Raw genomic sequence first — 113349 nt, 5'->3', positions numbered from 1 at the left:
ATGTGGCGGGGCCGGCCGTCGAGCGCGTTCTCGATGAGGCGGCGGGCAATCCGCTGGTTCTCGTCGAGTTGCCGCTGCAGTTGCGACCCGAGGAGATGAGGGGCGCGGTCCCTCTCCCGGAAGGGCTGAGACTGGGCGAGCGGCTGGAGCGGCTCTTCGCCCATCGCCTCGAAGCGCTGTCGGCGGAGGCGTCCCGGATCCTGTTGCTGGTCGCCCTCGGCGGTGCCACCGCGGCATGGAACGTGGGGACGTGGCTGGAAGGGGGCGCCGGTTCGCGGGGGGAGGAAGTCCTCGACGGGATCGAGACCAGTGAGTTGGCTCGGCTCGACTCCTCGGGCCGTCTAGTCTTCCGGCACCCACTGGTCCGCAGCGCCGTCATCTCGCGGGCTTCCGCACGACAGCGGCGGGAAGCGCACCGGGTGCTGGCCGACGCGCTGCCTGCACACGACCCGCGTCGTCCGGTGCACGAAGCCGCGGCGGCTCCGGGGCCGGACGAGGAGCTCGCCGCCCGGCTGCAGGAGGCCGGCCTGCGCATGTCCCGGCGGGGAGGTGACGCGGAAGCAGCCATGCTCCTCGACCGCGCGGCCGCCATCAGCACGGACCCGTCCTCCCGAGCCAGGAGGCTGACCTGGGCGGCCGTCATGGCTGCCCGCGGCGGACATCTGCCCTACGCGGCGACGATCATCTCGGAGCTCGCGCGACAGCCCGTGCCGCCGGACGTGGAACCGCTGTTCGCCTACGCCGTCGTGTACGTCGACCAGAGCCATCGCATTGACTTCGACTCGTCGTTCGCCTTGCTGCCGAAGGCGTTGGACGCCCTGGTGGAGCGACCCGTACCGGCCTTCGAGGGACTGGCCGAGCAGGCGTTCTTCAAACTGCTTCTCGCGTCGGCGTACACAGGCGACGCCCGGGGATGGGAGGCCCTGGCGAAGCACGCGCCCCGGATGTCGCCGGCCGCTCGGTTGTGCCGGCGTGCGTGGTCGGACCCGGCGCGGACGGCCCATGGCGTGGTCGATGAACTGCAGACACTCATCGAGGGGATGAGCGAGGAGCAGGAGGCCGGGGCGGCCTGGCTGCTGTTGTGGGTGGCGGCGGCCGTGGACATGGCCGACGAACCCATGCAGAGGCGTTTCGGGGAACAGCACGCGTACGCCACGCAGGGGACGGTCGCCAAAGCCAAGAGCTATCAGGACTTCCTGCGCGGTCGCTGGGACCAGGCGGAGACGTGTCTGCGTGAGGCGGAGGCCTCCGAGGAGCGGGGATACCACTGCAACGCCCTGCTCTTCAGGCTGTCCTACGCCTGTTTCCTGGCCGGTCGCGGCGACGAGCCAGGCCTGTTGGAGATCGAACAGCTGATCGGGCCCGTCGCGGCTCGCGCCGGCATGACGCTGGTGACGCGCCGCCTGACGCATCTGCGCGGTCTGGTTGCGCTCGCGCACGGCCGCGCCGAGGAGGCGTACACGCGGTTCGCCGAGGTCACCCCGCCCGGCACCCTCCCACCGGGGATGCCCTGGTTCCATGTGGCGTTGTTCGACTTCGTCACCGCTGCCGTTCTCACAGGCCGGCAGGAGGAGGCGCGGGCGCACGTCGAGGCGGCTCGGGCCGCGCGCATCGCGGACATCTCGCCCCATCACGCTTTTCTGCTGGCCGCGGCCTCCGCGGTCGCGGCGGATGAGGACGCGGACGCTCGGTACCGGGCGGCCTATGCCGTTCCCGGCGCCGAGCGGTGGGTTTTCGAGACGGCCCGGTTGCGGCTCGCTCACGGCAGGGCGCTGCGCCGGCACCAGTCGGCCCTGGCCCGTGACCGACTGAGCGAGGCATACCACGCCTTTCGCTCCCTGGGCGCCGAGCCCTGGGCGGAACAGGCCAGGCGGGAGTTGCGGGCGGCTGGGCAGCCCCTCGGCGGCGCCGCGGGCAGGCGGGGCCAGTTGACCGCACAGGAACTGCGCATCGCCCAGCTCGCCGCCGACGGCCTGACGAACAGAGAGATCGGCGACCGACTGGGCCTGTCACCCCGGACCGTAGCCGACCATCTGCACAAGATCTTCCCGAAGCTGGAGATCACGTCGCGCGCGGCGCTCGCCCGCGCATTGGCGGCTGACGGCCCATGAGACAGCGGAACCGGGGCGTCGGCACCCGCCGCGACACCCCGGCTCCTCACCACGCGAACTCGTCGCCTGTCAGGCTGACTTCGTCAATCGCCGAATCGCTTGACGAACGCGAGCGCCGTGTCGGCCACCTCCCGCCAACCGCTGTCGATGGTCAGCGCGTGGCCACGTCCCGCCATCTCGGTGATCTCGGTGACAGCGTGCCGGTTGCGGGCCTGCTTCCTGTACGAGGCGTTCGCGATGGCCCACGGCACGGTGCGGTCCTTCTCGCCGGAGATGATCAGGAGCGGACCGCGTTCGGGTGCGAGCGTGTCGACCTTCACCTCGGTCCACGGGTTGATGTTGGCGGCCGCCGCCTGGAACAGCGGCTCGCCGGGGGCGGGAACGGCGAACCTCTCGTACAGATCCTTGGCCTCCTCCTCACTGACGGCGTTGGCGAAGGCGTAGCGGAACTGCTCGTAGGTGAGGGGCACCGCACGGTGGTAGTTCGCCGGTTTGGCGATGACGACGCTCGCGGCGCGCAGAGACGAAAGAGGCAGGGGCAGAACTCCGCGGAAGGGCGCCGGGTCGATGGCGACCGAGGCCGATGCCAGACCACGTCCGGCGATCATCTGCGTGATCAGGCCGCCGAAAGAATGCCCGACGACGACGGGCTTGCGCTCCAGACGGCCGATGAGACCCGCGAAGTGGTCGGCGACCTGGCCGACACCCTTGCCGGCGAACACCTCGGGATGCGCGTTCGCCTCCGCCACGGTCTCGGGGTCATCGGGCCACCCGGGAGTCAGGGGCGCGTAACCGGCCTCTTGGAAGACCTCCGCCCAGCGCTCCCAGCTGCTGGGCAGCAGCCAGAGACCGTGCACGAAGACGACGGGGGTGCGACCGCTCGCGTTGACGTGCGCTATCTGCTCGAGATCGTGTTGCGTTGACATGGAATCCTCACTGACGGATAGGGCCACGATGGCTTCAGGCGGACGTGACGCTGCGCGCGGCGGCTCTGATGAGAGCAGCGACCTCGTGGGGTCGGCTGTAGAGCGGCAGATGCGAGCTGGTGGTCTCCACGGTGTGCGACCCTGCTCGCCGGGCCTGGAACCGCTGCAGCGCGGGTGGGATGCCGCGGTCGCGCGTGGCCACCAGGTTCCATGAGGGGATGTGGCGCCAGGCGGCGGCCGTGGCCGTGTCGGTGAAGGCGCTTGCGCTGAGCGGCCGCTGCACGGCTGCGAGCACACGCGTCGTGCTCTCGGGTACGTCCGCGGCGAAGACGTGACGGAAACGGTCCCGACTCAGGTACAGGTCGACTGCGGGCTGCCCCTCGGGGCCCGTGCCGGGCACCGTGGTGAGCGCGGGCTGGAGCTCGGAACCCGGGAACCTCGCAGAGAGCTCGCCCAGGACCTCACCGGCATCGGGCACGAAGGCGGCGACGTACACCAGTGCCCGCACGTTCGCGGTGCCGGCGGCGGCCTCGGTGATCACGGCGCCGCCGTAGGAGTGGCCGACGAGTACGACCGGTCCTTCGAGGGCGGCCAGCACACCGCGTACGTGGGCCGCGTCGACGGGGAGCCCGCGCAGGGGATTGGCTACGGCGACGACGGTGTGGCCGGATCGCTGCAGGCGTTCGATCACCGGCGTCCAGCTGGAGCCGTCCGCGAAGGCGCCGTGCACCAGCACGACGGTGGGTGCGGACGGGTCGCCGCGCCTGCCGGCGGCGACGGCGTGTTGCTGAGGTCCGGCGATCGCGGCGGTGACGGCGGCGGCGCCGGCCGCCATGATCGTCCGGCGCCTGGTGGTGCTTCTCTCGTTCATCGGCCATCGGCTCCTGGGAAAGGGGGTGTCGGTGGCAAGCTAGGGCCGGGCGGTCCGCGCCGGAGAGTGCTGCGTGCACCGTCCTGTGCCCATGGGTGCACGACCCTCGGCGCGACCTCTGGAGGACGTGTCAGGCGCGCCAGGCGTGCAGAGCCGTGTACAGGGTGTCCACGGTCTGGACGCGGGCGGCTCTGGCCGCCTCGGTGTCCCGCAAGGCGTCGAACAGCAGAAAGCCGTGAATGGTCCCGTGGTAGCGGACGGCCGCGACCGGTACCCCGGCGAGGCGAAGTCTGGCGGCGTAGGTCTCTCCCTCGTCACGGAGCACGTCGGCCTCCGCGGTGACCACCAGGGCCGGGGGCAGACCGGCGAGCTCGCCGTCCGACGCGTGCAGCGGAGACGCGGTGATCCTTCGCCGGTCCGCCGGATCGGGAACGTACTGCCGCCAGAAGTGGCGCATCGCCTCGCGGCCCAGGAAGAACCCCTCGGCGAAGTCGTCGTAGGACGACGTGTCCATCCTCGCGTCCGTGGCAGGGCAGAAGAGAACCTGGTGGACGAGTCTGACGCCGCCGCGCTCCTTGGCGAGCAAGGTGAGTGCCGCAGCCAGGTTGGCACCGGCCGAGGCTCCCACGACGGCCATGCGGTCCCCGTCCAGCCGGCAGTCCCTCCCCTGGTCCGCGATCCATTTCGCCACCGCGTACACCTGCTCCACGGCGACGGGATAGCGGGCCTCCGGAGCCCGGCGGTATTCCGGGACGACGACCGCGGCATCGACACCCAGCACCAGGTCGGACACGAGTCGCCCGTGCGAGCAGGCATCGGTCAGCATCCATCCCACGCCGTGCAGGAACAACACGACCGGCAGCGGCTCGTCCGCGTCCACCGGCCGAAGGATGCGTACGGTGATCCGGTGACCGCCGGCCCCCGGCAGCGCAAGCCAGTCCTCACGGACCTGTCCCCGGTCGATCTCCCGGCCCATCAGCTGTGCCACGCCGGCCCGCGCAGGACCCGGATCACTGCCCAAAGGCACGGTCGGACAGACGTAGGAGCGGGTGAACTCCCGGGCCGCCTTTTCCAGAACGAGCGGTGGCCGGCGGCGCTGAGACACGCGAACTCCTGCTGAGGTGAGGGGCGTTGCGCTCGGTGCGGGACGCGTCCAGGAGGTGGGGGCGGTCTCGCGGTTCGGCACCGACGCTAGAGGTGATCAACACGGGGCGGGCGCCGGCCGCTGAACCGGAGCGTGCCGATCCGTGCACCGACGGGACTGGATCCACGGGAGACACCGCGCTCGTTCTGGCAGACCCGTCAGATGACCTAACGGCCGTCGTCCGACCACCCCCAGCCTGGGTCCTGGGGGAGGTACGACACCTTCACGGATGGCGAGTATGGAGTGGATGTGGACCCTGCGCTGATGTCGGCGTCGATGGCCGGTGCGGACCGTGCCGATGTGTGGGAGCGGAGTGTGCGACGCCGGTTGGCGGGCGTACACGTGACACCTCGGCCGGGACCCGCGTTCACAGGGGACCTCTCAGTGCAAGACCTGGGTTATCTGCGCATCCTGTCGCTCGAGGCAGACGCGGTGCGGCTGAGCCGAACGTCACGACTGGTGGCGGCCGCGCCGCACGACCACATCGTCCTGGCCGTCCAGATCGCGGGTACGTCCGCCCTGCGCCAGGACGGGCGTGATGCCGTCCTCCGGCCGGGGGACCTCGCGGTGTGCGACCTCCGCCGCCCCTTCTCGTTCGAGCAGCGCCAGCGGTTCCACCTGCACTTGCTGCGTGTTCCGGAACGCGCGCTGGGCCGGTCCGGCAGCCGGGTGGACCGGTTGACGGGCCGCGCCGTACCGGCCCGGAGCGGCGTCGCCGCTCTGCTGCTGCCCTTCGTGTCCTCGCTGGTGGCCCAGGCCGGCCGGACCAGCGCGTCGACCGCGGACCAGCTGGCCGGCACTTTCGCCGATCTGCTGGCCACTCTGGTGGACGAGCACACGCACGGCAACCGGCCCGAGCCTGCCACGACACGGCAGGACCTGGTGCGGCGCGTTCGGGACTACATCGACGCCAACCTGCGCGATCCTGATCTCTCTCCCGCGCGGATCGCGGCCGCCCACCGCATCTCGGTCCGCTATCTGCACCTTCTCTTCGAGGACCAGGAGACCACGGTGCACAGACTGGTGCTGAGGCGTCGTGTGGAGCAGTGCGCCGGCGAGATCGCCCGGCGCGGCACGGCGACGATGTCCCTGTCGGCCGTCGTACGGGCCTGGGGGTTCCAGAACGTGGCCCAGTTCAGCCGCTCGTTCAAGGCCGTCCACGGATACTCGTTCCGCGACTGGCACGCCGGTGGTGCGGCCGGCCGGGCGGTGGTCGCCGCGCCGTCGTCCCAGTGACCGTCGCATCAGGTGCCGCCGACGGTGGCCCCGGTGCGGATGCGCTGCCATTCGACCGGCGAGACGCCGTAACGAGCGCGGAAGTTGCGACTGAAGTGACTGGCGTTGGTGAATCCCCAGCGCCGCGCGACGGTCGAGACGGGGACGGCGGGACCGGTCCCGCCGGCTCTTGCGAGTTCGCGGCGGCACTCGTGCAGCCGGCGCTCCCGTATCCACCGGCTCAAGGTCGTCCCCTGTGTCGTGAACACCTTGTGCACATACCGAACAGACACCCGGTGACGCTCGGCGACCAACTCCGGGCCCAACGCCGGGTCCTGGAGGTTCTCGCTGACGAACTGGCGGATCCGGTCGGCCATGCCGCCGTGCCCACTCGCTCGTTCCCCGTCCGAGGCACCGCGCCCGGTGGCCGTACCGGCGGCGACGATGCAGAGGAGGTCGACGATGCTGCCGGCGATGCCGTGCCCGATGTGCGGTGGGTGGGTCCCCGCGGACTCCGCGGCGGCGACGAGGAGCGGGGCGAGCAGGTCCACCACGCTGTGGTCGGCAGTCGTGTGCACACCCCACATCTGCCCGAGGTCGTTCTCGGTCAGCCGTCCGAACAGCACCCGGGGCAGCAGGAAGACATGCAGTCGAGCGTCCTCCGAGCAGCCGATCCGCCACGGCTCCGCCAGATCCACGACGAAGAGGGCGCCCCGCGGGCACACCGCGGACTTGCCGCCGTACGACAGGATCGCGCTGCCACGCGACAGAGTGCCGACACCGATGCGCGCGGAGTCGCCGCCTGGGTGCTTCAGGACGCCTGAGGCCTCACCGCCTTTCGTCATGACTCGCAGCGGTCCCAGATGCTGTGTGGCGGTGTTCTCGCCGACGATCGTGGCATTCCCATCCATGCTGCCTCCCGAGACTCGAAGTCCGGCCCGCGGTTCCCCCGGCCGTCGGCTCCAGAGTGCGGCTCATGCGACTGCCTCGGTTAGGTCATCCGACGGGCGGGCCGGGGACCGGCTGGGAGCACAGTGAGCCGTACTCGACCAGTGCGCGTGCCACGGCCGCGCGCGTGGTTACTCCGAGTTTGGGATAGATCCTGGCCAAGTGATTGGCGACGGTTTTCGGCGACAGCTGCAGGCGTGCCCCGATGTCCTTGTTGGAGAGCCCTTCGGCGACGAGCGTGGCGATCCGGGACTCCTGATGCGTCAGGCCGGGTCGTACCGCCGGGGCTTGCGTGCTTCTGACGGCCGCCTCGTTGCAGACGTTCAGTTCCTGACGCACGCGATCCGTCCAGGGCCCGGCCTTGAGGCCGGCGAAGGCACGCCGAGCCGACTCCAGTTGCTCCCGGGCTTCCGACCGCCGGCCCTGCCGCCGCAGCCAGGCGCCGTGGTGGAGGCGCACGCGGGCCAGCTCGAAGGGCCATCGAGCCGCGTGGGGACAGGCGTAGACCGCCGCACAGGCCGTGTCGGTGTCCCGGCTCGCCATGGCTTCCGCTGAGAGCAGTACGAACTCGTGGTGCGCGGAGATCCGCTCCATGCGGGCGGCCCGCCCGGCGGCGACATGACGGCGGGCCTCGGCATGCCGGCCGGTGTGCACGGCGGCCTCGACCAGGTCGAGGAACACGAGGTGGAACTGGGCGACGCCGACGGGGAGGGTGCCCGGCGGCGTGACCGCGCACGCGTGTGCGTACGCGGCCTCGTAGTCACCGAGGGCGAGCGCACACATGGCCTCCATGGACCTGAGCCGGTGGAGAATGAGTGTGATCCCACGCGCCGTGGCCCATGGGCGCAGCAGGGCCACCAGGTCGTCCACCGCCTGTTTCTGCCCGCGGGCGGCGGTGACGTAGCCCTCCTTGTACTGGTGAATCCGTTCCTGCAGTCGGAATCCGCGGACCCGCGCCGCCTTCGCGGCGTCCCGAGCCCGTCGGACACAACGGTCCCAGTGTCCGGACAGATAGTCGTCGTAGGCGGACACAGCCGCGACGAAGGACTGTGTCGCGTAGGACTGACGGTGCGCCAGACTCTCCCAGAGGGTGGCGTGATCGCCGATGACGTCGAGACCGACGGCGGACCACAACAGCAACCACGCCTCCGCCGGCTGGTCTCCCTGTGAGGAGGCGTCGAGAGCGGCCTCGTAGCGTTCGCTCCCGCCGTGGGCACGCCGGGCAGGATCGCTCCAGACATCGTGGCCGAGCCGGACGAGGTCCGACTCACCGGCCATCCGGCGGGCCACGGCTTCCCACACCTCCGGCTCCCCAGTATATGCGGCCGCCATGAACAGCAGGAAAAGGCAAGGGAAGCGCAACGCCTCGGCTTCCGTTCCCGCGATCCGGTCCAGCACGCCAGGCAGCAGCTCGATCGCCGGACCGAAGTCACCGTCGACATGCATCCGTACGTGGCACCGGGCGAAGTCCAGCAGGTCACGGCTTGCCGACGGCACGCCCTGGGCGATCGCCTGCTCGACGAACTGGGCCGCCAGGTCGAGGTGCCCGGCGCGCACAGCCGCCCCGGCCGCGGACGCCAGCCGGTGCCCGCGCGCCACGGCGGAGGTGCTCATCCCGGCCGCCCGGGCCAGCAGCCGGACGGCCTCCACATCGCCGCCACGGGACTGCGCCAGCTCCGCTGCCTGTTCCAACGCCGTGGCCACCGACTCGTCGGGCAGCGCTGTCGCTTCCGCCCGGTGCGTCACCTGGCGAAGGTCGCCGGAAGGCAGAACGGCCGCCCATGCCGCGTGCGCCCGGCGCCGCTCCCCACCGGTGGCGGCCGTCACCAGCGCGGACCGAACCAGCGGATGCCGGAAGCGAATCTGCGCGGAGGACCTGTCGACACTGACCAGGCCGGCTTCCTCGGCCGCGTCCAGCGCTCGCGCCACGTCGTCGACGCCCGCGGCCCGCGCGGCCGCCGAGACACGAGGCAGGGACTGCCCGGCACGGTCCGCCACGGCGCACAGAAGCAGGGTGAAGCGTGCCGTCGGAGGAAGGGCCGCCATCCGCCCGGCGAACATGGCCTCCAGCCGCTCACCCAGCGGCAGATGGTCGGGCAGCGGCAACCGGCCCGTGCGCTGGGCTTCGCCGAGCCGGGCCGGAAGCTCGATGAGGGCGAGCAGGTTGCCCGCCGCCTCGCGCACGATCCGCTGGCGCGCCGCGCCGGACAATTCGGGGTGCAGCGTGCGCAGCAGTCTTCCGGCGCCCTCATCGGTGAGCCCCGCGAGCGGCAGTATCTCGATTCCGGCGCCGTCGAGCGGTGCGAGCTCGTCCGTGCGCACCGTGGCGAAGACGAGGACGGGTACCGCCGTCACCCGGCGTTGCACGAGGGCCAGTACGTCGGCGCTGGAGCCATCGGCCCATTGCAGGTCGTCGATGAGCAGCGCGAGAGGCCGGGGCCGGGATGCGGCGGTCAAGAGGTCGAGGGCCGCCGCGGCGACCGTATAGGTGCCCGGCGTGCCTGTGGAGCCGATGTGCAGGGCGCGTTCGAGCGCTGCCCGCCCCTCCGACGGCAGCTCCCTCATCTCGTCCCTGAGCGCCCACACCAACTGGTGCAGCACGGCGAAGGGAAGGTTCTTCTCGCTCTCGGCGGCGCTCGCCCGCAGCACACGCAGGCCTCGCTCCGCCGCCATCTCCCCGGTCTGTTCCAGTAGGACCGTCTTGCCGATGCCGGGGCCGCCGCCGAGCCAGACGGCACGACCCGACCGTTCCACCGTCTGGACCGCTTCGCGCAGGACCCGCCATTCCCTTCGCCGTCCCAGGTCCTCCGCACCGAGCAAGGACCGCTGACCCGTCGTCACGCCGTACGGCATCGAAACATCGCTCCCCTCCCTACCGCTCAACAACTCGGCGGTGTACGGCCATCGTCGGAGGACTCGGCGGCGGTCAGGGCGGAGCAGGGGGTGACTGTGCACGTGAGGGCAACGAATGCTCCTCGCGGGGCAAGGACTCAGGCCGACGCTTGCCGCCACTCGCGCGGGGTCAAGCCGTACCGCTCGCGGAACCGGCGCGTGAAGTGGCTCGGAGTGCGGAAACCGCAGCGGGCCGCCACCGCGGCGACGGTGAGACCACTGTGCCGGGGGGAGGCGAGGATGCGCCGGGCTTCCGCCAGCCGTTCGTTGATGATCCACTGCTCGAGGCTGATGCCCGCACGGCTCAGCAGGGTGTAAAGGTGACGCTGCGAGATGGCGTGTTCGGCAGCGATGCGCTCGGGTGTCAGGTCCGCTTCGGTGAGATGGCGACGCACGTAGGCCATGACCCGAGTCAGCAGGGTGTCGTCCATGACCGTTCTGGACTGCGGGTCGTCGTCATGATGGGCGGCCGAGACCAGCAGTGCCCGCACGAGGTCGACCGTCGCACTGGCCAGCGCGGGTGCGCCCGGGTCGGCCTCCAGCCGTCCGGGGTCCCGCCACACCTCTCGCAGGTGGTGCAGCACCAGGTTGTACATGGGACTCGCCCGGAGCTGCAGCGAGCCCTTCAGCACGACGTCGACCGGCAGCGCGAGCCGATCGACGCCGACGACCATGGCCTGCGAGGCGCCGTCCCCGGACCAGCCGTACACCCGGGGCACCAGTTCGTGGAACACCGTGATGTCATCCGGCGCGAGCAACTGCCGCTGCCCGGCCACTTCGCTGCGCCCGACTCCGCTGGTCTGGAGCGACACGGACACGACCGGGTCGCTCCGGTGATGCCGTACGTGCCTGGTCGTCCGGTGGAGGGCGAAACCCGAGTTGTGCGTCTGGAACATGCCCAGCTCGCCGATCTGCCAGAGCTCCATCCGCGCGTGGATGCCGGACTCGGGTTCCTCGTGGACGATGTCGTTGGGCACGGACGAATCGGTCATCGCGTGGCGGAAGGCTTCCACGCGGTCCCGCGGCGTCACGGTGTCCAGATCCAGCAGCAGCATGGTCCCCCTCCAAGCACGGACGGACGACATTCTGCAACACCTCCACCGGCCCGGACCTGGTCCATGCCGCCCGTACGCCGGTCAGTGGTCGGCGGGAGCAGGGCCGACCGGAGTGTCCCCGCGCAGCGTGATGCGGTGCATGACGCGATGCCGGTCGCCGTAGTCGCGGTTGGCGTAGTGGGCCGTGCTGCGGTTGTCCCACAGGGCGACGTCACCCGGCTGCCAGCGGTGCCGTACCACGTGCTCGGGCTTGGTCAGGTGGGCGTAGAGGATGTCGAGGAGGCCCCGGCTCTCGTACTCCGAGACGCCCACGATGTGCGAGGTGAAGCCCGGGTTCACGAACAGGCCCTTGCGGCCGGTCTCGGGGTGGACCCGCACCACCGGGTGCTCCACCGGCGTCAGGTGGGTGAACACCTCGCCCTCCCACAGGTTGCCGCGGCCCTGCCGGCGCTGGGCCAGGTAGTAGCCGAACTCGCGGGTGCCGTCGTGGACGGCGGTGAGCGTGTCGACGTACTCCCGCAGGCCCGGCGACAGCGACTCGTAGGCGAGCTGGCTGTCGGCCCAGTTGGTGTCGCCGCCGTTGGGCGGCAGCACCACGGCCCGCAGGACGGAGATGGCCGGGGGCCGCCGTACGAACGTCACGTCCGTGTGCCACACGTCGGCGAACCCGTTGTCCTGGCTGTCCAGGGAGTACACCTCGGGGGCCACGTCACCGGAGTCGTGGACCGGGTGTCCGACGGTGACCTCGCCCAGGCGCCGACCGAACTCGATCTGTGCGTCGTCGTCGAGGCCGTGCTGGCCGCGGACGAAGAGCACCTTGTACGCCACGAGGGCTTCACGCAGGGCGAGGACCCCGTCGTCGTCGAGGCAGGCCAGGTCGACGCCGTGGATCTCGGCACCGAAGCGCGGGCCGAGTTCGATGATCGGCAGCTCCGCCACGGCGGGCCGCTCGCTGAGGATGCTCACTTGTGTGTCCTTTCGTGACTACGGGACTACGGGACTACGGGTCTGCGGTCTCTGGGTCTACGGGGATCAGGCCGCCGCGGCGGACTTGACCGCGTGGGAGACCTGCGCGCGCAGCTCGGTGAACTCGGGTGAGCCGCGCAGTTCCTCCGCGTCGACGTCGCCGCGCGGCAAGCCGATCGGCAGGTCCAGGGCCACGGTTCCCGGGCTCCTGGAGAGCACCACGATGCGGGAGCCGAGGAACACCGCCTCGTCCGCCGAGTGCGTCACGAAGACCGTCGTCCGCCCGGTCCGGTCGGTCACCCGACGGACGTCCTCCTGAAGCCGCTCCCTGGTCAGCGCGTCCAGCGCCGCGAACGGTTCGTCGAGCAGCAGGAGCGGTTTCTCGGCGGCGAGGGCCCGGGCGATGGCGACGCGTTGCTGCTGGCCTCCGGAGATCTCCCAGACCCGCCGCTTCTCGGTGCCTTCGAGACCGACCCGGGCCAGCAACTCCGCCCGCCGCTCGGGCCGTCGGGCGCGCTCGATGGCCGCGTACCGCAGTGCCAGATCGATGTTGCCCCCGACGGTTCGCCACGGGAAGAGCCGCGGTGTCTGGAACACCACGCCGGCCGCCTCGCCGGGCCGCGGCTCGGTGCCGGAGACCCGTACCGAGCCGTGCGTGGGCCGTTCGAAGCCGGCGATCAGCCGCAGCAGCGTGCTCTTGCCGCAGCCGGAGGCACCCACCAGGACCAGGAACTCGCCTGCCCGGACGGTCAGGTCGACGGGCCCGACGGCGGTGAAGACCTCACCTCCCCGGCCGTACCGGTGGGTGACGTCGTCGAGACGGACGGATCCGGCGCGCGAGACGTCCACCGCTTCCGTGGCCTCGCCGATCTCACTTGAGTACATCGGACAGCCCCTCGAGGTAGAACGCCTTGCGGACGGCGTCCTCGGACGGCACGGCGTCGATCTGCTTCTGGTCGGCGAGGAACCGGCCGGTGTCGGTGACGTGCGTGAGCAGCTTGCCCGGGCTGTCGCCGGTGCCCAGCCAGTCCGCGGAGACCACCTGCTCCGGGGTGAGGAACACCCCTTGCCGCAGCTGGGCCTCGGCGTCCGCGGCGCTGATGCCGAGTTCGGCGGCGACGGCCTCGACCGAGCCTTCGGGGTCGGACTTCAGCAGGCGCAGGGCCTCCGCCTCTGCCTTGCGCCAGGCGTCGATCGCCCGCGGGTCCCTGGCGATCAGGTCGTCCGATACGACGGCCAGGTCGAGGGTCGGTCTGCCCGCGGCGCCGATCTCCTTGCTGCTGGTGAGCTGGGTGCCGGTCTCGCGGAGTTCGTCCAGCGTGGGCAGCCAGACGTAGGCGGCGTCGATGTCGCCCCGCTGCCAGGCGGCGAGGATCGGCTGCGGCTGCAGGTCGATGAGCTCCACCTCGGACGGCTTCAGGCCGGCCGCCTCCAGCGCCGCCAGCAGGCTGTAGTGCGAGGTGGAGGCGAAGGGAGTGGCTATCTTCCTGCCCTTGAGCCCGGCGATGTCGGAGACACCGGTGGCCTTGCGCGCCACCAGGGCCTCGTTCTCTCCCGCGACGTCGAGGATCCATGCGACCTTGTACGGAATGGGCGAGCCGCCGGACACCCCGCGGGCGAACGGGCTGGAGCCGAGCGCGGCGATGTCGAGGGACTTGCCGATGAAGGCCTGGTTGACGGCGGCGCCGGAGTCGAACTTGATCCAGGAGATCTTGTGGTCCGGCAGCGCCTTCTCCAGGAGCTTCCTGTTCTTCACGATCAAGTCGCCGCTGGGGAAGGCGAAGTAGCCGATGCGCAGCCGCTTGGCGGCGCCGGACGCCGACGCCTCACTGTCCGAGGAGCAGCCGGTGACGGCCGCGGAGACGGCGGCCAGGGCACCGGCGAGCAGGAGGCGGCGGGACGGACCTTGGGGGAGACGAGACATGGCGGAGCCGTTTCTGTGCAAGGGGGAACAGGTGTTACGCGCGACCGCGCCACGGCACGACCGCGCGTTCCAGCCGGAGGAGCAGGCCGTCGATGACCAGGCCGGAGACGCCGATGGCGATGATGCCGACGAGCACCACGGGGGTGTTGTTGTAGTTGGCGGCGTCCTTCACCATGCCGCCGATTCCGGGCAGACCGTTGACCAGCTCGGCCGCGACGAGGGACGAGTAGGCCACGCCCACGGCGAGCCGGACCCCGGTGAGCGTCTCCGGCAGGGCGGACGGGACGACGACGTCCCTGACGACGTGCCACCGCGACGCGCCGAGCGCGCGGGCGGCCTCGATCAGGCTCTTCGGTACGGCCGCGACGGCCGTGGTGGTGGACACCGCCACGGGAGGGAACGCGGCGACCGCCAGCAGCGTGACCTTCGGCTCCTCGTCGATGCCCAGCCAGATGACGAGCAGCGAGAAGTACGCCAGCGGCGGCAGCGTCCGCAGGAAGGTGATCCAGGGCTCGAACAGCGAGCGCAGCCAGCCGACCGTGCCCATGAGCAGTCCGAACAGCACCCCGAGCGCGATGCCGACACCGGCTCCGATCGCGATGCGCCGCAGGCTGATGCCCAGATGCTCGACGAGGTGGGTGCCGTTGTAGCCCCGTACGCCGTCGTGCGTGGTGGACACGTCGAGGAACGCGTCCCACACCTTGGCCGGAGGCGGAACCAGTGTCTCACTCCACGTCCCGTTCGCCGCCACCAGCTGCCACAGGGCGACGAAGAGCAGGAGCGAGCCGACGGGCAGCGTGACATGACGTACACGTGCCCACGATCTCTTTGCGGGCGGGATGCCGGTGGATGGCGTGATCCGTTCGGTCTTGGACGGGGAAGACGATGCGGACAAGGGGTGTCCTCCATGGGGCGCCGGGACACGAGCGGCTGTCGTCGACAGACATGGGCGGCCGGCCGGCCCCGGGCGTGAGTGATGCTGAACCAGGTGTAGAGAGCCCCTGCGACAGGGTGCGGAAACCGCCCTCGCCGGATGAGAACGCTGGGCGGCGGGGCGTGCAGGAATGGGTTAGGTCAGCAACAACACGAGCCCGGGCGTCGGCACAGGTCGATGACCAGGCGTCGCACCAAGGGCTCGGGAATCATGGCTTATTCCTACCGCAGTCGGAGTTGATCACCAAGAGGAGTCCATCAATTGGAACGATCACCGTGAGGCTGCCCGGTGTGAGCCCGTCGAACGCGGTCAGGCTCAGCGTGCAGCAATTCGCGCACGAGTGTGGCGACCTGCTGCACCTCGATGAGGAAGCCGTCGTGGCCGTACGGTGACTCGATGACCCGCAGGTCGTCGGCCGCGGTGATGCCCGCCGCCAACTGGGCCTGCTGGTACAGGGGGTAGAGACGATCCGAGCCGACCCCGGCCACGAGGGTCCTTGCCGTCACCCGGCGCAGGGCGGCGCGCACGCCGCCGCGCCCGCGACCGACGTCGTGGCTGTTCATGGCCTCCGCCAGCACGACGTAGCTGCCCGCGTCGAAGCGGCGCACCAGCTTGGCCGCGTGATGGTCGAGGTAGGACTCCACCTGGTACCGGCCACCGCTCCAGGGGTCCTCCGTGCCCTGGGGGAAGCGGCCGAAGCGGACCTGGAGTTCCGGCTCGCTGCGATACGTGACGTGGGCGAGCCGCCGGGCCAGGCCGAGGCCCGTCCGGGGGCCCCGGCCGGTGTCGTGGTAGTGGCCGCCCTGCCAGTCCGGGTCGGAGCGGATGGCATGCGACTGGACGTTCGCCCAGGCGATCTGCTCGGCACTCGCCGCGGCCGCCGTGGCGAGCAGCAGGAGCGCGTCCGTCCGTTCGGGGTGCGAAACCGCCCATTCCAGCGCCCGCGTCCCGCCCATCGACCCGCCGACCACCAGCGCCCAGCGGTCGATGCCCAGCGCCTCGGCCAGCCCCGCTTCGGCCGCGACCTGGTCGCGCTGCGTGAGGAACGGGAAGTCGCCGCCCCAGGGCCGGCCGTACGGGCCCGGTGAGGACGGCCCGGTACTGCCCTGGCAGCCGCCGAGCACGTTCGGGGCCACGACGAACCAGTGGTCCGTGTCGAGCGCCCGCCCGGGGCCGACGAGCCCGTCCCACCAGCCCGGCGTGGGGTGACCGGGCTCGGCGGGCCCGGCCACGTGACTGTCGCCGGTGAGGGCGTGCAGCACCAGCACCGCGTTCGACCGGTCCGGCGCGAGACGCCCCCAGGTCTCGAACGCCAGCCGGACACCGGGGAGTTCACCACCGGACTCCAACGGAAGCGGACCCTCGCGCACGTACCACTGGCGACGCCCCGGCGGGTCCCCCTCCCGCCAGGCCCCGGAGGCCGGCGGGAGGGGACCCCGAGAGGGCCGCGGTACGGCGCTCAGGACGCGCTCTTCGCCGCGCGGAACCCGGCCTCCAGGTCCGCCTTGAGGTCGGCGAGGTTCTCGATGCCGACCGAGAGGCGCACCAGGCCGGGTGACGTGCCGGTGGCCGCCAACTGCTCCTCGTCGAGCTGGCTGTGGGTGGTGGACGCCGGGTGGATGATGAGGCTGCGTACGTCGCCGATGTTGGCGAGGTGGCTGAACAGCTCGACGGCGTCCACGAACCGCTTGCCCGCCTCGACGCCGTCCCGCAGCTCGAAGGAGACCACGGCACCCGCGCCGCGCGGAAGGTACTTCCGCCCCGCCTCGTACCAGCGGCTGGACCGCAGCCCCGGGTAGTGCACGGCGGCCACCTCGTCGCGCTGCTCCAGCCACTCCGCCAGTGCCTGGGCGTTCGCGGAGTGCCGTTCGATGCGCAGGCTGAGCGTCTCCACACCCTGCAGGAGCAGGAAGGCGGAGTGCGGCGAGAGGGCGGGTCCGAGGTCGCGCAGCAACTGCACCCGCAGCTTGACGGCGAAGGCGCCCGGACCGAGGGCCGGCCAGTACCGCAGACCGTGGTAGCTGGGGTCGGGCTCGGTGAAGTCGGGGAACCGCTCGGCGTGCGCGCCGAAGTCGAACGTGCCGCCGTCGACCACCACACCCGCGATCGCGGTCCCGTGCCCGCCCAGGAACTTGGTCGCCGAGTGCACGACGATGTCCGCGCCGTGCTCGATGGGCCGCAGCAGATAGGGAGTCGGGACCGTGTTGTCCACGATCAGCGGTACGCCCGCCTCGTGAGCCGCGTCGGCGACCGCCCGCACGTCCAGCACGTTCCCGCGCGGATTGCCCAGTGTCTCGGCGAACAGCGCCTTGGTGTTCGGCCGGACGGCCGCCCGCCAGGCCTCGATGTCGTCGGGGTCGTCCACGAAGGACACCTCGATGCCCAGCTTCGGCAGCGTGTGCCGGAACAGGTTGTACGTGCCGCCGTACAGCGACGCACTGGAGACGATGTGGTCGCCGGAGCCGGCCAGCGTGAGGATCGCCAGGGTCTCCGCCGCCTGCCCGGAGGACAGCGCCACGGCCGCCACCCCGCCCTCCAGGGCGGCGACGCGCCGCTCGAAGACGTCCTGGGTGGGGTTGTGGATGCGGGTGTAGATGTTGCCGGGCTCCGCCAGCGAGAACAGGTCGGCGGCGTGCCGGGTGTCGCGGAACACGAACGACGTCGTCTGGTAGACCGGCGTAGCCCGGGCGCCGGTCGTGGGATCCGGTACGGCACCGGCGTGGATCTGCTTGGTCTCGAAGGACCAAGCCGAGGTGTCGGGTCCGGCGGGCCCGTCCTCGGTGGTGTGGCCCGCGGTGACGGAGTCGAGGGGCTGGCTCATGGTGCTCCCTTGTCTGAGTGCGGCGAAGCCCGCAATGGGGATACGGGGGAACGGCAGGTGCGACCGGGAACGCGAACGCACCGCAGGCTGGGAGCACGCGCCCGGATGGGGCAGCGGTCAGCGCGGTGTGGTGGGAAAGTGCTGGTCGGACGCCGGAGGAGGAAGTCAGCTCACGGCGGAACAGCCCGTGGTGGTGACACGCACGTAGTCGACGTGGCGGCGGGTCACGAGCACGGTCATGAAGCCAGGTAACCACATGGAGGCAGGCGCGCACCAGCTCACCGGCCCACGGGATCCCCCTCGGCACCGTCGTTCAGGCCGCGCAGCATCAGGTGGCCGCCGTGGTGCAGCGGCGTGCTCAACCGCGGGCGGGCCGCCTCGTGCCCCGTCTCCGCGTCGACGATGTGCACTTCGCCGTGGCCGCCGCGGGTGACGGCGACCCAGTCGGAACCCGGTGAGGCGGCCACCGCGCGGCGTTGGACTCCCTCCCACGGGGTGCCGCCGCGGCGGGGAGCGCCGTCCATGGCGGGCAGGGGGACGCGCCGGACACTGTCGTGGGCGCCCAGCAGGATCAGCTCGTCGCCGTCGGGGTGGATGCGGGTGAAGGCGGTGTGGCGCCGGGCGAGTGCCAGCCGGAAGACCAGGCCGTGCCCGAGGTCCGTGTGGAGCGTACGGCCCGTCTCCAGGTCGTGGCGCCATGCCTGGTTGGTCCATTCCGGCCAGCGCAGCGGGTCCGGGGCACCACCGCGCAGCGTGCTCCACAGCGTCCGCCGGCGGGCGTCGAGGCGCAGGTACCAGCCCCGGGCGGGCGAGTCCCAGGGAATCACCGCCTCGGCCACGAGCCCGGCGCCCTTCCTTCGGGCCCGGTGCACTCCTTCGCCGGTGGCCGCGAACACCTGCCCTGAGCCGGGCGCTTGTGCGTCGCCGTGTCCGTCGTCAGGCAGCGGCAGGATCGCGTGCGGGGTGACCGTGGGGCAGCCGGGCGGAGCCCCGAGGAGGTCCGCGAACCGGTGGACGGCCAGCGCCCCGGGCTCCCGGTGCCGCAGCACGACCAGCGGTTCGCCGCCGCCCAGCACCGTCACGCCCGGTTCGCCGATGCGCGTGCGTACGCGCGCGGCCTCTCCGGTGGCCAGGTCCACGACCGTCAGCAGGTCCGACCACGGCTCGGTGTTCTTGCCCAGGCCGGTCGTGACGGCCAGCAGGCGTCCCGAGGGGTCGGCGGCGAGGTGTTCGGCCGGCACGGCGACCGGGACCGCGCATTCGACGAGCCGGTGGCCGAAGGGGTCGAGGACGAGGAGTTCTCCCCGGCGGTCGTCGACGCAGGCCACCCGCCCTCCAGGCAGCGCCAGGAATCCGGCGTGCTCGGAGAGGTGACGTCCCGTCAGGCGTCCCGTGGCGGTTCCGTCCGGCACGGTCAGCACGTGTACGGAGCCGTCCACGTGGTCGGAGACGAGCAGCGCGAGGGCGGCAGCGGGCATGGGGTCCTCCAGGGAAGCCGTAAGTGAAGGTGAAAACGATTATCATGTATCTTCGGTGCGTTCCCGGTCCCTGAGAGAAGCGAGGGCATCGATGCTGCGCTCACCGTCGAGATTCGTCCGCACCTGGATCACCGCAGCGGTGGTGGGTTCCCTCTTGGCCGCCTGCGGCTCGTCGGCCGACGAACCCGCCAGTGACGACCAGGCCAAGCCCGCCACCAAGACCGAGGTCACCGTCGAACCCATCAAGGCGGCGACGGAGCTGACCGACACGAACGGTGTCAAGGTCTCCCTCAACAAGGAGCCGAAGAGGATCGTCTGCCTGTTCGCGCTCTGCGACGACATCCTGACCGAACTCGGCATCGTCCCGACGGCCACCAACAGCGCGCTGCTCGCCCATCCCCGCTTCCTCGGGAAGGAGAAGGCCGGGCGGGTCGACGTCATACCCGGCGGATTCATCGCCCCGGAGGTGGAGGCGATCCTGTCCCACAAGCCGGATCTGGTGATCGGCCTGGGGGACACCCACGGCAAGCTCGCCCCCGCGCTGAAGGGCGCCACCACGTTCTGGGCAATGCAGCCCGAGACGTGGGAGGACAGCGTCGGGTACCTGCGCGACGTCGCCGCGCTCACCGGCCGCACCGCCGAGGGGGAGAGGGCGGAGAAGGCCTTCCGGGCCAAGCTCGCCGAGGCCGAGCAGACGCCGAGCGGGAAGACCGCCCTCGTCATCTACGGCAGTGACGAGAACTTCGGCGTCGCCACCCCGGAGGCCGACGTGACGGCCAGCCTGTTCCCCAGGTTCTCCGACTATCCGTGGAAGTCCCGTGGAGTGGAAGGCAGTTACAGCCTCGAAGAGATCCTCGCCCAGGGCGTCGACGTGCTGTTCGTCGAGACGATGAGCTTCGGCGACGCGGACGGCAAGCTCTCGGAGAAGCTGGCCGAGAACCCGCTCTGGGGCAAGATCCCGGCAGTGCGGAACGGCGACGTCCACGAGGTGGACTCGGAGGTTTGGGCCAAGGGACGCGGTACCCGTTCGCTGGGCATCGTCATCGACGAGGCCACGGCCGCGCTGCGGTGAGGGCGTCCTTCTCGCGGCTTGCCGCGGCGGATCGCCCGGCGGCCGGGGCCCGGCGGCCCTCTCCTCGCGGACGGGGGTGGCAACCACCGATCGTCGTCGTGCTGTTGACCGTCTCGTCGGTGTGCGCACTGAGCCTCGGCACGCCCTACGTCCCACCGCACCGGCTCGCCGGTGCCGTGCTGGACGGGGACACCACACTCGCCGGGATCGTCGTCACCGAACTCCGCGTGCCCCGGCTGGTGCTGGCGTTGACCGCAGGGGCCTGCCTGGGCGCGGCGGGGCTCGTGCTCCAGGAGGCGCTGCGCAATCCCCTGGCGGTGCCCGAGATGCTGGGTGTCTCGTCCGGGGCCGCGCTGGGCGTAGCCGCGCCACTGGTGCTGACCCTGTCGCTGCCCGCCGCCGTCCAGCCCCTGTCGGCCATCGGCGGGGCCGCGCTCGGGGGCGGGCTGACCCTGCTCGCCGCCGGGCTCGGACGCGGCCCGTCCGCGGTGCTGCTGACCGGCGCCGCCGTCGCCGCCGCGTTGCAGGCCGCGCTCCTCGTCCTCATGGTCATGGCCGACCAACTCGACCTCCAGCTCATCTACCGTTACCTGCTGGGCTCCCTCTCCGCCCGGACCTGGGACGAGGTCGCGGGCCTGTGGCCGTGGCTGCTCGTCGCGGCCCCCGCCCTCGTGCTGTGCGCGCCGGTGCTCTCGGTGATGCGGCTGGGCGACGAGGACGCCGAGGCGCTGGGGGTGCGCGCCCAGCGGGCACGGATGGCCGCGCTCGCCATCGCCGTGGTGCTGATCGCGCCTGTCACGGCTGTGTGCGGGCCCGTCGCGTGGGTGGGATTCCTCGCCCCGCACCTCGCCCGGTGGTTCAACCCCGCGACGGGAGCGGTGCGCTGGCTTCCCTGGTCCGCCGCCTGGGGGGCCGTCGTCGTGACGGTCGCCGATGTCCCGGCCCGGCTCGCGCTGGCACCCGTGGAGACGCCGGCCGGTGCCTGGACGGCGTTGCTGGGGGTGCCGGCCGGGGTCGCTCTGATGCGGTCGGGCGGCCCCGACGCGAAGGGTTCCACGCGGGAGAGCGCTCGTGGAGACGAGCCGGGGCTCCACGGTCCCAGGGGTGCCTCCCCGGTCCCCGCCGAGCCGACTGGAACGGAGGCCGCACGGTGAAGCGTCGTTTCGCCGCACTCGCGGCACTGGCCGTCGTGTGCGCCGGGGTGGAGCTGGTGGCGGGGCGCGGCATGTCCCCGGGCGTCGTCTGGGACGTCCTGGGCGGCGGTGGCGACATGACCGAACGCCACATCCTCCTCAGGCTCCGCCTGCCCAGAACGCTGGTGGCCCTCGGCGCGGGCGCGTGTCTCGCGGTGGCCGGGCTGGTTCTGCAGTCCGCGCTGCGCAACCCCCTCGCCGGACCCGAGGTGACGGGCGTGACGCCGGGGGCGGTCCTCGGGGCCGTCACCGCGACGGCCCTGGGGCTCGCCGGGTGGGACTCGCCCCTGGCCGTGGTCCTCGCCGCGTGCGCGGGCGGCTGCGCCGGAGCCGCGCTGCTGTGGCTGCTCGCCGGCCGTGGCCGTGGCGATCCCGCGCAGACCGCCGTGCACGGCGTACTCGTGTCGGCGGTGCTCGGCGGCCTCACCGCCATGGTGCTCCTCGTGGAGCCGGGCGAACTCGGCAGCGTGGTCCAGTGGCTGGTGGGCACCACGGAGGGCCGGGTGTGGCAGCACTGGCACCTGCTGTGGCCGTGGGCGCTCGTCTGGGGCGCCGCGGCGTGGCTGCTGGCCGGTCCGCTGACCCTGCTGCGCTGCGGGGACGACATCGCCCTCGCCACCGGGCTCTCCGCGCGGCGGGCCCGGACCCTGGCCCTGTCGTGCGCGGTGGCGCTGACGGCGGGCGCGGTGGCGGCCGTGGGGGCGCTGGGCTTCGTGGGGTTGCTCGTCCCGCACCTGGCCGTGGCCCTCTTCGGCGCGGACCTGCGGGTGAGCCTGCCCGGCGCGGCCCTGGTGGGCGCGGTCGTGGTGTGCGGGGCGGACGCCGTGGCCCAGCTGTCCTCGCGGCCGCTGGCTGCGGCACTGGACTCCGCACGGCTCACGCTGCCGGTCGGGGCGATCACCGCCTGCCTCGGTGCGGCGCTGCTGCTGGTCGTCGTGCGCCGCACGCCGAGCCGTTCGTTCTGAATTCGACGGAGGACAGATCATGAGCGAGTCCGTGGGGATCCACGTCGAGGGGGTCCACTTCGGCTACCCCGCACGACCCGTGCTGCGGGGCGTCGACATGACCGTCGGGCCGGGCGAACTGACCGCTCTCATAGGCCTGAACGGCTGCGGCAAGTCGACCCTGCTGCGGCTGGCCGCCGGGCTGCTGCGGCCCGATCGAGGGCGCGTGCTGCTCGGCGGGGACGATGTCGCCGCGCTCTCCCGGCGCGCCACGGCCCGAAGGGTGGCGCTGCTGCACCAGTCCGCGCCGGCGGTGCCGGGTATGACGGTGCGTCACCTGGTGCGGCAGGGGCGGTACGCGGCGCGTGGCCCGCTGGGCATGCTGCGCGAGGGCGACGACCCCGTCGTGCACCGGGCGTTGCGCGACGTAGGGGTGGAGCAGTGGGCCGACCGTGACGTCGACGCGCTGTCCGGTGGTGAACGGCAGCGGGTGCGGCTCGCGATGGCGCTCGCCCAGGACACCCGCGTCCTGCTGCTCGACGAGCCGACCACCTACCTGGACCTGCATCACCAGCTCGACGTGCTGCAGACGGTGGTCCGCCTGCGCGAGGAGCGCGGGCTGACCGTGGTGATGGTGCTGCACGACCTGGCCCACGCCGCCCGGTTCGCCGAGCGCGTCGTCGCCCTGCGCGACGGCCGGGTGGTGGCCGACGGAACGCCGAAGGACGTCGTCACGCCGGGGTTGCTGGCGGACGTGCTGAAGGTGGCCGGCCGGGTCGGCCGGGATCCCGAGGGGGGCTGGCCGGTGTGTTACCCAGATCACCCCCTCCCCTCTAGAATATGAAAATCATATTCATTAGTGTCTCCGGTGCGGCGATCGACCGAACGCCGCACCTCCCCGTAGAAAAAGGAGAGTTCATGGACAACGAGCAGGTCTTCGCGCCGATCGCCGACCCGGGCCAGCTGGCCCACGACTCGGCTTCCCACTCCAACGCCCTCGTCGAGAACCCGTTCGAGGACACCGAGGAGTAAGCGAGGGCAACAGCACCCTCGACCGTGGGCCCGCCCGTTGCCTTCCGGGCGGGCCCGCACCCGTCCCAGGCCCCGTTCGTCTCAGGCCCTGTTCGTCTCAGGAGGATCGTCGTGTTCCGCAGCCGGCTCGTACCCGGTGTCGAAGTCGTCACCGTGCCCGGGCGGGGCCTAGCCGTCCGAACCGCGGACGGGGAGTTCCTCAGCGTCAGGACACAAGACGCGGACCAGGGTTCCCTGCTCTCCCTGCTCTCCGGCGCGGCCGTGGTCCCGCTGGACGACGAAGTCGACCGTGTCGTAAAGGCCTTCGAGCAGGCCGGTTATCTGACGGACGAGCCGCAGCACGCGGAGTGGCCAGCCGCCCGCCGGGACGTCCGGCTCCTGGGCGACCCGGCACTTACCGAACCGCTGGCCGCGCACCTGGCCGCACTGGGCGCCGAGCCGCGAACGGCTCCGGCCGTGACCGCTTCCGACACGTCACCGGGGGAGATCGAGGACCTGCTCGACGGAGACCCCGCCGCCGTCGTGTGGTGCCTCGACGGACCCGTACCCGACGGCCTGTGGGAGGCCGCCGACCGGCTGCCCGAGCACGGGGTCGCCTGGCTGCGCTGCCACCGTGAGGGCTGGCAGGCGTACGTCGAACCCCTCGCCGCCGCCCCCGGAGACGTCACCGCCGCCCACATCCGGGCCCGCCGGCTCGCCGCCACCCCCGCCCACCGAGAGCTGGCCGCCTACTGGAGCGGGCCCCGGACCTCCGGCGCACCGGTCCGGCTCACCGTGCCCGCCGCCGCGCTGCTCGCGGCTCTGCTCGCCGACGACCTCGGCCGGTGGGCCACCGGCGCCCCGGACACGGCCGGCCTCCCGGCCCGGCGGCGGCTCCGACGCGTGGACCTGCGCACGCTGACCGTCACCGAACACCCCGTCCTCCCGGTGCCCGACGTCGCACCGATACCGAGGAAGGACCGATGACCTCCATCAGCGCGGCCGTCGAAGGCCTCGCCACGGACGTCCGCCTCCCCGACGGTGACGGCCCCTTTCCCGCCGTACTCCTGCGCACCCCCTACGACCGCGCCCGGCACCGGGCCGAGGCGCGCGGCTGGGCCCGCCGGGGTTTCGCCGCCGTCGTCCAGGACGTGCGGGGGCGGTCCGGCTCGCCGGGGGAGTGGCAGCCGTACCGGCACGAGACCGCCGACGGGACGGCGACGGCCCGCTGGATCAGACGGCAGCCCTGGAGCGACGGACGGCTCGTCGCCGTCGGCGCCTCCTACGCCGCCCACTGCGCCCTCGTCCTCGCCCTCGAAGCGCCCGGCGACGCCCGCCCGGACGCCGTCGTCGCCGCCGTACCCGCCCTGGGCGTCGCCGAGACGGCGCGTGAACCCTCCGGCGTGGAACGGCTGCTGGCCCGCGCGGGCTGGTGGGCCGCCCACGGCGACCGACGGGACTCCGACGAGAGCGCGCTGGACAAGGCCCTCGCCGCCGACCCGGGGCTGCTCAGCCATCTGCCGCTCACCGGCCTCCCCGAGCGGCTGGGCCGGGATCTGCCCTCCTGGGCGGGCCTGTGGCGGCATCGCGACCGCGGCCGGCTCGTGTCCCGGGCGGCGCACGCCGCGATGCCCCTGCTCGCGGTGGGCGGCCACCACGACCACTTCACCGAGGACACCGTCGCCCTGTGGCACGCCTGGGGCGGGCCCTCGGCACGACTGCTGCTGGGCCCCTGGGGGCACAGTCTCGTCGCCGCGCCCGGAACCGACGCCGGGCCCGCCCACCGGGTGAACCTCGGTGACCTCTACGTACGCTGGGCCCGCCGCGCCCTGACCGGCGAGCTCGCCCCGGGCCGCCACGGCGCGCTTGCGCTGGGCGGCGGCGACCTGTGGCTGCCCGCCGGCACCGACGGCGAGCCCCGCACGCAGCGGCTGCGGCTGCTGCACGGCGCCGACTTCACCGCCGACCCCGACCGGCCCGTCCGCTCCGACGACCTCACCGTCCCCACCGGCGGACGCCCCGACCGCTGCCTGCTGGCCGGCCCGCCGCTGCCACGCCCGCTCGACGTCGTCGGATCGGCGCGGGTACGGCTGCGGGCCACCGCCGACACCCCGTCCGCCGACTGGGCCGCACGGCTCGTCGCCCTCACACCCGAAGGCACCGCCGAACGACTCGCCGTCGGCGTCCTGCGGTGCGAGCAACCGGCAGGCCGGGAAAGCGAGTTCACCATCGAGCTCGGCCGACTCGCGCGCCGGCTGCCGGCCGGCACACGGCTGCGCCTGGAGATCGCCGGACACCACTTCCCGGCCCACGCCCGCAACCCCCACACCGGGGACGACCCGACGACCGCCGGCCGGCTGCTCGCCTCTCGGCGGCAAGTCGATCCGCAGAGCGTGGCGCTGAGGCTCCCCGTGCTCCCTTCCCGTCCCATGTCCACCGAGCCCGCCAAGGAGATCCTGCGATGACGGCGCTGCCGCTGGAAGCACTCGTCGACCCCGTCTGCGGCATCGTCCGCAAGGTGAAGCCCGTCGAACACCCCGCGGGCGCACCGCCCCGCTACACCGCGCTCACCGCCGAGGTATCCGACGCCCGCAGACTCGGTCTGTGGCCCGCCGACCGGGTCTCCCTGGGCACCACCTTCGGCGATCCCGAGCAGGCCCGTGTCGCCGCGATAGCCGAGGGGGTGGAACGGTACTGCGGCAACCGTGTGCCGCCGCCCGGCCACCCCGACGCCCCCTTGCGCGCCTCCGCGGCCGAACTGGCCGAGAAGGGCCTGCGTCTGTACGGCCCCGACGACCTGCCCGCCTACGCGCAGTGGCAGTACACCCGCGAGAAGTTCCCCTACCGCCGCCTCACCGCCGACACCCCGGCCCTCTGGACGCGCGGCACCGAGCGGCTGCCCGGCGGACGGACGGAGGAGGTCTGGGCGCCCGTCGCCCTCACCCACCTCAACTGGCGCCAGGGCGACCGGCGCGAGCTGCCTCGCACCCACCACCTCAACTACGCGGGCATCGCCACCGGTCAGGGCCTCGAAGACGCCGTCGAACGCGCCCTGCTGGAGATCGTCGAACGCGACGCCCTGGAACTGTGGTGGCACCTCGACGGACCGGCCCGCGGCATCGACCCGGCCAGCGTGCCCGGCCTCGAGGACGACCTGGCCGGATCCGCGCTCGACGTCCACCTCGTCGAAATGCCGTCGGAGTTCGCCCCCTGCATGGCCGCGCTCGTCCACGACCCGCGCCTCGGCCTGTACGCGGCCGGTTTCGCCTGCAAGTACGACCCGGCCGAGGCCGCCCGCAAGGCGGTTCTCGAAGCCGTCCACACCTGGGTCTTCACCCAGGGCCTCACCGACCCCGACGGCTGGGTCTTCCAGGCCGTCGAGGCAGGGCTGCTCGCCCGCGGACTGTACCTGGAGCACCGCGCCGACGGCCGCTATCTCGACGCGTGCGGCGCGCAGTTCGAGCATGTGCGGGACCTGGGCGCGCATGTGCAGGTGTGGCTGGACGAACGGATGGCGGCCGAGGCCCGCCGCTTCACCGACCCCGCCCACGGGACCGTGCCCGTCGACGCGGTCGAGCCCGGCAGCCGGGAGCGGCTGGAGAGCGCGCTGCACACGGGCGGCCACCGTGTCATGACGTTCGACCTCACCACCGAGGACGTCGCCGAGACAGCCCTGCGCGTCGCCCGGGTCCTCGTCTCCGGGCTCCTCCCCAACGCCCCCGCCGCCTTCGGCTACTTCGGCTGCCCGCGGCTCGCCGAGACCGCCGTCCGACGGGGCTGGCGTACGACCGCGCCCACCGCACCGGAGGACTTCACGCTGGCGCCTCCGCCGCACATGTGAGGACCGCCGTGGAACACGCCCGTCAGGACCACCCGGTGGACCTCACCGCCGCGCTCGCCCGCGCCCGCACCTCCGAGCCTCCCGGCCCCGACACACCCGCCGGACCCGCCGTCCCCGCCTGGCCGGGGCGACCGCGCCCGATACCGGCGGCCGGCCCGGCCGACCTCGATCTGCACGCTTTGCTGCGCCTCTCCCTGGCCGCCTCGGACGGCTCCGGACGGCTGCGGCCCGCGTCGTCCGCCGGCGCCCTGCACCCGGTGGACACCGAACTCGTCGTGGGCACCGGCTGCTCCCTGCCGCCGGGCCGCTACGGCTACGACCCACTGCGCCACCGCGTCCACCACCTCGGCCCGCGACCCGACGGCACGCCACCGGGCGTGACCGCCGAACTGTCCGTCACCGCACGCCGCACGGTCTCCCACTACGGCCACCGCGCCTGGCCCCTGCTCCTCCTGGACACCGGCCACGCCGCCGCGGCGCTCTGCCTCGCGGCCCGCGCACTCGCCGCGGGCGAGCCCGAGACACGGCTGGACGGACTCGCGGAGAACCCGCTCGCCGCCGCACACATCCCTCCGCGCGGCCCGGTGCGCGGGCCCGGCGGCGCACCACGCCCCCGGCCGTCGGCGAGCGCGCCCACCCCTGAGGAGCTGCTGGCCCGCCGCAGTGCCCCGCCGCCGCTGCCGGGCACCCCACCCCCGGACGTGCTGCGGGCGGTCCTCGCCACCGCCGCAGGGGCGGGCGCCGGCGACCTGCGCTGGTGCGCCGCCGTCGGCCCGCCACGGCCCGGTCTGACGGAACTGTCCACCGACGGCACGACACTGCGCCGGCGCGCCACCGGGGACGCCCGGCCGACGCTCGCGGCCTGGGCCGCGGGCCAGGCGTGGATCGCCGACGCGGGCGCCGTCCTCCTCGCCCACGGCTGTCCCGCGGACGCCGACGCGCCGCACATCCGCCGCACCCACCTGCGGGCCGGATTCGCCGTCCACCTGGCCCACGTCACCGCCCTGCGCCACGGGCTGGCCGCCCGGCCCGTCGGGTCCTGGCAGCGGGCAGACCTAGGTGCCGCGCTGGGCGCCGCGCCGGGCCGGGACTGGATCGTCCACGCACTGGCCCTCGGCACCCGCCACGCCGACGAGGAGAACACCACATGATCGTCCACCCCGAACTGCGCCGCGCCGCCCTGCGCGCACGGCGCCCCCTGCTCACCGCCACCGTCCTCCAGGGCGCCGTCACCCTCACCCACCTGTCGCAGGCCGCACTGCTGGCCGTCGCGCTCGCCGACCTGGCCCGCGGCGACACCGGCCGGCTCCCGTGGCTGCTCGGCGCGGTGCTCGCCGTCGTCGCCGCCCGCGCCGGCCTCGCGATGGCGCAGCGGCACACCGCCACCCGCGCCGGAGCCCAGGTCAGGGTGGCCCTGCGGGACGAACTCGTCGCTCAGCTCGGGAAGCTGGGACCGGCGCACCTGACCACCGCGCGCGCCGGGGCCGTACGCACCACCCTCGTCGACGGGGTGGAGGGCGTCGACGCGTACGTCTCCCGCTACCTGCCCCAGCTCCTGATCACCCTCACCGTGCCGCCCCTGGTGCTCGCCGCCGTCGCCGCGGTGGAACCCGCGGCCCTCCTCGGTCTCGTCCCCGCCCTGCTGCTCGCCCTGGCCGGGCCGCGCGCCTGGGACCGGCTCCTGGCCGCCCGGGGCAAGGAGCACTGGGACACCTACGAAGGACTCGGCGCCGACTACCTGGAGGCCCTGCAGGGCATGCCCGCTCTGCGCGCCGCCGGCGCGGTCGGCCGCACCCGCGAACGCCTGGAGCGGCGCTCGGCGGCGCTGCACCGGGCGACCGTCGCCAAACTGCGGGTGTCCCTGGTCGACACCGGCATCACCGACCTCGCCGTCCAGGGCGGCACCGCCGCCGCCGCGCTCCTCGCCTGCTGGTCGGCCGCCACCGGCTCCACCGCGGCGACCGGCACCTACCTGGTGCTGCTGCTGGCCTCCGAGTGCTTCCGCCCGGTCCGCGACCTCGCCCGCGAGTGGCACGCCGGCTACCTGGGCGTGTCGGCCGCGGACGGGATCGCGGCACTGCGCACCGCCGAGCCCGCCGTCCACGACACCGGACCGGCTCCCGCGCGCTGGGCGGTACCACCCGCCCTGGGTTTCCGGAACGTCACCTTCACGTACGACGGCGCACCGGAGCCCGCCCTCCACGGCGTCTCCTTCACCGCGCAGGCGGGACGCACCACCGCGATCGTCGGCCCGTCCGGCGCGGGCAAGTCGACGCTCCTCGCCCTGCTCCTGCGCCATCACGACCCGCAGGACGGCCGGATCACCCTCGACGGGCGCCCCACGACCGAGTACGCGCTCGAATCGCTGCGGCAGGGCATCGCCGTGGTCTCCCAGGAGACGTACCTCTTCCACGCCACCATCGCCGACAACCTGCGCATGGCCCGGCCGGACGCGACCGACGACGACCTGACGCGCGCGGCCCGCGTCGCCGGCATCCACGACGAGATCACCGCCCTCCCCGACGGCTACGCCACCCTCCTCGGCGAACGCGGCGCCACCCTGTCCGGCGGGCAGCGCCAGCGGCTCGCCCTCGCGCGGGCCCTGCTCGCGGACGCCCCGGTGCTCGTCCTCGACGAGGCCACGAGTTCGGTGGACGAACGCCGGGAGGCGGACATCGTCCGGGAACTGCTGAACGCCGCGAGCGGCCGGACCGTCCTGGTGGTCGCCCACCGGCTCGCCGCCGTCCGGCACGCCGACCGCATCATCGTCCTCGACGCGGGACGGGTGGACGCCGTCGGAGACCACGCCGACCTGGTCGCAGCCGGGGGCGTCTACGCGCGACTCGTCGAGGCCGGCCACGCCCACCGAGGAGAACTCGCCGCATGAGCAGCGCCACCGACACCGCCACCACCGCCGGCACCGACACGGGCGTGCCCGGCCGGGGCGCACTGCGCGCTCTGCTCCCCGCCCTCGCCGGGCACCGCGCCATGACGGCCCGCACCTGCGCCGCCGCCGTTCTCGAACACGGCTCCCTCGTCGCGCTGGTGACGCTGGCCGCGCACACCGTGGGCACGGCCGTCATCGAAGGACACATCCCCTCGGCCGGCACCGCCACCGCGCTCGTCGCCCTCGTCCTCGTACGCGCCCTGACGACCTGGCGCGAGATGGATCTGTCGCACGACTTGGCCTACCGGGTCCTGGCCGCGCTGCGCGTACGCGTCTTCGACGGACTCGCCCGCAGCGCACCCGCCCGTGTCGCCGGCCGGCGCAGCGGCGACCTGGCCGCCACCGCCATGGCCGACGTGGAGGCCCTGGAGTTCTTCTACGCCCACACCACGGCCCAACTCCTGGCCGCGGCGACGGTCTTCACCGGCGGTACCGCGGTCCTCGCCACGGTGGAGCCCTGGCTGGCGGTGGCCGTGCTGCCGGTCGCCGCGCTGCTCGCCGCGGCCCCCTTCGCCGACGCGCGCGGACGCGCGGCGCGCGGCGGCCGCATCCGGACGGCCGTCGCGAGGCTGTCGGCCGACACGGTGGAGACGGTCGACGGGCTGCGCGAACTGCTCGCCTTCGGCGCCCTGGCCGAACGTCGCCGCCGACTGGCGCGGAGGGGACGGGAGGTGGGCGACGCCCAGCGTGCCGAGGCCGTGCGGGAAGCGGTCGCCGCCGCGGTCCGCGACCTCCTCATCGTGGCCGCCGTCCTCGGCGTGGTGGCCGCTGCGGCCCAGTCCGTGACCGCCGGCCGGCTGCACGGCGCGTGGGCCCCGGCGGCCATGGCGCTCGCGCTGTCCGTCCTCGGCCCGGTCGCGGAGTCGGCCCGTGCCCTGAGCCAGGCCGTGACGCTGCGCGCCGCCGCCTCCCGCGTCGGCGCCGCCGTCAAGGCTCCCGCGCTCGCCCCGCCACCCGCCGCACCCCGCCCGCTGCCCCCCGGCCCGCTGGGGGTGCGGCTGCACCGGGTGAGGTTCGACTACGGGGGCGGCCCCGTACTGGACGGCATCGAGCTGACCGTCCGGGCGGGGCAGACGCTGGCCCTCGTCGGCGCCTCGGGCGCCGGGAAATCGACCTGCGCGCACCTGCTGGCCCGCTTCTGGGACCCGTCGGAGGGAGCGGTCCAGCTCATACCCGCAGACGGCGACCCCGTCGACGTACGCGAGGTCGACGACGCGGAACTGCGGCGTGCCGTCGCACTGGTGGGCCAGGAGACGCCCCTCTTCCACGGCACCCTCGCCGAGAACCTGCGGCTCGCCGCACCCGACGCGGACGACGACCTGCTCGCCGCAACGGCCCGCCTGTGCGGTGTCGACCGGATCGCCCCGATGGACACCCTCGTCGGCGAACGCGGAGCCACCCTGTCCGGCGGCCAGCGGGCCCGCATCGCCCTCGCCCGCGCGCTGCTCGCCCGGCCCAGGCTCCTCGTACTGGACGAATCCACCGCCCACTTGGACAACGCCAGTGACGCCCGACTCGCGGCCGCACTGCAGGAGGAGGGCCGCACCACGATCGTCATCGCCCACCGCCGCGCCACCATCCGCCGCGCCGACCGCATCGCCGTCCTCGAAGCCGGCCGCATCACGGAGGAGGGCACCTGGGAGGAACTCACCGGACGCCCCGGCAGCGCACTCAACCGCAGCCTCGCCCACATCCCCTCGTGAACAACTCGGCCTGCACGCCGGTCTGTTCCGAAGGTGACAAGCAGCGGTGGCACCCCGGCCAGGGTCGCGGCGAGGCTTAGCGGCGGGTGTAGTGGGAAACGACTATTCCCGAACGATTGTCGCAACGATGGTCGGTCGACGCCGGGAGGGGCCCTTACGTGGACGCGCCCTTGTATCTGAGGCCGAGGGTGGGTCCGCCGCTCGCCTCACTGCTGGAGGCCCAACCGTTCCTGCACTCGCTCGTCGACGCGCTGGGATCGCCGCTCAACGTGCTGCTCCCCGAGGCCGCCGCCGAGAACACCGCGCGCTTCCGCGCCGTCTACCGCCGTCACCGCCTCGCCGGACGCGTGTACTTCGCGCACAAGGCGAACCGGTCCAGCGCCCTGCTGCGCAGACTGGCGGCGGAGGACGTCGCCTCCGTCGGCGTCGACGTCGCCTCCCTGGAGGAACTGCGGCACGCGCTGAGCTGCGGCTTCACCGGGGACCGGATCATGGCCACCGGCCCCAAGGACGCCGGGTTCCTGTGGCTGGCGGCGCGTGTGGGCGCGACGGTGAACCTGGACTCGCCCGGCGAGCTGGAACGGCTCGCCGGCCTGGTGCGCACCCACGGTCTCGGCCGCGTCGACGTACTGGTCCGCCTGTCCGGATTCGAGTCGGCCGCCGGCCTCGGGGGAGCGGGCACCCGGATGCTCTCCCGGCGCAGCCGCTTCGGCACCCCCGTGCACGAGGCGCGGACGATGCTGTCGGCTCTCCAACAGCAGGCGGACGTCGTGGACCTGACCGGTGTCGCCTACCACCTCGACACCACCGGCGTGGAGGAGAAGACACGGGCGCTCGAACAGTGCGTGCTGTTCATGGACGAGTGCCGGGCGCGCGGCCTCGCGCCGCGTGCCGTCGACATCGGCGGCGGATTCGGCGTCGGGTACGTCGACGACGCGGGGGAGTGGGACCGCTGGACCACCGCGCTGAGCGAGGCGGTGCTCGGCCGGCGCCCGCCTCTGACGTGGCGCGGCCACGGCTACGGGCTGCGCAACGAGGGCGGCACGGTACGCGGAGCCGCCGCGCTGTACCCCGCCCACCGTCCCACCGCCGGCCCCGGCTACCTCGACGAACTGCTGTCGACGCCCGCACCGGTCCTGGGCCGGCCCACGGCGAACCTCCTCCTCGAACACCTCCACGACCTCCACATCGAACCCGGCCGCTCCCTGGTCGACCAGTGCGGGCTGTCGCTGGCGCGCGTGCTGGACGTACGGCCCGCGGGCACGGAACCCGGGCAGTACCTGGTGCGTCTCGGCATGAACGCGGGCGACATGAGCCTTGAGGAACACGGCGTCCTCGTGGACCCCGTGCTGCTGCCGCGCGGAGCGCCGGACACGCGCGACGAGGCACCGGCCGGCGTCTTCCTCGCCGGGAATCTCTGCCTGGAAGGCGACCTCATCACGCGACGCCTGGTCCACCTCCCACAGCTGCCGCGCGCGGGAGACCTGCTGGCTTTCGTCAACACCGCCGGATACGCCATGGACTTCCACGCCCACCACGCGCAGCGGCAGCCGGTCGCGCGAACGGTCGCGGTGGAACAGGAGGGCACGACCTGGCGCTGGTGTCTGGACGAGGACTACTGGCCGATCACACCCTTGGGGGGAACACCCGCATGAGGTACGACAGCATCACGGAGGCCATCGGCAACACACCTCTGGTGCGCATCGACCCCGCCGTGCACGGGCTGCGCAACATCGACCTCTACGCCAAGCTGGAGATGCTCAACCCGTTCGGGTCCGTGAAGGACCGGCCCGCCTGGCACATGGCCCGGCCCCACCTGGAGGCCGCCGCCGGCACCGACGGAACGGTCGTGGAACTGTCCAGCGGCAACACCGCCAAGGCCCTCGCCCTGCTGGCAGGCCTGCACGGACTGAAATTCAAGAGCGTCACCAACCGTATGCGTGTCCCCGAGATCAAGGAACTGCTCCTGCTGCTCGGTGCCGAGATCGAGGAACTTCCCGGGCGCAGCGAATGCCTCGACCCGACCGACACCGACGACCCGCTGACCCACTTCCACCAGGCGCTCTCCGACCCGGACAGCACCTATCTGCACACCGACCAGTACTTCAACCCGCGCAACGTCGAGGCGCACGCCATGGGCACCGGCCCCGAGATCGTCAAGGACCTCGACGGGCGGGTGCCCGACTGGTTCATCGCCTGCGTCGGCACCGCCGGTTCGTCGACCGGCGTCGCCCGGATCCTGCGCGAACACGACCCGGAGGTGCGGGTCGTCGGCATGGTCGCCCACAAGTCGGACTTCATCCCCGGTATCCGCACCATCGACGAGGTCCACCAGGTCGGCCTGTTCGACCCGGCGACGTACGACACCATCGAGTCGGTGACCTCCGACGAGGCCATCGACGGCATGATCACCCTCATCCGGCGCTGCGGACTGCTGTCGGGACCGACCGGAGGCGCCGCCTACCAGGGGGCCGTCCGGCATCTTCGCGGGCCCGACGCGGAGTTACAGGACACCGGGCAGCGCCGCACGGCGGTCTTCATCGTGTGCGACCGCGCCGAGAGCTACCTCAGTTACGTGCGTCAGCGCCGCCCGGAACTGCTGGGCCGGGCGAGGCGGGGCCATGCGCCCTCCCACCTCACCGACGCCGAGATCCGCGCCGCGGCCCGCGCCGTCGACGCCGTCGACGCCCGGCGCTGGATCGAGGCGGGCGAACCACCGCCGCTCGTCGTCGACCTGCGCAGCCCGCACGCCTACGCCGCCCTGCACATCCAGGGCTCGGTCAACATCGTCGACGAACTGTTCGAAGAACTGCTCCGCGGCGGACTGCCCTTCAGCAAGCACACGCCCGTGCTGCTCGCCTGCCCCGTCGGAGAGAAGTCGCTGCGGTACGCCGCGGCGCTGACCCGGATGGGCCATCCCGACGTCCGCAGCCTGGCCGGCGGGATCGTCGCCTGGCGGGACGCGGGCGCGCCGCTGGTGCGCGAGTGAGCGCCGCGCAGCCGCTTCCCGGGACGGACGGGGACAAGGACCTGCTCTGGCAGCGGGAGCTGAGGGAGCAGTTCCCGATCGTCGAAGCCCATCCCGAACTGGCGTATCTCGACAGCGCGGCGACGTCCCAGAAGCCGCGCGCCGTACTGGACGCCGTCCAGACCTATCTCACGACGTCGAACGCCAACGCGGGCCGGGGGACCTACCCCTGGGCCAACCGGACCACGGAGCTGGTGGAATCGACCCGGGAACGGGTCAAGGAGTTCCTTCGCGATCCCCGGCCGGACCGCTCCGGAGTCCACTTCACCAGCGGCACCACCGAGGGCCTGCGCACCGTCGCCCGCGACTGGCTCGTCCCGTACCTGGACGACGGGGACGAGATCCTCGTGCCGTACGCCGACCACCGGGCCAATCTGGACCCCTGGCTGGAGGTCCGGCGGCTGCTGGCCGAACGCGGCATCGGCGTCCGCGTGCGCGCGATGCCGTACCAGGCGGCCTCCGGCGACTACGACCACCGGGCCCTCGGTGAGGCCGTCGGTCCCCGGACCCGCTTCGTGGCCGCGACCCACGTCCACCATGTCTACGGCGGCGACATGAACGTGCACCGCATCCGCGCGGCGGTCGGCCCGGACGTGCCGATCTGCCTGGACGCGGCGCAGAGCGTCGGCCACCTGCCCGTCCGCCTCGACGATCCGTCGCTGGACGTCGACTTCGTGGTCTTCTCCGGGCACAAGGCGATGGCCCTGCCCGGCTCGGGGGCGGTCTGGGCACGTAACGCGCGGGGGCCCGAGTTCCGGCCCGGAGGCTGGCAGGGCACGCCCAACACGGTGGGCATCGTGTCCCTCCGGGCCGCGCTCGACTGGCTCGACGCGGCCGGACCGGAGCGGATCGCGCGCTGGACGGCCGCTCTCACCACCCGGCTGACCGACCGGCTGCGGCACCTCGGCCCGTACGAGATCCTCGGCTGTCCCGCCAGCCTGGCGGCCGATTCCGCGCTCCCGGAATCGCAGCGCAGGCAGGGCATCGTCACCTTCCGGCACCGCGACATCCCCTCCGACGACCTGGGCTTCATCCTCTTCAGCCACGGCTTCATGGTGCGGGCCGACAGCCTCTGCCAGGCCGGCGCCGACGAACGGGCCGGGTCGGTACGAGTGAGTTTGCATGTGTACAACACCGTGGATGAGATCGATCGCCTGCTGACAGTCCTCGCCTCCTTGACGTGAAGGGCAACTGATAACCGTTTCCACCTGTAGATTCGTCTGAGCCCCACGAACGCACGAGAGACGGATGAGGTGGCGCAGGCGATGGGCGTGAGCATGGCGACGGCCAGGGCGTGGGTGGAGCGCTGGGAACGCCAGCAGGAGCGGTACGCGGTGGACCGCGAGGAGCGGTTCACCGTGATCGCGGACGTCGTCGAGCACGCCACGGCCGGCCGCGCCCGGCCGCTCCTGCTCGACCTGGGGTGCGGCCCCGGCTCCCTGGCCGCCAGGCTCGCCACGCGTTTCCCGGACGCCGAGATCGTCGCCGCCGACCTGGACCCCCTGCTGCTCGAACTGGGGCGCACCCACTACGCCGACGCCGCACGTTTCGTCGACACCGTCATCGGGGAGGAGGGCTGGACCGACGCCCTCGGACTGGAGCGCCCCCTGGACGCCGCCGTCTCGACGACCGCCCTGCACTACCTGCCCGAGCCGGCCCTGCTCCGCACGTACCGCGGCCTCGCGTCCCTGCTCCGCCCCGGCGGCGTCCTCGTCAACGGCGACCACTTCCCGCCGGACGCGGCACCGTGCTCGGACCTCACCGCCCATGTGGGCCGTCGCCGGGCGCAGCGCACCGGCGGCCACCCCCGGGAGGACTGGCGGTCCTGGTGGGACGCCGCGTCCCGGGACCCGGAACTCGCCGGCCTCTTCGACGAGCGCGAACGGCGTCGGCCGGCCCATGGGGCGACCGGTGGCGACGAACGCGTGACGGTGCGCCGCCACGCCGAGCTGCTGCGCCGGGCGGGCTTCAGCCACGTCGCGCCGGTCTGGCAGTTCGGCGACAGCACCGTGCTGGTCGCGGTCATGGCCGTCGGCACGCCGTGAGCCGAGGCCTCGAAGAGCCGGACCGGGTCGGCCCGTGGCCGGGCGCGCGGCAACCGCTCCAGGCCCCCGATCCGGAAGCGGAGGAAACGGTTCCGTGACATCCGTCACACGGGGTCAAGGTAATGACCCTGCCGGATAGTAGATGCCGTCGTGGCGACATAAGAGACTTGTCCGATTTGATGCCGACGTAGTTCGCGTCAGATCCGACAGGCGTGGCGCGCACCCGGCATCTTCGCCCGTTGTTCGCTACTGCAAGGTTTCTGACGGGGTGCCGGAAAAGCGGCGTGCCCGCGAACGCCGCCCCAGCACACCGCCACGCGCCTGGCAAGGGTGGCCGGCGCTACGAGGCGAGGTAGTACGAGAGGCTCTTTGCCCTGCCGACGCGGGCCTCCTAAGAATGGCGGTCCGCAGGACGTCTCCGCAGCTCAGGAGCGGAGTCTGCGCAGAGCAAGCCGTACCAGGGGCGCTCCGCGAATACCGAGTGAGGTCTCGCATGGGCAAGCATCGTAAGAAGAGGATCAACCGGCGAATAGCCATCGCCGCCCTCGCCGTGAGCACTGTGGCCGTTCCGTCGGTGGCCATGGCCTGCGGCGACTGGGAGAACAGCGAAGGAGACCAGCTCCGCGACGCCGCGCAGACCGCGGCCGGCGACCGGTGGGACGACGCCGACGACGCGTGGTGGAAGGACGAGGACCGGCACGACCGCTGGAAGGGCCACCGCGACGACAGTGAGCCCAGTGCGGCACCGTCGCAGACCGCGACCCCCTCGGCGAGCACTCCGGCGCCCGCCGCGCCGAAGCCCGAGGCGACCACGCCCAGTGCCCCGAAGACCACCACCGCTCCCAGCACCCCGAAGCCCCCCGCCTCGGCGCCCCCCTCCTCGCCGAGCACCCCGCAGGCCACCCCCACGGCGTCCGGGGCCGTCGCCCAGGTCGTGGAACTCGTCAACGCCGAGCGTGCCAAGGCCGGTTGCTCGCCGCTGAAGGTGAACGCGACCCTGACCAAGGCCGCGCAGGCGCACAGTGCGGACATGGCGGCCCACCAGAACATGTCGCACACGGGTTCCGACGGTTCCTCCCCGGGCGACCGGATCACGCGCGCCGGTTACAACTGGAGCACCTACGGCGAGAACGTCGCCTACGGCTACTCCACCCCGGAGAAGGTCATGGCCGGCTGGATGTCCAGCCCGGGCCACAAGGCCAACATCCTGAAGTGCGAGTTCAAGGAGATCGGCGTCGGCCTCGCCCAGCCCGGCAACTACTGGACGCAGGACTTCGGCACCGCCCGCTGAGCCCACCGCGACACGCGAAAGGAGGCGGCCGGCACGGACCGGTGCGGGCCGCCCCCTTTCGCCCACGGAACAGGCGTGGCCTGCGACGGCCTGGTGACGAGCCGGCCGGCGACGGCGTCGTTCAGTGTTCGGGCATCTCGGTCGCCCGCCACCACCCGGCCAGTTCGTCGATGATCGGGAGCACGGAGTAGCCGCGCTGGGTCAGCCGGTAACGCACCCGGGGCGCGGAACCGCCGACGTTGTGGACCGTGCGGTCGACCATGCGCGTGTGGACCAGGCGGTGCAGGGTCCGGTCCAGGGGCTTGTTCTCCGCCATGCCCGTCGAGCGGGCCAGGTCGTTGTGGTAGCGCGGGCCCTCGGCGAGCTGGACGAGGACGGCGAACACCCATTTGCCCGACAGGACCCGCGCCGCCTCGTAGGCGTCCTGGAAGTGCCCGTGTCCCGAGCTTTCCCGCTTTGTGGAATCCATGACGTCGTCGGAATCTGAGAATCCCGCGGAATGCGCGGTGCCGCCGGAATCCGGGGCCCTGACGGGATTCCGTGATTCGGACACGCGGACCCGTTCCGCTCGATTCCGCCTGTCGTCCGCCGGTGCCGGGAGCGTGTGCGTCACGTCGGTCCTGCTCGGCCCAGACACAGAATTCCCCCTCGCGGTCGTCCTCTTCGGGCCGCCCGGGGTGCGGGCGCACCGTGGGCAGGGGCGCGTCCGCCGGTTCCCGGGGAGATCTGAATCGCCGTATCGCATCGAGAATTGCGGCTGTCGTTGTTAGAACGGTAGACAACAACGGGGCGCCGTTCCAGAGTGCCGACCGGGTTCGACCGATTTTCAACGGTGAACGTGCGGAACGCGCCCCGCCGCCCATTCCGGGAATTGCGACTCCGGGTGATTTTCCGCGCGGAGCCGGACGGCGGACATCGACCGGCGGGCCGTTCGGGCGCGTCGGCGGTCGCCGTGCGTTCAGCGCGCCCGGAACAGGGCGACCGACCCCACCACCGTGACCTCGTGGTCGGTGAAGACCTCCGCCAGGGCCGCGTCCAGGTCCTCCAGCCGGTCCCGCCGGTTGCTCATGATCCCGCGCCGGTTGGCCAGCGCCAGCTGCCACCGCGCCGACCGGTTGTGCCGGACGCCCGTCCCGGGGATCGTCGCCCCGAACAGCGTGCCGCCCGGGCGCAGCACCTGCCGGGCGTGCTCGAAGACCACGGCCTTGTCCCGGAGCGTCCCCGGCAGGCAGTGCAGGAGGTGGAACATGCCGATGGAGTCCACGAGGCCGCCCGGCACCCCCCACGGCCGCAGCACGTCGGCTCGGTGGCCCCGGGGGGCGTAGCGGCGCAGGCGGTGCGACGCGGCGGCGAGCGAGTGCGGGTTGAGGTCCATCAGCGTGAGGTCCGGCACCGGCACGGGGAACCGGCACTCGTCCAGCAGCACCCCGGTGGCGACGCCGATGTCGAGGTGCCGCCCCGAGACGTGCCGGTCGTACAGCGCGACGAGCCGGTCCTTCGGACAGCGCCAGGTGAGCGGCGAGTTGACGCGGTACACGAGGGTGTCGTACGCCCGCAGGAACGAGCGCGTGTACAGCGCCTGCCCGGCGCGGACGGAGGCGGCGGAGGGGACGGCGGGTTCCACCGGTTCCACCGGTTCCACCGGTTCCACCGGTTCTGTCGGGACGGGCACCTCAGTCGTGCTCCGCTCGCGGGGACAGCCGCACCAGGGGAATCTCCCGCGTGGTGCGACGCTGGTACTCGGCGTAGCCCTCGAAGCGCCGCACGACGTGCCGCCACGACGCGGCCCGCTCGTCCCCCTCCAGCACGCGCGCCCGCACGGCCCGCACCCGGTCGCCGACCCGCAGGACCGCGTCCGGATCGGCCAGCAGATTGCGATACCACCTGGGGTGCCCCGCCGACCCTCGGTAGGAGGCGACGACGATGACGTCGGGCCCGTCGGCGAAGGTGAACAGCGGCACGGAGTACGGCTGCCCGTCACGGGGCCGCAGGGTGGTCAGGATGCCGACCTGGTTGCCCAGCATGCGCGTGCCCAGCCGGCCCATCCGGGACAAGGGCTACCGCCACGTCGGCGTGGACGTGTCCACCAAGAGCGCGGAGGTGGCCCTGCGGCACAGCGTCGACGAGGTCCTGATCCAGGACATCCACGACATCCCGCTGCCCGACGGCTGTCCCGACGTCGTGGTGGCCGGGTACCGCCTGGAGCACGTCGCGCGCCCCTTCGACGTGGTCGCCGAGTGCTGCCGCCTGCTCAAGCCCGGCGGCACCCTCGTGATCGACACCACCTCGGACACCTTCCTGGCGCGGCTCGCGGTCATCACCCTGGGCGAGGGCCTGCCCCTGACCTGGGCCGCGCCCAAGGGCACCCACGACCACCGCTTCTTCATCGCCCCCCACCGGCTCGTCGAGGCGTGCGCGGCCCACGGTGTCCCCGTCGACGTGTTCGGCGTCGTGCCCCACGTCCGGGACCTGGTCTCCTGGTCCCTGGGACGCGGCTACGACGTACGCATGCGCAGCGGCACGTTCACCAAGATCCTCTACGGGGTGTCCGGGGTGAAGCCCCGGGAGAACGCCGGGCCGTAAAGCCCCGCCCGCCGCTCCGGCCCCGCCCCGACGTGCCAGGTCACGCGGTGCGGGGGCTTACGTGTCCGTGGTCTGGGAACTCAGAGCACACCACAGCGCCGCATCCGTGCAGTCCGGGTCCCCTCGGGGCAGGCGCTCCGGACCCTTTGGAGTGACCGTGACCGTTCGTATCGGGGTGGAGGAAGAGTTCCACGTCCTGGAGGTCGAGAGCGGAGTGCTCGTACCCCGCGCCGACGCGATCCTGCGACGGCTGCCCCAGCGGGCTTTCACAACCGAGCTGCACCAGTCCACGGTGGAATCGAACAGCGGAGTGCACGCGTCCCTGCACAGCCTGTACGCGGACCTCACCGGCGCCAGACGGCGGCTGGACGCGGCCGCCTCCTCGCTGGGGCTGGCCGTGGTGGCCGCCGGTACGGCCCCGCTGGCCCCCGGGGTCTCGGCCGACCCCACCGCCGACGCGCGCTATCGCCACATGACCGAGGAGTACCGCCGGGTCGCCGACGAGCAGCTCATCTGCGGTGCCCAGGTCCACGTGGACGTGCCCGACCGCGACACCGCGGTACGCGTCATGTGCGAGGTCTCGCCCTGGCTGCCGGTGCTCCTGGCGATCTCGGCCAGCTCACCGTTCTGGCAGGGCGCCGACACGGGGTACGCCAGCTGGCGCTCCCTGCTGTGGCAGCGCTGGCCCACCGCGGGGCCGGTCGGCTGCTTCTCCGGCGCGGACGAGTACGACGCGGCGGTGGACGACTTCGTGCGGGCCGGGATCATCAGCGACCCGGGGATGATCTACTACGACGTCCGTCCCTCCGACCACCTGCCCACGCTGGAACTGCGCATCTGCGATGCCTGCCCGCGCGTGGAGACCGTCGTGCTCGTCGCCGGACTCTTCCGCGCCCTCGTGACCGAGGCCGGGGAACGGCTTCGCGTGCGCGGTGCCCCGCGCTGCGGGGGCCGGCACGAGTGGCTGCGGGGCGCGTCGTGGCGTGCCGCCCGTTCAGGGCTCGAAGGCACACTCGTGGATCCCGAGACCCACCGGGAGGCGCCCGCGCGCCAGGTCGTACGGAAACTGCTCGTCCGGCTGCGGCGCGCGCTCGAGGCCCACGGGGACTGGGAGACCGTGCGGGCGCTGACGGAGATGGCGCTCGCCGACGGGAGCGCGGCCCGGCGGATGCGCCGGGCCGCCCAGCGGGAGGACCTGCTGGGCTGTGTCGACATGCTGATCGCCGAGACCCGCGGCGAACGCGCCCAGCGCAGGACGGCGGCGCCGGGCCGCGGACTCACCCCGGCCGTCGTCCCCGGGGGATCGCGCTCGTCCGCCGGCCGTGGGGCGCGGAAAGTCATGGGCCCCTGACATCTGGTGGATGTGATGCGGCCGGTCGCGGGTACCGCAACGCCGACGCGTCGCGTCGACGGGGGTTCGGCCGCCGGGCGGCACCGCGGTGACCACCGTCCGACATGTGTCCTGTCCCTGCGCAGAAAGGTTTTGTCAATGTCTCGCGGCACCACCCAGGACCTCATTCGAGGACGCGCGCCGGCACTCCCGTCCCGGCACGTCGAGCCCGGAGCGCGTGAGGGAGGTGAGGCGTCATGTGCGGTCTGAGCGGGGAGATCCGCTTCGACGGCCGGCGGCCCGACCTCGCCGCCGTCGAACGCATGGCCGATCAGCTTGCCGCCCGCGGGCCCGACGGGCAGGGCGCCTGGACGCGGGGCGCGGTCGCGCTGGGACACCGGCGACTGAAGATCATCGATCTGTCGGACCGGGGAGCCCAGCCGATGACGGACGCCCGCGGAGAGGTCACCGGCGTCTTCAACGGCTGCGTGTACAACTATCCGGAGCTGCGGGAAGAGCTGCGGGGCCTCGGACACCGCTTCCAGTCCACGTCGGACACCGAGGTGGTGCTCAACGCCTACCTGGAGTGGGGAACCGACTGCGTCGACCACTTCCGCGGCATGTTCGCCTTCGCGATCGCCGAGCACCGGACCGGTCGTGTCGTCCTCGCCCGGGACCGGCTCGGGATCAAGCCCCTGTACCTGGCGCGGACACCGGACCGGCTGCGGTTCGCATCCACCCTGCCGGCCCTCCTCGCCACCGGAGACGTGGACACCTCACTCGACCCGGTCGCCCTCCACCAGTACCTGAGCTGGCACGCCACGGTCGCCGCCCCGCGCACCGTCCTCAACGGGGTGCGCAAGCTGCCCCCGGCCACCGTGCGGGTCGTCGAACCGGACGGCACCCACCGGGACCACCGCTACTGGCAGCCGTCGTACACGCGCCGGCCCGAGTACGCCGACATCGGCGCGGACGAATGGCGCGACGCGGTGCTGGACGCGCTGCGCACGGCCGTGCGCCGCCGCATGGTGTCCGACGTACCGGTCGGTGTCCTGCTCTCCGGCGGCCTCGACTCCAGCCTCATCGTCGCGCTGCTCGCCGACGAGGGACAGCGGGACCTGATGACGTTCAGCGTCGGGTTCGAGGCGGAGGGCGGCGAGAAGGGCGACGAGTTCCAGTACTCCGACCTGGTCGCCCGCGAGTTCGACACCGATCACCGCCGGCTGATGATCCCCTCCACCCGGGTCTCCGGCGCGCTGGACGCGGCGGTCGCGGCGATGAGCGAGCCGATGATCAGCCACGACGTGGTCGCCTTCCACCTGCTGTCCGAGCAGGTGTCCAAGGAGGTGAAGGTCGTACAGAGCGGACAGGGCGCCGACGAGATCTTCGCCGGCTACCACTGGTACCCGCGGCTGGCGGACGTCTCCCGCGAGGGTGCGGCGGAACGCTACGCCGAGACGTACTTCGACCGTCCGCACGCCGACCTCGCCCGGATCCTGCAGCCGGACATGCTGCCCCCCGACGACGTCTCGGGACGCTTCGTCCGCGATCACATGGCGGTACCGGGAGCGGACACCGCGCTGGACGCGGCGCTTCGGCTGGACACGCACGTCATGCTCGTCGACGACCCCGTCAAGCGCGTCGACAACATGACCATGGCCTGGGGTCTGGAGGCCCGGGTGCCCTTCCTCGACCACGAACTCGTGGAGCTGGCGGCGGCCTGCCCGCCGGAACTCAAACTGGCCGACGGCGGCAAGGGCGTGCTGAAGGAGGCGGGCCGCAAGCTCCTGCCCCTGGAGGTCGTCGACCGGCCCAAGGGATACTTCCCGGTGCCGGCCGTCCGGCACATGGCGGGTCCCGTCCTGGCACGGGTGCGCGAGGCACTGGAGGCACCCGAGGCGAAGCGACGCGGACTGTTCCAGGAACCATACGTGGCCGAGCTCCTCGCCGCCCCCGACGAGCACCGGACCAGGCGAGGCGCGAACGCCCTGTGGCAGATGGCTTTGCTGGAGATATGGCTGCAGACCCACGGAGTCAAGTGACCGACGACCGGGGCACGCGCGCGACGGTGCAAGGCCCGTCGCCCGTCCTCACCCCGCCACGGACCGTAGGTACGGCCCCCGCGCAGCGCACGGACAGCCGCACGGGGGACGCGCTCGGTGCTGCCGGCGCCGCCGCGCCCGCGCCGGTGGCGCTGCCCGAGGCGGGTGGCCCGCGAGACGCCGTCACCCGGCTGCGCGCCCACGGCTGCTGGTACCCCTCCGCCGACGCCGACGGCGCCGAGGCCGCCTTCATCTGCGACCGCGGCGGAGTTCCCCAGCTGTGGGCCGGACCCGCCGGCGGCGACGAGGTACGGCTGCTCGACTCCTCACCCGATCCCGTCAAAGAGGTGTCCTGGTCGCCGGACGGCCGCTGGATCGCGTACACCACCGCGCCCGGCGGCGGGGAGCACTCACGGGTGCTGTGCGTACGCCCCGACGGCACCGGCCGCCGCATCCTGGCCGGGGCCGATCCGGCGAGTTCCGCCTATCTGGGGTGCTGGGCGCACGACAGCTCGTCCGTCGCCGTCACCGTCGCCGCACCGGCCACCGCGGGGCACGCGGGCAGCGTCGGGTACGGGGGCGGCGCCGGGTACGGAGGGAGCGCCGGGTACGGGGGCGGCGCCGGTTACGCTCCGGTGGCCCTCGGCCCCGCCGACGGCCGGCTCGCCGACACCCGTCTGCCCGCCGGCTGGGCGGAGCGCGACGGACACGCGACGCTCCTCGGCCCCGCCGCGTACGACGCGGCACCGGTGCCCGCGCCGGGCGGGCCACCCGCGACCGCGACGGCCCCGGCCGGACCGGCGGCCCGCCCCGACGGAGGCCTGTCGGTCTACCTCATCGACCCCGACGGCCTGGCGTCCCCCGTCCTGCTCACCACCGAGACACACGCCGCCTCCCTGCGTGCCTGCGACCTCAGCCACGACGGCGGTCTCGTGCTGCTGCGCAGGGGACCGCGCGGACGGCGGGAGGCGGTCGTCCGGCGCACCGCGGACTCGGCGACCACCTTCGCCATGCCGGTCGCCGACGGCGACCCGTGGATCGGCCGGTTCTCCCCCGACGGGCGGACACTGTGGCTGCGCAGCAACGCCGACCGCGAGTACGCGGCGCTCTTCGCGGTCGCCCTGGACGCCGACGGCATGCCCCACGGCGTGTCCGTCGTGGCGGAACGCGAGAACACCGACCTCGAACTGCTGGCGCTGGCCCAGGACGGCCGCACGGCCGCCCTGGCGTGGAACGTGCAGGGCGCGAGCGAGCTGGAACTCGTCGAAACCTTCCCGACCGGGCAGGCCCCCGACCGAACGGGCCCCGCACGGCCCCTCCCCCTGCCGCACGAAGTCGTCACACGCGTGACGGCCGCCGGCACCGGGCGCCTGCTGCTCGCGCTGTCCGGGTCACAGCGCCGGCCGGGAATCTGGTGGGCCCCCGAAGGCGTGTCCCTGCTCCGCACCCCCTGGTCCTCCCAGGACGAGGACGCCGTCCCGCCGGGCCGCCCGCCGGTGCGCCCCGTCCCGCTGCGCCTCACCGCCCGGGACGGCCTGCCACTGAGCGGCTGGTACTACAGGGCTCCGGGCCGCGCCCCCGACGAACCGGCACCCTGTGTCATCCACCTGCACGGCGGCCCCGAGGAACAGGAGCGCCCTGTGTTCCACCCGCTCTACCACGAGCTGGTCGGGCGGGGCCTGGACATCTTCGCCCCCGACGTCCGCGGCTCCCTGGGACACGGCCGCTCCTTCGTCGACGCCGACCTGGGCGCGGGCCGTTTCGCGGCGATCGAGGACGTGGCGGACTGCGCGGCCCACGCGGTCACGGCGGGCCCCGCCGATCCGACGCGGCTCGCGGTCATGGGGCGCTCGTACGGCGGCTATCTGACGTTCGCCTCCCTGGTGTGGCACCCGGATCTGTTCCGCACCGGGGTCGCCGTCTGCGGCATGTCGGACTTCCTGACCTTCTTCGCCGGTACGGAGCCCTGGATCGCGGAGTCGGCGGCGCACAAGTACGGCCACCCGGAGCACGACCGGGACCTGCTGCGAGCCCTGTCACCGATGAGCCGCATCGACGCCCTGCGTGTCCCGCTGCTCGCCGTGCACGGCGAACACGACACCAACGTGCCGCCGGGGGAGTCCGAGCAGTTCGTACGGGCCGCCCGCGAACGGGGCGTGCCCGCGGAACTTTTGACCCTGCGCGACGAGGGCCACGACTTCCTCCGCGCGGACAACCGGCGACTGTTCCGACGGGCCGCGGCGGACTGGATGGAACGGCAACTCCACCTCTGAACGGCCGACCCGTTACGGGACTGTTGGGCGCCGCCTGCCGGGGACCCGACGCGCACACTCAGCTGCCCCGGCGCTTCCCCTCGCCGGTGCGGCGGTCGCGCCAGGCCGGGGCGAGGGCGGTGAGCATCGCGGCGCCCGTCAGAGCGAAGGCCCAGGGGTAGCCGGTCCCCGCCGCGAGCCAGCCGAAGGCGACGGCGCCGACGCCCATGCCGACGTCGTGGGCGAAGTTCCACAAAGCGCTGACGGTGCCGTGGCCGGCGGCGGGAACCCGTGAATACATCAGCGTCAGCGTGGCGTTCTGGGTGACCCCGAATCCGAAGCCGAACACGGCGACCGCGATGACGACGACGACCGGGCTGCTCGTCAGCGCCATCAGCAGCGTGCCGGTGGCCGACAACAGCAGGCTGGGAAGGACGAGACGGGCGGGGGCCGTGCCGGTCGCCGTGCCGCCCCGCGAGCCAGCGGGTCGGCGTGGCGGCCGCGGGCTGCACGAACAGGGCCACGGTGACCAGACCCGTGGCCGAGGCCGGTACCGCGAGCGGCAGGAAGGTGACGACGATGCCCGCGGCCACGGCGGTGACCGCGAACACCACGGCCGGCCGCACCAGTCGGGACATGCGCAGGCCCTCGACGACGCCGACGGCACGCCCGGAGTCCCCGACGCGGTCGGGCAGACCGGGCACCGAGAGGACCGCCGCCAGCGCGGCCACGGCCGCCGCCGCGCACACCACCCCGCAGCCGGTGTGCGCGGCCAGCCACACCCCCAGCGGCAGAGCCACCAACGACGGCACCCCGCTCACCACGCCGACCAGCGCCAGCCCTTCGCCACGACGCTCGGCGGGGATGAGTGACGCGGTCAACGCGCCGCCCGCGACCACCGTCAGGGCCTCGCCCCGGACCGGGTGATCTCCATAGGCACGGTCAGCAAGTCACTCGCCCCCGCCCTGCGCATCGGCCGGCTGTTGTGCCCACCCGGTCTCGTCGAACCGGTCGCCCGGCACAAGCAGGTCAGCGACCGCGGTTCGCCCACGCTGGACCAGCTGGCCCTGGCGCGGCTCATCGAATCAGGACGCTTCGACCGGCACCTGCGCCGCAGCCGTGCCACCTACACGGCACGCCGCACCGCTCTGATCGACGCGCTGGCCACCCACGCCCCGGGGGTGACGGTCACCGGCCTAGCGGCCGGCTTCCACGCCGTCGCCCACCTGCCCGCCGGTACCGACGAGCACCACGTCATCACCGCCGCCCGTGAACGCTCCGTCGGCCTCTACGGCATGAGCGGCTGCCGCGCCTCACACATCGACGCACCCGCCCAACTCGTCCTCGGCTTCGGCAACGTGGGCGAGCGGACCATCACCGAAGGCATCGCAACGATCGGCGACTTGCTCACGTGCCGACCGCGGGGGTAGCGGCCGGACGATCCCGACGTGTCGGGGTGTCGGGGTGTCGGGGTGTCGGGGTGTCGCCAAGCCTCCGGGTCAGGACAGGGCGAGCACGCAGAACTCGTGGCCCTCCGGGTCGGCGAGGACCGTCCACGGGACGTCGCCCTGGCCGAGGTCGAGGTCGGTGGCGCCGAGAGCCCGCAGCCGGGCCACCTCCGCCTCCTTGTCGTCACCCGGGTAGGGCAGCAGGTCGAGATGGACGCGGTCCGGCACGGTCTTCAGGCCGGGCGTGCGGAGAAATTCGAGGTAGGGGCCGACACCCTTGGCGGAGCGCAACACCGCGTGATCGTCGGTCACCTCGTGCAGGGTCCAGTCGATCGCCTCGCCCCAGAACCGGCCCATGGCACGGGGATCCGCGCAGTCCACCACCACCCGTGCGATCGGCCCGGTGTCCCGGTAGATCTCCCGGGGTTCCAGCACGCAGAACTCGTTGCCCTCCGGATCGGCGAGGACCGTCCACGGCACGTCGCCCTGGCCCACATCGGCGGGCGTCGCGCCGAGAGCCCGCACGCGCGCGATCAACTCCGCCCGATGGGCCGCAGAGGTCGTGGCGAGATCGAGGCGCACACGGTTCTTGGTCGCCGTCTTGGCTTCCGGGACGGGAACGACGTCGACGCAGACGGCGACCGGGTCCGGCCATACGAGGCCGCCCGCGGGTCCGACATAGGTGGTCACGCCGGGGCTGTAAGCACTCCAGCCGAGTGCCCCCGCCCAGAACCGGCCGACCGCCGGGGCATCGAGAGCCTTTATGTTCACCTGAACAGGTCGCAGCGCCATGCCGACGACCTTCGCACCCGCTCCGCGCAGACATGCGCGTCTTGCCCAAACAGAGATCAACTCGCTCGCCAGCCGCGATGGTCAGCTCGCGTGTCGGTGTGGCCCGGCCTGGTGTGAGACTTCGGGTCATGACTTCCCCACAGCTCAGCGATCCGGACTACCTCCGGGAGATCGAACGCCTCGCCAACCGCGTCAAGACGCAGGCAGCGAGCGAAGGATGGCTCTCGTACGGTGAGGACCCGGAAGACGCGACACCCCTCCGACGCAGTGTGAACGCACTTGCCCGGGCCCTGCGCCACTACCACTTCGAAGGGGACGGCTGCCTGGAGGAGGACCGGCCTCTGGTCCGGCTGGTCGGAGCCTCGGTGCTGAAGCCCGGCGCCATGCCGGCCGGGGTGGAGGAGGAGTACGAGGAGGTATGCGCGCGCATCGGCGTCGAACCGAGGCCTGAGGGCTGGGCGCTGTGGAACACCTGGAGCGACGGAGGGCTGAAGGTGACCATGGTGGTGTCCGCTGTCGAGACCACCGAGGGACTGTTCCGGAACTGGTCGCGGGGGAGGGCCCTAGATCCTGTGACACCGTTGCCGTCCCAGATCGCCCTCGTCCGCCACGGCTGGATAGGCCCGATGACGTTCTCGCCCCGAGGCGTCAGCCGGATGGGCCTTGACGGCCGGCCACTGTCCTAGTTCCTGGCGACCCATGACGAGTGGACAGCGCATCCCCATGCCGATGGCAGCCCTCGGCGCCCGTCCGCTGCTGACACGTGCCCTCACCAGGGAGTCCGAGCGGGCCCGGCAGCTCCTGACCGTCGGCGAATGGCGGCCCGCCGCATCGGACGCCGAGGCGGCGGCGGCCGTCCTGGCCCGCCTCACCGCCCCGCTCCCGACCCGGCGGGCCGCGACGGCACGGACGTCGGCCACGGACCGGGACCGACGGCTCCAACGCATCCTGCGCACCACCCTGCATCACCTCGACGCGGGAGTCGTGAGCCCGCCCACCGCTGCTCTCCTGGCCGCCGTCGCTCGCGCCCTCCTGCCCTGGCACGCCCATCCGAACCCACCTGCCGCGGCGGCAGCCCCGCGATACGGGACCTGGCACCAGCCCCCCTCGGGCGGCATGGCGCTGCCGCCGACCGAAGCGGGCGAGGCCCTGCTCCCCGAGCTGATCGACCTGTTCACGGCCCTGGCGGATCCGTGCCCGCCCGGGACCGCCCCACGCACGCCCCAGGCCGTGCCCTGGCAGGCCTTGTACGCGGGCAGGTTCCGTCGCTACGGCGGACCCGCCCCCGGAGTGTGGACGGCCGAGACCTTCGGCTGCCCGGCGTGCGGCGGTACGACCGGTCCGTGGACGGTCGCCTGCGACTGGCGCCTGATCACGCTGGGCTGCCCGTGCGGGGAGGTTACCCACGAGCACGGCCTCGCGTTCTCCGAGGTCTGGCTCCTCTTGCCGGACACGGACTGAGCGTCGTAGTCGGCCGGTACGGCGCCCGAGACTGCCGGACAAGCCCTGGACGTGGGCCACGCCACGACGACCCCAGTCGCAGGCGCTCCTCGCTCCGATGTCACACCGGGGCGCCGACGCGTTCACGGCTGTCGGCCAGGAGCGCCGCGCGGCGGACCGAACCGGGTGCGGCGGCCAGCAACGGCAGCCGGACCGCCGGGCTCGGAACGCGTCCCTGAGCGTGCAGCACACCCTTGATCACGGTCGGGTTCGGCTCGGCGAAGAGTGCGGCGGACAGCCGGGCCAGTTCGGCGCCGAGCCTGCGGGCGGGTGCGGCGGAGCCGCGATGCCACAGGGAGATCAGTTCGGCGTAGTCGGCGGTGCGGACGTTGGCCGAGGCGACGATTCCACCGTGGGCGCCCGCCGCGACGAGCGGTGAGAGTACGACGTCGTCGCCGCCGAGCACGGCGAAGCCGGGCGCGGGGGAGTCGAGCAACTCCACGGTGGTCGCGTCGATCCCGCCGGTCGCGTGCTTGATGCCGACGATCCCTGGCAGGTGGCCGAGTGCGGTGATCGTGCCGGCGCTCAGGGTCTGCCCGGTGCGGTAGGGGATGTCGTACACGATCAGCGGCATGCCGCCGTGCTCGGCCAGCGCGGTGAAGTGCGCGAGTGTCCCGGCTTCCCCGGGCCGGACGTAGGGCGGCGCGGGAACCAGCGCCGCGGCGGCGACCCCGGTGGCCGCGAGTTCGCGCAGCGACTCGATGGCGGTGGCGGTGTCATTGGTGCCGACCCCGACGATCAGCGGGGCGCCGTGTGCTCGGCAGGCGGCCGAGCAGATGCGCACCACGGTCTGCTTCTCCTCCGCGGTCAACGAGGCGGATTCGGCGGTCGTGCCGAGAGCGACGAGCCCTGAGGCGCCGGCCGCCAGCGCCTCGTCGGCGAGCCGGGCCAGCGCGTCGGGGGCCAGGCTCAGGTCGTCGGTGAACGGAGTCACCAGGGGGACGTACAGGCCGTCGAAGATCGGGTTGGGCTTCATGCTCCAACCCTGACCCACACAGACCCGGTAGATCCATTTCTGATTTCTGCGTCCATGCGTAAGCTCAGCTTATGCTTGATGTCCGTCGTCTCTACCTGCTGCGCGAACTGGACCGGCGGGGCACGATCGCGGCCGTGGCCGAGGCGCTGACCTTCACCGCCTCCGCCGTCTCCCAGCAACTGGGTGTGCTGGAACGCGAGGCAGGCGTGGCCTTGCTGGAACGCAGCGGCCGGCGGGTGATGCTCACGCCGGCGGGCCGGTCCCTCGTCGCCCACGCCGACGCCGTGCTGCAACGCCTGGAGCTGGCGGTCGCCGAACTCGCCGGCACGCGCGAGGGCATCGGCGGGCCGCTGCGCATCGGGACCTTCCCCTCCGCCGGGCACACCATCGTGCCGACCGCGCTGGCCGAGCTGGCCCGACGGCACCCCGCACTGGAACCGATGGTGCAGGAGATCGACTCCGCCCGCGTATCCGACGGCCTGCGAGCCGGGGAACTCGACGTGGCCCTCGTCCACGACTACGACTTCGTACCCGCGTCACCGGACCCCTCGGTGGACGAAGTGCCCCTGCTGGACGAGCCGATGTACCTCGTCACCGACACCGAGACCAAGCCCTCCAGCCGCGGCGACACCCTCGCGGAACTGCTCGGACCCTGCGCCGAGGTCCCGTGGATCACCGCACGGGACGGCACGACCGGTCACGCGATGGCCGTACGCGCCTGCCAGGCTGCCGGTTTCCAGCCGAGAATCCGTCATCAGGTCAACGATTTCCGCACCGTGCTGGCCCTGGCCGCCACCGGGCAAGGGGCCGGACTCGTACCGGAGACGGCCACTGCGCAAAGCCCCGCGGGCGTGGTGCTGACCGAGCTGCCGTTGTTCCGCCGCTCGAAGGTCGCCTTCCGCGCGGGCGGCGGCAGTCATCCGGCGATCGCCGCATTCGTGGCGGCGGCAAGAGCGGCAGTGGGGCTGCGTGATTGACTCCACCAGGACGTCGTGACCGGACGACGCGTGCTGCGGAGCGGCGGTCCCGGGCGGGCGAACCCCCTCGGCTCCCCGCCCGACAGGGGCGGTACGTTGCCGCCATGTGCATCTCGACAGGTGAGGCCGCGTTCTCCGGCACGATCGTGTACTGCGGACGGCAAGACCACCCGGTGCACGGTCTCATCCACGTGCTGGGCTACCAGAACACCGCGGCCAACCTGGCGGACGGCCCGAACGCCATGCTCCTGCACCTGCCCACGAGGCAGCTCACCCCAAGGCACTTCCTCCCCACCGGACGCGCCGGCGACGTCCTGCAGCGCATGGTCGCCGCCGTCGAACCCGTCGCCGCCGGAGCCGAGGACATCGCGTGGATGAGTGCGGAACCGCAGCCCGTCCAGGTCTTCGACCACGACGTCTACACGGTGCTCCTCGCCGCCGACCCCACCGCGATTCCCGCCGCACTGTGGCAGGTGCCGCCCCACCGGCGCCCGAACGTCGACCCGGACCTCCTGCGCTTCTACGCCGACCACTTCCCCGACCACACCATCGCGCTGTGCTGCTTCGACAACGCCGACGCGAGACAAGCCAAGCCCCTGCTGCTGTGGTACCCGCCCCTCGACCCCGACCGCCTGACCGTGCCGGCCCTGGACGGCCACACCGGCGCGGCACCGGACCTCGACACGGCCGTGCCCGTGGACCACTGGGTCCTGCTCTCCACCGACCAGGCCCCTGCCGGCTGGGGCGCACCCGTCGACTACCCCGGCGGCATGCGCCACAGCCTGCGCGCGTTCCTCCCCGCCGAGGTCGTGGGCCGGTACTACGGCCGAGGGCAGACCCTGCCCAACGGAGACTTCACCATCAGCCACCGCGACCTGCTCGCCGGTGACCTGGACCGCGTGGAACGCTCGCAGCCGACGCGCCGCTGAGGCCGCGTGATCGCCGGACCGTCGGGCGAGTGCCGGCCCGCGGAAACCGGGGCTGAATCCTTTCGTGCCCGCCGTGCCTCTCATAGACGTGCGGACGACCACGTCCGCCCCACACCCCAAACGGGAGGACACCATGACCGCCGTCGTCATCGCCGTCGCGGCCGCCGCGCTGCTGCTGTGCGCGTGCACCGTCACGCTGCTGCGTCGCAGGAGGCGTCAGCGTGGCTGACCACTCCTGGCCCGGCGCGACCCTGGTCGCCGCGGCGCAACGAGGCGACGTCGAGGCGCTCACCGCGCTGGTGTACGACTCCTATCCGCATGTGCACCGGTTCGCGCACACGCTGTGCGCCACACCCCAGGACGCGGAGGACGCCGCGCAGGAAGCGCTGATCATCCTCTACCGCAAGATCGGTATGCTGCGCGCCTCCGGGGCGCTGGCGTCGTGGATGTTCCGGATCGTCCGCAACGAGTGCCTGCGCCGCACCCGCGCCCTGCTCCACCGCCGACCGGCCGAACAGCCCGGCCCGCTCGGCACGCCCGGCCCGGTCGAAGCGTTCGGCGGCACCGCGCCGTCCGCAGAGGAGGACGTCCTGCTGCGCCTGGAAGCCGAGCGCGTCGCGGCCGCCGTCGCCGCCCTGCCCGACGACCAGCGGCAGGTGCTGGTCATGCGGGACATCCAGGGCCTGCCCGGCCGCACCGTCGCCGACCGGCTCGGGCTGAGCACCGCCGCGATGAAGTCACGCCTGCACCGGGCGCGTTCGGCGGTACGCGAGGCGCTGCGCGAAGAACCGGCCGGAACGAGGGGAACCGACCATGACACCTGACCCGACCACGACGACACACCCCGTCACGCCCCGTTCCACACCCGGCACCGCCGGCGCACGCGACGCGCCGCCGCGTGGCGGTTTCGCCAGCGCCACCGTCCCGCGCCATCTGGCCCGCGGCGCCGTCGGGTTCGGCGCGCTCGCCGGGTCCCTGGCCCTGCTGCCGGTCACCGGGCCGGTGAGCCTGCTGCTCGCCCCGGTCGGCCTGATCGCGCTGCGCGGCTGCCCGATGTGCTGGGCGATCGGCCTGGTGGAGACCGTCTCGGCCGGGCGGCTGCGCCGGTCCTGCACGAACGGGAGGTGCGAACTGACCCATGTCGCCAGGCCATGGAGCCCGGCGTCGAATCGACCTCGTGCCGTGGATCACCGTGGGTGATACGTCGGCACGAGCCGCCTCGGATCAGCCGAGGATGCCCCGGTCGTAGCCCACGGGCACCGCGGCCGCCCGGTCCTTCACACCCAACTTGGCGTACAGGTGGGTGAGATGGGTCTTGACCGTCGCCTCGCTGATGAAGAGTTCGCGGGCTATCTCGCGGTTGGGGGTGCCCTTGGCGACCAGTTCCAGTACCTCGCGCTCGCGGGCCGACAACGTGTCGGCCGCGGGCGCGGCCGGGCGGCGGACACGAGGCGGGAGGCGACCGCGGGCGACAGCACGGCGCGCCCCTCGGCGGCGGCGCGGACCGCCGCGAACAGCTCCTCGCGGGGCGTTCCTTGAGCAGGTAACCGGTCGCGCCGGCTTCGATCGCGGGGATCGTGTCGGAGTCCGTGTCGTACGTCGTGAGGACGAGGACCTTGGCGCGGGCCCCGCGCCGGGTGAGCTCGGCGATGGCCTCCACCCCGCTCCCCGCCGGCATGCGCAGGTCCATGAGGACGACCACCCGCATCCTCGGCGCGCAGCTCCAGGAGAGCGACGTTGGTGCGCCATGACTGACCGCGCCATCACCCTGCTGATCGTCGACGACGCCCTTCCGGGACGACCAACTGGGCCTGCCCCATGGCCTCCTGCCACGCATCACGAACGTCCCGCGGTGTCACGCTCTCCACTGCGCGGTGTCGACTGCCCTCGTCGAGCCACGGGGCACCGAACAACTCGCCGCGGGCCACGTCGTCAAGGGTGCGCAGCCGCGCCGGGGCTCCCTCCGGCTCGGTACGGTGCCGGGCCAGTTCGTCGGAGGCGGGCTCCTGCCGGGCAAGGCGCATCGCCTCCCTCCACACGGTCGCGGCGACTGCCTCGACGTCACTCGCAGCGGCCGAGGCGAGCAGGAGCCGGACGACTCTGCCGCTGCCGCGCAGTGCCGTGGCCTGCTGGACCACGGCAGCGGACTCCGGTCCTCGGCTCAGTGCCGCGGCCGGCCGCTCCCGCAGTATGCGATGGCCGACCGCCGTGGCCGCGGAACCCACAGGCGCCTCGACGGACAGGGCTACGCCGTCGATGGTCCGGTGAGTCCAGGAGGCGCGCGGGTAGCGAGCCGCAGGGCGCGGTGCGGCGTGGGCGTTCGCCTTGGGGGGTGGGAGCGGGAGCCGCAGACCGGCGGCGTCGGGCCCGGTGGAGGTCAGGACGGCGTTGCTCCGCGTGAAGAAGGCGGCAGCGTGCGCGAGGACCATGCCGGCGGTCGCCGGACTGGTGCCAACTGTGCTCACCGCACTCCAGACCGGCGGCATGCGATCCGTAGCGAGCGTTCAGCGCGGCGACAGCCCGCGAGTCGACGCTCTCATTGCTCTGGTGGCGGAGGGCACATGCCACCTCCTCAATACGTTCGGTGGGAGGATCCGACAGAGCCCCACACAGGGCCGTCAAGCAGGCGGCGACGTCCTCGGCGGCACCGGAAACGGTGAAACGCGTCTCCTCGACGCCGACGGAAACGCCGAGCTGGGGCCCTTCCGGGAACCGCCGTCGCGTCCCGTCCGCAGCCAACGCGGCTCCAGTCCAGTCCAGTCCGGGCCGTGCGCGGGTCGGCGCGCACGGCTCACTCAGGCCGGCCTTTGCTGGGCTCGCTCGATGATCTGGAAGTGGAAGTCGCGGTCGCCCTTGTTGCCCTTGTCGTCGCCCGTCCAGAACTCGACCTCCTGCGGGGTGGCCTTGACGACGTGGACGTTGTCGAGCAGCCGCCAGGCGCGGCCGGCGATCGTCGCGGTGGCGGTGGGTGTCGTGGTGAAGGGCTGGCGGAGCTGGATGGTGTAGATGCCCGGGGTGAGCCGCTGGACGACGAAGTCGCTGTTGTCGCCCTCCACCGTGCCGTTGGCACGAACACTGCCGTGGACGATCCGCACCGCCGGCGCGTCGGTCTCCCGCCTCAGCTTCTCGCTCAGTTCCTGTTTCAGTTGCTCACTGAGTTGCCGGCCGAGCTCCTGTTTCAGTTGCTCACCGAGCTGTCGGCCCAATTCCTGCTTCAGCTGCGACGACAGCTCTGGAACCGGAGCCGGTGTCGCCTCTTGAGGGGCGGAGGCGCCCCGGCGACGCAGGTGCAGGACGGTGCCGCGCATCTCCTCTAACCAGGTCCGGTGTTCGGGGCCGGTGCCCTCGAGGGCAGGGCAGTCGTAGGCGCGGCCGTCCCGCCCAGGGTTGACGGTGACGAGGACGTGGTCCAGGCACCAGGCCGGCTCCTGACCGTCCTCTCCCATGCGCAGGTAGACGGGGTGGTGGTCGAGATCGGCCGTCTCCAGGACCGGGCTGAGACGGGGATCGTTGTGCTCGGGATTGAGTACGTTGGTGCCGTCACCGAAGACGAACTCCTTCTTCGCGCCGCGGGCGAAGTCCCCGTCTCCCGTGGCCAGGCGGAACTCCCTTCCGGCGATGCCGAGATAGACCCGGGACTGTGTGCCGGCGTACTCCACGTCGGCGGTGGTGACCTGGGCGACGATCTTGGTGATGGCTGTCATGGTTCGGTGCCCCCTGTCTGCGTTCAGTCAGTAGCGCGCCCGCCAGGGGCACTAGGGGAGCCTTCCGAGGCGGAACGATCCGCCATGCCGGGCGGTGGCCCGGGTCATCCCAGGGTGGGTTGGTACGCGGCACGCGTTCGAGGGGCGTTCCGGGCGACGGCGGGCGCCGGTGCGCGACCTGGAGCTGATGGGGCTCCAGGCTCCGCGCTGCGGAAAAGGCGTACGGCGGGGTTCACACGGAGAAGACCGTCGGGGCGGGCTCGTCGTCCGGTGCGGACGGTCCCGACGGTGCGGATGCTGCCGAGGGTGCGGGGCTGTCACCCCGAGCTGCCAGCGCCTGCTCCAGCCGCCGGATGTGGTAGTACTGCACCCGCGTCGTGCGCTGGAGCGCCATGACGGCGGAGAGGAACTGGTCCATCTCGGCAGCCCGGGTGAGGATGTCGTCGGGGACGTTCTCGTCCCGCAGACAGGCCTCCGCGTCCTGGGAGAGCACGGCGTGCGCCCAGCCCCGGGTGACCGGCTTGAACAGGTCCGGGTGATTGGCCACGATGCGGGCCCGGATGGCGAGGTCGTTCTCGGCGGCTTCCAGGTGCAGCCCGGTGTCCTTGTTGCGCGCCCCGAACAGCGGCTCATGGATGTGGTGCGCGTCGAAGCCGTGCTCGACGCAGCCGACCCAGAAGTCCCAGTCCTCCCCGGCCCGCATGGTCTCGTCGTATCCGCCGACGGTCTGCCACGCCTCACGGCGGTACAGCGAGCAGTAGAACATGATCAGTCGCTGGAGCAGCAGCTCTCTGCTGTAGGCGGGCAGGGGCATGGCCTGCGGGGGCAGGTCGTCGTCGGTGAAGGTGAAGACGTCGGTCGAGGCGATGGCGATGCCGGGGTTCTCGTCGAGCACCGCGACGGTCTTCTCCAGCATCGTCGGCGCGATCACGTCGTCGGCGTCCAGCGGCAGGATGTAACGGCCGGCCGCGGCCGCGATGCCGGTGTTGCGCGCTGCGGACACCCCGGCATTGGCCTGTCCCAGCAGCCTGATGACCCGGTCCGGGTGGCGGGCGATCAGATCCTCGGCCACTTTCACGGTGTCGTCGGTGCTGCCGTCGTCGACGATGACGAGTTCCCAGGCGCGAAACGTCTGGGCGACGACGCTGGACACCGCCTCGGGCAGGTAACGGGCGTAGTTGTGGCAGGGGATGACAACCGAGACCACAGGGTCGGATCCGTGGGACATGCGTCGTCTTTCGCGTCGGACGGAAGGGGAGCGGGAGTGAGAGGGGAGACCGGCAACGGGGGAGTGGGCGGGGTTCCACCGCGTTGGGCGCGACGCCCCCCCCGGGGCCCTGTACGAGGGCCACGTCGCGGCGAACCCGCCGGTCACGGGTCAGCTGAGGCGCACCTCACGCCCACGGGCGTAGTCCTCTTCGCGGCTGTGGCCCCAGCCGTCGTGACCGTGCTCCTGGTGGTGGCCGTAGTCACAGACGGTGATGTTGCCGACCGGGGTGCAGCAGTAGCCGTAGTCGGTGATCGTCACGTTGCCCACCGGGGTGCAGCAGTAGCCGTAGTCGGTGATGGTCACGTTGCCGACGGGGGTGCAGCAGCGGCCGTAGTCGGTGACGGTGACGTTTCCGATCGGCGTGCAGGGGTGCCCCTCGCCGGAGGAGAGGGTGGCGTCGTCGCCTATCGCCTGTCCCTGTCGTGCGTAGGACGCGGACGCCGATGCGTCCGTGCCGAGGGCGGCCGCGTAGGCAGCCTCGGCGGAGCTGAGCAGTCCGGCGGTCGCGAGTGCGGCGGGCAGGGCCAGGGATGACATGACACGGGCTTTCACGGTGGAGCCTTTCGTGTGCGAATGGGGGATGCCCTCCACCGCCGGTGGTCTCCGTCGCGGAGGCGGGCAGTAGCGCCACCGTAGGTTTCCGCTACGCCGGGTGCCGAGATGATTACTCCATGCGAGGGAGGTGTGCTCATGGCGGTCACGGCGACGGCGCCACGACCGCCGTCTTCGCCAGATCCGCCGCGTGGTGCGGATGCAGCACCTCCAGGTCGGGCAGACCCCAGCAGGCGGTACCCATGTCGCGTGCCATCGCGGCCAGGCCCTCGGTCTCGATGAGCTGCCGGTACGGGAAGGCGGGGAAGACCAGGCCGTCGCGATGCAGGTCGGCCCGCACCAACAGTGCCGTGCCCCCGACCGAGTCGACGCGGACGAGCCCCTTCCCCCGCAACTCGTCGAGATACGTCCGGCCGAACCCGCGCGGAGGCTGGAGGATGCCGTCGCGCAGCCACTGCGACCAGTTGAGTGTGCCGGCCCGGGGATGCAGCACGAAGGTGTTGAGGTCGTACGTCGGCCCGCCGGCCGTCGTGGCGCAGTGCGGGACGACGATGTCCTTGCGCGCCCCGAGAAGGCGTTGGACGAGATCCGGCGGGCAGCCGGTGACGTCGACGTCGAGCCACAGCACCCACTCCTCGTCGGCGAGGGCCCGGGCGAGCAGGTGGTTGCGCGCCCTGGCCAGCACCGACCGGCGCCGCCGCTGGATGCCGGGCTCCCACCGCGGCCCGTCCAACCGCAGGCCGAAGTCCCGGTGGACGAGCGTCACCCGCCGGTACTCCGCCTCCAGGGCGGGCAGCAGCTCGCGCAGCAGATCCTCGGTCGCGTCCGTGCTGTCGCCCTCCAGCAGACCCAGGGAGATCGCCTCGCGCGGGTAGTCCAGGCCGCGGAGGTTCTCCACATAGCCCGGCAGGAACGCCGCCGCGTCCTTCAGCGGGGTGAGCACCAGCACCGAGGGACGCTCGCTCGCCGGGCCCGGGGCGGGTTCGCGGACCGGCCGCGGACCGCGCTCGGCTGTCCGGGCGGCGGGGCCGGTCTCCGCGTGGGTGATGTCGTCCGGCGCGATCGGCAGCCGGGTCGCCATGGCCAGCAACCGCTCGGCGTAGGCGCCGGGTTCGGACCAGACCTCGGTCGCGACCTCGAAGTGCTCCGCGAAATGGGCTTCGTCGAAGGTGTTCCCGCCGTGACACACGTACGTGTACAGCTCGGGGGCGTCGATCGACACCACCCGACAGCTGCGGACCACCTCCTCCGCCACCGGCGTGTCCTCGCCCCGGCGGAGCGCCGGATACTGAGGAAGGCGGTCCTTGGCGCACACCATGGACCCCTCCCACGCCCGCGCGCAGGAGATCGCGAGTTTGTGCCGGGCGGGCCACCACAGCCGTTCCCGGGCGAGGAAGCAGGCGTCGGCGCCGAGCGCGAGGATCGCCGCCATCTGCGTCTCGATCCGCTCCGGGTCGTACAGGTCGTCGTCGTCCCACTGGCACACGTACGGTCCGCCCGCCCGGGCCACCGCCTCGTTGCGCAGTTCGCCCAGCGGCCGCCCCTCCGCGGGCAACCGGTGATGGCGGATCCGCGGGTCGTCCAGCTCGCGGATGTGCTGCTCCAGGGCGTCGTCCGCGCCGTCCTCCACGACGACCAGTTCCAGGTGGGAGTAGGTCTGCGCACGGAAGCACGCGATCGCGCGGCGCGCCGTCGACGAGCGGTCCTTCGTCACCATCAGGCACGACACCGTCGGCGCGGGCGCCCCCGCGGCCCAGCGGCGCCGCTGCGCGTCCAGGTCGAGCAGGCCGTCCGCGACCGGGTGCCGCTCCTGGCTCGCCCAGAACGGGACCCGTCTGCCGGCCGACGTCCGCGAACTCCCCGGCGTGCTCTGCACCCAGCTGCCCGACCAGTGGTGCACGGCGTACGCCTGCGCGTAGTCGGCTTCCTGAGGGCCGAACAGCTCCCGCGCGTACGGGCTCACCTCGGGGTACAGCACCTCCGGGCCGAGAACCGTGACCGAGGAGGGCTCCGGGGCGCGGTCGACCGCCCGGGTGAGGAAGAAGGGGCCGGTGACGTCCAGAGCGCCGGACATCCGGTGGGCGCCGACCAACTGCCGGTGAACATGGGCCCAGAAGGGATGGCCCGGCCGGGACGCGATGAACGCGTTGCCGACGATGCGGTCGAGGCCGCGCCGACGGGCCAGCAGCAGCCGGGTGTGTGATTCGGGCTCACAACCGAGGACGAGTTCTCGGCCGTCGAGGAGCGCGTCGACCGGTCTCAGGCACTCGAAGTCCAGATCCACGTAGAGCCCGCCGAAATGGTCGAGCAGGAAGTAGCGGATCGCGTCGGCCCGCATGATCGGTTCCGGGTAGCCGTCGTAGATCGGCAGGAACCACGGGTAGTGCTCCTGGAGGAAGGCGCGATTGTCCGAGTCGGTCCACAGCCGGTATCCCCAGCCGGGGTGATGCAGACGCCACGAGTCGACCCACTTCTGCCAGTGGTCTGGTACGTCAGCGTCTTTCCAGGTCTGGTGGATCAGGGCGGGAATCTTGTTCGGCGTCCGCATTCGGACAGTATGTCGATCGGCTCGGCCGGGAGGGCGTCCGAGCGAAACCGGCGGCGGTACATTCACCCGGGCGGACCCGGGCGGGCCTGGACCGGTCCCTACCGGCCCCCGAGAGCGATCGTCTCATCGCCACTGGCAGGATCGGGACATGGGTTTGAACATGGTGGTCGGTGTACTCGCCGATGGCGATGGCGATGCCGATACCGGTGGCTCCGAGGACGACTGCACCCAGCGGGTCCGCGCGGACTTCGCTGCGATCGGTGACCTGCTGGAGCGTGCCGGAGCGCGACAGTGGACCGAGCCCGCTCTGGTGCAGGCGCAGGACACGGAGTTCGAGATGTGGGGCTACTCGGGCCTGCACACCGTTCGTCGTCTCGCCGTCCACCTCGCGGCGCACGGACGCCTGCCCGAGCCGCTGGACGAGGACGAGCGCGCGACTGACGACCCGCTCCTGAGCGAGGTCTACAACACCCTCCCAGGGGATCCTCCTGGACCCTTCGACCACCTGATCCATCATTCGGACTCCGAGGGCTACTACGTCCCCGTCGACTTCGCCCGCGTCATCGTCGACGAAAAGGCACCGGGCGGCTACCTCGGCTCCTCGGTGTGGCTGCTGGCGGAGACCCGTCGGCTCGCCGAAGCCCTCGGTCTCCCCGAAGACCTCGATCCGCACTCCGAAGAGGTCTTCGAAGCCACCGACGCCGAGGAGCCGGCCACCGAGGGATGGCAGCGTTACGGCGTCGAGTCCTACGTCTGCCTGCAACTCCTCCGGGCGGCGAAACTGTCGATCGCGACGGGAGCGGCCATCGCGTTCACCTGAGGTGCGGTAATCGCCGTCCCCCATTGTCAGACCCTGCTGGCAGCATCACCGCTGTGAACGCCATCCGTACCACCCCGCCGAGGCCGGTCGACGTGACCGCGCTCTTCCCTCAACTGGCCCCGCCGGCACGCACGGCGACCCGGCTGCACCCGAGGCCCGGGGCCCCGACCGTGCACGACAGTTCCGTCGGCGGTCCGCTGCTGTGGCCTTCCGGCGAGCCGTGGCCGCACTGCGACGAGCCGCACGACAGACACGCGGCGCCGATGACGCACTCCCCGGACGACATCCGGCTCCTCCGCCGCAACCGCGCGGAAGCGGCCGAGCGGCTGCGCCTCGACCCCGAGGCGCCCGAGTGGACCCCCGAGGAACTGGAGACCTTGGAGCGGATCAAGGTGGGCCGCCCGTGGTTCGACGGCCCGATCCCCCTCTTGCCCGTGGCCCAGCTGTTCGCCCGCGACATACCCTTCCCCTGCCCGTCCGGCGCGGACCTCCTCCAGGTCCTGTGGTGCCCCTTCGACCACGCGGAACACGCCCACCCCCGGACCGCGCTCTTCTGGCGCTCCGCCGCCACCGTCACCGACGTCCTCGACGCACCGCCCGAGCCGCCGATCGTGCAGGACGGTTACTACCTCCCGGAGCCGTGCCTGTTCTCACCGGAGCAGGTCACCGAATTCCCCGATCCCGGGAGCTGGACGAGGAACTGCGCGATCAGCTGGACGACACGAGCCGCTGGGAGACGGTCGACCCCGCGCTGTACAGCTCGTACGCCGACGAACCGCAGGAGCTGTACCTGAACAACCTCTGCCACGCCCCCGGCTGGAAGACCGGAGGCTGGATCCACTGGGTGGTCACCGACCCCGTCGACCTCCCCTGCCCCGAGTGCGGCACCGAGGCGGTCCCGCTCCTCACCATCGCCTCTTCGGAATGGGACTCCGGCAGTGTGACTTGGATCCCCGAGGAGGAACGGAAGACCCCGTTCACGGATCCCTGGCGCCAACCGGACGGCCACTTCACCAGGATCGACATCGCCGGCGGCAACAACCTCCAGCTCCACGTCTGCCCGGCCGACCCGTCCCACCCCCACATCGAAAAGGTCCACTGAGCCCTCGCGGAAGCGCTACGCGCCGACCGCTTCGTTGACGTAGTGCCATTGATGGCGCCAGCGGTGCCATATTTAACTCACACTGGCGCCATGAATGTGCCATCATGGCGTCATTGGCGCACCGCTCGCCTCCCATGCCGGGACGAGTGCGTGTGTTTCTCGGGGTGAGCGATCAATAGGGGTGGGTCGAATGAGGGAGACAGTCCAGAGCCGGCAGCCGGCGGCGCCCGGCGCGTTCACCGCCTTCGCCCGCTTCGTGCTCTGCGGCGGCGGGGTGGGGCTCGCCTCCAGCTTCGCCGTGGTGGCTCTCGCCTCCTGGATGCCCTGGGGCCTGGCCAACGCCCTGATAACCGTGGTCTCCACACTCCTGGCCACCGAGCTGCACGCGCGCTTCACCTTCGGCGCGGGCGGGCGCGCGACCTGGCGCCAGCATTCGCAGTCGGCCGGATCCGCGGCGGCCGCATACGCGGGGACCTGCCTGGCGATGTTCGTCCTGCAGCAGCTGGTGGCGGCGCCCGGTGCGATGCTCGAGCAGATCGTCTACCTGTCCGCCTCCGCACTCGCCGGTGTCGCGCGGTTCGCGGTGCTGCGCCTGGTCGTCTTCACACGCAGCCGCTCGCAGGCCGCTGCGGTCGTCCGTACCGTCCGTCCCGTGCCCGCACCCGGGGTCCGCGCCGCCGCCACGGCAGACCCGGCCGTGCTCTGCCGGGCCGCCTGACCGTTCCGCCGGGACACCTGCTCACGGAGCGTCAACTGCCTTGCCCGCGTCGCCGATCTCCCTGCCGGCCGGTTCAGGTCGTCACGGCGGCCGGGACGGTGAGCCTTCCGTCGTGAACCTCGGCGATCTGATCGGCGGCGGTGAGGTGAGTGCGGTCGTGGGTGACCAGGACGGTGGCGGTGGCCTGCTGGTGGGTGAGGCGGGTGATCAGGTCGATGACGGCGGCACCGCGTTCGTGGTCGAGAGCGCTGGTGGGTTCGTCGACCAGCAGGACGGTGGGGTCGTTCATCAGGGCGCGGGCGATGTTGACGCGTTGGCGCTGGCCGCCGGAGAGCTGGTGGGGCCGGCGGTCGGCCTGGTCGGCCAGAGCGACCGCGTCGAGGAGTTCCAGGGCCCGGTCGCGGGCGGCGCGCGGCTTTCGGCCGTCGATCTGGACCATGACCTGGAGCTGTTCGACCGCGGTGAGCGAGGCGATGAGGTTGGGCTGCTGGAAGACGATGCCGATCTTGTGGCGACGCAGGTCGGTGAGCTCGGCGCGGCTCAGCCCGGTGGTGGGGGTGCCGTCGATGGTGACGGTGCCGGCGTCGGGGGTGATCAGGGTCGCGGCGACGGCGAGCAGGCTCGACTTGCCGGAGCCGGAGGGACCGACCACGGCGGTCAGGCTGCCCTTGGGAACCTCCAGACCGACCTGGTCGAGAGCGGTCAGGCGGGTGTCGCCGTCGGGGTAGGTGAGGGTGATGCCGGACAGGTGCAAGCTCATCGTGCGCTCCCCAGGGCGGTCAGCGGGTCGACGGAAGTGATGCGGCGGATGGACAGCGCGGCCCCCAGCGCACCGAGGAGGATCGTCACGGCGGCCGGGAGCAGGACGGTTGCCGGCGTGAGGAGGAACGGTACGGCGGAGCCGGCCACGACGGCTCCCAGGGCGGCGGCGACGCCGGTGCCGAGCAGGGTGCCGCCGACGAGGAGGACGACGGCCTGGCCCAGTGCGTCCTTGAGCAGGTTGGCGGTGGAGGCGCCGAGCGCCTTGAGGACGGCGACGTCATCGCTGCGCTGGATGGTCCAGACGGTGAAGAAGGCCCCGATGACGAGGGCGGAGATGGCGAACAGGAAGCCGCGCATCAGCTGCAGGGAGCCGTTCTCGGAGGAGTAGGAGCCGATGGCGGCCAGCGAGTCGCCGGTGGACACCGTCCTCGTGCCGGCCTGCTTGTCGATGGCCGCCGTATCGGCTTCGGAGTCGGTGTTCAGGGCGATGACGGTGGCGGTCGGGCCGTCACCGGAGCCGGTGGGCGGCGCCGTCCTCTGCCAGGTGTCCAGGCTGGTCCAGATCACCGGGGTGTGACTGAAGAAGGCATTGCCCCGCACGGCGGCCGCTTCCAGCCGCTGCCCGGCCAGGGTGAGCACGTCGCCGGCCTCGACGCCGAGGGCGTCGGCGGCCTCGGCGGACAGCACCACCGACTCGTCGTCGATCTTTCCGCTCGCCGGGGCGATGGACGAGCCGCGCTCGACACCGAACACGGAGACGGCGGCGCTCTTGTCCCCGGCGGTGGCCTTGGTCGTGGTGATCCCCAGCGGTTCCGCGCTCTCGACGCCGGGCGCCTCGGACCACTGCCGCCACTGCCGCTCGGTGACGGCGGAGTCGGAGTACGACACGTCCTGCCCGCCGACAGGAGCCTGGAAGGCGATCCTGTCGGCGGGCAGAGACGTGATCGCGGACGTGTTCTGCCGGCCCAGACCGGCCGTCAGCCCGGACAGCAGTCCGACCAGCAGGGTGATCAGTGCGATGACGGTCCCCATCAGGGCGAAGCGCCCCTTGGCGAACTTCAGGTCTCTCCAGGCGACGAACACGGCGTTGGCCTGTCCTTTCCAGCGGTCGAAGCGGTAGGACCCCACCGTCGCCGCCGCGCCCCGGCGCGCGCGTCTGGCACAGGACGGCACTTCACGGGCCGGAAGACGGCACCAGGGTTGTAACTTTCGATGGAGGCGCGCGGCTGCCTGCCTCCGTAGCCTGGAAGGCACTGTGAACACCGCCGCCCCCGTCCTGACCCCCACCACCCGGGCCCTGACCTGGTGCCTGCACCTGCTGATCCTCGGCCTGCTCGCCCTGGCCGCCGCCCGGGCCCTGACCGCCGGCCGACCTCATGCCGGGATGATCGTCGCCGTGGCCGCGGCGTGCGGACTGGTGTATGCCGCCGGACCGCTCCTGCCCCGCGTCCGCTCCTCCCGGCCCGCCGCCGCCTGGTGGCTGGCAGCCGTGGGCGCGGTCTGGCTGGTACTGCTCGCCCTGTCCCCCGACGCCGTATGGGTGGCCTTCCCGCTGTACTTCCTCCAGCTCCACCTGCTGCCCCGCCGTGCCGGACTGGCCGCGGTGGCCGCCACCGCGGCGGCGGCCATCACCGGATACGCCGCCCACCAGCACGCCTTCAGCCCCGCCATGGCCATCGGCCCGGCGCTCGGCGCCGCCGTGGCGGTCGCGGTGGTGTGGAGCTACCAGGCCCTGTACCGGGAAAGCGAACACCGCCGCAGGCTGATCGACGAACTCACCGCCACCCGCGCCGACCTGGCCACCGCCCAGCACACCGCCGGGGTGCTGGCCGAACGCGAACGCCTGGCCCGCGAGATCCACGACACCCTCGCCCAAGGCCTGTCCAGCATCCAGTTGCTGCTGCGCGCCGCCGAACGAGCTCTGCCCCACACACCGCAGAACGCGGCCCGCTACGTCGACCAGGCACGGCAAGCCGCCGTCGACAACCTCGCCGAGGCCCGCCGCTTCGTCGCCGCCCTCACCCCGCCCGCCCTCGAAGGCACCACCCTGGCCGGCGCCCTGGAACGCCTGTGCGCCACCACCTCCGCCCGGCACCGGCTCACCGCACGCTTCCACCTCACCGGCGACCCCGTACCGCTCGCCACCGCGCACGAGGTCGCGCTGCTGCGCATCGCCCAGTCCGCCCTGGCGAACACCACCCGCCACGCCGAGGCCACCACCGCCGAGGTAACGCTCAGCTACCTCGGTGACCACATCGCCCTCGACGTCGTCGACGACGGACGCGGCTTCGACCCCGCCCGCCTGCCCACCCCGGACCCCGAGGCCGGCGGGTTCGGGCTGGCCGCGATGCGCGCCCGCGCCCACGCCCTCGGAGGCACCCTCACCGTCGAATCCGCCCCCGGCAACGGCACCGCCCTGGCCGCCCGGATACCGCTCACCTCGCCCGCCGAGACCGAGCCCACCGCGCCCGCCGATTCCGAGCCCACCGAGCCCAAGGCCCGCCCGTGACCGACACCCCCATCCGCCTGCTCCTCGCCGACGACCACCCCGTCGTACGGGCCGGACTGCGCGCCGTACTGGAAACCGAGCCCGGCCTCTTCATCGTCGCCGAAGCCGCCACCGCCGAGGACGCCGTCAGCCGTGCCGCCGAAGGCGACATCGACGTCGTCCTGATGGACCTCCAGTTCGGCAAGGGCATGGGCGGCGCCGAAGCCACCGCCCGGATCACCGCCCGACCGGACGCCCCCCGCGTGCTGATCGTCACCACCTACGACACCGACGCCGACACCCTCCCCGCCATCGAGGCCGGCGCCACCGGCTACCTCCTCAAGGACGCCCCGCCCGAAGACCTGGCCGCCGCCGTACGCACCGCCGCGGCAGGCCGCACCACACTCGCACCGACCGTCGCGGACCGGCTGATGAACAGGCTGCGCGCCCCCGGCGCCGCCCTGACCCGGCGCGAGACGGAAGTTCTGGCCCTGGTCGCCGAGGGCCTGTCCAACCAGGCCGTCGGCGACCGTCTCCACCTGACCGAAGGAACAGTCAAGTCCCACCTGGCCCGCGTCTACGCCAAGCTCGACGTCGACTCCCGCACCGCCGCCGTCGCCACGGCCACCGAACTCGGCCTGATCCGCCGCTGACCGGCACTCACCCGAGCGCCCCGTCGCTCGGTCCCGACAGCTCTCCGGGGACGGCGACGGTCGGCTTCAGCGGCCGGCCTGTCACGCGCCGCCGTCCGGGACGGACACCCGGGCCGTACGGCGGAAGGCGGCCCGGTAGGCGCTCGGACGGTGGCCGGTGTGGCGGGCGAAGAGCGCGGCGAAGGTACCGGGATCCTGGTAGCCGACGGCCGCGGCGACGGCGGCGACGGTGCGGTCGGTGGTCTCCAGAAGATGGCGGGCGCGGCGGACCCGGGAGGCCTGCAGATGGGCCAGCGGGCTGCGTCCGGTCTCCTCGGCGAAGCGGCGCAGCAGCGTCCGGGTGCTGACCCGGAAGGCGTCCGCGAGCGCGGCGAGGTCGTACCGCTCGGCGAGGTTCTGGTCGAGCCGCCGCATGACCCGCTGGGAGAACTCCCGGCCCGGCTGCGGCAGGAGCCGCGGGTCGACGTACGGCGTCTGGGAGGTCCGCGCGTCGTCGACGAGCGTCAGCCGTGCGGTGGTGCGGGCCACCCGGGCACCGTCGTGCCGGCGGATCAGGTCCAGCGCGAAGTCGTACATGGCGCTGAACGCGGCCGTGGTCGTCACGCCTGTGTCGGTGACGACCAGGTGCTCGGGCCGTACGTCGGCGTCCGGGCAGCGCCTGGCCAGTTCCCCGGCGTGCAGCCAGGAGGTGGTGGCCCGGCGCCCGTCGAGGAGCCCTGCGTCGCCGAGCAGGAACGCGCCGACGCAGAGGGAGACGAGGGCGGTTCCGGCGGCAGCCTGAGCGCGGATCGCCGCGATCTCCGGGCCGAGCCGGGCGAGCCGCGCGTCGAGGTCCGTGTCCGGGCGCAGTTCGAAACCGGGGACCACGAGGACGTCGGCCTCGTGCAAGGGACGCACGTCCAGGCTCGCGCCGCCCGAGGCGGTGACCCGGCGACGGGGCGACACGACCGACACCCGGTAACCGGGCGCGTCAGGTCCGGCGACATGCCCGGCCATCGTCAGCAGGTCGGGGACGCCGAACACCTCGGACGCGAAGCAGCCCGAGTACGCCAGCACCCCGACCCGCAGTGCACCCGGCCCGCGGCCCGGCCCCGCACCTTCGTCGGCGGGCCCGCGGTCGTGATGATGCCGCATCGCCTCCGCCACCGCTCCCACACCCCCTGTGTCCCGGCCCGGCGTCGCCGACGGCGTACCGGTTCGCCCCCGCACGTGTGGCGAGATTACCCCTGACCTCGGCGATCCCGCCCCTCCCTCGGAGGCCGGCCCTGGGGCCAGGCTGGCCCCATGAGCGACAACGATCCGATCACCGACTTCACCCGCCGGAACGTGGCCGTGGACGGGGTGGAGAAGACGGTGTACGTGGCCGGGGCCGGGCCCGCGGTCGTGGTGATGCCCGAGATGCCGGGCATCAGTCCCGACGTCCTGCGGCTCGCGCGCTGGGTGCGGGACGCGGGCTTCACCGTCCATGTGCCCTCCCTGTTCGGGACGGACGGCGCCTTCCCCACGGTCGAAGGCGGCCGGGAGGTCGTCCGCCGCGCCTGTGTCAGCGCCGAGTTCCGCGCCTTCGGCGGGGGCGGCACCAGCCCGGTGACGGTCTGGCTGCGCGGCCTGGCGCGCCAGGCCCACGCCGCGTGCGGCGGGCCGGGGGTGGGCGCGATCGGCCTCTGCTTCACCGGAAACTTCGCCCTCACCATGGCCCTGGAACCGGCGGTGATCGCCCCGGTGGTCAACCACCCGTCGCTGCCGCTCGACGACCCAGGCGGACTCGAACTCGACACGGCGGACGCGCGCGCGGTGCGCGACCGGCTCGACCGCGACGGACTCACCGTCCTCGCCTACCGCTTCGAGGGCGACCGCTGGTGCACGGGACAGCGCTTCGCCGCCTACCGCGCGCTGCTCGGCGACGCCTTCGACGGGCGCGTCCTCCCCGACAACGCCGCCAACCCGGCCCCACCACCGTTCTTCGCCGACCTGGTCGGCACCCCGCACAGCGTCGTCACCGCCCACCTCGTCGACGAGACCGGCCACCCCACACTCCGGGCCCGCGACGAAATCCTCACCTTCCTCACCGACCGCCTCCACCCGCATGGGGACCGACCACTGCCCGCCACCTGACCGGGCCCACGGCAGTTTCTGAAGCTGCCGGAGCGGTCCCTGACACGCTTCGTCGTCGGCGGCGGCGAGGCGGGCGATCCGTGCATGCTCACATCACAGGACGGTTGGAGGAGGCGTACTCGTCGGCGATGGTGAAGACGCTGGCACAGCGAGGGCATTCCGCTTGGCCGAAGGGATAGGTGATCCCGTCGGCGAGAGCGTCCTGTCCGTCCCGGAGGGCAGTCTCGTGCATCCATCGACCAGTGCGGGAGAGGCCGTCGGCGGACGCTGGTCGTAGATCGCGCCGGTCCACGTCGCCCAGGTGCCAGTCCCTGATCGCTGAATAATGCCCGTGATCGCCGATGGCAATGGTCACCTCCACGGCGCAGTGAGGACAGGCGACCCGGTAGAAGTCGCCAGCAGCTCACGGAACTCCGCGATCGTGTCCGCGCATTCGGTCAGCAGGTCGTCGCAGCCGTGACCTCCTGCCGCGCGCCGCGTGATCGTCCCGGCGAGTCCACGTGCCCGCGCGCTCCGGGAGGCGAGGCTGACCAGGCGCGGCAGGGCGGCGAAACTGGCGGGGAACACCAAGTCATGTTCGAGGACCAGCCGGTACCCAAGCTCATCCCACGCTTCCGCGTCGTCCTCGCGCTCGACGCGCTCCAAGAGCTCGGGGACGCGATCGACGTCCCCGAAGCAGTCGTACATCTGAGCCCAGTTCACCACCTGAGCATTCAGCCTTCCCTGAGGCGGCCGGCCCCTGTGCCGGGCTGGGGGCGTGGCGTCCGCGCTGACCGTCGGGCGGCGGCCTAGGCCGCCGACTCCGGCTTCCAGTCCTCGGCGAGGAGCCCGAGGATCACCTCGTCCAGGAACTCGCCCAGCACCCAGGCCGAGGAACGCAGGACGCCCTCGCGGACGAAGCCGTTGCGCTCGGCGGAGCGCAGCATCGCGGCGTTGTCCGACAGCGTCTCGATCTGCAGCCGCTGCAGGCCGCGCACGACGAAACCGTAGTGGCACAGCACCGCGACCACGTCGGTGCCGTAGCCCTTGCCGCGGCAGGACGGCCGCAGCCCCAGCCCGATGTGCGCGGACCGGTTGTGGTTGTCGATGCCCCACAGCGTCGCGGTGCCGACCAGGGTGTCGCCCTCCAGCTCCACCACGGAGAACGTGACGCTTCCCTGCTGATTGTCGTCCACCACGAGCCGCGGATCGTTCGAGCCGGGCTTGATCGGCCGCCACGGCCCGCCTTCGGCGCGCGCGGCGTTGACCACGTCGTCGTAGAGCTCGGTCCGCAGGATCGGGATGTCGTCCTCGTGCCGGGCCCTGAGCCCGACCGCGCTGCCCTTTAGCATGTGAGCTTCCTATCCGACCGGGCTGGCAGGCGGCAAACCAATAAAAGATCGCGTCAGTTGCCATTGCCCCACGTCGTCGAACGACCGCACTTCCGCCACACCGGCTAGGTCAGATCCACGTCGGTGTGCAGCACATGGTGGTCCGAGTACTGGCTGGGCCGCACGCTGTGCCTGAGCGGGGTGATCCCTCGCAGGAAGACGTAGTCGAACTTGCTGTGCCAGTCGGTGGTCGGCTTGCAGGTGCCGGCGAGCGAGGGACGGCACTGCGGGTCGGTGTCCATGGCCAGCGCCGCTACCGGGGCCAGTTCCGGGGCGTCCGGCACGGCGTTGAAGTCGCCGAGAACGATCGCGCGGTCGTACCGGGCGATTTCCGCGGCGAGTACGTCGGTCTGCTCTGCCCGGACCGCTTCCTGACGTCGTTCGGCGAGGTGGGTGTTGAAGACCCGGACGGGTCGGCCGTCCACCATGGTGGTGACTGCCATGTACCCACGGTCTTCGGACCCTCCGTCGGGGTACTCCACGCTGACGCGGTCTCTCATCGGTGCCGCCAAGAGGATCGCCTGCCCATAGGCCCCCGGACTCCACGGCATTCCCCCGCAGCGGCCCCAATTCCTGAGAACGGAGCCGTACTCGACGTTGTAAACCAGCCCGTGCAGCACCTCCAGATAGTCCCGGATACTCTCGACGTCGCGTGCGCACGCTTCTTGCAGACCGATGACCTGCGGCGCGTACGTGGCGATCTCCGCCGCCCGGTCAGCGTTGCTCGTTTCGCAGGGGTTGCAGAGGTTCCAGGTCATGACCCGGTTCGGTACGACGTCCCTGACAGCGTCGGCGGGCAGTGACCGGGCGAAAGGGGCGCCGCTCGGCGCATTGGAGCCGACGCCGACGAGCACCATGCAGGCCACGATCGCGGCGCCCGCGACGAACCGCGTGACCCTTGCGATCACCATCGCCTCCTCATTGCGGTGACACATGTCATCTGGCGTCTCCATTCACGAGGTTATGGGACGCGGTTGTCAGGCGGGGGCGGGCCCGGATCGTCGTCCCGGTTCATGGTGGCACTCGTCGGCAAGCCCGAAGCCATGGCCGCCTTCGGACTCTGCTTGGATGTCGGAGATGGACGAGAGACCCCTGGCCCCCTGTGCAGACGACGCCGATTCCGGCCGCCTGGCCGCCTTGCTGAACCGTGCCGCCACGGGCCAGGACAGTCAGGCCTGGAGCGACCTCTGGACGGAGCTCTATCACAACGGAACCCTGGAAGCGTCCCATCCATCGGTGCTGCCTGCGCTGATGACCATGGCTGAGGGCGACGACGCCGACACGGCGGCTGCGGCCCTCCACCTGGCCGGTGCCCTGCTTGTCCAGGCCGATCAGCGATACGAGACCCGGAACCTACGGGACGAGCAGGCCCCCGCAGTCGCACGCCTGCTGGCCGCCGCGAATCGGTGGCGGCGGGCCACCGCTGACCGCGACGACTACTGCCACCTGCTCGAGACGATCCTGAACCTGGAAGGCGACATTCACTGGGCTCAGGACCTGACCTGGGGCATCGTCAGCGAGGAGTACGAGCTCGAGTGCCCCGATCCGGACTGCTGCGCGGCGCTATGGGTGATCATCGGTGAGCGGGGCTGCTTCAGTACGTCGGAGGACTACGCCCTCTCCGAGGATGTCGAAACCCTCCCCCTCCACCCGGCCGCCCCAGGCACGCTCGACGGCCTTGGCCGCCGCCTCTACGAGCTGGCCCTGGCGGACGGCCACGAGGATGTGGCGCACGCCCTGACCTACGCCTTCGGCGAGGCGACCTGCCGACAGTGCGAAGGGCGCTGCTCCGTCGTTGGACAGGTCGTTGCTCGTTCGAGCTGAGAAGCTTCAACCTCCTGCATGGTTCGGCCGGGGCCCGCTCGTCTCAGAATGCTGCCGCGAACCACGTCCGCCAGACGTGGCGTGTGTTCGGAACCTCGGGACGATCGAGGAGCCAGAGAACGCAGCCGGCATGGAGGCGTGCCCAGGGATTGTCCGAGAGAACCGCCGTGCCCAGCCTGCGGCGCAGTTCCTCGCCGTCGACCGCCCGCGCCACGCCAACGTACTCGCGGTCCTTACAGCGGTAGGCCCGCTGGACGACGATCTCGACGAGTTGGACGAGCTTCGCCCTGACCGTCTCGTCGTGGTCGGAGACAGCCATGCCGCGGGTGAGGACCTGCGACCAGGGCAGCCGCGGCGTCGGTCATATTTCTCTGTCGCGATCCGTCAGTGCAGTGACAGCAACCCAGCACCGCAGCGGCACGAAGTCCCTGGTCGTTCACCGACCCGTGGAAGTGAGGACGATGGCGCCGGAGGGTGGGTTCCTCAGTCGTGCGTGGAGTCGGCGTAGATGGTCTTGACCTTAAGATTCCTCTTCGGGGTCAGGACGCGCGGACGTCGCGGAGACCATCCGTGAGGACAGGTGGCGAATGGTGGCAAGGCATGGGTGACGCACAGGCCGGCGCGGACGATCGCGAGCGGTTCGCTGCCGAGGGGCCGCGTGTCTTGTGCGATGTGGACGCGCTCTCGGCCGCCGGTTCCGCCCCCGGCGGAGCACTGTGGCGGCTGGCCGAGCCCGGACGGCAGCTAGACGCCAACTTGGTCCGCATTCCGCCCGAGGGGGGTATCGCCACCCACGTCGAGCCAGAACTCGACGTCCTCGTGCTCGTGGTCGCCGGCGACGGCACGCTCGGAACCGAACCGCCGCAGCCGCTCACCGCGGGCAGCCTGGTCTGGCTCCCACACGGCTCCGCGCGAAGCCTCACCGCCGGCAAGAACGGCATGTCGTACGTGACCGTCCACCGACGCCGACCCGGCATGCAGATTCAGACCCGGCCCATGGCGTGACTCGCGCTCGGCTACGCGGCGGCAGCACCGTCCTGGCGGCGATCCGGTGCGTGACCGGCGGCAGGCGCGGGTCGAACACCTCTGGTTCGTCCATCCAGTCCACGACCTCCACCACGGACGCGTCGGCGAAGTCCGGGACCACGGCGTCGACGAGTTCGCCCGCAGTCACCTTCACGTCCAGGGTGGTGCCGATCCGGGCGGTGGCCCGGTCCGGCAGCGCCAGTCGCTCGGGTGACTCCGCCGCCTCCACGAGAGCCTGCTCCCGGTCGGTGACGTCGAGTGCCAGTCCTCCGACACCGGCGCGTGCCGACCGCCCGGGTGAGCGGGAACAGGCTCACCGACCTGACCTGGTCGCACCCCCTATGCCGGACACCGATCAGGTGGCCCACGACCGGGCGGCCCTTCTCGGCCACGCCGCGCAGCAGCCGCTGGAAGCCGGCGTCGTCACAGGCACCCATCACATCCGCCATACGGCGGCCGATGTGCTCTCCGACGGGGAGTCCGTCCATGTCGGCGAGCGCCTGGTTCAGGTGCACGTACCGAAGATCCTCGTCCAGCATGAGCAGGCCGATCGGGCAGGTCTCGAAGATGGCGTCGAGGAAGGCGAGGTTGGTCTTGACCCGGCGAGCGCGTCGTCGTAGCCGAACAGATCCCTCGCGCCCGGACCCCAGAAACAGATCCGGTGCGGTCGTCGATGCCGATGACGGCCACGGACACGCGCTCCAGCAGCGTCCCGGGCTCGAAGCGCAGCCGTTCCCGTATGTTCTGGCTTGCCGAGCGGTCTGCAGACATCCGAGACGCCCTTGACATCGATGGACCGTTTTGTCGCATTGTGCGCCGCCCGGGGGCCCGCGGCCCGCGCGCTTCGCCGTCGACCTGGCCGGCGACGGCTACGCGGCGAGAGCTGCGGGCTCGCCGAGGCGCGCGGCTGCCGCACGCCATGCCGTGGTCACCGCGGTGCGCGCCTGGGCGGTGCACGCGGCGAGGTCCCCGGTCAGGACCATCGGCGCTCCCACGTGCACGTGCAGGTTCGGCCGCCGCACAGGGGCTGTCGCCAGGCCTGCTAGCTGCTTCACGACGCCGCCGGAGGTGATGCGCCGGGCACCGGCCTGCCCCACCGGCACGACGGGGGCGCCGGCGTGCTCGACGAGCCGGGCCAGGCCGCTGCGGAAGCTGCCGGGGGCCGCCTCCGCGGCGTCCTTGCGGCGGGGCAGGCCGCCCTCGGCGTAGATGAGCAGGTGCCTGCCCTGCTCCAGAGCTTCCGCGGCCAGGTCGAGCGCGGCCGCGGCCCGTCGGTCGCCCCGGTGTACGGGGATGTGCCCTCCGCGGACGAGGGCACGGCCGAGAACGGGCACGCGCCACAGGCCCGCGGTGGCCATGATGACCGGTTCGACGCCGAGGCGGTGCAGGGCGGCGAGCACGACGGCAGGGTCGGCGAGCGAGGTGTGGTTCGCGGCGATGATGCTGCCCGGCGCGAGTTCGGCGCCGGGGTCGGTGGTCACCGACAGACGGCCGAAGGCGGGCAGCAGCAGGTCGGCGATGCGGCTGAGCACGGAGCGGTCTCCAGATCTCGACGGCGTTGATCTTCATCGTCGGTCGTGCAGCGCCGCCGTGGCCTGAGTCGTCGTACTCATCTTTCCTGGTGCAGGTGGCGGCGAAGAGCCGGTGCCGCCGTCGTCGGCACCGCCATCACCGCACTGACGCTGATCCCCGCCATCGGCCCTCGCCCCGCCCGCGACCGGCACCGCCGCTTCACCGCACCCGGTTCGGCGGAGCCCCGGAGTGCGCCCGGCGCCCGCGCCGCACAGGCTTGAACTCGGCCAGGGCACGCACATGCCCATCCCCCTGACCAGCACCGCCCGAATCGCAATCACCGCCCCGGAGAGCACCTCATGCGCGCAACCCTCATGTACGGCGCCGGCGACGTCCGCGTCGAGGATGTCCCCGACTCCGTCATCGAACAGCCCACCGACGCGCTGGTCCGCGTCACCGCGTCCTGCGTCTGCGGCAGCGACCTGTGGCCGTACGCCTCGATGAAGCCCGAGGACGGGCCGGCCCGGATGGGCCACGAGTTCATCGGCATCGTCGAGGACACCGGTTCGGAGGTGACCACCGTCAAGCGCGGCGACCTGGTCGTCGCCCCGTTCGCCATCTCCGACAACACCTGCGAGTTCTGCCGCGAGGGCCTGCACACGTCCTGCGCCCACCCGCAGGCGGGCTTCTGGGACGGCGAGCCGGAAGAGGGCGGCCAGGCCGAAGCGGTCCGTGTCCCGCTCGCCGACGGCACCCTCGTCAAACTCCCCGTCGCGGCGGACTCCGCCCTCGTCCCGTCCCTCCTGACCCTGTCGGACGTCCTCGGCACCGGCTACCACGCCGCCGTGGCGGGCGGTGTCGACGAGCGCACCCGCGTCACCGTGATCGGTGACGGCGCGGTCGGCCTGCTGGCGGTCCTGTCGGCCAAGCGCCTGGGCGCCGAACAGATCATCCTCATGGGCCGTCACGAGGCGCGCACCGACCTAGGCCGCGCGTTCGGTGCCACCGATGTCGTCTCCGCCCGCGGCGAGGAAGGCGTCGAGGCGGTCCGCGAGCTGACCGGTGGGCACGGCACGCACGTGGTCCTCGAAGCCGTCGGCCACATGTCCGCCTACGAGCAGGCCCTCGGCGTCGTCCGCCCCGGCGGCGTGATCAGCCGCGTCGGCGTGCCCCAGTACGAGGAGGCGCCGATCGGCTTCGGCAGCCTGTTCCGCCACAACATCCGCCTGGTCGGCGGACCCGCACCGGCCCGCGCCTACATCGAGGAACTGATGCCCGACATCCTCGACGGGGTCATCGAGCCGGGGAAGGTCTTCGACGCCACCACCGACCTCGACGGAGTCCCGGCCGGCTACCAGGCCATGGCAGACCGCAAGAGCCTGAAGGTCCTCATCAAGCCCTGACCCGGAGCGCGGGACGCGGGGTGCGGCCGACTCGTACCCCACCAACCCGTGCCTGGCAGGCACGGCGACAGCTAAGGGACGTCCCGGCGGTCCCGGCGCGGGGCGAGCAGCCGCCGTATCCGTTCCCGCACCTCGAGCGGAACATCGGCGAGGCCGCCCAGCACCCGGGCGCGCACGGCGTCCTCCTCGTCGGGCGGCAGGTCGCCCGCACCGAGCAGCAGCTCCAGCACGTCGTGCGCGAGGGAGGTGGCAGGCCCGCCCGGCGAGGTGGTGAACGTCGTCACGGCCGGTCCGAGCCATGCGAAGACCGGGTCCATGGCATGGCGTACGACACCGTCGTTCGTGCTCCCGGACACGTCTGCCTTGTGCCGCAGCTCGTCCCAGTAGGTGCGGGACCAGCCGGGGCCGTCGTTGCCCCGAGGGAATCGGAAGAGCCAGTTCATGTCCATCGGTTCCGGCGCGTCCAGTGCGCCGTCCCTCAGCGCGATCTCCAGCTCCCTGCCCCCTTCGTTCCATGTGCGCCTGAGGGACAGGGACAGGGCGAAGTCGGTCCACTGCTCCTCGTCGAAAGCGGAACGCCACAGCAGCACATGACGGTGCCACGCGCCGGCGTGATCGCCCCAGGACGGGAACAGCTCGCCGGCGGTGACACGGCCCTTCAGCAGGAGGATCACCAGGACGAGGTTGGCTCCGTAGATGCCGTGACGGGCCGAGGTCCGCAGCCCGGGGGAGGCGGGGCTCCGCATGGGCCGGTAGGCGCGGTGCGGCTCGTGACCGCGCTGCCCGTGCTGCTGCAGCACGGCGATGAGGAGGCTCGCCAGCCGATCGCGCTCGGCGGCGGGAATCCGGCGCACCAACGACGCCGCGAACCGCAGCATCTGACGGGAGGACAGCGGCGCGTACGAGAGGAGGGTGTACGCGAGATCGTCGTCGACGCTGCTCTCGGCCATGGACAGGGACGGACGGTGGGTGAGGAGGCTGGTGAGCACGTGCAGCGTGAGACGTACGACCAGGTACTCGCCGAAGGTGGCGTGCAGGAACTCGTACGTGGCCAGGACCCGGCCGTCCCGCACGGACTGTGCGCGCTGGACGAAGAAGAAGCGGCCGAGTGCCACTTCGGCGGCGCCCAGCGGAGTGCGGAACCCGGAGGCCTCGGCAGACGCCCGGCCCAGCAACGCGGTGAGATCTTCGTCGAGTTCGGCGGCCGACACCCACTGGCGGCGGCGGTTGTGCAACGCGAAGGCGACCAAGGAGAGCCGCTGCAGTTCCCGTTCGGCCCGGGCACGCGCCTCGTCGTCCGGTACGGCGGCGGGGGCCGGGCCGGTCTTGTCGATCTCGCGGCGGGCGAACGAGGTGAGGAGTTCCTCGTACAACTCGGCCTCGTCGAGAGGGCTTTCGCTGTCACGGCGCAAGGCGTTGTCGGAGGCGTCGTACATCGCCAGCATCGTCAGCAGCAGCGGTTGCGCGGCGAGCGACCGGTGGCGTGCCACGGCCTCCCAGTCCAGTGGCCGCACCCCGCGCGCGGCGAAGCCGTCGGCGTTCGCCTCGTTCCACAGGGCGAGCCAGTGGCGGATCTGGTCCGGACGGAACGGTTCGAGACGCAGGGCGACCAGGCCCTCGGGGTAGCGGGCCCGGTCTGCCACGGCGATACGGCTGGTGACGAGGGCCCGGATGGGACGCCCCTGGTCCGCCTCGCGTTGCTGGAAGCGCGCGACGCGGTCGAGGAAGTCGCTGTGGTGGATTCCGGTGGTCTGCAGCAGCTCGTCGAAGCCGTCCAGCAGCAGGACGGGTACGGCACCTCCGGCCGAGCGCACCAGTTCCGGCCAGGACGTCCGCTCCCCGGTCGCGGCGCGCACCGCCTGCTCGATCTGCGTCTGGACGTCGTCCTCCGCATGTACGTCCCGCAGCGGCACGCGGACGGGCAGGAACCCGGCGGAGGGCAGCCGCGCGGCGAGGACGCGCGTCAGGACGGATTTTCCCGCCCCCGGCTGGCCCAGTACGAGGAGGGGCGCCACGGCCGATTCGGCGGAGGTGAGGGCTCCGGCGAGATAACCGGTGATGTCCCGGCGCACCGGGATCTCCTCCCACCAGGACTCGTTCGCAGGCCCGCTGGGACCCGCCACCTCACGCACCCGGAAGTCCGGGTCCAGGTACATCTCCCGCAAGGTCGGGACACGGATGCCCTCCGGCCCGGAAGAGGCGTCCAGGACGGAGCGGGTGAGCACGGCCTCGGCCGAGCGGACCAGAGACGCGGCGACGTCCACGGGCGGGCGCACGGTACGCGCGACGCCCGCCAGCAGTTCGGTCACTCCGGCGAGGGACCTGCGCACCTCCGCCCGCGTCGCCTGATGCTCGATCTGCGTCGTCCACAGCCCGAACTCCGGTGCCTCCTGGGCGAGCTGGGCGTACAGGGACGCGTACTGCTCGACGGCCTCCCGGGGCAGCTCGGTGCGGATCAGCCGCCGCGCCTCGTTCCGGGCCGCGTCGCCCTGAGCGTTCCATGCCAGCAGTCCTTCAGCGAAGTCGAGGAACCTCGCGGACAGGCCCTCGTACCAGCGTTCCAACTCCGCCATGACCGCCTCGACAGGCCGGTGGGGCGCGGGACTCGGCGCGTCCGTGGCGGCGAGCGAGCGGGCGAACGCGTCCCCGCGCTCCGCCACCGACGACGCGCCCGCAAGGGCGAGCTGTTCACGGCGCGTCAGCTCCAAGGCGTCCAGCCCGACGGGCAGATGCCGCTCATCCAGCGCCTGGAACCAGGCGACCACGACGATCACCGTGTGTGCTGCGTGCAGCAACTCGGTGCGCTGCGCACGGCTTTCCGCGTGTGCCAGGCGCCGTCCGACACCCAGTACGGCGCCCCGGCCCAGCGTCAGCACGCTGCCGCGGGCGTCGGCGATCCGCAGCAGCCCGTCGGCCACACCGCCGGTCGCGACGCTGAGCGCCCCGCCCAGCGCCCGGTCCAGGGCGGCGACGGCGGGCGGGTCGCACCCCAGCAGCGCCAACGCGTCCGAGAACGACAACAGCCTCCGTACTCCCACAACGCCCCCCACGGTCCGCGCATCGGTCGCGACGACGATCCTCCACCGCACTGTGGCACAGCGTGGGCCGCCGTACGGGGGTGAAGAACGAGTCGCCTGCACAGCGCGGCGGGGTCACAGGCGGATGACGATGAGGGCGATGTCGTCGGGCGCGCCGCTGGCGACGTCGAGGCGGGCGAGCAGCGCGTCGGCCAGCCGGTCGGGGTCGAGTGCGTTGTCCTGGGCCAGTGCTGTGGTCAGGCGCGCCAGGCCCGCGTCGATGTCCTCTTCGCGGCGTTCGATGAGGCCGTCCGTGTAGAGCACGAGGGTGTCCCCGGTGCCGTAGGTGAGGCCGGCCTGGGGGCGGGGGACATGGTGCAGGCGGGCGCCGAGCGGCGGATCGGTCGCCTGGTCGAGCAGTTCCCACGTCCCGTCGGAGTGGGCCAGGACGGGCGGCGGGTGCCCGGCGTTGCTGTAGATGATCAGCTTGCTGCGGGTGTCGATGAGCACCTTGACCGCGGTCGCGGCCGTCGCGCCGTCCACTGAGCGGGCGTACAGCCCGAGGACTTCCAAGGCCTGGGCGGGGCTGGGAATCGCGCGGATGACCGCGCTCAGGGCACTGCGAAGCATGCCCATGACGGCCGCGGCGTGCAGTCCGTGGCCGACGACGTCTCCGACCGCCGCAGCGTAGCGGTCGGGGGGCAGGTCGACGACGTCGTACCAGTCGCCGCACACGTTCAGCGAAGTCGTCGCCGGCAGGTAGCGCACGGCGATGTTGTCGTTGTGCTGGTTCAGGTCGGGGACGGAGAGCATGGCCTCCTGGAGGGTGACCGCGACCTGGCGTTCACGGGCGTGCGCCTGGCGCAGTTCCTGGTTCAGCCGGTGCAGCTCGCGGGTCCTCGCGTACAGCTCGGCCGCCATGCCGCTCTCCCGTTCGGTGAAGTCCGCGGTGAGCTGACGGGCCCGGCCGGAAAGGATGAAGGCGGTGACGTCCTCGGCCCGTTGGACGATCCACTTCACCTTGCCGTCGGGGCCGGGGATCGGCGTGTGGATGTCGGACCACCACCGCTCCTCGAACCCGCCCGGCTCCTGGAGATCGGCGATGTCGTACCGCTGCAGCACCAGCGTGTCCGCTCTCCCGGTGTTCAGAACCCGGTGCAGTGACGCCTTCACGTGCTGCTGCACGTCGTCAGGGGCGCCGGGACGTTCCGGCAGCGCGTCGAAGAAGTACTCGCCGATCAGCTGGTTCCTGGTCCGGCCAGTGGTGTACAGGTATGCCGGGTTGACATAGCGGATCACCAGGTCCGCGTCCAGCACCAGGTACGGGCTTGGTGTGGCGTCGAAGAACGCCGTGAAATCGATGTCCGCTGTCATACGCGCTCTCCAGGGCCTGTGAGCGCGAGCGCCTGCGCTTCTTCCAATCTACGGGCGATCCGGCGCTCGGGCTTACCGGGGGACCGGGGAAAAGAAACTCACTCAAGGGATGCACGCGAAAAGTGCGTGATAAGTACGCTCAATGCGCTGTAAATGTACGCTCGGTGATAGGTTGGCCTTAGGGAGGTCCGCCCATGTCCGAGTTGTTCGACGCGGTCGACGCGCTGCTCGCGTCCCGAGCCTCGCTGCCGCCACCCACCGAGCGCAGGCGGTTGCGCAAGGCTCACGGCCTGACCGTCGAGGAGGTCGCCGCCGCGTTGCAGGTGCGCCGGGCCACGGTCAGCGGCTGGGAGTCCGGCAAGACCGAGCCCCGGCCGCCGGAGCGGGACGCGTACGCGCGCCTCCTCGAAGGGCTCGCGAAGCTCTACCCCGCCCCGGTCGACAGCGAAGCCCCGGATGAGGACACGGCGGTGGCGGAGACGGTCACCGCCGACCCTGTGCCCCCTGCGTCGGCTGCCGACGTTTCTGCCGACGCTCCGGACCCGGTCGTCGTCGCGCCGCGCCCGCCCAGCTCTTCGAGGGCGTCTACGTCACGACGCCCGGGCACGGAGAAGGGGAAGGCGGCCCCCACCCGCACCCCGTCGGCCGGCACCGACCCGCGTTTCGAGAACGGTCCGCTCGCGGTCGTCGACGTCGGCGAGGACGGGCAGGCGCTGGCGTACTGCACCGGCGGCCTGGTCCTGGACGTGCCCGCCAAGAGCATCCCGGCTCTGGTGGACTGGACACTCACCGAGGCCAGGCTCGGGCAGCCGAGGCTGTCGGGCCCGGGCAAGGACGCCGACCCGCTGCTCGTGCTCACCGAGGCCGCGCTGGAACGCTACGGCCTGCCGGTCGCGCTCACGGACGAGGAGCGGCTCGCCGGGCGGATCCCGGAGGGCCACAAGGTCGTCAAGCAGTTGGCCCGCGCCGGCTGGAAGCTCACGAAGCGCGGCTTCGGGCCGTGGGCGCGGATCTACCGCCCGGCGCAGGGATCGGAGCGGGCCTGCGTCCAGCTGTGCATCCCGTCCTGGCACGCGCTCGACTCCCGCCACTGGGGCGACGCCGCCCATCTCCCACCGTCGGAACTCGCCCGACTCCTCTGCGTGTACGCGTCGCGCGTGACGACCCCGCGCGGCTCCACCGCCGTCACCGGCCTGGAGCTGATGACCGCGCTGCACCCGCCGACCCGCGCCTCCGAGCCCGACGCGAACGGCAAGCGGCACTCGGAGCACAATCCCGGCAGCCTGGGCAAGGACCCGGTGGACTGCGCCCCGTGCGAGGCACCGGACGGCCATCCGCTCCTGAAGGATCTGCCGCGCTTCCACGTCCGCGGCCCCGGGGAGAAGCTGTTCGAGGAGGCGTACGACTGGGCACGGCCGATGACCGACGCCGAGTGCACCCGGCGGCACCTGATCGGCATCGACGTGAACATGGCCTTCGCCGCCGGAGCCAACGGCCTGACCGTGGGTCTCGGCGCGCCGACGCACGTCAGGAATCCGGTGTTCGACGCGAAGCTGCCCGGCTCGTGGCTGGTCGACCTCTCCCACGTCGACCTCTCCCGGGTGAAGGTCGCCAAGGACAGATGGGCGAACCTGGACGCCGGCCTGCTGCCCAGCCCGTTCACGCCGACGGGCGAGCGCCCCGAGGGCCCGGCCTGGTACGCCACGCCCACGGTGGCCTACGCAGTGGAGCTCGGCTACGAGGTGCGCCCCATCGAGGCGTACGTCCGCTACGACAACGGCCGCTACCTGGACGGCTGGTACAACCGGCTGCGTGACGCCTTCCTCGCCACTATGGCCGACCTGGGCGTGCACCCGGACATGGCGCCTGCCGACTTCCTGGCGGCGATGGACGGCTACAAGGAGCGCGACCCGCAGCTGGCGATCGTCGTCTCCGCCATCAAGGCGACGGTCAAGGGCGGCCTGGGCAAGCTGCGCGAGCGCCCACGTGGTGAGGGCTGGCGGCCAGGGGAGCCGTGGCGAGCCCTGTCCCGGCCCACCTGGAGGCCGGACATCCGCGCGGCGGTCATCTCCCGCACACGGATCAACCTGCACCGCAAGATCGTCAAGCATGCGGCGTTCACGGGCGACTACCCTGTCGCGATCCTGTCCGACTGCGTCGTGTACGCGGCCGACGGCACCAGCCCGCTGGACTACCTGCCCTACCGGGACGGCAAGCCGCTGCCCGGCGGCTTCAAGCTCGGCATCAACCCGGGCCTGGTCAAGCACGAGGGCACCCAGACCGTCCTGTGGGGCGAAGAGGTCCGTGAGCGGTTCGACGCCCCGGAGCTCAACCTCGCCCGGTACATCAAGGACGGCACCGTCACAGACGCCGACAACGGGGAGTAGGGGAGAGGGCGATGAGCCTGTTCGGGGACGGCCTGGACGCCGCCGTGCAGAAGTCCTTCACCCGTCCGGCGCCCAAGAGCGCGGGCGCGCAGATGCGGTACCTGGTCAAGCAGCTCAAGGGCACCAAGGCGGTCGCCCAGATGCTGCGGATCTCCCAGCGCACCGTCGAGCGGTACGTCAAGGACCAGATCAAGAGGCCGCGCCCGGAACTCGCCGCCCGGATGGAACGCGAGGTGAAGAAGCGGTGGCAGCCCCAGGTCCGGGCCAGGGCCCGGCAGAAGGCCGCCACGACCGGCGGCATCGTCATCGACACCCGGGCCCGCATCGGCTACACCGCCCCGGTCGGCTCGACCGACGACGCCCGTATCCGGCACCTGACCGTCGCGCTGCCGCCGCAGTACGCCGCCCGTCTCTTCGACGCCCAGCAGGCGGGCGCCGACGACCGGCAGCTGCAGCAGATCGCGGCCGAAGGGCTCAAGGAGGTGTACTTCCAGGACGGCGGCCGCCGCGCAGGCCAGCTGGAGGAGGTCCGCTTCACCGACGTCGAACAGGTCGAGTTCGAGCTGTAGAAACGAGAAGGTCCGCCTGGGCGGCGGCGCCGGTGCAAGAGCCAGGCTCAGCACCAGGGGCTCCGCCCCGAGCATGGAACAGAGGCCCGCCCCGAGTCGCGCCGCGCTGTCCGCGGCACCGTCCGAGTCCCGTCCGGACCCAAAGAATCTGTGCAAGAGCGCCACACAGGCTGCACACAGCCTTTCGAAAGCGTGGTTAGCGTTGCTGGCTGCTCGATCCCGCGGGCGAATGCGACCAGGTCGTGGCCCGAACGGGCCGACGGCACAAGCAACTCAGGAAGACCACAGATGGACTACTGCTCCGCGTGCCGCCGCCATCTCAACGGCGCCTTGGTGTGTCCGGGGTGTGGCGCCTACGCCCCTGACATCGCTCCCCCCACTGTCGACAACCACGCCGCGCCGCCCTGGGACACCGACCCGGCGATCGCCGCCGGCGTACCCGGCATCCCGCATGCCACGCAGCCCGCGGCCCCCGACGCCGGGCACGACACCCCGAGGCACAGCGAAACGGAGCTCGACCCCGGCACGAGCGCGGCCTCGTCGGCGGACGCGGAGGGCGTACCACCCGTGCAGCAGGGGCGGGCGGCACGGCGTCGGCAGCTCGCGCGCTGGAAGAAGAACAAGCGCCGGGCCGCAGTCGCGACCGCGGTCGCCATCGTCGGCGGCGGACTGTCCGTCGTCGCGATGGACCGGCACACCACCGACCGGGCCCAGGCGGCCACAGCGCCGGACAACCACAGCATGGGCAAGGCGCAAGAGCAGGTGCCCCAGCCGACCGCGACGCCCCCGACATCGCGTACCGACGACCGGCCGTCGCGTGCCCCCGCCGAGGCCCAGGCACCCTCCGCCGACGCCGCGCGGCAGCAGCCGCACGCGGCTCCGGTGTCCGCCACACCGCCGATCGCCGGGCACACCTTCACCCCGCCGCCGAACGCCCAGCCGGCCGCCGCCGCGCCACCCCTTGCCGTCACTGCACGGGATCCGCAGCAGCAGACAACCGACCAGCCCCCCACGGCCCACGACGGCGGCGGCACCGCAGCCCAGCAGCCAGCCGCGCCGGCATCCCCCGGCGACACGGACGCGGGCGTGCCCGAGACCGCCCCGGCACCCGCCTCGACAGAACCCGCGCAAGTGTGCCTGCTCGTGCTCTGCCTTGGCTGACAGCGGCCTCAACACCCGGCCGGCCCAGCCCACGGGATCCCCAGCACAGGCCGGGCCGCGTTCCTCGTGGCCCCGCCTGCCGGGCCGAAGGCAGTGATCGCGATGATGATCGGCATGACTCCGATCACTGGCATGGACCTGACCGGCTTCACCGAGCGCGAGCCGGGGGTGTGGACCGACGAGCGGAACGTCCTGCTGTCGGTGCACTTCTTCCCGCTCGTCCCGGACCTGCCCGCCCGGCTCGACGAGCCCGATCGGCTACGCGCCGCTCTGGCACAGGGCGTGGCCGGGGCCGGCGGAGGTTTGATCGAGGCGCGGCTCGGTGTAGTTGACGGCGTCCCGGCCGTCCGGCAGCTGATCAAGGTACCCCGGCCGAACGGGCGGGGACAGGTGTTCCTCGGGTCCTGGACGGTGCCGAGGGCCGGGTGCAGCACGGTGGTGAAGGTACAGGCCGCCGAGGGCGCGATGACGGGCATGCGCGAGGCGATGGTGCTGGCGCAGGTGGGGCCGGCCGACTACTTCCGGCCGCATCCGTATGCGCCAGGGCTGAGCGGCGGGCTGCCGTACCACCTCGGCGACCACGAGCAGTGGGACGCGCGCTTCCCGGACCACCCGCTGACGCTGGTCCGCGCGGCGCTGTCCCGGATCACACCCACGGTCACCCTCGACGAGCGGTTCAAGGTGCTGCCGCCGTTCGACGGGCCGACGGCAGCTGCGGCGCCTCCCACCCGCTGACGTCCGCCGGGAGAGCCCGAAAAAAGATCGGGCGGCGATGTCAACGACGTACCGATGGACCAGTGGAGCCCGGATGCAGTACATGAACGACTTCGCGGCCCGGCTGGAGAAGACCGGCGAGGTCGTCGACGGCCAGGCGCTCGCCCCCGAGGGAGGGCGCGGGAAGTGACCTGATGTCAGCTGTATGCAGATCAGTGCGCCCATTGTCAGCGGGTGCTGGCAGCATCGCCGTTATGAACGTCATCCGTACCACCCCGCCGCGCCCGGTCGACGTCACTGCGGTCTTCCCTCAACTGGCTCCGCTGGCACGCACGGCAACCCGGTTGCATCCCTACCCCGGGGCTCCGTCGCCGCAGGACAGTTCGGTCGGTGGGCCGCTCTTGTGGCCTGCCGACGAGCCGTGGCCCCACTGCGACGGCCCTCATGAAGCGGACGGGCTGAACCCGGCGATGTCTCCGGCGGATCTGCGGGTGGAGCGGCGGTTGCGTGCCGCCACGCGAGGCAGGAGCCTGACCCCGCAGGAGCGAGAGACCCTTGACCGGATCCGTCCCCCGCGGGAGCGTCCGCTGAAGCCGGCGGTCGCCCAGCCGTACGAGGGCATAGCGATGCTGCCGGTCGCGCAGCTGTACGTCCGCGATGTGCCCGATCTGCACGCACCGGCGGGGACGGACCTGCTTCAGGTTCTGTGGTGCCCCTTCGATCACCCGATCATGCCCAGGACCGCGCTGTTCTGGCGGTCGGCAGCCACGGTGACCGACATTCTCACCACGCCCCCGGAACCGCCCGCGGTGCAGTTCGACGGCTACCTGCCCGAGCCGTGCCTGCTCAACCCGGAGCGGATCACCGAGTACCCCAACCCCATGGAGTTGAGCGATGAGGTGCGAGAGCCGCTGGGGGATCGGAGCACGTGGCAGGCTGCCGACGTGAGCGTGGACAGCTACTACGCGCCCCACCCGGAGAGTTTCTACCGGGACAACCTGTCCGTCGCACCCGGCTGGAAGGTCGGCGGCCGGGCTTCCTGGGGCCCCACCGATCCCAACCCCCAGTTCTGCCTGGCCTGCGAGACGAAGATGGACCCGCTGCTGACCATCGCCACCTTCGAATGGGACGACGGCAACCGCAGTTGGGTCCCTGACGAAAGTCAAGCCCGCACCAGGGCGTCCTCCTCCACGCATACTCGCCCGGAGGACCAAGCCGTGATCGATTTCTTCCGAGCCAAAGGCATCGAGGTGCACACCCGTGGCCGTGTCCCCATCGAAGCCCGCGCCACTCAGCCCGTCACCGACCCTGTCCCGAGACAACCGACCGCGGTCCAAATCGGCAGCGGATACATACAGCAGCTCTACGTCTGCCCGACCTCGCCGGAGCATCCCCACGCCGAGCTGATGCAGTAGCCGGGCAGACGGCAACTGGGCTGAGTACTCGTCACAGAACGGTCAGGTCGGACAACAAGGCCTGGGTCACCCGCGCTGGCCCCGGGCCCGGTCCGTGTGCTGACCGGGCTCCTCGACTCGGCGCAGGCGCGGGCCGTGGCGGGCGCCGTGTTCGAGCTGGCAACGCACCGCCCCGTTCTGATCCTTGGTAGTACTGGGCCGTCTCCGTGACGACCCCGATGGGATAGTCGCGGCGGATGCCCAGCGGGCGCCGGATGTCTTCTCCGTGCACGATCGTCTCGCCCAGCATGGCGATCGCAGGCAAGGGAGGGTTAGTCGTGCTCGGGACGACGCGCCGGAAACGTTCAAGGGTCTCGCCCGGGGTCGCGCCTAGCTGCTCGGCCGGCCGCATGGCCACCGGCCTGTCGAAATCGAACCGGCAGCGGATCACACCCGCCAGCCACCTGACGGTGTCGAGGCCCGCGCCCGCGCTCAGGTGCGCCAGCACCTCACGCACCGTCAAACCCGGAGCACAGCGACGGCGTCGACCACCGCTCGTCCGTCAGACCTGCAAGATCGGCCGCAACACCGCTCGCTCGGTGCGGATCAAGGGCCAGATCCCGGTCTCGCGAATGCGGTCCGCCGTCAGTGCCGGATCAGCAGTCACGCCCCACGTAATCTCTTGCCATGCCAGCCTCCCGCCTGCACCGCGTCGCCGTCCTCGTGCTGGAGGGTGCGAAGCCGCTCGATGTCGGCATTCCCGCGCAGGTGTTCACGACCCGCGCGAGCATGCCGTACGAGGTGCGGGTCTGCGGGGCGACGCCCGGCCTCGTGACCGGCGGCGACGGTCTCGCGTACCACGTCGCTCACGGCCTCGACGCCCTTGAGTGGGCCGACATCGTCTTCGTCCCCGGCTACCGGTTCCCGGACCGCGAAGACCCGCCGCAGGCCGTCGTCGACGCACTGATCACCGCCCACGACCGGGGCGCGCGGCTCGCCGCCATCTCGACGGGCGCCTTCGCGCTCGCCGCCACAGGCCTGCTCGACGGCAGGCGCGCCACGACGCACTGGCACTACACGCGGGCGCTCATGGCCAAACATCCACGTGTCCAGGTCGACGAGAACGTGCTGTTCGTCGACGAAGGCAGCGTACTCACCTCGGCCGGCGCCGCCTCCGGCATCGACCTGTGCCTGCACATCCTGCGCGGCGACCTCGGAGTGGCCGCTTCCAACCACGCGGCCCGGCGCCTGGTCGCCGCGCCCTACCGCAGCGGCGGTCAGGCCCAGTACGTGCCGCGCAGCGTCCCCGAGCCGCTCGGCGAGCGGTTCACCGCCACCCGCGAGTGGGCGCTGCACCGGCTCGACGAGCCCCTCACCCTCGACATCCTGGCGCGGCAGGCCGGGGTCTCGCCGCGCACATTCTCCCGGCGCTTCGTCGAGGAGACCGGCTACACGCCGATGCAGTGGGTGATGCGCGCCCGCATCGATCTGGCCCGCGAACTGCTCGAGCGCTCGCAGCGCAGCGTCGAACAGATCGCCGCCGACGTCGGACTCGGCACCGGCGCGAACCTGCGCCTGCATTTCCAGCGCATCCTCGGCACCACACCGAGCGAGTACCGGCGCACCTTCACCCGGGGCGAGTAACCCGCCCGGCACCGCGTGGCGAGATCCTTTTGAACCGTGGCGATCCCGCCACTGTCAGCGGCACGAGCCGCGGGCGAGCCTGGTGGCGAAGGGAAGGGACATCACTCATGACTCGCATCGCCATCAACGGATTCGGCCGCATCGGACGCAATGTGCTGCGCGCACTGCTGGAGCGCGACAGCGCTCTGGAGATCGTCGCCGTCAACGACCTGACGGAGCCCGCCACTCTCGCCCGGCTGCTCGCCTACGACAGCACGGCCGGCCGGCTCGGGCGTCCGGTGACCGTCGACGGGGACGCCCTCGTGGTCGACGGCCGTCGGATCAGGGTGCTGGCAGAGCGGGAACCGGCGCAGCTGCCGTGGGCCGCGCTCGGCGTCGACATCGTCCTGGAAGCCACGGGCCGCTTCACCTCGGCCAAGGCCGCCCGCGCCCACCTCGACGCGGGCGCGAAGAAGGTCCTCGTCAGCGCGCCGTCGGACGGCGCCGACGTCACGCTCGCGTTCGGGGTCAACACCGATGCCTACGACCCGGACCTGCACACGATCGTCTCGAACGCCTCCTGCACCACCAACGCGCTCGCGCCGCTGGCCGCGGTCCTCGACGAACTCGCCGGCATCGAGCACGGGTTCATGACGACGGTGCACGCCTACACGCAGGAGCAGAACCTGCAGGACGGTCCGCACCGCGACGCCCGCCGCGCCCGGGCCGCCGGCGTCAACATCGTGCCGACCACGACCGGCGCCGCCAAGGCGATCGGCCTGGTGCTGCCGAACCTCGACGGCAAGCTGTCGGGCGACTCGATCCGCGTACCGATCCCGGTTGGCTCGATCGTCGAACTCAACACGACCGTCGGCCGCGACGTGACGCGCGACGACGTGCTGGCGGCGTACCGCACCGCGGCGGAAGGGCCGCTCTCCGGCATCCTCGAGTACTCGGAGGACCCGCTCGTGTCGTCCGACATCGTGGGCAATCCCGCCTCGTCGATCTTCGACTCGGCCCTCACCCGCGTCGACGGCCGCCACGTCAAGGTGGTCGCGTGGTACGACAACGAGTGGGGCTTCTCGAACCGCGTGATCGACACGCTCGAGTTCCTCGCCGCCCGCTGACCGGACGCCGGGGCGGTCCCCCCCCGCCTTCCGGCGGCCCTGCCGGCCGGCCCCTGCTGTGACCGAGCGCTCTGGTCGACCAGCCGGCCCAGCCAGAGCGCTCAGTCACAGCAACGACCCGCACACAGCGGCAGTCACACCGGCAGCTCCGGCACCCCCGCCCGGTCGAGCAGGGCCCGCATCTGTGCCACGGGCAGCGAAGGGTTGGCCGCAGCCGCCTGGCCCACCTCCGGGTCGTCGAGCAGGTCGATCAGTCTGGGAACCGGCAGCCTGGGATCGTGGGCCGCAGCCCCGCGCACGCTTGCGTCCGCGTCCCGGCTGAGCCGCTCGACCAGGGTCGGCGAAGCGTCCGGATCGCGCAGGGCGAGGGCGCGCTCCCTCGGATCCTCCGCGTCGGCGCAGCGCGCCGCCAGCCCGGCCGACGGGAACCCGGGCCGGGTGACGAGCATGCCGACGGCACGGTGTCTGCCGTGCAGGTACAGGTCGTACAGCAGCTCCGGTGGCGCCTTCGGATGCCACTCGGCCAGCAGCAGTCGTACGGCGAAGTCCTCGTCGTCGGTCAAGAGCCGCACGCAGTCCTCGGGCAGTTCCTCACAGAGCGCGGCGGAGCGCCGCAGCCAGGTGTGCGCCGAGTGCGCGCAGCGGCGCAGCACGGCCTCGTCGCCGCGCGAGCGCCACACCCACTTCAGGACGTCGAGCCGGTCCTCGGGCGTCACCGTCCAGTCGATCGCGGCGCGTTGCTCCTCCGTCAGCTCGGGTCGGGCGGAGACCGCGAGCCGCACCTGCGGATCCTCGTGGCCGGCCAGCCGGGCCGCGAGGTCCGCGGGGAACGTCGGGTTGAGCGCGAGGCGGGCCAGGTGCCTTCCGTCGGCCATCAGGCGTTCGGCCAGCTCCCGGGTGAGCAGGCCGGTTTCCAGCACGTCCCCGAGCTGCCACTGGTCCGTGAGCGTCTCGACGAGCCAGGCGGTGCGCTCGGCGTCCTCGTGCGCGACGTGCAGCGCCGTGGTCTGGCGGATCCGGCGGTCCGGGTCGTCGAGGAGCGCGGCGCGCACGTCGTCGGGGAGTTCGGACCACACGCGGCGGCACGCGGCCAGCCGGAACACCGGGTCCTCGTGCGTGGCCAGCGGCACCAGGACGTGGACCGGGACGTGGGCGGACATGACCGTCTCGTGCCGGACCAGCGGCCGCTCGTGGCTCAGCAGCCGCTCGTACGCATGATCCGGCAGGGGAGCGACCGTCGCACGGTAGGGGAGCGGACCGCAGGCGACCAGGATGGCGTCCGAGTCCGGGCCGTCCAGGAGCCTGGCCCGCAGCTCCGGGTCGGCGTGCCAGCTCTCGGCCAGCGCGGAGCGCACCCGGCGGTCGGGGTGGGTGACCAGCGCGTCACCGACCTCGGCCGGCAGTGACCTGCGCCAGACGAGGCGGGTGACGATGTCCCAGTCGTGCTCGGACGGCACGATACGGAGAAGAACGTCGGCGGGCGCGGACGGGTTGGCGGCCAGCCCCGGCACCGCGTCACGTGCGGTCATGCAATCCCCCTGAGATGAAGACGCCGGCCCGCGCCGGAAGCGGCGTGGGCCCAGCCAAATGATCCATGCCGCCCCGCGCCCGCCGCCGACCGGGCCGTGGCCGCGTCGTCCGCCTCGGGGAGGACGGCACCGCTCCGTCGCCGCCGCGGGTATGGCGGCGGACCGGCGAGGAATCAGACGGCGGTAGCCGTGTGGACCACCTCGCCGTCGACCACGACCGTCTCCGCCACTGTTCCCGGTATGTCCCGAGGATCGCACCGCAGGATGTCGCGGGAGAGTACGACGAAGTCGGCGAGCTTGCCCACGGTCAGCGAACCGAGGTCGTCCTGGAGGAAGTTGGCGTACGCGGAACCCATCGTGTAGCCGTGCACGGCGGTCTCGATGTCCACCGTCTCCTCCGGACGCCACGGCTCGCCGTCGCGTCCCCCGTCGAGCGGGCGACGGGTGACCGCCGTGTAGAGGCCCACCATGGGGTCCATCTCCGCGACGTTCCAGTCGCTGGAGAAGGCCAGGACCGCGCCGGCGTCGCGCAGGCTGCGCATCGGCCACGCCTTGTGCCAGCGGTCCGCGCCGACGTTCTCCGCCCAGTCCTGCCCGGGACCGGCGATCTCCGGCGCGCAGTGGCGCGGCTGCATGCAGGCCACCACCCCCAGCTCGGCGAAGCGCGGCACGTCCGCCGGGTCCAGGCACTCCACGTGCACCACCTGGTGGCGGGCGTCGCGCGGGCCGTTGACCGTGCGGGCGTGCGCGACCGCGTCGAGGACCGTACGGATGCCCCGGTCGCCGGTGGCGTGCACGAAGCACTGGAAGCCGCGCGCGTCGAGCCGGGCCAGGAGCTCGGCGAACTCCTCCGGCGGGTAGAACGTCTCGCCCCGGTGCGACCCGCAGCCCGCGTACGGTTCGAGGAGAGCGGCGGTACGCGGCTCGACCACGTCGTCGATGTACAGCTTCAGCGGTCCCACGCGCAGCCGGTCGTCGTCGAAGCGGCGCGCCGCCGCCGCGAACGCGTCCAGGTCGGCGTCGCTGGTGCCGCGCGGGTGGAAGAGGGCGGCGACGAGGCGGCTGCGCAGCCGTCCCTCGGCGCGGGCCCGCTCGAAGAGGGCGAGGTCGTCGAGGGAGTTCTGCGGTTCGACGACGGTGGTGATGCCGAACCGGATGGCGTCGTCGAGGCTCTTGGCCAGACGCCCGTACTGCCGCGCGGGCGAGGCCCACGGCACTCCCAGCTCGCGCAGCGCCCGGTGGCCGTCCCGCGACAGGCCCTTGACGGCGAAGTTCCTTACGAAACCGGTGGGTTCGCCCGTGACGGGGTCGGTCTCGGCGTCGCCGAAGGGCAGCTCCGTACGGTGGCGGTCGACGCCCAGCCTGCGCAGGGCCGCCGTGTTGAGCCACGCGGTGTGCACGTCGTAGCTGAGGACGAAGGCGGGGCGCTCGCCGGTGACCGGATCGAGGTCACGGGCGTGCGGCATGCGCCCGCCGGGGACGGCCGAGTAGTCGAACGCCTCCGCCTCGATCCACTCGGCGTCCGGGTGGGCCTCGGCCCAGGCACGGATGCGCGCGTGGATCCCGTCGAGCGTGGGGACGCCCGCGAGCTGGACGCAGGCGTCGTCGGAGCCGAGGCGTACGTGGTTGTGCGCGTCGACGAAGCCGGGCAGGACGAGGCGTCCGGCGGCGTCGATCACGCGGGTGCCGGGCCCGGTCCAGGCGGCGGCGTCCGCGTCGGCGCCGAGCCAGACGATCCGCCCGTCGCGTACGGCGAGCGCCTCGGCGTGCGGCAGGCGCGGGTCGACGGTGTGGACGCGGGCGCCGCGCAGGACCAGGTCGGCGGGGGTGGGTGACATGCGGTGGTGCTCCTGAGAGGTGTCAGTGGGCGGAGGTGGCAGGGCTGGGGGCGCAGGTGCGGCGGCTCAGCGCCCAGTACGCGAGGCCCGCGACGACCGAGCCGAGCACGGTGAGGTCGGCGCCGCCGAGCGGGGCGACGAGCGGGCCCGTCCAGAGCTCCGAGTCGCAGGTGAGCAGGGCGAAGACGAGCCCGGTGAGCAGCGCCGCCGTACCGGCCGGGCTGAAGCCCGCGCGGTACCAGTAGGCGCCGGCCCGCCCGGCGTGCAGGGCGTGGGCGTCGTAGCGGCAGCGGCGCAGCAGCATGTCGGCGAGGAACACGCCGCTCCACGGCGCGAACACGATGATCAGCAGCGACAGGAAGGACAGCAGGGAGGAGGTGAAGTCGGTGAGGAAGAGCGCGGCGAGCGAGCCGACGGCCGTGACGGTCGCGCTGATGACGATGGTCCTGGCGCGGCTCCAGGGAATGCCGAGCACCTGGAGGTTCAGGCTGGAGGAGTAGAGCGTGATGATCGAGTTGGTGACCGAACCGCCGAGCACCAGGGCGAGGAAGGCTGGCTGGAACCAGCCGGGCAGCAGGGATTGCGCACCGGCGACCGCGTCGGTCATGTCCGTCCGTGTCGCGGCGGCCACGCCGCCGACACCGAGCGCCACGGAGGAGATGAAACCGCCGAGCGCCCCGCTCCAGATGATGGCGCGCAGCGAGGTGTCCTTGGGGAGGTAGCGCGTGTAGTCGGCGGGCATCGGCAGGTACGAGAAGGGGCCGGAGAGCGCGACGACCAGCGCCCAGCTCCACGCGGACACACCGGCGACACCGGCGGCGCCCGCCGCGGTCGTGCCGCCGAAGTCGGCCTGGGGGACGGTGAAGACGAGGAACGCGCCGAAGCCGGCGGCCAGGCCGTAGGCGAGCCACTGCTCGGCCGCCTGCACCGTGGCGTGGCCCCACATCGCCACCACGAAGGTGAGGGCGAGGGTGACCAGGAGGGCGAGGGCACGTCCGGTGTCGCCGGGCGCGCGCCAGCCGGCGTCGGCGAAGAACGCCTCCAGGGCGAGGGTGCCCACCACGGTGTTGACGATCGTGTAGCCGATGCTGACGATCCAGTTGAGGACTCCGGTCGGGAGATTGCCCCGGTGACCGAAGGCGGCGCGCGAGATGACGAGCGTCGCGGTGCCGGTGCGGATGCCGCTCAGGCCCGCGGCGCTGACGACGAAGAAGGCCAGGCCGCCGATGACCACGACGGCCGTCGCCTGCCAGAAGGAGAGGCCGAACGCGACGGCGAGCGCGCCGTTGATGACGTACGTGAAGGTCAGGTTGGAGCCGAACCAGAGCCAGAAGAGGTCCTTGGGGCTGCCGTGCCGGTCCTCGTCGGGGATGGTGTCGATGCCATGGGTCTCGACGCGGAAGACCTCGTCGCTGGCCACACCGGTGCCGTGCCCCATGCGGACCCCTCTCGATAGTTTGAATGCCGTTCTAGAAGTTAGAACGGCATTCAAGATGTGACATGCGGCCGCGCCCGTCAAGACCCGGAACCGGATCCGCGGGATAGGGTCGCGGCAGGGCACGACAGGGACACGACGATTCGGCGGCCGACGATCGGGTGGCCGATGATTCGGCGGCCGACGATCGGGTGGCCGATGATTCGGCGGCCGACTGGAGGAATGGCGCGTGGCGGGAACGGCGCGGCGGCGGGACGGGCGCATCGCGCAGGAGCGGATGCTCGAAGAGGCCATGACGGTCATCGCCGAGAACGGCCTGGCCTCGCTCACCATGGCGTCCCTCGCCGAGCGCCTGGGCACCAGCGGCGGCCACATCCTGTACTACTTCGGCAGCAAGGACCGGCTCCTGCTGGAGGCGCTGCGGTGGAGCGAGAGTGAGCTCGGCGAGGAGCGGCGGGCCCTGCTCACCCGTCGTACGACCGCCGAGCGCAAACTGGACCTCTTCCTCGGGATGTACCTCCCACGCGGACCGCGCGACCCGCGCTGGACGCTGTGGATCGAGCTCTGGGCCCGTACGACGGGGGAGGGCCCGCTGCGGGACGCGCAGGAGGAGATGGACCGCGGTTGGCTAAGGGACCTGGAGTCGCTGCTCGCCAAGGGGGTCAGCCAGGGGCGCTTCGGGATCACACAGGAGCAGATCGCGGAGCGGGCCGACCTGTTGCTCGCGCTTCTCGACGGGCTCAGCACCCGCGTCGTGCTGAGCCAGCGCGGCACCGACCGCGCGGCGGCGCTGGCCGCGGCGCGCGCCGCGGCCGACCGCCTGATCGTCACGGGTGACGGCACGGGCGATGGCACGGGCGATGGCATGGGCGGCGCGGGGCAGTCGTCCTGACGTCGTTTCGCTCCGCGTCTCCTGCGGAGCCAACGACGAACCCCCGCGCGGCAGTTGAGTGAGCCGGCGCCATGGTGCCTGCAGATCCGCCCTGCCTCCTCCGCGGCCGACGCGTTTCGACGCGACGCATGTGAGACGGCAGGGCAACCATTGGGCGGTGTCAGGAGTCTTCTCGACGATCACACCGTGATCACAGTGACGAGGAGACCATCATCACCGCCATACGCAAGACCCTGACCGCCACCGCCGTAGTCGGCGCCGTCCTGGCGGGTTCCGCCGCCTGCGGCACCGTGGAGCAGCTCTCCGCCGGGAAGAAGCTCGACCAGGCCTTCGAGAAGCTCGGCCAGGAGAAGACGCTCTCCTTCGAGCTCGACCTGGACACCGACGCCCAGAGCCTGAGGGCGCTCGACGCCTCCTCGGACCCCGAGCCCGGCGAGGAGATGCCCGACGAGGCAGCCGACCTGCTCAGCGGCGCGAAGATCAGTGTCACCGTGCAGTCGAAGAAGCCGATCGACGAGTCCGGCGAGAAGGACTACGTCGGTATGACCATGAAGGTCAGCACCGAGGACGGCGACCTCATCGAGTACCGGGTGATCGGCGACTACACCTACATCCGCACCGACACGGACTCCGTCGGCAAGGCACTGGGTGCCCCCGTGCCGTCGGCACAGGACCTGCCCCCGGAGGCGGACGGGCTCAGGAAGGTGCTGGAGGGTGAGTGGGTGAAGATCGACACCGAGAAGATGGAGGAGACCACCGCCGAACTGGAGGCGGAGCCCGGCGCGGAGCCTTCGCCGGAACCCACCCTGGACGCCAAGACGCAGAAGCGGGTGCTTGAGGCGCTGCGCAAGACCATCGCCCGCGAGGTCGACTTCAAGACCGCCGACGACAAGGACGGCTCCGAGCACATCACCGCCACCGCTCCGTTCCGTACGCTGATCACGGAGTTCGTCGGCGAGATCCGCCCGCTTGTCAAGGACCTGCCGCCGGGCATGGAACTGCCCACGGACAAGGACCTCGCGGACGCCCCGAACACCAAGGTCACAGCCGACTTCACGCTCAAGAACGGCGAGCTGACCGAGGTGTACGTCGACCTCGCCAAGCTGGCCGAGAACGCCGAGGTGAAGAAGCTGGGCCTGGTGATGCGGATCAGCGAGGGCCGGACACCCACGGCCCCGGCCGACGCCACCGAGCTGGACATCGACGAGATCCTGGGCGGGTTCGGCGGCGCGATGATGGAAGAGGACTTCAGCGAGGACATGGCGTAGGCACGCTCGAAGGGGACGCTGAGGGGCGAGCCGCGTCGGAGCGAGCCGCGTCGGCCGAAGTCGCCCGAGTGGGGCCGGCCACGCACTCGCTCCTCAGCTGTCGTGCCCAGGCGCTGATGCGCTCCCCGATCCCGACGGGTCGCCTCCCGCCCCCGTTCCCGGGCGGTCCCGTCGGGAATCCGTGCGGATGATGCCCATGAGAGACCGCGACCGGACGGTCACTGCTCGGCCGACGCTGCCGGCCGCGACAAAGCGGGCGCCACGCTGAAGAGCGCGTGCACGGAGGCGCGGACCTGGTCCGCGACCACCTCGGGTCTGGAGCTGTCCAGCTTGCCGTCGAGGTGCAGGAATGCCAGGCCGTGGACGAGGGCCCACACGGTGGTCGCCAGCGCGCCCGCGTCGTCCGCGCCCGGGAAGGCGTCGCGGACGATGCCCTGCACGTACTCGGTGATCACGGCGGTCGCGGCGACGCGTTCCGCGCTGGTCGGGTCGCAGGGCTCCGCGAACATCGCCCGGAACAGGGCAGGGTGATCGATCGCGAACTGCACGTAGACGACCGCGACCGCGGCCAGATCATCCGCGGTCGAGGGCGCGGGGTGGGCCGCTGCCAGGTGCGTGGCGAGCTCGCGGTACCCCTCTGCGGCGACCGCCGAGACAAGTGATTCGCGGTCCGCGTAATGACGGTAGGGGGCGGTCGGCGACACACCGGCCCGGCGGGCGACCGCGCGCAGTGATAGCCCTGCGCTGCCGTCCTCCTCCAGCAGTTCCCGCGCGGCCCGCAAGCACGCGGCGCGCAGGTCGCCGTGATGATACGTACCGCTCTGCGACATGAGTCACATCCCCTTATGTTTACAGCGCTTACATCGCGGCCCTAATGTGAGTGGTGCATACATCGTAAGTGATCGACCAGGGAAGAAGGAACCGGGATGACCAGCGAGTTGTTCTCGCCACTGCGCCTGAGCTCCGGGCAGGTGCTCAGCAACCGGATCGCCAAGGCCGCCATGGAGGAGAACATGGCCGGCGACGGCCAGCTCCCCGACGAACAGCTCGTCACGCTGTACCGGCGCTGGGCCCGCGGCGGCACCGGACTGCTGATCACCGGCAACGTGATGGTGCATGCCGAGGCGCTGACCGGCCCTGCCGGAGTCGTGCTCGACGAGCACGCGCCCCTGAAGCCGTTCACCGAGTGGGCGAAGGCCGGCAAGTCCGGCGGCGGGTCGATCTGGATGCAGGTCAACCACCCCGGCCGTCAGGTGGCGTCCGACATGCCCGGCGTTGTGTGGGGCCCGACCGACATCGGCGTCGACCTCGGCAAACACAGCAGCCGCTTCGGCCGCCCGACGGCCATGACCGCGCGGCAGATCGAGGACACCGTGACCCGGTTCGCCGTCACGGCCCACCGCGCGGAGAAGGCCGGGTTCGACGGCGTCGAGATCCACGCGGCGCACGGCTACCTTCTGTCGCAGTTCCTCTCCCCGTTGGTCAACAAGCGCACCGACCAGTGGGGCGGTTCACTGGAGAACCGGGCCCGGATGCTCCTGGACGTCGTGCGGGCGGTCCGCGCCGCCGTCTCGCCGTCCTTCGCGGTCGCGGTGAAGCTGAACTCGGCCGACTTCCAGCGCGGCGGCTTCGACGCCGACGACGCGCGCCAGGTGATCGCGATGCTCGAACCGCTCGGCGTCGACCTGGTCGAACTGTCCGGCGGCAGCTACGAGAGCCCCGCGATGACCGGCCGCCCCGCCGACGAGCGCACCCGGGCCCGCGAGGCCTACTTCCTGGACCTCGCGAAGGACCTGGTGCGGACGAGCCCCCTTCCGCTGATGCTGACCGGGGGCATCACCCAGCGCGTCACCGCCGAGCGGGTTCTCGACAGCGGGGTGGCGGTCGTCGGCATGGGCACCGCCCTCGCGGTCACCCCCGACCTCCCCGACCGCTGGAGGAAAAACCGTGAGGCCGACCGCCAGATGGAGCCGGTGACCTGGTCGGACAAGGCCCTCGCCTCCGCTGCCGACATGGCGAAGGTCCGCCACCAGATGCGCCGCCTCGCCCGTGGCCGCAAGCCCAAGCCCGGCACTCACCCGGCGATCGCCCTGATCTCCGAGCAGCGGAAGCAGCGAAAGGCCCTGCGCAGCTACCGGGCCTGGCTGTCCAAGACGCAGAGCACCGCGGGTCGTTGACCCCGCCTTCGAGGCGATGTCCTCGGATGTGCCCGGTGTGCCCAGCTCGGTTGGGGACACCGGGCACATCCGTATGTGGCTCCGGGTCACCGCCGTACATGGCTTCGGGGCACCGCCGTACACGGCTTCGGGGCACCGTCGGGGGTGGCGAAGGGGGGGCTCGCGGTACGACTTGCCCTGCCGCCTGCCCACCGATGCCGTACGCGACCCCGCCGAACTCACGCCGAACTCCCGCCGCCGGACCCGCACCGGCCCAAGCGTGTGCCCGGCCACCGCATGGCGGCGTGCGAGACGAAGAGGGCGAGCTCGTCGTGTCGACGAGCCGCCCTCATGCGGTGGTGTGGCCCGATCGGGGCCACGGCCGATCGCGGTCGCTGTTCAGCGCATGCCGACTGCCTTCATGGCTTTCAGCGCGCCGGTCAGGAGCGCGGCCCAGGTCTCCGGGGAGACGCGGGCCGGCGGGGTGAACCCCTGGACGCGTTGGTGGGCGACGGTCTGGGGCTCGGTGTACTTGAGGATGCCGTCGGCGCCGTGACGGCGGCCGAGTCCGGAGTCGCCCATGCCGCCCATCGGCGCGTCGATGCTTCCCCACGCGGCGGCGTAGGCCTCGTTGACGTTGACGGTGCCGGCGTGCACACGGGCGGCGACGGCGCGGCCCCGGGCCCCGTTCCTGGTCCAGACGCTGGCGTTGAGGCCGTACGGCGTGGAATTGGCCCGCGTGACCGCTTCGTCGACGTCACGGTAGGAGTAGACGGCGACGACGGGGCCGAAGGTCTCGTGGTCGTGCAGCGTCATCTCGGGGGTGACGTCGGTGAGGATGGTCGGTTCGTAGAACAGGGGCCCCAGGTCTGGGCGTGCCTTGCCTCCGGCGAGGACGGTGGCGCCTTTGCCGACGGCGTCGCCGACGTGTTCGGTGACGGTCTTCAGCTGGGACGGGGTGGTGAGGCTGCCGACGTCGACGCTGTAGTCGTACGCGGCGCCTATCTTGAGCTTCTCGGTGCGTGCGACGAACGCGGCGACGAACTCGTCACGGACGGACTCGGCAACGTACAGGCGCTCGATGGAGACGCACAGCTGTCCGGCGGAGGGGAAGCAGGCGGCGACGGCGCCGTCGGCGGCCTTCTCGATGTCGGCGTCGTCGAGGACGATCATGGCGTTCTTGCCGCCGAGTTCGAGAGACGCGCCGATGAGGCGGCGGCCGGCGTCACTCGCGATCTGCCGTCCGGTGGCGGTGGATCCGGTGAACATCATGTAGTCGGCGTTGTCCATCAGCGCGCCGCCGATGGAACTGCCCCTGCCGATCACCATCTGCCACACACCGGCCGGCAGACCGGCCTCGTGCATCAGGTCGAGCGACCACAGCGCGGTCAGAGCGGTCTGGGTGTCGGGCTTCTGCACCACTGCGTTGCCGGCCATCAGCGCCGCTATGGCATCGCCGGCGGCCATGCTCAACGGGTAGTTCCACGGGGAGACGACGGCGACGACGCCCTTGGGGTGGCGCAGTTCCGTGGTGTGGGTGAGGACTGGGATGGCGCCGCGACGCCGCTTGGGGTTGAGGTACTTGGCGGCGTTGCGGGCGTAGTGGCGGGAGGTGATCGCGATGTCGACCACTTCGAGGTGCGCGTCGCGGCGGGTCTTGCCGTTCTCGGCCTGCATCAGATCGAGCGCCTCGTCCTGACGGGCCAGGACGAGGTCGTGGTAGCGCAGCAGGATCCGCTTGCGCTCGTCGAGCGGCGTGGCCGCCCAGGCCTTCTGCGCCGTACGGGCGCGGGCGAAGGCCTCCTCGACGTCCAGAGGCGTCGAGACCGGCAGGTCGGCGAGCGGGGCACCGGTGTATGGGGCGTTGGTGGTGACCCGCGCGGCGTTCGGCGCGGCCGAGACCCGAGCGGCCAGCCGCTCGAGCGCGGCGGGAGCGATGGACGCGGGCAGGCTCGGCCCGCGGGCAGCGGTGGGGCGGGTGGCGTGGTCGGTGGCCATGACTGGGGACCCTCGCTACTTGTTCCGGCTCTGGACCGAGGTGGGGACCGGCATGTGCAGGGCGAGCTGGCCTTCGGTCATGACGTCGAACTGAATGGTCCTGAACGGCCTGAGCGACCGCAGGTCGTCGGCCATGCGGCCTTCTCCGACCTGGAGGGTGATGTCACGCGGGACGCGCGTGGTACCGGCGCTCAGCACATGGGTCTGGCTCAGGGTCGAGTGCCACGCGCCGTTGATCGTCGTGTACGAGGTGAGCGAGCTGACGCGCTCGCCGCTCGGGTGGGCGGTCTGCTTCGGCGTGGTCGCCAGCAGCGACAAGTCGACTCCGCCGCTGTCGTTGGCCACGCGGGCGGTCGTCCGGCTGCGGTCGATGTCCACGTCGAGCTCGGTGACCCACTTGGGGAAGCCGTAGCCGTCGTGGCCGCGTACCTGGGCGATCTCCGTGCTCACCGGCAGGGACAGGACGTACGAGTCGAGATGCTCGTTCTTGAGGCCGGCGACGAGGTCGAAGAATCCGAGCCTCCCGTGCCGTGCGGGCCTGACGGCGATGCCGACGGCGGCCTCGGTGTAGAAGTCGATGTCGCACACGTCGTAGCGGAAGAACATCACCGAGATCAGCCCGAGGCCCGGCGCGATCTCCAGCGGCGCGAGCTCTGCGGGCAGCCTGGCGCGGATCGCTCGGGACGGCGCGAGCATCGTGAGCCGGGCGGTCGAGACGCTGTAGTAGAAGTTCGGGGTCAGCGTGGGGCCGATCGGAGAGTCGACCTTGATCTTGGGCAGCTGCCGGAAGAAGTCCACGCCGCTGACGCGGGGGTCACGGGCGATCTCGTCGAGGTCGGGGTTCATCCGGTACCGGTCGTACAGACCCCCCTTGGGGACCGTGACCGCACGGCCGCCCAGGTCTACCTCGAGGGTGTCCTTCTGTGCCGAAGACATGGCGTACGTTCCTCACTCTCATGTAAGCGGTGCGCACATGAATATAGGTAGCGATGTAAGCACCGTCAACAATGGAGTGGGCGGGATTCTGCGGGCGAGTGAGCGCCTGCGGGTACGTACGCCGAAGGTCCGGGCCGGCCCGCGCCGCGAGGGCGTCCGGGGGCCCGACCTGCGTCCGCGCCCCGCGCTTGGGAGCGGGAGGTGGATCGGGTGGTTCTGCCTCAGCTGCCGGGCAGTGCCGTCCTCAGCGCGTCGACGGCGAGTGTGCGCGCGACGACGGCGGCGCGGGTGTCACGGAGGCTGTCCAGGAGCAGGAAGTCATGGACCATTCCGCCGACGCGCACGGAGGTGACGTCGACGCCGGCCTCACGGAGCTTGTTCGCGAACTGCTCGCCCTCGTCGCGCAGCACGTCGGCCTCGTCGGTGATGACCAGGGTGGTGGGCAGCCCCCGGAGCTGGTCCAGGGAGGCCTGCAGCGGCGAGGCATGGGCCTCGGCGCGCTGGGCGGGGTCCGAGGTGTAGTGGTCCCAGAACCATTTCATGCCGTCGCGGGTCAGGTAGTACCCCTCGGCGAACTGCACGTAGGACGGGGTGTCGAAGTCGGCATTCGTCACCGGGTACAGCAGGACCTGCGCCTTGAGGTCGATCCCGCCGCGCTCCTTGTTCATCAGCGCGAACACCGCTGACATGCAGCCGCCGACAGAGTCGCCGGCCACCGCCACACGTGAGGTGTCCAGGCCGTGCTCCGCACCGTGTTCCATGACCCACCGGCCCACGGCGTAGTTCTGCTCCACCTGCGTGGGGTACTTCGCCTCCGGAGCGCGGTCGTACACGGGAAAGACACCGGCGGCGTCCGCACCCACGGCCAGTTCGCGGAAGAGGCGGTCGTGCGTCTTGTCGTCGCCGAACACCCAGCCGGCGCCGTGGATGAAGAACACCACAGGCAGCGGCCCGCTCGCCCCCTTGGGCCGGATGACGCGGGTGCGGACCGTGCCCCACTCGCCGGCGTCCACGTCGACCCACTCCTCGTCGACGTCCGGCCGGGGGACACTCTCATCGCTCTGCAGGCCGAGAAGGATGTCACGGCCCTTCTCCGGCGGGACCTCGTAGAGCCGCGGATGCGGAGCGGTGGCGTCGCACAGCTCCTGCGCGGCGGGCTCGAGGTAGGGCGTGATCGGCGGAGGAATCTGGGTCATGTTCACTCCATGTCGCAAGCACGGTGTGCCCGGTTCTTGCGGCCTCACGGGCCACGGCTGATGATCCACCCCCGGAAACCTCCCCGAGCCTCCCCGATCCATCGTCGTCCTCCGAGCCCGAACCGCAACCCGCCGCGAGGGCGGGCAGGGGGCGGGGGAGAGGGGGCACGGGCCAAGGAGACAGGGACGGGCTGCTCGGCTTCAACGGTCAGTGACCTTTGCGGTCGTCTGTGAGATGCGTGCGACGCCGAGCAGGAAGAGTCCGCACGCCGCTACGAGCAGCCAACCCGCGCGGGAGGCCCGCGCGAGCCCCGCAGGCGCGACGCCCGTGACGAGGGCCCCGGCGACGGCGATGCCGATCGCCGAGCCGACCTGCCGCGCCGTGGAGGTGATCGCCCCGGCCACCCCCGCCCGGGACGGTGGCAGTCCGCCGACGGCGGTGTTGGTGAGCGGCGCGTTCGCGAAGCCGAAACCGATGCCGATGAGCAGGTGGGCGAGCCCGAGCAGCGCTACGCCGGTGTCCTGGCTCAGGCCCACCAGGCTGAGGCCCCCGGCGGTGATGAACGCGCCGGCGAGGAGCAGCGGCCGGCGCGGTCCCAGCCGTCCCACCAGGGCACCGGACCAGGGCGCGCACAGCGTGGCTCCGAGGGCCATGGGGAGGGTCGCCGTGCCCGCGGCGAGCGGGGTGAGGCCCCGGCCGTGCTGGAGGTAGAGCGTGCTGAGCAGCAGGCTGACGTTGAGCGCGACGAACACCGCGACCGCGCCCAGCACCGCCGTGGCGAACGTCGGCCGCCGAAAGAGCCCGAGGTCCATCAGGGGCTCGGGCCTGCGTAGTTCGGCGCGGACGAAGGCGGCGGTGGCTGCGGCGATCAGGGCGTAGCCGGTGAGGGCCGCCGGTGACACCCAGCCGAGGCGGGGTCCTTCGATGAGGACGCCGACGGTGATGAACAGGGCCGTGGTGAGGAGCACTTGGCCGGGCAGGTCGAGCCGCCGGGCGCGCGCCCCGCGCGACTCCGGAACGAACACGGCGACCAGGACGAGCGCGGCGACCACGACCGGAACGTTGATCCAGAACAGCGACCGCCAGCCGAACGCGGCGATGAGCGCTCCGCCGGTGACCGGACCCGCCGCCATGCTGAGCCCGAAGACGGACGCCCAGATGCCGATCGCGCGGGCCCGCTCCCGTGGGTCGGGCATCGCGTTCACCACGATCGCCAGCGCCACGGGACTCAGCATCGAGGCCCCGATCCCCTGGACGGCCCGCGCCGCGACGAGCGCACCGAGTGACGGAGCCAGCGAGCAGGCCAGCGAGGCCAGACCGAACAGGATCAGTCCGCTCTGGAAGACCCGCCGTCGTCCGAAGCGGTCCGCGAGCGCCCCGGACACGATCAGCAGGCTCGCCAGGACCACGGTGTAGGCGTCGACGACCCATGCGAGGCCCCGGGTGCCGGTGCCCAGGCCGCGTCCGATCTCGGGCAGGCCCACGTTGACGATGGTGGTGTCCAAGCCCACCAGGAACATGCTCAGCGCACAGACGGCGAGTACCGTCCAGCGCCGGCGGGCATCGAGTGCGGGTGGCGGGACGGACAGGGTCGGCCTGGTCATGGGAAATCCCCCTCGGGTCGGACCGGGATCGTCTGCGAGCTCAGGTTCGGTGGGGGAGAGCGCGGCGACCCAGACTTTTTGCGAAGGCCGCAAAAAGCCACAGGGCGCGCCATGGCGGTCATGGACGCTGAACTGGCGGAGATCGTGGCAGCCGGCAGCACCCGGAGACCCACCTGTGCGACTTGAAACGGCGTCAACAACGACGCCACTGGCGGGGTACGGGAGCCGGCTCCGGTGCTGGTGGTGTCGGGCACCGGGTCACAGCGACGAGAAGCATGGCGAGGATCCTGCCGGCCACCACGAACAGCGTGGTGCTGATTCCCTCTGCCGTCGCGAGGCGCAGACGCTCGCCGGTGAGTCTTCGAGACCGGCGGTCGCTACGAGGACGAGGACGGCGAGGCCGACTGCGGCACCGACGCCGGAGCCGGTGGAGGCGATACCCGAGGCGATGCCTCGTTCCCGGTCCGCCACTCCGGTCACGGCGGCGATGAACATGGTGGTGAACACCACGCCGTCACCGACGCTGAGCGTGACGAGACCTGGGACCAGTTCGACGTACGAGCCGTCCGGCGAGACCACGACGCCGAGCAGCACGGTGCCCAGCGCGCCGATGGCGAGAGCAGCCACCAGCGTGCGCTTGAGCCCGAACCGAGTCACGAACTGGCCGGCCGTCGTCGAGCCCGCCACGACGACCGCGGCGGGGATCAGGAACCCAGCGCCGGTTTGCAGGGCGTCGTAGCCGAGGACCTCATGGAAGTAGACCGACAGGAAGTAGACCGTGGTCCCCAACAGGAGCTACAACACCCTCGCCGAACGAAACGACGTTCAAGTCGAGGATGCGCGACTGGGCATCGGGCGCTGGGCAGTGCGCGCCGCCCATGCCTCTCCGACCGCGGAGACATCAGTTCTCTCCCTTCCATGTCACAGGCAGCGGGGCAGCTCACTGGTGCAAATGGGCCAAGGTCTCATCGTTCACGAGGTAGGGACGCTCAAGGGGCAGTAGCTGCCGGGCGATGTCCAGCTCTCCACTCCGTACATGGGCATGGATGGTGTGGGCGAGCGGTGTCACGTCGGTGATGGAGACGACCCACTCGTCGGCGTAGAGACGTGCGGCTTCGCCGGCGAGGCCGAGCTGGAGCGAGCGGTGGGGGAGTGGCTGAAGGTGTAGATCCCGTTCGGGGTCCCATTGCACCCGGGCAGGAGCCTGCTTCAGCTGGCGCTTCCACGTGGCGTGGTCGGCGTGGAGCCCATGTTCATAGTGGGACAGGCAAGCGTGTTCCAGCGCCCACTCGAAGCCGTCCCGGGTGATCTCGACGGCCAGGACGGTCTCTTGGCGTTCCTTGGTGCCCCAACCGCAGCGGTACATCATCCATAGGAACGACGGTTTGATCCAGGTCATCCGGTTCCGTTGCCACGCCGCCGGGAAACGGCCCTCCCTGGCGGCCGGCAGACCGATTTCCGGCGCGTACGCCTGGTAGACGGTGACCGTGGAGTCCGTGTGCATTGCTCGAATCTGGTGTCTGGGTTCTGTCACATGGACCAGGGTGAACGCACCGCTTCCCACGCACCATCGAATTACCGCACTCGGGACGGCAGCGAATCGCTCGGTTTCCCGACCGATCGGGCGTCAGCTGCGCGGCTGCGTACGCAAGTGCCGCATCAGCTCGGCGAGCGCCAGCAAGCTGATCAAAGGCGAGACGGCGGCGAAGAGCATGCCCACCGTGTCGTCCTCCTTGTTGAGAGAGGCCCAAAGGCTCCAGGCGAGTGCGGCTGCCACGCCGGTCAATGCGAGAATCCAGGAAGACAATTCACGGCGACCGTCGATGATCGCCGCCGTGACGCCCAGTCCGCCGCACACCATGAGTCCCATGACCAGCGTGGCATGCACCCAATTGGGCACTCCGAGCGCTCCGTCGAAGGCCGGTTCGGCGTCCATTTGCCGGTAAGTGGCCCACAGGCTGCCGAGGTAGACCACGATGAGCGCTGCCAGGCTCACGATCCTGATCAGCTGCCCCAGCACACCGCGCTGTTCTCCTGCCACCGCACCCCCCGTTGTACCTGCCGGTCGCGAGGACCCCAAGGATGCCAGCGAGAGCCACCCCTTGAAAGAGGAAAGCGCCATCTGATGTGATTTCCTGACCCGGGTCATAAGTGGAGCGTGATGCGGGACTGAATGCCGAAAGGTTTCTCCATCGGGGAAACTCCCGAAGCGTCGATTCCTGGGCCTGAAGGTCAATCTCTCGACCGGGAGCGCAAGCGGCACTGCGCGGGCACCGACGCTCAATTCCCGGGAGGTTGGTGCAGGGGGACGGCGGTGATCTCGATGAGCCGGATATGACCGCCGGGAATGATGACGTAGTCCGCGTCGGAGGGTTGCGGTTGGGCCTCGCCGGGCCGGCGGATGGAGATGGGATGGTGCAGGGCGACGTCGCGGTAGTAGGTGTCCCGCTCGTCGGAGACCATGTGTCCGCTGCCGTAGACCAGTGTGTCGTCGTCCATCAGCACCTGTACCCGGGGATCGGCCTCGCCGCGCCGGGGCTTGAGCAACTCGGCCCACACCGTGCCGGGCGCCGTTGACCAGTTGCTCGCACCGCTGCGGCGACCGCGCAGCTCCCCGAGGGCCGCGCAGGCGAAGGTGCTGAGGGTGAGGACGAGGACGGCGGACCGTACGAGGTGCCAGGCATGCGAACGGGCGTACGGCGCGCCGGACACGGCGCCGTCCAGCGTGGCGAGGCCCGGCACGTACTCGGCGACAACGAGGACGCCTCCCGCGGCGGCCAGCGTCGCGAAGGTGCCGACCGTGAACAGCTCGGCGATCTCCCGGGCGGCCCCCGGGCGCTCGCGCAGGCCGTGGCGTTCGTACCGGACGAGGTAGAGGTAGCCGGGCACGGCCGCGTACAGCAGGGCCAGGAAACCCGCGAGGCTGGACGGCATGAAGGGTCACTCGGCGGGCGGGGTGGGAGGCGCCGACGGGGCGGGCGGGCGTTGCCGGTCCTTCGGGTCGTAGTTGCCCTTGATGATGCCCAGCGGCGGCCCGTCGTCCGGATCCGCGCCGTCGCCCATCAGGTCGGCCTGCGCCTTGGCCTCCTCTTCCTCGGAGAGTTCGCGTGATGCCCGCTGCGGCTCGTCCTCGTACGTCATCGTCGCTCCTTTGCGTCTGTCGCGGCTGTTCACCGTCGAAGTGTGGTCACCGGGCTCCGTAGGCCGTGATCCCGGCCCACTTGTCGGTCTGCTCGGGGGAGTCGCCCGAGTCCAGCATGGCCACCGCGGCCCGCCGGGCGGCTTCCAGCGGAGCGCGGCCCTGGCAGCGTTGGAAGATCCACCCCTTGGAGTGGCGTATCGCGGGTGCCGATCGGATCGGGACGGGGCTGGCGAGCACGAAGGCCGCTCCCGCCTCGTGGAAGGCGTGGACCAGGGCATTGGCGGCGTCACCGGCGAGTTCGAGGGGGCGCGGCGTCACGGGTGCCGCCCCCGCGAGCGCCCCGTGCCCGCCGCTGCGGTCGGCCGTGGCGCGCAGGCCGGTGCTGCACACGGTGAGCAGCACCTCCTCGAAGCACATCCGGCTCATGAGCACCTGCCCCGTCTCGAGTGTGCCGTCGGCCATCGTCACACCGGCGCCGAAGGGCTCCCCGGGAGCGGTCACGCCGTGGGTGATGATCTGAAGCACCTCCGTCCGGCCGGGCACCGGGGGGCCGGAGAGCAGCAGGTCGTGCAGCGCGGCGACCGTCGCCCGATCACCGGTGACCGGCCTCGCGCGCAGCCGCTCCGGCCCCAGCCAGTCGGCGAGGTGGCACACCGCCTTCCGCGCTCCGGGAAGCGGCTCGCCCCTGGACGGCCGGTCGACGCCCAGCAGTGTGGCCCGGACCGCCCCCGTGGGCCGGTGGTCCAGCAGCGGCGCGCTGGACAGGTTGGGGACGATTCCGATGGCAGTCCCACGGATCACATGGCCGCCACGGTGACGGACGAGTGTCCAGGGCAGGTTGTGCAGGTGCCCGTGCGGGGACAGCAGGCAGGTGCCGCTGTCCGCGACCTCCTCCGCGAATTCCGGAGGGATCAGGTCGGAGAGACCGAGACCGTGGTGGGCCCAGAAGTCCAGGCGTGCGGGCGTGCCCTGACACAGTTCGCGCTGGTAGGCCTCCAGTGCGCCGCGGGTGTCGTCACCCAGCCGCCGGAGGTCCGTGCGCAGCCTGCCGTCCGGTGTCGCCAGCAGGGCCAGGATGCCCTCGGGGCGTTCGTACAGGCTCAGGGCCACACAGCGGCCGGGGTTGCTCCCCGGGGCGGCGGAGCGGTACGCGGCCAGGAACCGGGTGAGCCGGTCCGGGTCGAAGGGAGGGTCGTCCCTGATGAGGCGCCAGCGAGGGTCGACGGCACGGATCCTGGTCAGCAGCGCGGCCCGCTCGACGCTGAGCCGGTCGGCTTCCTCCCAGCGCTGGTGATGCCCGGCGTCCGTGATCCGCTCGGTCAGTTCGGCGAACTTGGCGTGGTCCGGTCCGTGCCGTGCGTCCCGCTCGCCGGTGCCGGGGGACGCGTCCGGGGTGTTCCGTACGTCCGAGCGGGCCAGGGAGAGGCGGGCCGAGAAGGCGCGGGCCTTGAGCAGATCCGTGACGACGGCACACAGCGGTGCGTCGGCGGTCTGCTCGGCGAAGGCCAGCGCTTCCTCGAACAGCGGCCGGCGATGGCGCAGGTGCAGCGTGTCGAAGCGATGGCCGAGCGGCACGCGCAGCACTCGGTCGAGGGCGTGGGCCATCTCGCGGTAGGCACGCGCCGCATCGGCCCGGTCTGCCTGGCCGCAGTCTGTGTGCCCGCGGTCTGCATGACCACGGTGTGCCCGGGCACGCTCGGCGAGCAGGCCGGCCGCGAGGGCGTCATCGGGATGGCCGGCCAGACAGCGCGCCCCGCGGTCGCACCAGCGCAGGGCCCGCTCGCACCATCCGTCCGCCCCGGACAGCCGGGCCGCCACGGCGCGAAGGCGGCAGTACTCCGCGCCGCGCACCAGGCGCAGACGCGCCCGCATCGACGTCCGGTCTGCCGCGGAGGCGTCCTCGAACAGCGGGGCGGCCTGATCCAGCCGCCGGCTCGCCTCGCCCACCGCACCCCGGTCGAGCGCGCAGCGGGCCAGTTGCAGCAGCCCCGCCTCCGGCAGGCCGGCCGCCGCGTACATCGGCATGCGGCGCAGGTAGGCCTGTTCGGCCGCCTCCGGTGCGCCCGTGTCGCGGAGCGCGCCCGCTTTCACATCCAGCAGCCGGACGTAGACGGTGGATGCCTGGAGCAGCCGGGCGACCTTCTTCGGACCGTCACCGCCTTGCGCGAGGAGCGCGCTGAGCGGACGCATCGCTTCGGGATCGGTCTCGTCGATCGGCCCGTCCGGAAGGAGAGCGGCGAGTTCCGTCTCCAGCGGCGCCAGCACCTCCAGGGCGGTTTCGGCGTCGTACAGCTGGTACAGCGCCTCGGCCCGCAGTATTCGCAGGTCGCCGTAGCGGGCGGACGGCGTTCCGCGCGAGGGCCGGGACGCGTCGTCCTCCAGATCCGTGGCCTGCTCCACAAGGGCGAGAGCCTCGCCGGGCCGCCCCTCCTGCAGCTCGTACTGGGCTTTGCCGGCCAGGAAGGAGCGGAGCTGGCCGGGTGTCGCGTGGGGTGTGAACTCCTCGGCGTGCGCCCAGTGTTCTTCGGCCTGCCGGTGAGTACGGGCCCCGGCACGGTGGGTGGTGAGCTCCCGCCCGAAGGCGTCCAGCAGGATGCCGGCGACATGCGACGGCTCAACCGACGGTGTGGTCGGGCCGCCGGGCGCGTGCAAGACCGCCAGAATCCGTCGTCCGAGCAGGATCAGCTCTTGGAAGAGCCGTTCGGTCGGCTGCCCCGCGTCAGCCGCCTGCCAGTACCGCGCTCCCAACTCGAAGAAGCGCGTGGCCAGGTTGTGGACATCCATCCACGTGCCCCCGATTCCGCGATGCCGCCCACCCCTTCCGCGGCCCGAAGGTGTCCTGTCTTTCCGGCGACCCCCGGCCCACGGCGACTCGACCACCCACCGTACGACCGCCGGACCGTGAGGGAAACCGTCGCAGGGAGCCGCCGGAGCGCACCGCGCGGCGGTGCGCGCTGCGCACTCGCGTTGATGCGCCCCGCGCCGGTCAAAGGACGACGTAGATTCGCGTTGCCTGGTCGGCGCCCGTGTCGGAGCCCAGCGGAACGGGGAGTCCCCGCCTGCCGGGTCGCTGTGATCGCGGACCGTAGCCGATGCCAGGCCATGCCACGCGATGCGATGTGACAGCGGGGTGCCGTCCTCGTCCTCGGCCGGGGACCCACATGTCCGCGGCCCGGACGGCGGGCAGCAGCGCGGCTGCCGTACGCGCCGAGACGGCCCGTACGGCCGGCTTCTCCACCTGGGCCACCAGCCGTGGCAACCGGTCGGCCGATCGCCGTCCTGTTGGCCGGGACGCCGCCACGGCAAGGACCGCAGCACTTGCGGTCCGTGTGCAGGTTCCCCGTGCGGCAGACCGAGGCGCGCTGCCTGGCAGCGGGGAGGTCTCGGTGAGGCCGTCGTGGGCACTGGTGACCAGGCACTCGTCGCCGTCGGGCGATCAAGTGCCTCCGCCGGTCACACAGTCCGTGTCGCGTCGTGCCTGCGGGTGAGCAGGGCCCCCAGCGCGATCATCCCGAGGCCGAGAACGAGGTGGAGCCAGTTGTCGGCGGTGTTGAGCGGGACGAAGTTCGCGGCGCTGTCGAGGTCGATGATCACGCCGTACAGCCACAGGACCAGGTAGATGGCGCCGCCGGCGAGGAGGTAGAGCCGTGCCTGTGGCGCGGTGCGCGACAGGGCCAGTCCGGCGACGCCGAAGGCCAGATGCACAAGGTTGTGCAGGACGGACACCTGGAAGATGCCGAACAGCTTCGCCTCGGAGTGGTGAGCCGCGAACTCCATCGCGTCGTAGTTCGTGGTGATGCCCGGGATGAAGCCGAGAACACCGACCAGGAGGAAGACCGCTCCCACGACCAGAGCGGCCTGCTGGACCGGTGTGCGCGCGGTGCGGGCGGCATGTGCGTGTGTGGACATGGCAACTCTCCTGCTTGGGCTCGAAAACCGGCGCCCGGTGCGTCATGGCTCTCGCCGAGTTCCCTCATCCGTCGCAGAGATGTCACAGCAGCACATGTGCTCGCATGGAGCCGAGCTCCCGCTCGTCCCCGATCAGTCACGACCGCGCGGCCTGCTCAGCCAGGCGCGGATCGCCGCCGCCGTGCCGTCGGCGTGCCGGTGAAGCAGGGAGTAGTGGTCGCCGGTCAGGTCGGCGCCCTCGTGCGGGAGTGGCCAGCGTGGCTGCCAGTCCGCGTCCGGGGCGGTGCGCAGCATCTCCGCCGTGGGGCGGCCGCGGAGCAGCAGCGTGGGCACCGGCGAGGGTTCGGGGTTCCAGTCCTCCAGTACGCGCGCGTAGCCGCCCCCGGCGATGAGCAGCGAGTCGTCCGACGCTGCCACGGCGTCCTCCGGCAGGGCGGCGCCGGCTGCCATCAGGGCCAGCCCGCGAGGGTCGTCCCGGCGCAGCACACCGGCGTGGGTGTCGATCAGCACCGCACCGGCCGGTGGCCGTCCGCTCTCGGAGAGGTACCGGGCCACCGCGTGCGCGATCACGCCGCCGGCGCAGAAGCCGACGAGGACGGGCGGCGTCCGGACGGGCAGGGCACGGATGGTGTCGGCGTGCGCCCGGACCAGCGTGTCCATGCCGTCGGGCACGCCCCGGCGTTCCCCGAGCCCTGGATGTTCCAGCAGGAACACGTCGTGCGCGCCTTCGAGCCGCTCGGCCAGGGCGGAGGGGACGCGATGGCGGGGCGAGAGGTAGTCCGGGAGGTACACGACCGGCGTGCCGTCGCCCTGGGCGAGCCGGATCGGCCGGACCGAGTACCGGGTGTGCTCGGCGGGGGAGAAGACCGGCAGGGCGTAGGACGCGTGATGGCGCAGCGCCATGGCCTCGAACGGGCCCTTCTCGCGCAGCACCCGGTGGTAGAGGGGCCCGAAGCGGTAGGAGACGGGGGATCGGGGTTCCGCCTCCGGCCGTGTCTCCTGCTCGCCGCCCCTGTCGCCTGG

Annotated in this window: 101 protein-coding genes and 4 pseudogenes (2 of these 105 running past the window's edge); 50 read left to right on the top strand and 55 right to left on the bottom strand. The window is 72.0% G+C overall.

Annotated elements, in window-relative coordinates:
* Window positions 1–2111: the 3' portion of a helix-turn-helix transcriptional regulator gene (locus ACSU6L_RS00785; RefSeq protein WP_437052472.1), read on the top strand. It extends 649 nt beyond the left edge of the window; 2111 of the gene's 2760 nt are visible here — the last part of the coding sequence; the start codon falls outside the window, past its left edge; it ends in the stop codon at window positions 2109–2111.
* A gap of 83 nt (window positions 2112–2194) precedes the next feature.
* On the opposite strand, the gene ACSU6L_RS00780 is transcribed toward ACSU6L_RS00785, so the two are convergent.
* The 3 genes from ACSU6L_RS00780 to ACSU6L_RS00770 all read right to left on the bottom strand — a co-directional run bounded on the left by ACSU6L_RS00780 (window position 2195) and on the right by ACSU6L_RS00770 (window position 5013).
* Window positions 2195–3037: an alpha/beta hydrolase gene (locus tag ACSU6L_RS00780; RefSeq protein ID WP_437052470.1), complete on the bottom strand. Its 843-nt coding sequence runs from the start codon at window positions 3035–3037 to the stop codon at window positions 2195–2197.
* A gap of 34 nt (window positions 3038–3071) precedes the next feature.
* Window positions 3072–3908 carry an alpha/beta fold hydrolase gene (locus tag ACSU6L_RS00775; protein ID WP_437052468.1) on the bottom strand — a complete coding sequence of 279 codons (837 nt, stop codon included), beginning with the start codon at window positions 3906–3908 and terminating at the stop codon, window positions 3072–3074.
* Between the two features lie 130 nt (window positions 3909–4038).
* The gene (locus ACSU6L_RS00770) at window positions 4039–5013 is read right to left on the bottom strand and encodes an alpha/beta hydrolase (RefSeq protein WP_437052465.1); all 975 of its coding nucleotides are present in this window, start codon (window positions 5011–5013) and stop codon (window positions 4039–4041) included.
* Window positions 5014–5316: 303 nt separating this feature from the next.
* Here ACSU6L_RS00770 and ACSU6L_RS00765 point away from each other — a divergent pair, with 303 nt between their 5' ends.
* Window positions 5317–6288 carry a helix-turn-helix domain-containing protein gene (locus ACSU6L_RS00765; protein ID WP_437064707.1) on the top strand — a complete coding sequence of 324 codons (972 nt, stop codon included), beginning with the start codon at window positions 5317–5319 and terminating at the stop codon, window positions 6286–6288.
* A gap of 8 nt (window positions 6289–6296) precedes the next feature.
* Here the strand turns inward: ACSU6L_RS00765 and ACSU6L_RS00760 are convergent, their stop codons facing one another.
* The 10 genes from ACSU6L_RS00760 to ACSU6L_RS00715 all read right to left on the bottom strand — a co-directional run bounded on the left by ACSU6L_RS00760 (window position 6297) and on the right by ACSU6L_RS00715 (window position 19285).
* The gene (locus ACSU6L_RS00760; RefSeq protein ID WP_437052463.1) at window positions 6297–7178 is read right to left on the bottom strand and encodes an AraC family transcriptional regulator; all 882 of its coding nucleotides are present in this window, start codon (window positions 7176–7178) and stop codon (window positions 6297–6299) included.
* A gap of 85 nt (window positions 7179–7263) precedes the next feature.
* On the bottom strand, window positions 7264–10068 hold the full coding sequence (locus ACSU6L_RS00755; RefSeq protein WP_437052461.1) for a helix-turn-helix transcriptional regulator: 2805 nt from the start codon (window positions 10066–10068) through the stop codon (window positions 7264–7266).
* A gap of 137 nt (window positions 10069–10205) precedes the next feature.
* On the bottom strand, window positions 10206–11162 hold the full coding sequence (locus ACSU6L_RS00750) for a helix-turn-helix domain-containing protein (RefSeq protein ID WP_437052459.1): 957 nt from the start codon (window positions 11160–11162) through the stop codon (window positions 10206–10208).
* 81 nt (window positions 11163–11243) lie between these two features.
* Entirely contained in the window at window positions 11244–12128 is an 885-nt protein-coding gene (locus ACSU6L_RS00745; protein ID WP_437052457.1) for a TauD/TfdA dioxygenase family protein, read from the bottom strand.
* A gap of 66 nt (window positions 12129–12194) precedes the next feature.
* Window positions 12195–13013 carry an ABC transporter ATP-binding protein gene (locus tag ACSU6L_RS00740; protein ID WP_437052455.1) on the bottom strand — a complete coding sequence of 273 codons (819 nt, stop codon included), beginning with the start codon at window positions 13011–13013 and terminating at the stop codon, window positions 12195–12197.
* Entirely contained in the window at window positions 13000–14052 is a 1053-nt protein-coding gene (locus tag ACSU6L_RS00735) for a taurine ABC transporter substrate-binding protein (RefSeq protein ID WP_437052453.1), read from the bottom strand. The genes ACSU6L_RS00740 and ACSU6L_RS00735 overlap by 14 nt, the downstream gene beginning before the upstream one ends.
* A gap of 34 nt (window positions 14053–14086) precedes the next feature.
* On the bottom strand, window positions 14087–14893 hold the full coding sequence (locus ACSU6L_RS00730; RefSeq protein WP_437064706.1) for an ABC transporter permease: 807 nt from the start codon (window positions 14891–14893) through the stop codon (window positions 14087–14089).
* A 350-nt stretch (window positions 14894–15243) separates the two neighbouring features.
* On the bottom strand, window positions 15244–16449 hold the full coding sequence (metX, locus tag ACSU6L_RS00725) for a homoserine O-acetyltransferase MetX (RefSeq protein WP_437064704.1): 1206 nt from the start codon (window positions 16447–16449) through the stop codon (window positions 15244–15246).
* A complete protein-coding gene (locus ACSU6L_RS00720; RefSeq protein ID WP_437052451.1) occupies window positions 16446–17807 on the bottom strand; it encodes a bifunctional o-acetylhomoserine/o-acetylserine sulfhydrylase in 1362 nt (453 codons plus the stop codon). Before ACSU6L_RS00720 ends, metX begins: the two co-directional genes overlap by 4 nt.
* 278 nt (window positions 17808–18085) lie before the next feature.
* Window positions 18086–19285: a hypothetical protein gene (locus ACSU6L_RS00715; RefSeq protein WP_437052449.1), complete on the bottom strand. Its 1200-nt coding sequence runs from the start codon at window positions 19283–19285 to the stop codon at window positions 18086–18088.
* Between the two features lie 91 nt (window positions 19286–19376).
* Between ACSU6L_RS00715 and ACSU6L_RS00710 the strand changes: the two genes are divergently transcribed.
* From ACSU6L_RS00710 to ACSU6L_RS00635, 16 genes are all read left to right on the top strand, one after another.
* On the top strand, window positions 19377–20357 hold the full coding sequence (locus tag ACSU6L_RS00710; RefSeq protein ID WP_437052447.1) for an ABC transporter substrate-binding protein: 981 nt from the start codon (window positions 19377–19379) through the stop codon (window positions 20355–20357).
* 119 nt (window positions 20358–20476) lie between these two features.
* A complete protein-coding gene (locus tag ACSU6L_RS00705; RefSeq protein ID WP_437052445.1) occupies window positions 20477–21511 on the top strand; it encodes a FecCD family ABC transporter permease in 1035 nt (344 codons plus the stop codon).
* Window positions 21508–22515: a FecCD family ABC transporter permease gene (locus tag ACSU6L_RS00700; protein WP_437052443.1), complete on the top strand. Its 1008-nt coding sequence runs from the start codon at window positions 21508–21510 to the stop codon at window positions 22513–22515. The genes ACSU6L_RS00705 and ACSU6L_RS00700 overlap by 4 nt, the downstream gene beginning before the upstream one ends.
* Window positions 22516–22534: 19 nt before the next feature.
* On the top strand, window positions 22535–23338 hold the full coding sequence (locus tag ACSU6L_RS00695; protein ID WP_437052441.1) for an ABC transporter ATP-binding protein: 804 nt from the start codon (window positions 22535–22537) through the stop codon (window positions 23336–23338).
* 74 nt (window positions 23339–23412) lie between these two features.
* On the top strand, window positions 23413–23526 hold the full coding sequence (gene amiA, locus ACSU6L_RS00690; RefSeq protein WP_241270818.1) for a streptamidine family RiPP: 114 nt from the start codon (window positions 23413–23415) through the stop codon (window positions 23524–23526).
* 111 nt (window positions 23527–23637) lie between these two features.
* Entirely contained in the window at window positions 23638–24492 is an 855-nt protein-coding gene (locus tag ACSU6L_RS00685; protein ID WP_437052439.1) for a hypothetical protein, read from the top strand.
* A complete protein-coding gene (locus ACSU6L_RS00680) occupies window positions 24489–25970 on the top strand; it encodes a CocE/NonD family hydrolase (RefSeq protein WP_437052437.1) in 1482 nt (493 codons plus the stop codon). The genes ACSU6L_RS00685 and ACSU6L_RS00680 overlap by 4 nt, the downstream gene beginning before the upstream one ends.
* A complete protein-coding gene (locus ACSU6L_RS00675; protein ID WP_437052435.1) occupies window positions 25967–27346 on the top strand; it encodes a YcaO-like family protein in 1380 nt (459 codons plus the stop codon). The genes ACSU6L_RS00680 and ACSU6L_RS00675 overlap by 4 nt, the downstream gene beginning before the upstream one ends.
* 8 nt (window positions 27347–27354) lie before the next feature.
* On the top strand, window positions 27355–28497 hold the full coding sequence (locus ACSU6L_RS00670) for a SagB/ThcOx family dehydrogenase (protein WP_437052433.1): 1143 nt from the start codon (window positions 27355–27357) through the stop codon (window positions 28495–28497).
* The gene (locus ACSU6L_RS00665; protein WP_437052431.1) at window positions 28494–30233 is read left to right on the top strand and encodes an ABC transporter ATP-binding protein/permease; all 1740 of its coding nucleotides are present in this window, start codon (window positions 28494–28496) and stop codon (window positions 30231–30233) included. The genes ACSU6L_RS00670 and ACSU6L_RS00665 overlap by 4 nt, the downstream gene beginning before the upstream one ends.
* Window positions 30230–31996 carry an ABC transporter ATP-binding protein gene (locus tag ACSU6L_RS00660; protein ID WP_437052429.1) on the top strand — a complete coding sequence of 589 codons (1767 nt, stop codon included), beginning with the start codon at window positions 30230–30232 and terminating at the stop codon, window positions 31994–31996. The genes ACSU6L_RS00665 and ACSU6L_RS00660 overlap by 4 nt, the downstream gene beginning before the upstream one ends.
* A gap of 158 nt (window positions 31997–32154) precedes the next feature.
* On the top strand, window positions 32155–33651 hold the full coding sequence (locus ACSU6L_RS00655) for a Y4yA family PLP-dependent enzyme (protein WP_437052427.1): 1497 nt from the start codon (window positions 32155–32157) through the stop codon (window positions 33649–33651).
* Window positions 33648–34985 (top strand): pyridoxal-phosphate dependent enzyme, encoded by a 1338-nt coding sequence (locus ACSU6L_RS00650; protein WP_437052425.1) that lies wholly within the window; start codon window positions 33648–33650, stop codon window positions 34983–34985. Before ACSU6L_RS00655 ends, ACSU6L_RS00650 begins: the two co-directional genes overlap by 4 nt.
* On the top strand, window positions 34982–36208 hold the full coding sequence (locus ACSU6L_RS00645) for an aminotransferase class V-fold PLP-dependent enzyme (RefSeq protein WP_437052423.1): 1227 nt from the start codon (window positions 34982–34984) through the stop codon (window positions 36206–36208). The genes ACSU6L_RS00650 and ACSU6L_RS00645 overlap by 4 nt, the downstream gene beginning before the upstream one ends.
* Before the next feature lie 81 nt (window positions 36209–36289).
* The gene (locus ACSU6L_RS00640; protein WP_437052421.1) at window positions 36290–37069 is read left to right on the top strand and encodes a class I SAM-dependent methyltransferase; all 780 of its coding nucleotides are present in this window, start codon (window positions 36290–36292) and stop codon (window positions 37067–37069) included.
* A gap of 493 nt (window positions 37070–37562) precedes the next feature.
* Window positions 37563–38360 carry a CAP domain-containing protein gene (locus ACSU6L_RS00635; RefSeq protein WP_437052419.1) on the top strand — a complete coding sequence of 266 codons (798 nt, stop codon included), beginning with the start codon at window positions 37563–37565 and terminating at the stop codon, window positions 38358–38360.
* 121 nt (window positions 38361–38481) lie between these two features.
* Here the strand turns inward: ACSU6L_RS00635 and ACSU6L_RS00630 are convergent, their stop codons facing one another.
* The 3 genes from ACSU6L_RS00630 to ACSU6L_RS00620 all read right to left on the bottom strand — a co-directional run bounded on the left by ACSU6L_RS00630 (window position 38482) and on the right by ACSU6L_RS00620 (window position 40384).
* Window positions 38482–38829 (bottom strand): winged helix-turn-helix transcriptional regulator, encoded by a 348-nt coding sequence (locus ACSU6L_RS00630; protein WP_437052417.1) that lies wholly within the window; start codon window positions 38827–38829, stop codon window positions 38482–38484.
* Between the two features lie 489 nt (window positions 38830–39318).
* Window positions 39319–40032, bottom strand: a complete 714-nt coding sequence (locus ACSU6L_RS00625) for a class I SAM-dependent methyltransferase (protein WP_437052415.1) — start codon at window positions 40030–40032, stop codon at window positions 39319–39321.
* Between the two features lies 1 nt (window position 40033).
* Window positions 40034–40384, bottom strand: coding sequence for a nitroreductase family deazaflavin-dependent oxidoreductase (locus ACSU6L_RS00620; RefSeq protein WP_437052413.1), 351 nt, complete (start codon window positions 40382–40384; stop codon window positions 40034–40036).
* Between ACSU6L_RS00620 and ACSU6L_RS00615 the strand changes: the two genes are divergently transcribed.
* From ACSU6L_RS00615 to ACSU6L_RS00600, 4 genes are all read left to right on the top strand, one after another.
* Window positions 40383–40943: a methyltransferase domain-containing protein gene (locus ACSU6L_RS00615; RefSeq protein WP_437052411.1), complete on the top strand. Its 561-nt coding sequence runs from the start codon at window positions 40383–40385 to the stop codon at window positions 40941–40943. The genes ACSU6L_RS00620 and ACSU6L_RS00615 overlap by 2 nt on opposite strands.
* A gap of 157 nt (window positions 40944–41100) precedes the next feature.
* Complete coding sequence (locus ACSU6L_RS00610; protein ID WP_437052409.1) at window positions 41101–42294, top strand: carboxylate-amine ligase; 1194 nt, start codon at window positions 41101–41103, stop codon at window positions 42292–42294.
* Between the two features lie 236 nt (window positions 42295–42530).
* Entirely contained in the window at window positions 42531–44315 is a 1785-nt protein-coding gene (locus ACSU6L_RS00605) for an N-acetylglutaminylglutamine amidotransferase (RefSeq protein ID WP_437052407.1), read from the top strand.
* A complete protein-coding gene (locus tag ACSU6L_RS00600) occupies window positions 44288–46588 on the top strand; it encodes a S9 family peptidase (protein ID WP_437052405.1) in 2301 nt (766 codons plus the stop codon). Before ACSU6L_RS00605 ends, ACSU6L_RS00600 begins: the two co-directional genes overlap by 28 nt.
* A 58-nt stretch (window positions 46589–46646) precedes the next feature.
* On the opposite strand, the gene ACSU6L_RS00595 is transcribed toward ACSU6L_RS00600, so the two are convergent.
* Together ACSU6L_RS00595 and ACSU6L_RS00590 are read right to left on the bottom strand one after the other, a co-directional pair.
* Window positions 46647–46985 (bottom strand): MFS transporter, encoded by a 339-nt coding sequence (locus tag ACSU6L_RS00595; protein WP_437052403.1) that lies wholly within the window; start codon window positions 46983–46985, stop codon window positions 46647–46649.
* Between the two features lie 79 nt (window positions 46986–47064).
* Window positions 47065–47466, bottom strand: a pseudogene (locus ACSU6L_RS00590) (MFS transporter); the annotation flags it as partial.
* Between the two features lie 24 nt (window positions 47467–47490).
* Between ACSU6L_RS00590 and ACSU6L_RS00585 the strand changes: the two are divergent.
* A complete protein-coding gene (locus ACSU6L_RS00585) occupies window positions 47491–47997 on the top strand; it encodes a hypothetical protein (protein ID WP_437052401.1) in 507 nt (168 codons plus the stop codon).
* 69 nt (window positions 47998–48066) lie between these two features.
* On the opposite strand, the gene ACSU6L_RS00580 is transcribed toward ACSU6L_RS00585, so the two are convergent.
* Window positions 48067–48807, bottom strand: coding sequence for a VOC family protein (locus ACSU6L_RS00580; RefSeq protein ID WP_437052399.1), 741 nt, complete (start codon window positions 48805–48807; stop codon window positions 48067–48069).
* 128 nt (window positions 48808–48935) lie between these two features.
* On the opposite strand from ACSU6L_RS00580, the gene ACSU6L_RS00575 reads away from it, so the two are divergent.
* Both ACSU6L_RS00575 and ACSU6L_RS00570 read left to right on the top strand, forming a co-directional pair.
* Complete coding sequence (locus ACSU6L_RS00575) at window positions 48936–49493, top strand: hypothetical protein (RefSeq protein ID WP_437052397.1); 558 nt, start codon at window positions 48936–48938, stop codon at window positions 49491–49493.
* A gap of 13 nt (window positions 49494–49506) precedes the next feature.
* Window positions 49507–50268: a hypothetical protein gene (locus ACSU6L_RS00570; protein WP_437052395.1), complete on the top strand. Its 762-nt coding sequence runs from the start codon at window positions 49507–49509 to the stop codon at window positions 50266–50268.
* Window positions 50269–50368: 100 nt separating this feature from the next.
* Here ACSU6L_RS00570 and dapA read toward each other — a convergent pair whose 3' ends face one another.
* Window positions 50369–51283 (bottom strand): 4-hydroxy-tetrahydrodipicolinate synthase, encoded by a 915-nt coding sequence (gene dapA, locus ACSU6L_RS00565; RefSeq protein ID WP_437052393.1) that lies wholly within the window; start codon window positions 51281–51283, stop codon window positions 50369–50371.
* Window positions 51284–51354: 71 nt separating this feature from the next.
* Between dapA and ACSU6L_RS00560 the strand changes: the two genes are divergently transcribed.
* The 5 genes from ACSU6L_RS00560 (at window position 51355) to ACSU6L_RS00540 (ending at window position 54389) form a co-directional block, all read left to right on the top strand.
* A complete protein-coding gene (locus tag ACSU6L_RS00560; RefSeq protein WP_437052391.1) occupies window positions 51355–52260 on the top strand; it encodes a LysR family transcriptional regulator in 906 nt (301 codons plus the stop codon).
* Between the two features lie 104 nt (window positions 52261–52364).
* A complete protein-coding gene (locus ACSU6L_RS00555) occupies window positions 52365–53189 on the top strand; it encodes a hypothetical protein (protein ID WP_437052389.1) in 825 nt (274 codons plus the stop codon).
* Window positions 53190–53262: 73 nt separating this feature from the next.
* Complete coding sequence (locus ACSU6L_RS00550) at window positions 53263–53418, top strand: hypothetical protein (RefSeq protein ID WP_437052387.1); 156 nt, start codon at window positions 53263–53265, stop codon at window positions 53416–53418.
* Window positions 53411–54013, top strand: coding sequence for an RNA polymerase sigma factor (locus tag ACSU6L_RS00545; protein WP_437052385.1), 603 nt, complete (start codon window positions 53411–53413; stop codon window positions 54011–54013). The genes ACSU6L_RS00550 and ACSU6L_RS00545 overlap by 8 nt, the downstream gene beginning before the upstream one ends.
* Window positions 54003–54389, top strand: a complete 387-nt coding sequence (locus ACSU6L_RS00540; RefSeq protein WP_437052383.1) for a hypothetical protein — start codon at window positions 54003–54005, stop codon at window positions 54387–54389. The genes ACSU6L_RS00545 and ACSU6L_RS00540 overlap by 11 nt, the downstream gene beginning before the upstream one ends.
* A gap of 24 nt (window positions 54390–54413) precedes the next feature.
* Here ACSU6L_RS00540 and ACSU6L_RS00535 read toward each other — a convergent pair.
* From ACSU6L_RS00535 to ACSU6L_RS00510, 6 genes and pseudogenes are all read right to left on the bottom strand, one after another.
* Window positions 54414–54888: pseudogene (locus ACSU6L_RS00535) on the bottom strand (LuxR C-terminal-related transcriptional regulator); the annotation flags it as partial.
* A gap of 64 nt (window positions 54889–54952) precedes the next feature.
* Window positions 54953–55654, bottom strand: a complete 702-nt coding sequence (locus ACSU6L_RS00530) for a hypothetical protein (protein WP_437052381.1) — start codon at window positions 55652–55654, stop codon at window positions 54953–54955.
* Window positions 55655–55984: 330 nt separating this feature from the next.
* On the bottom strand, window positions 55985–56893 hold the full coding sequence (locus tag ACSU6L_RS00525) for a hypothetical protein (protein ID WP_437052379.1): 909 nt from the start codon (window positions 56891–56893) through the stop codon (window positions 55985–55987).
* A 232-nt stretch (window positions 56894–57125) separates the two neighbouring features.
* On the bottom strand, window positions 57126–58121 hold the full coding sequence (locus ACSU6L_RS00520) for a glycosyltransferase family 2 protein (protein ID WP_437052377.1): 996 nt from the start codon (window positions 58119–58121) through the stop codon (window positions 57126–57128).
* Window positions 58122–58271: 150 nt separating this feature from the next.
* Window positions 58272–58700 carry a hypothetical protein gene (locus tag ACSU6L_RS00515; RefSeq protein WP_437052375.1) on the bottom strand — a complete coding sequence of 143 codons (429 nt, stop codon included), beginning with the start codon at window positions 58698–58700 and terminating at the stop codon, window positions 58272–58274.
* 160 nt (window positions 58701–58860) lie between these two features.
* Window positions 58861–61263: a glycosyltransferase gene (locus ACSU6L_RS00510; RefSeq protein ID WP_437052373.1), complete on the bottom strand. Its 2403-nt coding sequence runs from the start codon at window positions 61261–61263 to the stop codon at window positions 58861–58863.
* Window positions 61264–61411: 148 nt separating this feature from the next.
* Between ACSU6L_RS00510 and ACSU6L_RS00505 the strand changes: the two genes are divergently transcribed.
* The 3 genes from ACSU6L_RS00505 (at window position 61412) to ACSU6L_RS00495 (ending at window position 63903) form a co-directional block, all read left to right on the top strand.
* The gene (locus ACSU6L_RS00505; RefSeq protein WP_437052371.1) at window positions 61412–62083 is read left to right on the top strand and encodes a hypothetical protein; all 672 of its coding nucleotides are present in this window, start codon (window positions 61412–61414) and stop codon (window positions 62081–62083) included.
* A 53-nt stretch (window positions 62084–62136) separates the two neighbouring features.
* Window positions 62137–62877 (top strand): hypothetical protein, encoded by a 741-nt coding sequence (locus ACSU6L_RS00500; RefSeq protein WP_437052369.1) that lies wholly within the window; start codon window positions 62137–62139, stop codon window positions 62875–62877.
* A 498-nt stretch (window positions 62878–63375) separates the two neighbouring features.
* The gene (locus ACSU6L_RS00495; protein ID WP_437052367.1) at window positions 63376–63903 is read left to right on the top strand and encodes a hypothetical protein; all 528 of its coding nucleotides are present in this window, start codon (window positions 63376–63378) and stop codon (window positions 63901–63903) included.
* A gap of 73 nt (window positions 63904–63976) precedes the next feature.
* On the opposite strand, the gene ACSU6L_RS00490 is transcribed toward ACSU6L_RS00495, so the two are convergent.
* Window positions 63977–64663 carry an ABC transporter ATP-binding protein gene (locus ACSU6L_RS00490; RefSeq protein ID WP_437052365.1) on the bottom strand — a complete coding sequence of 229 codons (687 nt, stop codon included), beginning with the start codon at window positions 64661–64663 and terminating at the stop codon, window positions 63977–63979.
* Entirely contained in the window at window positions 64660–65748 is a 1089-nt protein-coding gene (locus ACSU6L_RS00485; RefSeq protein WP_437064702.1) for an ABC transporter permease, read from the bottom strand. The genes ACSU6L_RS00490 and ACSU6L_RS00485 overlap by 4 nt, the downstream gene beginning before the upstream one ends.
* A 172-nt stretch (window positions 65749–65920) precedes the next feature.
* Between ACSU6L_RS00485 and ACSU6L_RS00480 the strand changes: the two genes are divergently transcribed.
* Together ACSU6L_RS00480 and ACSU6L_RS00475 are read left to right on the top strand one after the other, a co-directional pair.
* Window positions 65921–67174, top strand: coding sequence for a sensor histidine kinase (locus ACSU6L_RS00480; protein ID WP_437052363.1), 1254 nt, complete (start codon window positions 65921–65923; stop codon window positions 67172–67174).
* Window positions 67171–67806: a response regulator gene (locus ACSU6L_RS00475; RefSeq protein ID WP_437052361.1), complete on the top strand. Its 636-nt coding sequence runs from the start codon at window positions 67171–67173 to the stop codon at window positions 67804–67806. Before ACSU6L_RS00480 ends, ACSU6L_RS00475 begins: the two co-directional genes overlap by 4 nt.
* An 81-nt stretch (window positions 67807–67887) precedes the next feature.
* Here ACSU6L_RS00475 and ACSU6L_RS00470 read toward each other — a convergent pair whose 3' ends face one another.
* Complete coding sequence (locus ACSU6L_RS00470; RefSeq protein WP_437052359.1) at window positions 67888–68940, bottom strand: GlxA family transcriptional regulator; 1053 nt, start codon at window positions 68938–68940, stop codon at window positions 67888–67890.
* 150 nt (window positions 68941–69090) lie between these two features.
* On the opposite strand from ACSU6L_RS00470, the gene ACSU6L_RS00465 reads away from it, so the two are divergent.
* On the top strand, window positions 69091–69921 hold the full coding sequence (locus ACSU6L_RS00465; protein WP_437052357.1) for a dienelactone hydrolase family protein: 831 nt from the start codon (window positions 69091–69093) through the stop codon (window positions 69919–69921).
* An 88-nt stretch (window positions 69922–70009) separates the two neighbouring features.
* Here ACSU6L_RS00465 and ACSU6L_RS00460 read toward each other — a convergent pair whose 3' ends face one another.
* The 4 genes from ACSU6L_RS00460 to ACSU6L_RS00445 all read right to left on the bottom strand — a co-directional run bounded on the left by ACSU6L_RS00460 (window position 70010) and on the right by ACSU6L_RS00445 (window position 72244).
* Window positions 70010–70276, bottom strand: a complete 267-nt coding sequence (locus tag ACSU6L_RS00460; RefSeq protein WP_437052355.1) for a hypothetical protein — start codon at window positions 70274–70276, stop codon at window positions 70010–70012.
* A complete protein-coding gene (locus ACSU6L_RS00455) occupies window positions 70273–70608 on the bottom strand; it encodes a hypothetical protein (RefSeq protein ID WP_437052353.1) in 336 nt (111 codons plus the stop codon). Before ACSU6L_RS00455 ends, ACSU6L_RS00460 begins: the two co-directional genes overlap by 4 nt.
* Before the next feature lie 101 nt (window positions 70609–70709).
* Window positions 70710–71252, bottom strand: coding sequence for a GNAT family N-acetyltransferase (locus tag ACSU6L_RS00450; RefSeq protein WP_437052351.1), 543 nt, complete (start codon window positions 71250–71252; stop codon window positions 70710–70712).
* A gap of 104 nt (window positions 71253–71356) precedes the next feature.
* Complete coding sequence (locus ACSU6L_RS00445; RefSeq protein ID WP_437052349.1) at window positions 71357–72244, bottom strand: endonuclease/exonuclease/phosphatase family protein; 888 nt, start codon at window positions 72242–72244, stop codon at window positions 71357–71359.
* A gap of 115 nt (window positions 72245–72359) precedes the next feature.
* On the opposite strand from ACSU6L_RS00445, the gene ACSU6L_RS00440 reads away from it, so the two are divergent.
* Window positions 72360–73115, top strand: a complete 756-nt coding sequence (locus ACSU6L_RS00440) for a hypothetical protein (protein WP_437052347.1) — start codon at window positions 72360–72362, stop codon at window positions 73113–73115.
* Window positions 73116–73158: 43 nt separating this feature from the next.
* On the opposite strand, the gene ACSU6L_RS00435 is transcribed toward ACSU6L_RS00440, so the two are convergent.
* Window positions 73159–73434 carry a hypothetical protein gene (locus tag ACSU6L_RS00435; protein WP_437052345.1) on the bottom strand — a complete coding sequence of 92 codons (276 nt, stop codon included), beginning with the start codon at window positions 73432–73434 and terminating at the stop codon, window positions 73159–73161.
* Between the two features lie 281 nt (window positions 73435–73715).
* On the opposite strand from ACSU6L_RS00435, the gene ACSU6L_RS00430 reads away from it, so the two are divergent.
* The gene (locus ACSU6L_RS00430) at window positions 73716–74120 is read left to right on the top strand and encodes a hypothetical protein (protein ID WP_437052343.1); all 405 of its coding nucleotides are present in this window, start codon (window positions 73716–73718) and stop codon (window positions 74118–74120) included.
* Window positions 74121–74131: 11 nt separating this feature from the next.
* On the opposite strand, the gene ACSU6L_RS00425 is transcribed toward ACSU6L_RS00430, so the two are convergent.
* Window positions 74132–74680: a PAS domain-containing protein gene (locus tag ACSU6L_RS00425; protein WP_437052341.1), complete on the bottom strand. Its 549-nt coding sequence runs from the start codon at window positions 74678–74680 to the stop codon at window positions 74132–74134.
* Between the two features lie 330 nt (window positions 74681–75010).
* The gene (locus ACSU6L_RS00420) at window positions 75011–75673 is read right to left on the bottom strand and encodes a lysophospholipid acyltransferase family protein (RefSeq protein ID WP_437052339.1); all 663 of its coding nucleotides are present in this window, start codon (window positions 75671–75673) and stop codon (window positions 75011–75013) included.
* Window positions 75674–76012: 339 nt separating this feature from the next.
* Here ACSU6L_RS00420 and ACSU6L_RS00415 point away from each other — a divergent pair, with 339 nt between their 5' ends.
* Window positions 76013–77056: a zinc-dependent alcohol dehydrogenase family protein gene (locus ACSU6L_RS00415; protein ID WP_437052338.1), complete on the top strand. Its 1044-nt coding sequence runs from the start codon at window positions 76013–76015 to the stop codon at window positions 77054–77056.
* A 71-nt stretch (window positions 77057–77127) separates the two neighbouring features.
* Here the strand turns inward: ACSU6L_RS00415 and ACSU6L_RS00410 are convergent, their stop codons facing one another.
* Both ACSU6L_RS00410 and ACSU6L_RS00405 read right to left on the bottom strand, forming a co-directional pair.
* Window positions 77128–80076, bottom strand: a complete 2949-nt coding sequence (locus tag ACSU6L_RS00410; protein WP_437052336.1) for an NACHT domain-containing protein — start codon at window positions 80074–80076, stop codon at window positions 77128–77130.
* A 132-nt stretch (window positions 80077–80208) separates the two neighbouring features.
* Window positions 80209–81447: a PP2C family protein-serine/threonine phosphatase gene (locus ACSU6L_RS00405; RefSeq protein WP_437052334.1), complete on the bottom strand. Its 1239-nt coding sequence runs from the start codon at window positions 81445–81447 to the stop codon at window positions 80209–80211.
* A 194-nt stretch (window positions 81448–81641) separates the two neighbouring features.
* Between ACSU6L_RS00405 and tap the strand changes: the two genes are divergently transcribed.
* The 6 genes and pseudogenes from tap (at window position 81642) to ACSU6L_RS00375 (ending at window position 87693) form a co-directional block, all read left to right on the top strand.
* Window positions 81642–83834, top strand: coding sequence for a telomere-associated protein Tap (gene tap / locus ACSU6L_RS00400; RefSeq protein WP_437052332.1), 2193 nt, complete (start codon window positions 81642–81644; stop codon window positions 83832–83834).
* An 11-nt stretch (window positions 83835–83845) separates the two neighbouring features.
* A complete protein-coding gene (tpg, locus tag ACSU6L_RS00395; RefSeq protein WP_437052330.1) occupies window positions 83846–84403 on the top strand; it encodes a telomere-protecting terminal protein Tpg in 558 nt (185 codons plus the stop codon).
* 288 nt (window positions 84404–84691) lie between these two features.
* The gene (locus ACSU6L_RS00390) at window positions 84692–85564 is read left to right on the top strand and encodes an SCO2400 family protein (protein WP_437052328.1); all 873 of its coding nucleotides are present in this window, start codon (window positions 84692–84694) and stop codon (window positions 85562–85564) included.
* A gap of 114 nt (window positions 85565–85678) precedes the next feature.
* Complete coding sequence (locus tag ACSU6L_RS00385; protein ID WP_437052326.1) at window positions 85679–86299, top strand: hypothetical protein; 621 nt, start codon at window positions 85679–85681, stop codon at window positions 86297–86299.
* A gap of 39 nt (window positions 86300–86338) precedes the next feature.
* A pseudogene (locus ACSU6L_RS00380) lies at window positions 86339–86453 on the top strand (YciI family protein); the annotation flags it as partial.
* A gap of 451 nt (window positions 86454–86904) precedes the next feature.
* The gene (locus ACSU6L_RS00375; RefSeq protein WP_437052324.1) at window positions 86905–87693 is read left to right on the top strand and encodes a hypothetical protein; all 789 of its coding nucleotides are present in this window, start codon (window positions 86905–86907) and stop codon (window positions 87691–87693) included.
* Window positions 87694–87745: 52 nt separating this feature from the next.
* Here ACSU6L_RS00375 and ACSU6L_RS00370 read toward each other — a convergent pair.
* Window positions 87746–88339, bottom strand: a pseudogene (locus ACSU6L_RS00370) (maleylpyruvate isomerase family mycothiol-dependent enzyme); the annotation flags it as partial.
* A 20-nt stretch (window positions 88340–88359) separates the two neighbouring features.
* Here ACSU6L_RS00370 and ACSU6L_RS00365 point away from each other — a divergent pair.
* A complete protein-coding gene (locus ACSU6L_RS00365) occupies window positions 88360–89316 on the top strand; it encodes a GlxA family transcriptional regulator (protein WP_437052322.1) in 957 nt (318 codons plus the stop codon).
* Between the two features lie 107 nt (window positions 89317–89423).
* Window positions 89424–90422: a type I glyceraldehyde-3-phosphate dehydrogenase gene (gene gap, locus ACSU6L_RS00360; protein WP_437052320.1), complete on the top strand. Its 999-nt coding sequence runs from the start codon at window positions 89424–89426 to the stop codon at window positions 90420–90422.
* A gap of 134 nt (window positions 90423–90556) precedes the next feature.
* On the opposite strand, the gene ACSU6L_RS00355 is transcribed toward gap, so the two are convergent.
* The 3 genes from ACSU6L_RS00355 to ACSU6L_RS00345 all read right to left on the bottom strand — a co-directional run bounded on the left by ACSU6L_RS00355 (window position 90557) and on the right by ACSU6L_RS00345 (window position 95227).
* Window positions 90557–91951, bottom strand: coding sequence for a hypothetical protein (locus ACSU6L_RS00355; RefSeq protein WP_437052318.1), 1395 nt, complete (start codon window positions 91949–91951; stop codon window positions 90557–90559).
* A 173-nt stretch (window positions 91952–92124) separates the two neighbouring features.
* Entirely contained in the window at window positions 92125–93789 is a 1665-nt protein-coding gene (locus tag ACSU6L_RS00350) for an amidohydrolase (protein ID WP_437052316.1), read from the bottom strand.
* Window positions 93790–93811: 22 nt separating this feature from the next.
* Window positions 93812–95227, bottom strand: a complete 1416-nt coding sequence (locus ACSU6L_RS00345) for a purine-cytosine permease family protein (protein WP_437052314.1) — start codon at window positions 95225–95227, stop codon at window positions 93812–93814.
* Window positions 95228–95453: 226 nt separating this feature from the next.
* Here ACSU6L_RS00345 and ACSU6L_RS00340 point away from each other — a divergent pair, with 226 nt between their 5' ends.
* On the top strand, window positions 95454–96116 hold the full coding sequence (locus ACSU6L_RS00340) for a TetR/AcrR family transcriptional regulator (protein ID WP_437052312.1): 663 nt from the start codon (window positions 95454–95456) through the stop codon (window positions 96114–96116).
* A 290-nt stretch (window positions 96117–96406) separates the two neighbouring features.
* A complete protein-coding gene (locus ACSU6L_RS00335) occupies window positions 96407–97384 on the top strand; it encodes a hypothetical protein (RefSeq protein ID WP_437052310.1) in 978 nt (325 codons plus the stop codon).
* A gap of 218 nt (window positions 97385–97602) precedes the next feature.
* Here ACSU6L_RS00335 and ACSU6L_RS00330 read toward each other — a convergent pair whose 3' ends face one another.
* Window positions 97603–98214: a TetR/AcrR family transcriptional regulator gene (locus ACSU6L_RS00330; protein ID WP_437052308.1), complete on the bottom strand. Its 612-nt coding sequence runs from the start codon at window positions 98212–98214 to the stop codon at window positions 97603–97605.
* Window positions 98215–98310: 96 nt separating this feature from the next.
* Between ACSU6L_RS00330 and ACSU6L_RS00325 the strand changes: the two genes are divergently transcribed.
* Window positions 98311–99561, top strand: a complete 1251-nt coding sequence (locus ACSU6L_RS00325) for an NADH:flavin oxidoreductase/NADH oxidase family protein (protein ID WP_437052306.1) — start codon at window positions 98311–98313, stop codon at window positions 99559–99561.
* Window positions 99562–99939: 378 nt separating this feature from the next.
* On the opposite strand, the gene ACSU6L_RS00320 is transcribed toward ACSU6L_RS00325, so the two are convergent.
* The 12 genes from ACSU6L_RS00320 to ACSU6L_RS00265 all read right to left on the bottom strand — a co-directional run.
* Window positions 99940–101538 carry a succinic semialdehyde dehydrogenase gene (locus tag ACSU6L_RS00320; RefSeq protein WP_437052304.1) on the bottom strand — a complete coding sequence of 533 codons (1599 nt, stop codon included), beginning with the start codon at window positions 101536–101538 and terminating at the stop codon, window positions 99940–99942.
* Window positions 101539–101553: 15 nt separating this feature from the next.
* Entirely contained in the window at window positions 101554–102474 is a 921-nt protein-coding gene (locus ACSU6L_RS00315; protein WP_437052302.1) for an acetoacetate decarboxylase family protein, read from the bottom strand.
* A 221-nt stretch (window positions 102475–102695) separates the two neighbouring features.
* Complete coding sequence (locus ACSU6L_RS00310; RefSeq protein ID WP_437052300.1) at window positions 102696–103670, bottom strand: alpha/beta hydrolase; 975 nt, start codon at window positions 103668–103670, stop codon at window positions 102696–102698.
* Window positions 103671–103871: 201 nt separating this feature from the next.
* Window positions 103872–105275, bottom strand: a complete 1404-nt coding sequence (locus ACSU6L_RS00305) for an MFS transporter (RefSeq protein ID WP_437052298.1) — start codon at window positions 105273–105275, stop codon at window positions 103872–103874.
* A gap of 258 nt (window positions 105276–105533) precedes the next feature.
* The gene (locus tag ACSU6L_RS00300; RefSeq protein WP_437052296.1) at window positions 105534–106064 is read right to left on the bottom strand and encodes an MFS transporter; all 531 of its coding nucleotides are present in this window, start codon (window positions 106062–106064) and stop codon (window positions 105534–105536) included.
* Window positions 106065–106215: 151 nt separating this feature from the next.
* Window positions 106216–106779 carry a DUF4291 domain-containing protein gene (locus tag ACSU6L_RS00295; RefSeq protein WP_437052294.1) on the bottom strand — a complete coding sequence of 188 codons (564 nt, stop codon included), beginning with the start codon at window positions 106777–106779 and terminating at the stop codon, window positions 106216–106218.
* 123 nt (window positions 106780–106902) lie between these two features.
* Window positions 106903–107295, bottom strand: coding sequence for a hypothetical protein (locus ACSU6L_RS00290; protein WP_437052292.1), 393 nt, complete (start codon window positions 107293–107295; stop codon window positions 106903–106905).
* Between the two features lie 260 nt (window positions 107296–107555).
* Window positions 107556–108209 carry a DUF6338 family protein gene (locus ACSU6L_RS00285; protein ID WP_437052290.1) on the bottom strand — a complete coding sequence of 218 codons (654 nt, stop codon included), beginning with the start codon at window positions 108207–108209 and terminating at the stop codon, window positions 107556–107558.
* A 6-nt stretch (window positions 108210–108215) separates the two neighbouring features.
* Window positions 108216–108416: a hypothetical protein gene (locus ACSU6L_RS00280; protein ID WP_437052288.1), complete on the bottom strand. Its 201-nt coding sequence runs from the start codon at window positions 108414–108416 to the stop codon at window positions 108216–108218.
* 46 nt (window positions 108417–108462) lie between these two features.
* Window positions 108463–111201, bottom strand: a complete 2739-nt coding sequence (locus tag ACSU6L_RS00275) for a CHAT domain-containing protein (protein ID WP_437052286.1) — start codon at window positions 111199–111201, stop codon at window positions 108463–108465.
* A gap of 669 nt (window positions 111202–111870) precedes the next feature.
* Window positions 111871–112326 (bottom strand): DUF4383 domain-containing protein, encoded by a 456-nt coding sequence (locus ACSU6L_RS00270; protein ID WP_437052284.1) that lies wholly within the window; start codon window positions 112324–112326, stop codon window positions 111871–111873.
* Window positions 112327–112458: 132 nt separating this feature from the next.
* Window positions 112459–113349 carry the final stretch of an SDR family NAD(P)-dependent oxidoreductase gene (locus tag ACSU6L_RS00265; RefSeq protein WP_437052282.1) on the bottom strand. It continues 6957 nt past the right edge of the window, so the window shows 891 of its 7848 coding nt (coding positions 6958–7848); its start codon lies off the right edge, out of view; its stop codon occupies window positions 112459–112461.

It is taken from the genome of Streptomyces sp. enrichment culture (assembly GCF_964272855.1).
Lineage (GTDB): Bacteria > Actinomycetota > Actinomycetes > Streptomycetales > Streptomycetaceae > Streptomyces.
Note: the sequence above shows the minus strand (reverse complement) of the source record. Positions and strands in the feature narration are given on the sequence as shown.

Excerpts from the sequence above, each read along its gene's own strand:
- gap (WP_437052320.1), top strand. The coding sequence starts at position 89,424 with ATGACTCGCATCGCCATCAACGGATTCGGCCGCATCGGACGCAATGTG.
- ACSU6L_RS00755 (WP_437052461.1), bottom strand. The coding sequence starts at position 10,068 with ATGCCGTACGGCGTGACGACGGGTCAGCGGTCCTTGCTCGGTGCGGAG.
- ACSU6L_RS00650 (WP_437052425.1), top strand. The coding sequence starts at position 33,648 with ATGAGGTACGACAGCATCACGGAGGCCATCGGCAACACACCTCTGGTG.
- ACSU6L_RS00355 (WP_437052318.1), bottom strand. The coding sequence starts at position 91,951 with ATGACCGCACGTGACGCGGTGCCGGGGCTGGCCGCCAACCCGTCCGCG.
- ACSU6L_RS00295 (WP_437052294.1), bottom strand. The coding sequence starts at position 106,779 with ATGCACACGGACTCCACGGTCACCGTCTACCAGGCGTACGCGCCGGAA.
- ACSU6L_RS00695 (WP_437052441.1), top strand. The coding sequence starts at position 22,535 with ATGAGCGAGTCCGTGGGGATCCACGTCGAGGGGGTCCACTTCGGCTAC.
- ACSU6L_RS00560 (WP_437052391.1), top strand. The coding sequence starts at position 51,355 with ATGCTTGATGTCCGTCGTCTCTACCTGCTGCGCGAACTGGACCGGCGG.
- ACSU6L_RS00515 (WP_437052375.1), bottom strand. The coding sequence starts at position 58,700 with ATGTCATCCCTGGCCCTGCCCGCCGCACTCGCGACCGCCGGACTGCTC.
- ACSU6L_RS00350 (WP_437052316.1), bottom strand. The coding sequence starts at position 93,789 with ATGTCACCCACCCCCGCCGACCTGGTCCTGCGCGGCGCCCGCGTCCAC.
- ACSU6L_RS00365 (WP_437052322.1), top strand. The coding sequence starts at position 88,360 with ATGCCAGCCTCCCGCCTGCACCGCGTCGCCGTCCTCGTGCTGGAGGGT.
- ACSU6L_RS00615 (WP_437052411.1), top strand. The coding sequence starts at position 40,383 with ATGCGCGTGCCCAGCCGGCCCATCCGGGACAAGGGCTACCGCCACGTC.
- ACSU6L_RS00385 (WP_437052326.1), top strand. The coding sequence starts at position 85,679 with ATGACTCCGATCACTGGCATGGACCTGACCGGCTTCACCGAGCGCGAG.
- ACSU6L_RS00455 (WP_437052353.1), bottom strand. The coding sequence starts at position 70,608 with ATGTACGACTGCTTCGGGGACGTCGATCGCGTCCCCGAGCTCTTGGAG.
- ACSU6L_RS00315 (WP_437052302.1), bottom strand. The coding sequence starts at position 102,474 with ATGTCTTCGGCACAGAAGGACACCCTCGAGGTAGACCTGGGCGGCCGT.
- ACSU6L_RS00495 (WP_437052367.1), top strand. The coding sequence starts at position 63,376 with ATGAGGGAGACAGTCCAGAGCCGGCAGCCGGCGGCGCCCGGCGCGTTC.
- amiA (WP_241270818.1), top strand. The coding sequence starts at position 23,413 with ATGGACAACGAGCAGGTCTTCGCGCCGATCGCCGACCCGGGCCAGCTG.
- ACSU6L_RS00765 (WP_437064707.1), top strand. The coding sequence starts at position 5,317 with ATGTCGGCGTCGATGGCCGGTGCGGACCGTGCCGATGTGTGGGAGCGG.
- ACSU6L_RS00605 (WP_437052407.1), top strand. The coding sequence starts at position 42,531 with ATGTGCGGTCTGAGCGGGGAGATCCGCTTCGACGGCCGGCGGCCCGAC.
- ACSU6L_RS00720 (WP_437052451.1), bottom strand. The coding sequence starts at position 17,807 with ATGAGCCAGCCCCTCGACTCCGTCACCGCGGGCCACACCACCGAGGAC.
- ACSU6L_RS00510 (WP_437052373.1), bottom strand. The coding sequence starts at position 61,263 with ATGCGGACGCCGAACAAGATTCCCGCCCTGATCCACCAGACCTGGAAA.
- ACSU6L_RS00555 (WP_437052389.1), top strand. The coding sequence starts at position 52,365 with ATGTGCATCTCGACAGGTGAGGCCGCGTTCTCCGGCACGATCGTGTAC.
- ACSU6L_RS00580 (WP_437052399.1), bottom strand. The coding sequence starts at position 48,807 with ATGGCGCTGCGACCTGTTCAGGTGAACATAAAGGCTCTCGATGCCCCG.
- ACSU6L_RS00680 (WP_437052437.1), top strand. The coding sequence starts at position 24,489 with ATGACCTCCATCAGCGCGGCCGTCGAAGGCCTCGCCACGGACGTCCGC.
- ACSU6L_RS00635 (WP_437052419.1), top strand. The coding sequence starts at position 37,563 with ATGGGCAAGCATCGTAAGAAGAGGATCAACCGGCGAATAGCCATCGCC.
- ACSU6L_RS00600 (WP_437052405.1), top strand. The coding sequence starts at position 44,288 with ATGGCTGCAGACCCACGGAGTCAAGTGACCGACGACCGGGGCACGCGC.
- ACSU6L_RS00760 (WP_437052463.1), bottom strand. The coding sequence starts at position 7,178 with ATGGATGGGAATGCCACGATCGTCGGCGAGAACACCGCCACACAGCAT.
- ACSU6L_RS00430 (WP_437052343.1), top strand. The coding sequence starts at position 73,716 with ATGGGTGACGCACAGGCCGGCGCGGACGATCGCGAGCGGTTCGCTGCC.
- ACSU6L_RS00735 (WP_437052453.1), bottom strand. The coding sequence starts at position 14,052 with ATGTCTCGTCTCCCCCAAGGTCCGTCCCGCCGCCTCCTGCTCGCCGGT.
- ACSU6L_RS00715 (WP_437052449.1), bottom strand. The coding sequence starts at position 19,285 with ATGCCCGCTGCCGCCCTCGCGCTGCTCGTCTCCGACCACGTGGACGGC.
- ACSU6L_RS00490 (WP_437052365.1), bottom strand. The coding sequence starts at position 64,663 with ATGAGCTTGCACCTGTCCGGCATCACCCTCACCTACCCCGACGGCGAC.
- dapA (WP_437052393.1), bottom strand. The coding sequence starts at position 51,283 with ATGAAGCCCAACCCGATCTTCGACGGCCTGTACGTCCCCCTGGTGACT.
- ACSU6L_RS00675 (WP_437052435.1), top strand. The coding sequence starts at position 25,967 with ATGACGGCGCTGCCGCTGGAAGCACTCGTCGACCCCGTCTGCGGCATC.
- ACSU6L_RS00320 (WP_437052304.1), bottom strand. The coding sequence starts at position 101,538 with ATGGCCACCGACCACGCCACCCGCCCCACCGCTGCCCGCGGGCCGAGC.
- ACSU6L_RS00665 (WP_437052431.1), top strand. The coding sequence starts at position 28,494 with ATGATCGTCCACCCCGAACTGCGCCGCGCCGCCCTGCGCGCACGGCGC.
- ACSU6L_RS00570 (WP_437052395.1), top strand. The coding sequence starts at position 49,507 with ATGACGAGTGGACAGCGCATCCCCATGCCGATGGCAGCCCTCGGCGCC.
- ACSU6L_RS00375 (WP_437052324.1), top strand. The coding sequence starts at position 86,905 with ATGCTGCCGGTCGCGCAGCTGTACGTCCGCGATGTGCCCGATCTGCAC.
- ACSU6L_RS00445 (WP_437052349.1), bottom strand. The coding sequence starts at position 72,244 with ATGGAGACGCCAGATGACATGTGTCACCGCAATGAGGAGGCGATGGTG.
- ACSU6L_RS00415 (WP_437052338.1), top strand. The coding sequence starts at position 76,013 with ATGCGCGCAACCCTCATGTACGGCGCCGGCGACGTCCGCGTCGAGGAT.
- ACSU6L_RS00310 (WP_437052300.1), bottom strand. The coding sequence starts at position 103,670 with ATGACCCAGATTCCTCCGCCGATCACGCCCTACCTCGAGCCCGCCGCG.
- ACSU6L_RS00780 (WP_437052470.1), bottom strand. The coding sequence starts at position 3,037 with ATGTCAACGCAACACGATCTCGAGCAGATAGCGCACGTCAACGCGAGC.
- ACSU6L_RS00425 (WP_437052341.1), bottom strand. The coding sequence starts at position 74,680 with ATGCTGGACGAGGATCTTCGGTACGTGCACCTGAACCAGGCGCTCGCC.
- tpg (WP_437052330.1), top strand. The coding sequence starts at position 83,846 with ATGAGCCTGTTCGGGGACGGCCTGGACGCCGCCGTGCAGAAGTCCTTC.
- ACSU6L_RS00640 (WP_437052421.1), top strand. The coding sequence starts at position 36,290 with ATGGGCGTGAGCATGGCGACGGCCAGGGCGTGGGTGGAGCGCTGGGAA.
- ACSU6L_RS00525 (WP_437052379.1), bottom strand. The coding sequence starts at position 56,893 with ATGACAGCCATCACCAAGATCGTCGCCCAGGTCACCACCGCCGACGTG.
- ACSU6L_RS00285 (WP_437052290.1), bottom strand. The coding sequence starts at position 108,209 with ATGCCGTCCAGCCTCGCGGGTTTCCTGGCCCTGCTGTACGCGGCCGTG.
- ACSU6L_RS00750 (WP_437052459.1), bottom strand. The coding sequence starts at position 11,162 with ATGCTGCTGCTGGATCTGGACACCGTGACGCCGCGGGACCGCGTGGAA.
- ACSU6L_RS00775 (WP_437052468.1), bottom strand. The coding sequence starts at position 3,908 with ATGAACGAGAGAAGCACCACCAGGCGCCGGACGATCATGGCGGCCGGC.
- ACSU6L_RS00440 (WP_437052347.1), top strand. The coding sequence starts at position 72,360 with ATGTCGGAGATGGACGAGAGACCCCTGGCCCCCTGTGCAGACGACGCC.
- ACSU6L_RS00345 (WP_437052314.1), bottom strand. The coding sequence starts at position 95,227 with ATGGGGCACGGCACCGGTGTGGCCAGCGACGAGGTCTTCCGCGTCGAG.
- ACSU6L_RS00575 (WP_437052397.1), top strand. The coding sequence starts at position 48,936 with ATGACTTCCCCACAGCTCAGCGATCCGGACTACCTCCGGGAGATCGAA.
- ACSU6L_RS00390 (WP_437052328.1), top strand. The coding sequence starts at position 84,692 with ATGGACTACTGCTCCGCGTGCCGCCGCCATCTCAACGGCGCCTTGGTG.
- ACSU6L_RS00520 (WP_437052377.1), bottom strand. The coding sequence starts at position 58,121 with ATGTCCCACGGATCCGACCCTGTGGTCTCGGTTGTCATCCCCTGCCAC.
- ACSU6L_RS00405 (WP_437052334.1), bottom strand. The coding sequence starts at position 81,447 with ATGACAGCGGACATCGATTTCACGGCGTTCTTCGACGCCACACCAAGC.
- ACSU6L_RS00465 (WP_437052357.1), top strand. The coding sequence starts at position 69,091 with ATGAGCGACAACGATCCGATCACCGACTTCACCCGCCGGAACGTGGCC.
- ACSU6L_RS00630 (WP_437052417.1), bottom strand. The coding sequence starts at position 38,829 with ATGGATTCCACAAAGCGGGAAAGCTCGGGACACGGGCACTTCCAGGAC.
- tap (WP_437052332.1), top strand. The coding sequence starts at position 81,642 with ATGTCCGAGTTGTTCGACGCGGTCGACGCGCTGCTCGCGTCCCGAGCC.
- ACSU6L_RS00435 (WP_437052345.1), bottom strand. The coding sequence starts at position 73,434 with ATGGCTGTCTCCGACCACGACGAGACGGTCAGGGCGAAGCTCGTCCAA.
- ACSU6L_RS00710 (WP_437052447.1), top strand. The coding sequence starts at position 19,377 with ATGCTGCGCTCACCGTCGAGATTCGTCCGCACCTGGATCACCGCAGCG.
- ACSU6L_RS00280 (WP_437052288.1), bottom strand. The coding sequence starts at position 108,416 with ATGACGTACGAGGACGAGCCGCAGCGGGCATCACGCGAACTCTCCGAG.
- ACSU6L_RS00305 (WP_437052298.1), bottom strand. The coding sequence starts at position 105,275 with ATGACCAGGCCGACCCTGTCCGTCCCGCCACCCGCACTCGATGCCCGC.
- ACSU6L_RS00505 (WP_437052371.1), top strand. The coding sequence starts at position 61,412 with ATGGGTTTGAACATGGTGGTCGGTGTACTCGCCGATGGCGATGGCGAT.
- ACSU6L_RS00660 (WP_437052429.1), top strand. The coding sequence starts at position 30,230 with ATGAGCAGCGCCACCGACACCGCCACCACCGCCGGCACCGACACGGGC.
- ACSU6L_RS00620 (WP_437052413.1), bottom strand. The coding sequence starts at position 40,384 with ATGCTGGGCAACCAGGTCGGCATCCTGACCACCCTGCGGCCCCGTGAC.
- ACSU6L_RS00270 (WP_437052284.1), bottom strand. The coding sequence starts at position 112,326 with ATGTCCACACACGCACATGCCGCCCGCACCGCGCGCACACCGGTCCAG.
- ACSU6L_RS00275 (WP_437052286.1), bottom strand. The coding sequence starts at position 111,201 with ATGGATGTCCACAACCTGGCCACGCGCTTCTTCGAGTTGGGAGCGCGG.
- ACSU6L_RS00325 (WP_437052306.1), top strand. The coding sequence starts at position 98,311 with ATGACCAGCGAGTTGTTCTCGCCACTGCGCCTGAGCTCCGGGCAGGTG.
- ACSU6L_RS00450 (WP_437052351.1), bottom strand. The coding sequence starts at position 71,252 with ATGCTAAAGGGCAGCGCGGTCGGGCTCAGGGCCCGGCACGAGGACGAC.
- ACSU6L_RS00540 (WP_437052383.1), top strand. The coding sequence starts at position 54,003 with ATGACACCTGACCCGACCACGACGACACACCCCGTCACGCCCCGTTCC.
- ACSU6L_RS00740 (WP_437052455.1), bottom strand. The coding sequence starts at position 13,013 with ATGTACTCAAGTGAGATCGGCGAGGCCACGGAAGCGGTGGACGTCTCG.
- ACSU6L_RS00470 (WP_437052359.1), bottom strand. The coding sequence starts at position 68,940 with ATGCGGCATCATCACGACCGCGGGCCCGCCGACGAAGGTGCGGGGCCG.
- ACSU6L_RS00330 (WP_437052308.1), bottom strand. The coding sequence starts at position 98,214 with ATGTCGCAGAGCGGTACGTATCATCACGGCGACCTGCGCGCCGCGTGC.